Genomic DNA, 115,343 nt, shown 5'->3' with positions numbered 1-115,343 from the left:
TTTCTGGGTCGTTAATTTTTTCACGATGAGCTCCCAACGCTGCAATATAGCTAATAAAGGTATGATTGAGGCACAAGAACTCAAACGCCAAGCTCTTTTGCATTGGGTCAAAATCGGGCTCGGTGGCTAAAGTGGAAATGAGTGAAGCAACTTCGGCATCGGTATTGTGTGCCGCACGACGGACCACGCGATAATTCAGGCCATTGTTGCGTCCAGACTTATACTGTTCAATTACCTCTGCCAAATAATCACATTGAGCGGAAAGCGAACGATAAATTGTGCGGGGTAGGCGACGAAACTTCCAGTCAGGGAAAATGAAACTCACGCCTAACCATGCCAGACCACAGCCAATTAAGGTATCCATCATGCGCGGAAGGGCAGCTTCGTATCCCATACCATCTAAGTTGAAATTAATCAGCGCCAAAATAGTGATGAAAGCGGTGGCTTGTGCATATTGTTTACTGCGCAGCTCAAAGAAAAGTACCCCGCTGATGACCAAGACGAGAAGTTGTCCTTCAATCGAAGGTACAAAGTACAATACGGCATACCCTAAAATGATTCCGACCAACGTTCCTACGATACGTAAACGTAAACGACGTTTGGTTGCGTTGAAATTGGGCTGACTGACAAATAGTGCTGTAAGTAGAATCCAGTACCCATATTCAATGTTAGTGACTTGAACAAAGATATATCCAACCAATAGCACGATAGACAGACGAATCGCGTGTCGAAATAACACCGACTCTGGGGTGAGATGTTGTTTAATCCGAACCTTAATATCATCCCAGCCTTTCAGATCATCATCTTTGAGCTGACTTTCGATATGCTTAGTTTTATCGAGTTTAATATTGCGTTCAGTTTCTAAGTTGCGTAGCTGTGCATCAATAGACTTTAAGTTTTGATACAGTGAAAACAGAGCATTGACCCAAATTTGGTCATATTGTTGTTCGTCTCTGAGCTTTTCTAGTGATAAACGGAGATTTTCAAAAGCATGTTTAAAGCGCTTATTATGGGTATAGGTTTGACGGTTTAAAATGCTGCTGCTTAAGTCCTTACAGGCTTTGGCTTGAATGGATAAAATTCGTTGAAAGCGGAATAAAATATCGCTGTGTTGAAAAATTTTCGCCAGTTTTTGATAGTCAATATGTGCTGAATCTGCACGTTCATGAATATCTTGTGCCACAAAATAATATTGCAGACTGCGACGTGTATCCCGTTGTCCACGGTCACCTTTTAAACGGGTGAGTAAGGCGGTTTTCATGTCGTTGAAAATTGCAATTAATTTTCCATTTTCCAACGACAGTTCAATCATACTCTGTTGATAGCTGTTAGCTGTCATATCGACATCAAACAGGTTGGATTTGGCAAACAGAAAATCGGCGAGTGAGGAATAACACTTCGATAGATTGTCTTGTACCTGACGAACGGGAAAGAGCAGAAAACTGATAGTTGAAATAACGCTATACCAAACCGCCCCAATCACTAGCAGAGACGGTTGTGTATACCAGTTGTCAAAAAGTCCGACACCGAGCATGGAGTAAACGGAAACCACTAAGCAACCATAGGAAATGGTGGCATAACGACGTCCCAGTGAGCCCAGTAAAATCAGACCAATACACGAAACTATTAGACCCAGTGCGAATAAAATTGGGTGCGGAAATAAAAAGTAAATCGACGTTGCGGTAATGAAAAAGCCAATATAGGTAAAAATTAAATTCATGATTCGCACGGAAAAGCGGTCATCAATATCACTTAAACCCGCAGCAACAGCGCCGAGTGTCAGCGGAATAGTTGCCAGCTGGAAACCCATAAAATATGGAACAAAAGCAGTCCCTGCAAAAGTAATGACCATGCGGAGGTTATACATGAAGGTTGTATTATAAGTAGCCTGTTTTAGACTCGTCAGCCATGCTTTCAAAGGGCACCTTTGTTTGTCACTTGGGGTTGGACCATTTTCAAATATGAGAATATGTGAAATTTCACCTGCTCTGCTATAAATCATACTATGGAGCGTGTAAACTTGTCTGCAAACTCTCCTTCCAAAACATAAATTAATCCTATGCCGACTACACAGGAAAAAGCGGTCTATTCCAACGCTTGGATTCTCTTACTTGCCTCACTGACTGCGCTTGGTCCACTGTCTATTGATATGTATTTACCCGCTTTGCCACAAATGGCGAATGACTTTGGGGTAAGCACACAAATGGTGGCCAACAGCTTACCTGCGTACTTCTTGGGCTTGGCGATTGGACAACTGATTTATGGACCTGTAAGTGACCGAATTGGGCGGAAAAAACCGCTGTATTTTGGCCTAAGTCTCTACATTATTGCTAGTTTACTGTGTGTGTTTGCAAACAGTGAGTGGAGCCTCATTGCCGCCCGGGTTTTGCAAGCCTTAGGCGGTTGTGTGGGTGTGGTGATTGCTCGAGCTGCGATTCGTGATCGTTTAGATATGCAAGCCTCAGCCCAAGCATTTGCCAGTATGATGATCGTGACCACCATCGCGCCGATTATTGCACCGAGTTTAGGCGCGCTGGTACTGAGTTTCAGTAGTTGGCATAGTATTTTCGCCTTTTTGATGGTCGTTGGTTTGGGAAGCCTGTGCTGCGTACACTTTTTCTTTGAAGAAACTTTAGATCCGAAGCGTCGTTTAAAGCTTAACTTTAATCAAGTTTTAAACCTTTACGGAGCGATTCTGCAAGATTCGAGCTTTAGACGCCCGATGTTTGTTGGATGTTTTGCCGGGGCTGTACTCTTTTGCTATATCAGTGCTTCTGCTGCCATTCTGATGGATGGTTACGGCTTAAGTCAGCAAGTTTTTGCCTATGCCTTTGGTGCCAATGCAGTTGGGATTATGCTGTTCTCGACCTTAAATAAACGTCTGGCACAAAAGTTAAGTGTTTTTCAGCGCTTAAAATTAGGCAGTTTTTTGCAGTTAGCTGGTGTGGGGCTGCTGTTGGTAGCGGGCAGCATGACGCATGCTCCTTTATATATCGTTTGCGCAGGGATGTTTCTTGCTGTCGCAGCAATTGGTTTTACAGGACCAAATGCTATGGCGATTGCAATGTCTGAGCAGGGTGCACGGGCAGGAACGGCCAGTGCGATTATGGGTAGTATGCAATTTGGTTGTGGTCTACTTTGTGGCGTGATTCTTAATTTTCTACTTTGGTCGGCACTTTTGAATATGGCCATCGTTATGGCTATTTTTGTGGCTTTGGCTTTGTATTATGTGTTTAAGCTTGAGCACGAAAAAGCCTAAAAATTGAAGTCGTGACTATATAAAAAAAGAGACTTATTTTAGTCTCTTTTTGTATTTAAATGAATGCTTTAAATCTTAGTCATTATTTAATAATACTGCAAAATCTTCAACTGGTGCGTGTGGTGTTATAAAGCGATTGACGATCCGCTCAGGATCCGCATAACCTAGTGCTATACTGCAGACCAATTCTTCAAATTGTGCAGCACCAAGTGTATTCAGCACGAGAGCATGAAAATGCATTCTATTCAGCTTGTAAGCAAGTGCCGGAGTCTTGTGCTTTGGCTGCAAAGCATGACATTTTGCATCATCATTACAAATTCATTTCGCGCCGATGCTCATAGCTTGATTAACTATTAAGAATAGTCCAACAGGTGTATCAAAAAATTAGTCATTACATGATTGCTCCTGTGCGATTTTCGCTTTTTCACCTTTTTGAATATTAAGCAAGCCATATAAGCCCCAACCATTTTCGCTGCGGTGCTCAATAAAAGGCGAAATCCATTTTTCTGGATAATATGCAAAAGTTTCTTATTATTAGATGTTTTTTCAGGATGTTCAGACGGTCTAAATTGAGTTTGACGAGTTTGCTCAAACATTTTGTTAGGAGTTTTCCTATGAGCACATCTATTTGCCATAACCGTGTATTCGTGCTTGCGGATATTTTATTTATCATGCTCAATAATCGTCTGAATAGTTAGGCTTTTCTGGTGCAAAGCTGTGATTTTGACCCATCATTGCGCATAGATGGCTATCTATTAGACTAAGACTTTAGTTATAAGAAAAAAGTATAGATATCAAATAAAACTCAGTCTATATTTAAGAAAATATGAAGAATTGTTACTTAATTATTGCAAAAGTCTGTCTAAATTGTAATTTGATGCTTCAAAGCCAATCGCGAACAACATCAATTATCGTTCAAAATTACGTGCATTAGACTTTAGTGGCAAGAGTAATAAAAGGTCATATCTTAAAACATCGAAATGTGCGATTTTTCATCTTTATAAGATTACTTTGCATATGAAAAGACCAAAACGGAATGGTCTTTTGTGCAAAAAATTTTACTGAAATGGAATTTTTGATTCACCATTAACAATGTAATATAGGAAGTCTGTGTATGCGTTTAGCCCTCAATAAAAAGCCATTTATCGCTCAAAGCCTAGCACTTAGTGTGGCTGCTCTGATGATGACAACAACTCATGCTGCAACCAAAGAACAACAAGAACTCGCTCAGTTACGTGCCGAAGTTGCAGAGCTAAAAGCATTGATGCAACAGCAGCAACAAGTTCAACAACAACAAGCCGTTCAGATTCAACAAGTCAAAGCACAGCCAGCTCCTGTAAAAGCTGAATCTCCACTGTCTTCGTTCAAATCTAAGTCTGGCGCAGACATTAATCTGTATGGTTTTGTTCGTGGCGATGCAAACTACATTATTGAAGGTGCGAATAATGACTTCAATGGTGTTGCTAAAGTAGGTGGAACTGGTACAAATGATCCTGCATCTGTCAAGGATAAATTGCTCGCGACAGCAAAAACTACACGTTTAGGTTTAGATTTCAATACCAATGTGGCTGGTGATAACAAACTGGGTGGTAAAGTAGAAGTTGATTTTGCGGGCTCGACTACAGATAGCAATGGTGCTTTACGTATTCGTCATGCGTATTTAACTTATAACAACTGGTTATTTGGTCAAACCACATCCAACTTCCTTTCTAACCATGCGCCAGAAATGATTGACTTCGGCACCAACGTGGGGGGGGGTACAAACCGTCTTCCACAAGTCCGTTATGGCTTTAATTTGGCGCCTGCAACGAAACTATTTATTTCTGCTGAAGAAGGTGATAGTAGCGGCACAAACATTAAATACAGCGTACCGAACCTAACAGCGAAATTGACGCAAGGTTTTGCTGATGGCAAAGGCTCTGTATCTGCTCGTGCTTTAGTTGAAAATTATAAATCGGCTGATGACTCTGATACAGCTTGGGGCTTAGCTGCTGGTGTAAACTATCAAGTAATGGACCCACTAAAAATAAGTGCTGATGTGTCTTATGTGGATGGTAACAGTAACTACTTGTATGGCAGCAACTCTGCATATGTGGTTAATACTTCAAATGGCAAGATCGCACAAAATGAAGCGTTTGGTGTACAAGTCGGTGGTACGTATAAATTCAACGAAAAATTACGTTCGACTTTAGCGTATGGTGCTCTATTTGCAGATGACAGCACAGATTATGCAACTTCAAACCCAACAGCAAACGAAGAAGTTTACCAAGCATGGATTAACTTCATCTATTCACCAGTTAAACCTTTGGATTTAGGTGTTGAATATATCAATGGTAAACGTGATACCTTTGCTGGCGATAGCTACAAAGACAACCGTGTTGGCTTGATGGCGAAATACAGCTTCTAATCATGTGATGAAATAGTTGTAGTTTAAAAAACAGGAGCTTTAGGCTCCTGTTTTGTTTGAGTCGGGAAATTTATACAGACTAAATACATTTTGAATATAGACTTAAGTATTAAGTCAGAAAAGAATAAGTGAAATAGTTGGAAATTATTGTAAAAAAATAAAGATTATCTATAAAAAATCTGCATAATGTCGGTCTTTCGCCCATATTGTACTTTTATTGGTTGTTTTTGAGCCAATATGGGGCGGTTTTGTGATTTTTTTCAAAAAACCGTATCTGTGTCCAAACATTATTGGGCATTACGTTATTTCAGTTTACTCATCGTGTAGAACTGAACATGTTATGCATCAGATCGCTTAGTTTGTTACCAATTTACCCGTTGCCTGAATTTCCATACGCAAGACTGAGTTTGTCTCAGATTTACGAAATATCTCTTGAAGTATCAATGGATTCGGTGGCTTATTAGCCAGATAACAAAATCTAAGCATCCGCTTTATGGACAATTGTCATGGAATTTACTTTTAACGCTTTTTATACCTTGATTGCTGCTGTCATTGTTTTGTTACTTGGCCGCTTCTTGGTAAATAAAATTGGTTTCTTGAAACGCTACAACATTCCTGAGCCTGTCGCAGGTGGTTTAGTTGCAGCGATTATCTCCTTGGTTGTGCATAGTCTTTGGGGCTATAGCATCACGACCAGTAGCGAATTGCAAACAAGTTTTATGCTGATCTTCTTCGCCTCAATTGGCTTAAGTGCAAACTTTGCCAAATTGCGTGAAGGCGGAATCGGTCTGATTATTTTCTTGATGGCTGTCGCTTCATTTATTGTGGTGCAAAACTTTGTCGGCATTAGCCTTGCAACTTTATTGGGTATTGACCCACTTATTGGTTTGATTGCAGGTTCAATTACCTTAACTGGTGGTCATGGTACTGCGGGTGCTTGGGGTGAAATTTTAGAAGTTAAACATGGTATCCAAGGTGCATTAGCTTTGGGTATGGCGAGTGCGACATTTGGTTTGATTATTGGTGGTTTGATTGGTGGTCCTTTAGCGAAGTTACTTATTAACCGTTATCAATTGGCGACACCACGCACCAATGAACAAATTGAAAAGAGTGATAACACACCACTGACTGATATTAATTCAACAGAATATGTACCGTTTGAATATCCACATCGTGTGCGTTTAATCACTGCGGATAATGCGATTACCACATTAGGTTTGTTTGCAGGCTGTTTGGCTTTTGCTGACTTTATGACCGGCCATATGAAAGGTACAATGCTTGAGTTACCGACTTTTGTTTGGGCGCTTGCAGGTGGTGTGATTTTACGTAATGTGTTGGAAGGTATTTTTAAAGTTCAAATCTTTGACCGTGCGATTGATGTATTTGGTAATGCATCATTGTCGTTGTACCTTGCGATGGCTTTGCTTTCATTGAAATTATGGCAATTGGCTGACCTTGCTGGTCCGCTTGTGGTGATTTTAGGTGCGCAAACGATTACGATGGGCTTATATGCTGCATTTGTGACATTCCGTGTGATGGGTAAAAACTACGATGCTGCGGTGCTATCTGCGGGTCACTGTGGATTTGGTATGGGTGCAACCCCGACTGCGGTTGCAAACATGCAGGCGATTACAAACATGTATGGTCCTTCACACAAGGCATTCTTGATTGTGCCTTTATGTGGCGCATTCTTTGTAGACTTGATTAACGTTGCTGTCATTCAGTCTATTTTGCAATATTTTAACTAATTGGAAATGCAATTTGCCCTAGGAAACTAGGGCTTTTTTGCTTTCAGGTCTCTCACAATAATTAGGATATCGAGATGAATGATCAATTAAATGAAACATTACTCGGGTGGGTGAATACACTGAATGGACCTCTGTGGGACTTTTTGGTGATTTTCCTTGTTGCGGTCGGTTTGTTTTACACCCTAATTACGGGTGCAGTACAGGTTCGCTTATTTTTGCACAGCATCAAGGTCATGAAATCAAGCCGTAAGGAATGTGATGATGATCATGGCATTACACCTTTTCAGGCTTTTGTCACTGGGCTTGCAAGCCGTGTAGGTGTAGGTAATGTTGCGGGTGTTGCGATCGCAATTGCGATTGGTGGACCGGGTGCAGTATTTTGGATGTGGGTCACTGCATTTTTGGGTATGAGTTCGGCTTTTGTTGAGTCATCTCTCGCGCAGTTATTTAAGGTGCGTGACCACGAAAATAAACAGTTCCGTGGTGGACCTGCCTACTATATTACCCAAGGCCTGAAACAAAAATGGTTGGGTGTAGTCTTTGCTGTTGCGCTTATTTCAACCTATGGTTTTGTGTTTAACGCAGTACAAGCCAATGCAATTACAGGTGCAACAGCACATGCATGGGGATGGGATAAAGCCAATCTAGCATTTGAACTCGGTGGCATTCATATTGTGGTGTCTTGGGTTGGACTAGGTCTAGTCTTGCTGACCGCGATGATTATCTTTGGTGGGATCAAACGTATTGCCAAAGTGGCAGAAAGTTTTGTGCCATTGATGGCCTTGTTGTATTTGGCTGTTGCTTTATATATCGCCGTAATTAATTACGCTATTTTACCTGATATCTTCCAGCTCATTTTCTCTAAAGCTTTTGAGTTTGAAGCTGCTGCTGGTGGTTTCTTCGGTGCGATGGTTTCTATGGCAATGATGATGGGGATTAAACGTGGTTTATTCTCTAATGAAGCAGGTATGGGTTCAGCACCGAATGCGGCAGCTGCATCAGATGTAAAGCACCCTGTAAACCAAGGTTTGGTACAAATGCTCGGTGTATTTGTGGATACCTTCGTGGTGTGTTCATGTACAGCGATTATTATTTTGGCATCAGGACTTTATCATGATGCGGGCTTTGAAGGCGTAGCGCTCACCCAAATGGCTTTAGAGAGCCAAATTGGTTCTTGGGGTGATGACTTCCTTGCAACGATTTTGTTCATGTTTGCCTTTTCATCAGTCATTGGTAACTATGCCTATGCAGAAGGAAATGTGCAATTTATCAATAACAATGCCAAGGTGATGTTCGTCTTCCGTATCTTTGTTTTGATTATGGTGTATCTCGGTTCAGTGATGAGCGTGCCTCTCATTTGGAACACTGCGGATTTGTTCATGGGTATCATGGCCACCATTAACTTGTTTGCTATTTTGCTGTTAACACCATTCTTATTGATGCTGTTAAAAGACTATTTGGCACAGCTGAAACAAGGTGTGAAAGAGCCAGTGTTTAAATTGGATAACCATCCTAAATTTAAAGACAAAGTGAAATCAGACATTTGGTAATCTTTTAGCACATTAAAAAAGCCTCTACATTGATAGGGGCTTTTTTATGGCTATTTAACCGCTAAAGTAAAACAACAGCTGATAGAGTGCAAAACTTAAAATCAGGCTTAGCCAAATCGGGAGTTTGGTTTGAAGCAGTAAAATAACAGCGATTACAAAAACTAAGTCAGTCCAATGCTTGAAATAACTTTGTCCCATTTGTATCACTAAACACAGCAGTAAACTGACCACTGCGGCATTAATCCCAATCACGGCTTTTCGTATTGCAGCTTGCTGCATAAGCCAAGACCAATAGGGCAAGGCTGCAAAGATTAAAAAGAATGAGGGCAGAAAGATTGCTAAAGTGGCTAGAACCACATTCAGCCAAACAAAGGGCGTTAAAGGTAATAAAGCACCTAAGTAACTGGCGAAACTAAATAAGGGGCCGGGCATGAGTTGAGCCAGCGCATAACCTAAGTCAAATTGTTCGGCAGATAAAATATGGCTGACGACGAAGTCCTGATGTAAAAGTGGCAAAATAATATGCCCACCACCAAAAACCAAAGATGCTGCTTGGTAAAAACTGAACAGGCTCTGTGAGAAGAGTGAAGAAGATGAATGCAACACCATAAAAACTACAAAAGGCAAAACAAAGGCAATTAGCCAAAGATAAGTCTGCTTTGCTTGGACTTTTGATTTTAAGCTGCTGTCTTGGAGCTTTGATGTCGAATCTGATGCGAAATAAATACCGACGAGAGCAGCAACAAAGATGACGATAACTTGGCTGAATGACCATGGCACAAAGTAAAGAAACAAGGTGCTAAGTAGCATCAGCACATATTGCCAGATAGTTTTGCAGAAACTTGTCAACATTTGCCAAAAGGCCCAGACCACCACAGCAAAAACGATCAACTGAATGCTATGTAGTGTCATCGCACTGAGTTGATTGAAATACTGCTGACCCAGTACCGCGAAACATGCCATGAGGAGCATAGACGGCAAAGTAAAACCGAGCCAAGCCGCGCACGCACCGCGGTAGCCTTGGAGTTGATAACCAATGGCAATACCCACTTGGCTGCTGGTCGGTCCTGGGAGCAATTGTGCGAGAGCAACCAACTGGGCATATTCAGCATCACTCAACCACCGAAGTTGTTGTACAAAATGTCGGTGAAAAAACACCAAATGAGCAGCAGGGCCACCAAAAGACAAGCAGCCCAATTTTAAAAAATGCAGAAAGATGCGAATGAGCTGCTGAGTGTGCATGTTGAATTATGCTGAAAAATTGAAACAGATTATAATAGAGAAATATGACGCTTTTACGAAAAACAACAGTACTTGGACTGCTGATTTTCATACACTATGCTGCTGGAAAACTTCGCTCTATCTCAACCTCGGTGAATCATGTTAAACATTAAACTTAGCCTTATGTCGTTTACATTGCTCGCTTTAGCAGGCTGTCAAAGCATGCCCAAAGTGGTTCAAGAAACGCCAAATCAGGCTTTTTCAGCCGAAACTGAGTCAGGGGAACCCCAAGAGCGACTCAACCAGATCAGTTTTAAACAGCTCAAAAAAGAACAGAACCGTCCAATTATTGCCTTGGTGTTGGGGAGTGGTGGTGCACGTGGTTATGCACATATTGGCGCAATTCAAGTTTTAGAGCAGTCGGGGATTCGTCCCGACTTTATCGTGGGAACCAGTGCCGGCAGTATCGTCGGATCGCTGTATGCAAGCGGTAAAAATGCCAATCAAATTCGTGATATTGCGCTGAATATGAAAGCCAGTGATGTGCGCGATATTCGTTTGGACATGAAAGGTTTCTTTGATGGTCAAAAAGTTGAAGACTATGTCAATGAACAAGTGAGCGATGTTCCACTTCAAAGCTTACCTATCCCGATGTATGTGGTGGCGACGCAATTAAAAGAAGGTAAAAAAGTTGTCTTTAACTATGGCAATACTGGGCAAGCGGTTCGGGCATCGGTATCGATCCCGAGTATGTTCATTCCAACCAAGATTGGTACTGATGAATATGTAGATGGTGGTTTAGTCAGCCCAGTACCTGTTGATGTGGCACGTAAGTTAGGGGCAGATATTATTATCGCGGTCGATATTCTGGCGCAGCCGATGTATACCGAAACCTCAAATGTCTGGGGACTGTTCAACCAAAATATCAATATCATGCAAAAGAACCTTGCACAAATTGAGCTGAAAAATGCTGATATTGTGATTCAGCCAGACTTGCGTGAGAAAGTACATATTTTTGATGTCAGCGGACGTGAGTTGACCATGCAAGCTGGGGTCGATGCAACCGTTGCACAGTTAGGACAGATTCAAAAAGTTTTTGCGCAGAAAAATTATAAGCAAAAATTGAATATTCAAAGTATTCAAGTAAGAACGCATTGATCACGCATGATTTCAAAATAAAAGCCTGAATGGACTGGACTAGTATGTGTTTCTATAACTCGAATTATAATTAATCAGGCTCAAAGCCATTTATATGCTGTGAAAATATCACAGCGACAATGTTTTGAATAAATTAAAATTTAAAGAAGGCCTATAGATTCAAAAGCTTAGTCTTCTTTATATATATTTTTTTGAATGATACTTAAATCACTATAAATAATAATGATGGTTTTGTTACCAAATTTAGCGTTCAAAACCGATATAATAAATGTCACATATCCTATTATCTTACCAATTAGAGAACGCGATGTCCCCATTAGATCAAATTGCTGCGGCTGCGGATGACCAGTCTGAACTCACTATGTCGGTCTTAATGACACCTGATATGGCGAATTTTTCAGGAAATGTGCATGGTGGCACCATTTTGAAACTGTTAGACCAAGTGGCATATGCGTGTGCAAGTCGTTTTTCAGGAAGTTATGTGGTGACCTTATCGGTTGATAAAGTTAATTTTAAAGAGCCGATTCATGTGGGCGAGTTAGTGACTTTCTTGGCAAGCGTGAACCATGTCGGTCGTACTTCGATGGAAATTGGTATTCGTGTTGAAGCACAAAATATTCAAAAACGTACAGTACGCCATACCAATAGTTGTTACTTTACCATGGTCGCGGTAGATGAAAATGGTAAGCCAAAACAAATTCCTGCATTGAATTTGGACAATGACTGGAAGCGTTGCCGTTTTGAAGCAGCAGAACAACGTAAGGTCGCGCGCTTACAAGAGAACCATCATCCTTCGTGCAGTATTTATAAAAAAGCATCGCATAGTTAAGTTTTAAAAAAAGATCTCCTACATAGGGGATCTTTTTTTGTCTGACGTTGATGTTTTGAATAGAAGCTCATATGGGAAAACTATGCAAATTTGGCTTTCTGCACCTGTTGATCTCGAACTGCTATAGTCAATGCACATAAATAAAAAGAAACCAAGACAGGATATATCTTGGTTTCAAGTGACGCTAAAAAGTTGTTGCGATCCAGCAGGAGAGTAAAGCCACTGGATCTCTCAACATTTCAATTATTTAGCAGCTTTTTCTTGATTCGGTTGTTCTGCTGATGCTTCCGAAGCAGGTGCATTTGCACTTAAGTCTGTAGTTTCAGCTGTTTCTTGGGTTGATACTACAACTTTGTCTTCTTGAGCTGGCGCTTGTTGAGGTGCAGCAAAAGTTGCAAAGCTCGCAGCTGTTAAAGATGTTGCAATAATTAAGTGAGAAAGTTTCATGGTTTTGGCATCCTTATATTTTATAGATAAAAATAGTTCAGACTGATCATCACATCAATTTGAACTGAGCTTCATGCTATCGCCTGAATATCTGCGGTTCAATCGAAGCAACAATGTGAAAAGTGCACATTACCTAAAACTACAGATGATGAAAAAATAGTAAGCTTTAAGTAACAAGTAGAAGTTTTTTGTGAATAGATTGAGAGGAAGTGAAGAATTAATGATCAATATGGATGTTTGAAAACTCACATAAACTGTACAAAGCATGCGAATTAAGTGCGAAACCCTAATTTCAGTACTGAGTAAAATGTAAGGAAGTTTGTCCAATAGGGGTATAAATGAATGAAATGTCAGCCAACTGAATGCTGAGTGTTCGATGCCATGGATTTGAGATGAGAAAGCTGGTGATTTAAATTAAGATAAAGGCTTATTTTATTGTGCTGTTTTTATCATATTCCATGCTAGGTATAAAATTTTGAAACTGATGTCGATGCCGCAGGCGGTTCCTACGCATATTATTTCGGGCTTTCTTGGTGCAGGTAAAACCACTTTGCTCATGCATTTGTTAGGTCAGAAACCGGAACATGAAGTTTGGGCGGTACTGATGAATGAGTTTGGGCAAATTGGCGTAGATCAACAGCTCATGCCAAAAACGGAAGGCTATGCGGTGAAAGAATTACTCGGTGGTTGTTTATGTTGTAGCAGCCAACTACCGATGCAAATTGCACTGTCTCGTTTGCTCTCAGAACAAAAGCCTGATCGGTTGTTTATTGAACCCACAGGCTTGGGACATCCAGCACAGTTACTAGAGCAACTGACCGAGCCACATTGGCACTCGACCCTGCACATGCGTGCGCCGATCACGGTGCTGGATGGTTCGCGTTTACATGATCATGCATGGACAGCACAAAATCTCTATCAGGATCAATTGAAAGCGGCGCAGATTGTGGTGGTTTCGCATCAAGCTCAAATGCAAAAAATAGATCAAGATGCTCTTGAAAAACTGCAAACTGAATATCAGCCTTATGCTCAGCAGTGGCTGATGGCAGAGCAGGGCAAGATTGAGCTTGCGCAAATTGATTTTGAGTACATCGGAACAAAACGATTCAAGCAGCCTTTACTGAACATTCAGCAACAGTTGAAAGCGACTCAACAAGATTTTCCCGAGATTAAACAGTTGCCGTATCACTATGTAGAAACGGCGCAAGGTTATAGTGTTGCAGGTTGGAAAATGCCGAAGCGTTGGGTTTTTGACTTTTACGATTTATTAGATTTGCTTTGTGAACAGCAAGATTGGCGACGGATTAAAGGAATTTTCCATACCAATCAGGGATGGAAGGCATTTAATTTCAATCCTGAACAATTTAACTATCAAGATGTGGAAGAAGGGATTGATAATCGAGTTGAATTGATTGTTCAAAATAAAAGAGATTGGATGGATTTTGAAAGCGCACTTTTTGAATGTCGCATAGAGCAATGACTTAAATTGTTTTAAGCAAAAAAAGCCGAAATCTTATATGCTAGTCGGCAAATTTGAGGATGGTATGTATGGCGCTTAAAGCTACAATTTATAAGGCAGATTTGAATATTGCCAATATGGATGTCCACCAATATGGGGACTATCAACTGACTTTGGCATTGCATCCTTCAGAAACCATTGAGCGTTTGATGGTGCGTTTGTTGGCATTTGCACGTTTTGCGGATGAAGCTTTAGAGTTTACCAAAGATTTATTTGAAACCAATGAACCTGCGCTGTGGGAAAAAGACCTCACGGGTCAGTTGGTGAAATGGATTGAAGTGGGCAGCCCAGACGAAGATAAAGTGAAAAAAGCCAGTGCACGTTGTAAGCAAGTGGCGATTGTCACTTATGGTACAGCGGTCGATGAATGGTATAAGCGTAACAGTAAGTTGAAGACATTGAACAATGTAGAAATCTGGCAATTGTCGACTGCAAGTACTGAAGCGGTTCAAGCTCTGTGTGAGCGGACCATGCAACTTCAGTTGAATGTAATGGATGGTGAGTGGACCTTAATTGGTGACCATGCTCAAGCCATTATTGAGTGGACGCAATTGCAATAAGCATGCAGTTTAACTAGATTTATTGATTGAACAGGTTGGAGCGAGAACATGAGCGCAGAATTAGAAATTATTGATTTAGTTGTCGGTGAAGGTAAAGAAGCGGTTAAAGGTGCTTTAATCACCACGCATTATACGGGCTGGTTAGAAGATGGAACGAAGTTTGACTCATCTTTAGACCGTGGAAATTACTTTGAAACCGTGATTGGGACAGGCCGTGTCATTAAAGGTTGGGACCAAGGGATTATGGGCATGAAAGTGGGCGGTAAACGTAAACTCATCGTGCCGGCACATTTGGCTTATGGTGAGCGTAAAATGGGCAATATTATTCCTGCCAATTCAAATTTGATTTTTGAAATTGAATTATATGATGTAAAAACACGTGATTAATCAAAAATAGTGATAAATAAAAGAGTCAATTACAAGGATGTATTTGATTCATTTGTAAAAACACTTGGTTTTTAAGAAAAATATTTGTAGATTAATTATTAGGCAGAGCGTATTTAAGGGAAGAGTCGCTTTTGTATAGCTCATTGAGCAAACGGTCTTTGTTTGGGCTTATTTTAGGCTGTTTGCTGGTTTTAAGTTTAATACCTTCGACGTGGGCGCAATATGAAGCCGAACCCGCAGAGTATTATTTGCATCAAAAAAATGTCAATGATCTTCAGTTTGGTGAAAAAACCACTGGTTATTTAAAAGGGACGTGGTTGTATTATGACCATGAACTGATTACTCGGCCCAATCCCAAATTAGTTTCAAAAGCAACGGAGTTGCCAATTTCGTTTAAGGAACTTACTGGCAGTAATATTGGTTACGGCACCTTTATTGCACATTTTAAAATTCCAGAGGAATTCATTGGCCGAAGATTAGCCATTCATATCCCCAATCAAAATTGTGCTTATCGGATTTATCTCAATGGCGATTTTTTAGTTCGTTTAGGGGATGTCGCGGATAATGCGGGAGCACAGCAAACAGAAAATGCACCGCGGATTGCTTATTTTGTTCCTGACGGCCCCTATTTTACTTTAAGTATACAAGCCTCAAACTTTAACAATTTACGCGGCGGCCTTGAAAGCCCCATGCATATTGGCATTGCTAAAACCATCAATCGACATTATCAGCAATTGATGATGAGTATCGCCATGATCTGCGGCGTGGTGTTTGGTGTAGGAATGTTCACCACCATGTTCTCGATGTTCCGTGGTTCAGATGAACGGAATAGTAAAAGTATTTTTGTTTTTGGTATTTTTATTTTATTTCTTGCCTTACATAATCTTTTTACCGCGCCATATGCTTATACGACTTTCCTAGATATCAATTGGTTGTGGGGCATACGCTTAGAATATTTATTTATCTATTTAGCGGTCATGTTTTTTTTGAGCTATATGTATTTGCTCAATCAGTACTATTTAAAGCATTGGATTTATACCGTCTCCATGTTGGTTTTGACCTTGAATATCGTCATTACCTTGTTATCCGAGCAAGTTGTTTTTGAGCAGCTGGCTTTTTATAGCGCATTTTTCAGTATTGTTATTTTGGTTAATTTTGCCTATGGTTTTTACCTTACTTTAAAGACCAAACAAAAATATTCGAAAATCAATTTATACGCCGTGGTATTGCTGTGTATATCGGTCATTCATGACTTTTTACTAACGCTACATGTGATTGATTCTATTCATCTATCTTTTATCTCTACCAGTCTGTATGCACTTTTGGTGATGTTCCAACAATCACGTAACTATGCTTATCAGACTTACCATACCGAACGTTTAAATAATAATTTAATTGAATTGAATGATTCTTTAGAGCAAAAAGTGCAACAGCGCACCTCTCAATTACATGACTTAAATGAAAAACTCGAATATCAAATTCAAATTGATGCCTTAACAGGCGCCTATAATCGGCGTGCATTGAATCAGGAAATTCAGCAGCGCTTTATTGAAACACAACAAAATAGTCATGCAACTTTGGTTTTTGCCATGATGGATGTCGATTATTTCAAAAATTATAATGATTTCTATGGGCACCTAAAGGGCGATGAAGTTCTGCAAAATCTGGTCAAAGTGATTGGTGCAGTACTGCCACATAATGCCTACTTAGCACGCTATGGTGGGGAAGAGTTTGCCATTGTTTTATATAATGTCCCAATTGCGATTATTAGTCAGATTATGCAAACCGTTTTAGATGCAGTGCGTAGTGCGCGCTTTGAGCATCATAACCGCCTAGATGGCAAAGATTATGTAACTTTGAGTATGGGGGTGTCGTGGATGGATCATGAAACGATTTATGCCAATATTCATGACCTTATGAAAGCGGCCGATTTAAAGCTTTATCAAGCCAAAGAAGCGGGCCGTGATCAGATGAAAATGCCCAATGAATCCTATGAAAATGAGTGAATTTAGTTGAGTCATACTTCTGTTAATAAAACTTAGGATAAGAGTTTAACCATGGTCACCATTTTGGGATTTGGAATGTCTTGGACATGGATTTGAAAGCCATGTTTTTGATAAAAAGAGCATGCCGTTTGGGTGCTTTCTAAACTCATTTGACGAATTTTTTTACGTTTAAGATGTTCAATAACTGTTTCTAATAAGGCTTTCCCAATGCCGCGCTGTTGTTCAGCGGATGAAATATAATTGAGTAAAATACGACCTTGATCACTGACCATAATAAAACCCACAACGTGCTGATTGAGTACATAGACCCAGCTGTCGTTATAGTGCATCCACATAATCAGGTTGGATTGGGTTTTATTTTCTAGCCAAATTTGAATCGTACTTTCATGGCGATGGTGGTCTTTGATACATGATCGAATACTGTCGTGTACGACATTTAAAATTTCAGGAATGTCCTGAAGTTGGGCTGCCCGTATCATCTTTTGTTCTTAGAGCTATAGAAACAGCTATTTCATGCTAGTGACTGTATTTATTAAATTGAATTACTGTTAGTACGGATGTAACTTTGTTGTTCAATCGCACTAAGTTAATTATTTTTTATAGTGATTTTGTGAGTGAAAAATCACATTTTGTGATGCCTTTCACGTTTGTGCGAATATGTGTTGAATCACTTGAATGGGTCTGAGAATCAACACCCAATTACAAGTCATCGAATTGAGCATTTGAGTTCATACGTAGTCTGTTTTAATTAATTTGGTGTTTATTTGAGCGATAATGCTGTATTTTAAAAGGGAATATTGGTTACGAGAGCAGGGCATGGCGACATTTTTACTGATGATTTGCATACTCATTGCTTTGGTTGCGGCATCTATTATTGTAATCAAAATTCAAAAAAAGCACCGCTTTCTGAAGCGACAAAAAAAAGTGGTTGAATCGGAAGCAGCATCTGTGCAAATGGCAACGCATACCAATAGAGCACCTCAGGTTGAGCGTGTTATTGAAGTTGATGCTTATGAACAAGAGCTGTTCGATGACGTGGCGACTCTATTTTTAGATCAAGCGATATTGCTCACGGTCGAAGAAGATGCAACGTTAATGCAAAGCACATTATTGGTCAAAATGCCTGCGAAAACCCAGACGCAAATTCGCAAAATGGATTTAAATGAATGGTCTATTTTTTGGAGCTTTTATGATCAGTCGCTTGAATATTATGTAAGTCGTTATGGCATGTTTTATACGCATATTGACCGCAGTGGATGCGAGCATAAAAAAAGCTATCGTACTCGGGATTGATCTATTGCTTAAGCCTCCACAGCGTCCATCACAGCTATGGATAACTGCTTAAGAATTCTTTCTGCAACATGAGTTAGATAGAAGTCATCCTGTTTTAAGCGTGTCATTAAGATTGCCCCCTCATAATCGGCAACACTGATTTTGGCCAGTACCTCAGCTTGAGCAATAGGCATGACTTGCTGAAAGTAGTGTAACAACGCCAATTCCCAATCTTGAAAAATCGACTGAATTTTGAGATGAATTTGTTCGGATAAATGCGGGATTTCCAAAGACAGCATTCCGACTAAGCAACCTTGAACACCCGCACTAAAAAAGCGGACAGCTTGCTGGTGCAAGTGTTCAAAGCGAACGCAATACTCTAAGTGCGTATCACACAAAATGCTGAACAGTTTATGGTTTAAGTATTGCTGGCTGACTTGCAAAATATCTAAAACCAAAGCTTCTTTATTGGGATAATAATAATAAAATGCCGCTTTACTGAGCCCACAAGACTTTGCTAGTAAATCCATACTGGTGCCTGCATAACCATGGGTTTTAAAGGTTTGCATGCAATGCAACTGGATTTGTTCTTTACTCAGTTTTTGTGGGCGCATAGAGCTTTAACGTTCCGTAGTGGTTGGTAATGATAAATAGCCATTGAAAGTGTTCAGCATATCTTCCCAGATGGCTTCGGCCCCTTGGCGGAAATATCCCATGTGTCCAATTTCTTTTAAGCCATAGTCACTGGCTTCAATATTGAGATAATGCATGTTCGCATGCTGATAATGCTGCATAAATGCATGCCTTGAGTTCGGTAAAGCCCAGTCATCATCCAGTGCTGAAACAGCATAGATTGGAGTTTTGACCTGTGCATACTGTTCCAGTAAGTGTTGCTGCTCTGGATCTGCAAAAAAGTAGGTCGGATTTTTACACCATTTTCGCCACTGTGTGTAGACATCCACAGGTAAATCGGTACCCATTTTAAGCAGGCTCCAAGGCAGATAGCCCTTTAGTGCAACCATCGGGGGGAAAATAATATTCCACATGACATGTACTTTCATTTTCTCCCGAAACGGCATATAGCCATGCCAACCCGCACCTGTGCCAAAGCAGTACATCGCAGTGACTTGGTCATGGTTGCGGGTTAAACCGAGTGCTTGGCCTCCATAAGAGTGTCCAACCACAAAAATAGGTTTGTCATCTTTGCGGATAGAGTCAATGGCAGCCGACAAGTCTAGCTGCCCCCAGTCCAAATAGGACATGCTAAAACCTTTGAGTTGCTTCGGTGCAGAAAGCCCTACACCACGATAATCAAAAGTTAGGACTTGATAACCTAGAGCTACTGCATACTCGGCAAAGCGACGATAGAACTGCTGTGGTACACCTGTTGCACTGGCAACAATGATGTTGGCTTTGATCGGCTCAGAAGAGCGATAACGTGTACCAACGAGTACATAACCATCGGTTGCTGAAAATTTTACAGTTTGTTTTTGAATTTGGGGCGAATCTAAATGGGCTGTGGCTTGCATCATCGTTTCTTCTTTTTGTTAAATACTAAAGTCGGTTCCAGACTTTTGGGCTTTACTGTCCTTTAAACTGAGCAGGTCGGCGTTGTAGCATCGCCATCACACCTTCTTGGACATCTTGGGTTTTGAGTAGCGGGCTGAGGTGCTCTTGTAAATGTGCAAAGGCATAGTCTGTGCCGTGTTGTACTGCTTGTTGTGCAGAAGCCAGTGTGGCTTGAACGGCCAGTGGTGCAGCTTGCGCAATTGATTCTGCAAGGCTCAATGCTCGCTCTAATGCAGCATTTGGCGTGGATGTTTCTACGACCTCGGTAATTAAGTTCAGATCGAGAGCTACTTGTGCATTGAAGCTGTCACCTGTGAGTAGATAGCGCATAGCCTTGTTCCAACCCGCCGCTTGTACAAAGCGAACCGTTGCACCGCCAAAGGGTAAAATGCCGCGCTGTACTTCCATTTGGGCAAATTGTGTATTGGCATCGGCAATCACTACATCTGCATTGAGCATGAGTTCAATTCCCGCGGTAAAGCAAAAGCCTTGAACTGCCACAACCACGGGTTTGGTGCGAGGTCTGGAACTGGTGCCCCAAGGGTTAATTTGTGACGCGGGAAAGTCGAAAACGCCTGCAGTGAGTTTAGGTTGCAACTCAACCAAATCAAGCCCAGCAGTAAAGTGTTCTCCGTGCGCAAAAATTACAGCACAGCGCAGTGAAGGATCATCCTCATATTCGGTAAGGGCTAGTGATAAGTCATGAATCATATGACTATCAAAAGCATTGCGCTTGGCTGCGCGGTCTAAACCAATTAAAAATAACGAACCGCGAACTTCGCGACTGACACGACCTTGTTGTTCTGACATTTTGATTATTCCTGCATCGTTTTATAAGTTTTTAAACGATTGTTCGAAAACTGTCAAAACTTATGCGTATCCATTCTGTGACTCGACGGTTTGATCCGATGCCCCGAAAAAAAATCGACGTTTAGATTGAGTGGAATTGTCTTGCCTTTATTGAGTTTTTTTTCATAATAGCAGCACTTCTTTGAATACCAGTTGAACCATGTCTAGCCTTGAAATATTTGCAGTCATCATTAGCTTAATTGGGGTGACGTTGACCATTAAGCGCAATATGTGGTGTTGGTGGTTTAACTTTGCTGCTTTCTTGTTATATGCCTATTTGTTTTACACCTATAAGTTGTATGGCGAAACCATTTTGCAGTTTTTCTTTGTGGTGGTGAACTTTTACGGTTTTTATCACTGGTTTAAAGGTAAACAACAAGATCATGATATTCGGATTGAACCGATTACAGCTCGGCAAGTGATTTTGCAAATGCTGCTTGCCGCTACGGCTGGCGGAATATTTGGTCTGAGCTTAAAGTATTTGACCGATGCAGCTGTACCGCTACTGGATGCGCAGCTCGCAGCGTTTAGTCTGTTGGCGACTTATTGGACCAGTCGTAAACATATTGCGACGTGGGTGCTGTGGGTATTTGTTGATATTGTTTATGTTGGTATGTTTATCTATAAAGATTTGTTCCTAACCGCGGCTTTATATGCAGGCTTTGTTGGCTTGGCAGCTTTTGGCTGGTGGCAATGGACTCAGGTACGCCATAAACAACAGCTAAAAAGTGTTTAGGCTAGGTAATGTTGATTGATTTTAAACACGCACAATTGGCTCAATTTGAGTCGGTCATCGAACGGTTAAAGGGAAGTCCAAAGCAATATTTGGACTTTGCTTCGGTTGCGGATTTTTATCAGGCCACTTGGTTGGGTGATTTACCCAGCAGTGCAAGTTGGGCGGTTACAGGACTGGATGATGGGGCCGAGCATTTTGATATTCGCTTGGCCTGTTTTGAGCGCGTGGTTTTTATTTATATTGCAGATGATATTGTCATACAGAATGGTGCACATTGATATCTAGATCACGGTATAGTCGGTGCTGGATCATCGTCTATATTTGAGCTTTCTACAGGATGACGAGATCCAGTTTTTCAGTCCTGATCAGGGCATGGATGTTTACAAAAACAAAAAATAAAGGATTTAATGTTATGGCACATCAGTTTGTAGTCAATGCCACCATCAACGGTGTTTCGTTGGATGACTTCCGTCGACTCGCAGCCAATATCAGCTTACATGAAAATGTTTGTCGTCGTATTCCTGGGGAGAAGTTGGAAATTTTGGAGTCGAATAAAGTTGGCGATATTTATACCCTTAAGCGCGCGTATAATTTGGATGTCAATATTCCCGATATTGCGAAGAAATTTCTAAAAGATGCATTTCGTTTACAACGTACCGACGTCAGCAATTTAGTTGTGCTCAGCTCGGAAGTCCGTTTAGACCCTAACCTACCTTTAGAAGCTGTGTGCCAACGTAGTGTATCGGGTAATGATAAGCAGATTCACTTTCAACTGGAATGGAAGGTAAAAGTGAAAGTGCCATTAATTGGCGGTATGTTAGAAAAACATGCTGAAGGCGAAATTCGTAAGTTTAGCCAAATCGAGCTTGATATTGTGGAAGATGAACTGCGCCAAAATCTGCATGCAGAAACCTTAAGCTAAAGGCTTTGACCTCATGTTTTCAAAGTAGCTTGCATAAAAAGAAACCCTTCGATTGAAGGGTTTTATCATTTTAGTGCTTCGTCTCGAACCGAGTTCGATAAACCAAAGCTGTGAAGAAGCAAACCAAACAGACCAGCCAAATATAATACATCGCGCCAATGTTGCTATAGAGACTGAGCCATTGAACCAAAGGCAGTGTGATGCCTCCTGCAATAGCATAGGCGACATTGTAGGAAAACGAAATGCCCGAAAAGCGGATCGGAGCAGGGAACATTTTGACCATGCTATAGGACACAAGCCCTACCGTGCCTGAAAAGAATCCCAAAAGCATATACAGTGCAAACACAGTAGTTGGACTGACCGCACCTAAACTGTGATAGAAAATGGTTGCGATAGCGGCGACACCGAGCGAGCCAAAAATCAAGACCTTGGCTGCACCAAAGCGATCTGCCAATGTCCCAGCGAGTATACATCCCAGCATTTGCATGATGATTGCAGCACTTTGCATTTGAAAAGCATCGCTACGTTCAAATCCAAAGGTGCCTGTCAATAAGTTTGGCATGGCTAAAATCAGAACCACCACACAAGCAGTTAAGAACCAGGTCAAGAGCATGCCAATCACTACGGCAGTTTTATGACGGGCTAAGACTTGTTTCACTGGCATTTCTTTAGACAATTCTTTACGTGCTTGCATGGCTTTGAATACAGGCGTTTCTTTCAAATAACTGCGTAAATACAAGGCCACTAAGCCAAAAATACCGCCCACAATAAAGGGAATGCGCCATGCCCAATCATGTATAGCTGCTTCACTAAACTGAAGAGAAATGAACAGTGACATTAAAGCACCGAGCAAGATGCCGAGAGACAAACCTGCCGTAAGTAAGCCATTGGCAAAACCAATTTTTTCAGAGGGGACATGTTCAGAAACAAATGTCCATGCCGCTGGAATTTCTCCACCAATCGCGATGCCTTGTATTACCCGCATAAAGAGTAAGAGCAGCGGCGCAGCATAACCAATCGTTTCAAAGGTCGGCATGACCCCGATCATGAGGGTAGGTAAAGCCATGAGCAAAATAGACAAACTAAAGAGACGCTTGCGTCCGATGAGGTCGCCAAAGTGCGCCATGACTACACCGCCAAGTGGACGGAAGAAGTAACCTGCAGCAAAAATACCGTAAGTGTTCAGCATGGCCCAAAATGGGCTGAGCCCTGCGGGAAAGAACAACTCAGAAATAATTTTGGCGTAAAAAACATAAATAACAAAGTCATAGAACTCAAGTGCACCACCGAGTGATGACAGCCCAAGGGTACGTTTGTCTTCTCTGGTCAAACGTGGTGTTGCATCCATGCGTATATTTCCAAAGCTGAATAAAGGTTTATATTTGATTTCAAAGAAGTCTTTTTTGAATGAATAATCAATCTTTCTTTACGGTGTTTGAACTAAAAATTATACATGAATCAACATCGTTGATTTGACGGTCAACGTAAATATATAACGCAGGCGAGATAAAAAGCTTATGATATAAAAAGAATAAATAGGTATAAAAATTAGGATTTGTGTATGAGTGTCATTTTACCTGTTGCACAACGTGGTGAAGATATTTTAAGACTCAAAGCTGCTCGCGTCGCAGATGCAGAATTTAATAGCGACTGGCTCATGCAGTTGGCTTCTGCCATGATTGCGACCATGTTGGAGCGGAGTGGTGTGGGCATTGCTGCACCACAAGTCTATATTTCAAAGCGGGTGATTATTGTGGCTTCACGGCCAAATTTACGCTATCCCGATGCACCAGAAATGGACGCCGTGGTGATGGTCAATCCTGAAATTTTAGAGTTTTCGCAAGCAACGACCTTAGGTGAAGAAGGCTGTTTAAGTGTGCCGAATGAACGCGGACAGGTACAGCGTGCGCAAAGTATTAAGGTGCTGTATCACACTTTGACTGGTGAGGTAATGGAAAGCACTTTTGAAGGTTTTCCTGCGCGCATTGTGCAACATGAAATTGATCATCTCAATGGTATTTTATTTGTCGATCGCCTGAGTGCGTAGGTGAGAGTGTCGTTTTATTCATCTTTATATTTAAACTGTTGCGGGGTTTGTCCCAAATGACGTTTAAACATGGTGCTAAACGCACTCGGATTGCTATAGCCAAGAGATCTTGCAATCTGCGCAACAGATTGACCACTGGCAATTTTACTTAAGGCATGGGCAATATGCATTTGCTGAACCCATGCGCGATAAGACAGCCCCGTTTCCTTTTGAAACATGCGCATCAAGGTTCTGGAACTGGTGCCAATTTCATCTGCCCATGTGCTTAAATCTTTTAACTGATCGGGCGTACTTAATAGTGCTTGGCAAATATTCATTAAGCGTTTGTCTTGTGGCCACGGAATTTGAATGGGCAACAGATTGGCTTTATGAATTTCATCAAAAATTAAAATCTGTAAAGATCGAGACAGTTCATCAGAGCTGATCAGTTCGGAGGGTGGAATGTGTTCAATCGCATTGAGCCGAATGAGCAGTTCATGCAATAACTTACTGACCCGAATAATAAAACAATGTTGCCCCAGCAGTGCAGCTGCATCGGCCTGAACCAATGCGGTATTGAGCTTAACTCGACTTAATGAAATCACACTGTGTTCAACATGGGTCGGAATCCATAGTGCGCACATCGGCGGCACGATCCAAACGTGGTTTGGGGTGAACACTTGAATCATCCCTGTCGAAGCATACAGAAACTGTGCCCGCGAATGGGTATGCGCAGGGGTAATTTCTCGATAGGTATGCTCAGAAGAAAGCCCAATCACCAATTCGGACATTTCGGTTTGAATCAGAGAGTTTGGCATGTGCAGTTTAAAATTGTCAGTTATACAATGATTATTGGAAGATAGTCTTATGAATGACATTTTACAATCAATGCCTGATGAAAAATACATGGAGTTTGCGAGGTATGTCGTCTTCAATTCAAATAAAAGAGGGTATGGGCGAAGCTACGATCAATGAGCAGCCGCAAGGCATGATCATAAAAGTGGTGGGGGCTGTGGCTATTGCACATCTGCTCAATGACTTGATTCAAGCTGTTTTGCCAGCCATTTACCCGATGCTGAAAACCAATTTCTCGCTCAGCTTTGCACAAGTCGGACTGATTTCATTGGTGTATCAAATTACGGCATCGCTACTGCAACCTTGGATTGGACTCTATACCGATAAACATCCGAAACCTTATCTGCTCCCACTCGGTATGGTGGTGACTTTTAGTGGCATTTTACTGTTGGCCTTTTCACCGAATTTTATTGTACTGCTCATGGCCTCGGCATTAATTGGTGTAGGGTCTTCGACCTTTCACCCTGAAGCCTCACGTGTAGCACGTATGGCTTCGGGTGGACGCTTTGGTACAGCACAATCGACCTTTCAGGTCGGTGGCAATACAGGTACAGCGATTGGGCCTTTATTGGCCGCGCTGATTATTGTGCCTTTCGGACAGCACGCCGTGGCATGGTTGATTGTATTTGCCTTACTGGCGATTTGGGTGCTGTTCGGTGTCAGCCGTTGGAGCATCAACCACAGTAAAAAACAATTGGCTGCCAAGGCACAACAGGTGCAAAGCAAATTGCGTGGACGTCAGTTGGTGATTGCACTCTCGACCATCTGTGTGTTGATGTTTGCCAAATTTACCTATATTGCCAGTATTAGTAATTACTTTACTTTTTATTTAATGCACAAGTTTCAGCTCAGTTTACAAAACGCCCAGTTACATTTGTTTGCCTTTTTGGCAGCGGTGGCTCTGGGTACATTTGCAGGTGGGCCGATTGGAGACAGAATTGGGCGTAAAGCAGTGATTTGGCTGTCTTTTGTTGGTATGGCGCCGTTTGCATTGATGATGCCACATGCCAATTTATTTTGGACGACTGTACTTTCGATTATAACGGGTTTAGTACTGTCCTCTGCCTTTGCAGCCATGGTGGTCTATGCACAAGAAGCCGTTCCTGGACGGGTTGGCATGATTGCAGGTTTGATGTTTGGTTTAATGTTTGGTGTAAGTGGTATTGCCGCAGCAGGTTTAGGATATTTGGCTGACGTCAAAGGCATTGAATGGGTGTTTGGCGTGTGTTCGTTATTGCCGTTACTTGGTTTAGTAACCTTCTTTTTACCGAAGACGCAAGCAAACTAAACCGATTACAGCAGAACTTTACGTTCAGACGCGCTATCTTATGAGATAAGGAAGATAGCGCGTTTTTTGCTTTTGCATAGGTTTCAATAACATGCTTAAGAGGTTTCTTGCATGAGTTCGTTTCATTTCCTTAAAAGAGAAATAAATAGGGTTCAGCCATGATAAAAGAAGTCGGATATTCAGACTGTTTACGCGCTTTAGTTTTGGAGGGCTTTGTTGCACAAAGATTTCATAACTATATGATTTTAAAAGTTTTGATTATTTTTTGATCCAAAATTAAATTTATTTAAATCAGATGCTTACATATTTATGCAACAAAGCCTAATGTAAATAAACATGTTACTATGACAATCCACTCTTCAAAAGGGTTAGAATTTGATAATGTTATAATTGATAAAAATGATTTTTTTTATAGACAAAAAATAGAAGAAAATAATTTTTATGTTGCTTTTACCCGAGCAAAAAAGCGGATATTTGTAATTAATTAAAATAAAACAGCAGCTTTTAATTTAAAAAAAAGCTGCTGAATTTTTCTACTTAAGCAATCGAATCATCTAAATTCGGTGCTAACCAACGCTTCGCTACATCCAAAGTCCAACCTTTACGTTTTGCATAATCCTCAAGCTGATCTTGAGAAATCTTGCCCACGTTAAAGTATTCACTTTCAGGGTGTGAGTAATAGAAACCACTGACAGAAGAAGGCGGCATCATCGCAAAGTGTTCAGTCAACTTGGTACCAATCTTCGCTTCAGAACCTAACCAGTCGAACAATGCTGCTTTTTCAGAATGTTCAGGGCAAGCAGGGTAGCCTGGCGCAGGACGGATACCGACATATTTCTCTTTAATCAGCTCTTCATTGTTCAGCGTTTCATCAGCTTTATAGCCCCAGAACTCTTTACGAATACGCTCGTGTAAGTGCTCGGCAAAAGCTTCAGCAAAACGGTCTGCCAATGACTGCACTAAAATCGCAGAGTAGTCATCACCTTTGGCTTTATATTCGTTTGCCAACTCTTCCGCACCGAAAATCGATACAGTGAAGCCGCCCAAATAATCTTGCTGAGTCGTTGACGGCTTAATGTAGTCCGCCAATGACAAGTTTGGTTTGCCTGTGACTTTATCTGACTGCTGACGTAGGTGCTCAAAAGTATGAGTAACGGTTTGACCTGCTTCATCAAACACACTCACGCTATCTGCACCTGTACGTTGTGCAGGGTATAAACCAAACACTGCACGTGCATCGAAACGATTATTCTCAATGATGTCTTTCAACATGATTTGCGCTTGATTGTACAAATCAGTCGCTGCTTCCCCCACCACTTCATCTTCTAAGATTTTCGGGAATTTACCCGCCAAGCTCCAAGAAATAAAGAATGGGGTCCAGTCAAAATATTCAACCAGCGTTGCCAATGGATAGTTGGTGATGACTTGGGTACCCAAAGCATTTGGCTTTGGTGGCACATAGTTGTCATCAATCTTAAAGCCATTTTCAACCGATTCGGCATAGCTCAACTTCGCAGCTTTCGGTTGCTTGTTGGCTAAACGCTCACGAATTTTGGCATATTCAGCACGCTGTTCTGCAATAAAGTTGCCACGCATTTCTTTCGAAAGCAGAGTGGTTGCTACACCTACCGCACGCGACGCATCGGCAACATAAATCACTGCATCATTGGAATATTGCGGGTCAATTTTGACTGCGGTATGCGCTTTAGAGGTGGTCGCACCACCAATCAACAATGGAATGTTGAAGCCTTTACGTTGCATTTCTTTGGCAACAAACACCATTTCATCTAAAGATGGGGTAATCAAACCCGATAAACCAATGATGTCACATTTCTCATCAATTGCCGTTTGCAAGATTTTTTCACACGGCACCATGACACCCAAGTCAACGATGTCATAACCATTACAACCCAAGACCACGCCCACGATATTCTTACCAATATCATGTACATCGCCTTTTACCGTTGCCATTAACACACGACCTTTGGATTGTGCATTGCCTTTTTCAGCTTCAATGTACGGGTTCAACCAAGCGACGGCTTGTTTCATCACGCGTGCCGATTTCACCACTTGCGGTAAGAACATTTTGCCTGAACCGAACAAGTCACCGACCACGTTCATACCATCCATCAAAGCGCCTTCAATGACATCTAAAGGACGTTTGGCTTTCAGGCGAGCTTCTTCAGTATCTTCATCAATATACGTCGTGATGCCTTTAACTAAGGCATATTCAAGACGTTTTTCTACAGACTCATTGCGCCATTCAAGGTTTTCTGCTTCACGTTGCGCACCGCTATGACCACGGAATTTTTCAGCAACTTCGAGTAATTTTTCTGTAGCATTTTGACCAGATTCACCTTGGTTCTGGTTCAGGACAACATCTTCAACCGCATCTTTGAGCTCTTGTGGGATGTCATCATAAATCGCCATTTGACCTGCGTTCACAATCCCCATGGTCATGCCTTGTTTGATGGCATGGTAAAGGAATACCGAGTGAATCGCTTCACGCACAGGCTCGTTACCACGGAAAGAGAACGAAACGTTCGATACACCACCAGAAATCATGGCATGCGGTAGGTTTTGCTTGATCCAACCTGTGGCTTCAATAAAGTCGACGCCATAGTTATTGTGTTCTTCGATACCCGTTGCTACAGCAAATACGTTCGGGTCAAAAATAATATCTTCAGCAGGGAAGCCCACTTCATTGACTAGAACATCATAAGAACGTTTACAGATTTCACGTTTACGTGCAGCCGTATCTGCCTGACCTGTTTCATCAAATGCCATGACAATAACCGCTGCACCATATTGTCGGCATAAACGGGCTTTTTCGACAAACTCGTCATAACCTTCTTTTAAGGAAATCGAGTTCACCACAGGTTTACCTTGTACGCATTTCAAACCAGCTTCAATGATTTCCCATTTTGATGAGTCAATCATGATCGGCACACGTGAAATATCTGGCTCAGATGCAACTAGGTTGAGGAAATGCACCATCGCATTTTGCGAATCGAGCATGCCTTCATCCATGTTAATGTCAATGATCTGTGCACCAGCTTCAACCTGTTGCTGGGCAACATCTAAAGCTTCAGCAAAGTTTTCTTCACGGATTAAACGTAGGAACTTTTTCGAACCTGTGACGTTGGTACGTTCACCGACGTTCACAAACAGTGAGTCTTTAGTAATATTAAATGGTTCTAAACCACTTAAACGGCACGCAGGAACCGTTTCAGGCACCTGACGTGGTTTAATGTCTTTTACTGCATTGTAAATCGCACGAATATGGTCTGGTGTGGTACCACAACAACCACCCGTAATGTTAATCAAACCACTTTCTGCAAATTCTTTTAAGAAGGCTGCGGTTTGCTCTGGCGTTTCATCATATTCACCAAAGGCATTCGGTAAACCTGCGTTTGGATGGGCAGAAACAAAGGTATCTGCAACATCAGCAATGGTTTTTACATGCGGGCGCATGGCATCTGCACCCAAGGCACAGTTAAAACCAATTGAGAGTAAGTCACCATGACGCACCGAGTTCCAGAACGCTTCCGCAGTTTGACCTGTTAAGGTACGACCTGATGCATCGGTAATGGTGCCCGAGATCATGAGGGGAAGTTCACGACCAAGTTGTTTGAACACTTCTTTCACCGCAAAGATTGCGGCTTTACAGTTTAAGGTATCGAACACGGTTTCAATCAAGAGAATGTCTGCACCGCCCTCGATCAAGGCATGCGTAGCTTCTATATAGTTTTCTTTCAGTTCATCAAAGGTAATGTTACGGAAGGCAGGGTCATTTACATTGGGTGAAATTGAACAAGTACGTGAAGTCGGACCAAGTACACCAGCAACAAAGCGAGGTTTGTCTGGGGTTGAATATTTGTCACATGCCGCACGTGCTAGACGAGCTGCTTCACGGTTAATCTCGGGAACAAGGTCTTCCATGTGATAGTCTGACATTGAAACACGTGTGCCATTGAAGCTGTTGGTTTCAATAATGTCTGCACCTGCATCGAGGTAAGCTTCATGAATGCCTTGAATAATTTGCGGCTGTGTCAGTACCAAAAGGTCATTGTTGCCTTTGAGGTCAGAAGCCCAATCTACAAAGCGTTCACCACGATAATCTTCTTCTTCGAGCTTGTGACGCTGAATCATGGTGCCCATTGCGCCATCGATAATAAGGATGCGCTCGGCAAGAAGTGCTTTTAAGGTGGCAAGTGTAGACATTCAAAACTCACAAACAGGTTTTCAAAACGTGCAATATTTTAGCAGAAAAGCAGATCGATTGATGCCTAATTCAAGTGGTATTGGCTATATGGCAAATAAAAAAGGCTGATTTAGCTTTAGTTTTCACGAAAGTGAAATATAGACCCGCTATGTTAATAGATCAGAAGAAATAGAGATGAAAAATATTGATTGGAGCAGATTGTTACAGACAGCACAGCCAAATGTAAGAAAATAATTCAGCGTAATCCGCACTGAAAAGTTAAATTTTGAGCCAGCACAGTGCGTTCAAGGCTTATAAGCGATTTACTGCTGATCTAAAATAAGCCAATTATGAAAAAATTGGCTTCATGTGACACGCATTTGTCATATAATTGTCACAATTAAATTGAACAATAGGGGATATTGATATCCTCTTTAGCCGTCTGCATGAATTCTAATATTCCTCCCGTCCAAGATCAGGTGCACGTAACACAGGTCAAGTCGACGAATGTGCACGTACCTACACCGAAATTTTTTATGCCGGTGTTTTTAACGGTCATTATTTCAACGCTAATTTATATTGGCTTTCAGCTTTCTGCTGACTTATCGCATGTTCCTGCACTGAATCTTTACTCTTTAATTCTTTTAGCGACGGCGTTGTTCATTGCTTTGGGTTTTGAGTTTGTAAATGGCTTCCACGACACTGCCAATGCGGTTGCAACGGTCATTTATACCAATGCACTGTCTGCACCTGTTGCGGTGATGTGGGCTGGTTTCTGTAACTTCCTTGGGGTTATGGTCGCAAGTGGTGCAGTGGCTTACGGTATTATTGCGCTTTTGCCTGTTGAGTTGATTATGAATGTCAGCTCAGGTGCAGGTTTTGCCATGGTGTTTGCCATGTTGATTGCTGCGATTTTGTGGAACTTGGGCACATGGTTCTTGGGTATTCCAGCATCAAGTTCGCACACTTTGATCGGTTCGATCTTGGGTGTGGGCATCATGAACTACCTGATGCATTCAGGCAGTGGTGCTTCGGGTGTCGATATGGATCAGGTGATTAAAGTCGGTAAAGCTTTACTGTTTTCACCCATGATCGGTTTTGCTTTTGCAGCAGTGTTGTTCTTATTGGTGAAAAAAATCTTTAAGAAACAACTGGAACTGTTCCAACCACCTGAAGGCAACAAACCACCACCGCCACTGATTCGTGCCATTTTGATTTTTACTTGCACAGGTGTGAGTTTTGCGCACGGTTCAAATGACGGTCAAAAAGGTATGGGTCTAATCATGCTGATTTTGATTGGTATCGTGCCTTTGGCTTATTCTTTAAATAAGAATTTAGATTCACAGCATATTCAGTCATTTGCTCAACTTTCAGATCAAACTGCGGCTGTGATTTATCCGAATCATAACGATATTGCAGATGAAAAAGCCCGTACGGTGATCACGCAATATATTCAAACCAAAGAAATGACCCCAGAAGTCGTACCTGCTTTAGCCAGTTTGACAGATCATTTGGGTGAGCGTGTTGGTCATTATGGAGATCTTAAAGATATTCCTGAAGCTGAAGTTTCTGCACTACGTAATGACATGTACTTAAGCACGACAGCATTCAAACGTTTGGATAAAGCGGATCAATTGCCGGCGATGTCTGAAGCGGGCAAAAAGACAGTAAAAGAATATCGTAGTAACTTAGATTCATTCTTACAGTACATCCCAACATGGGTGAAAGTGGCTGTGGCATTGGCTTTAGGTCTAGGTACGATGGTCGGTTGGAAGCGTATTGTCGTGACTGTGGGGGAGCGTATTGGTAAAAACCATATGACTTATGGTCAAGGCATGTCAGCAGAATTGGTAGCGATGACCACGATTGCAGCCGCGGATGGCTTTGGTATGCCCGTATCGACCACACACGTATTAAACTCTGCGGTAGCAGGGACCATGGTGGCGAATAAGTCAGGTCTGAACTTTGCAACAGTGAGAACCATTCTTTCGGCTTGGATCTTTACCTTGCCAGCGACGATCTGTTTATCAGGTGGTTTGTTCTGGTTGTTCCTACAGTTCGTTTAATCCGATGTGTAAAAACCAATGATAAAAAAACGCTACCCAAGGTAGCGTTTTTTTAGCTCAGTATTTTATTGAAGCGGGTATTCAAGGTCTTATTTTTTGAGTAAAGCAAATACTTTGTTGAGTGGTAGCTTGTCTGCGGCAAAACCATAAAGTGCCGCAAAGGGGAGTGCGGTACGTGCTAAATAAGCGACACGCCATAAGCCACCGTGATTGGCACCATGCATCATCAGCTCTAGAGGATGTTCAAGTTTGTTCTCTGGATTGGCTACAGACTCAGGATTGCGCAGGTCATGGATCCATAAAGCCGCCATGATGGCATTGGTAGTTTCAGGTTTAAAGGCTTCAACATCAAACAAGCTCGCTCCATTAAATGCGGCTTTGAGCAGTGGATTTTTAGTGACAGAATGCGTAGTGGTTGATGGTGCAATATTGATGCTGACACGCTGACCTTCTGATCGAGCAAGCGTTGCACGCCACTGTTGAATACGTTTAGCTAACGCATAGTTCGGCCCTTGTTCAATCACTAAACAGTCGGTGATGCCATAAGACTTGTCATTATCCGACTCGACGAGGTCATGTAGGTTTTTCTTAAAAAATAGTTGTCCGCTGAGGGTTGAAATACTTTTACTGATCATTTGCTGCGTTTTAGAGCGACCACTGAACTTTTGCTCAGACGCTGTAATGACTTCCTCTGGAACTGCATAGACATCGGTAGGTGTACACATATACATCAAACTGGTATCTGCTTTTTGTGCACTGACATATTGCATGATCGCATCCATTGCAACAGAAACACGGACATGCTTTTCACCATCCAAATACGCAATCGCTGCCAAATCTAACTGATGTGGGTTTTGTACCAACCATTCTGCAATTTCAGGCACTTGTGTCAGTAAGTTCGCGCCGAGTTTTTCTTTTAAAACAGCGATAGGTGTTTCTGCACTCAATGCTTCAACAGATGGGGCATATAACGTGGCATTGCCGTGTTGAATGGTGTCTAAAATTTTGCCCCATACACGGCTATTGGGTAAATCAACCGCCACAATATTGGCTTTCCATTGGGCTAACCATGTGAGTGGACCAGCTTCAGATGTCGCACCGAACAAAACCATAGTGCGGTCAGATAAATCAAACCATTCAGGATGTTCCACACAGGCAATCAGTGCTTCAGCATGACTGGGTTCAATCACACCTGCATCTAACCACGTTTGGATTTGTGCAAGTAAAGCACCTCCTTTGAGTTGTTGGCCTTTATAAGGCACTGACCACTCAGGTGCAGCATCACTTTCACCTTTGAGTTTGATGGTGTGTAGCGGTGTCGTTTTAAGTGACATTACATCTTTGAGGAGATGCTTTTGGCCATCGCGATAAAACTCAAACACATTCTGTGCTTTGTTGAGCCCATCTTGCGCAATTTGAATCGGTGCAATTTGATTGCGAATCCCAAATTCAACTAAGGATTTAAAATAGCATGGATAGAGTTTACGCCAGTTTTTTTCTGTAAGTGCGGCCACAGAGGTTTGATGATCAACATTGGCTAAGGCCTCTGCAATAATCTCTTTCCCTGTGCGTGAGGTACTAACTTTTTTTGTTTTCGAGTAAATTGGAAATTGAAGACCATCTAAGGGATTGGACATGCAAGAAATCTCACTGGCATTTGCTATTTATATACAGTTGTAAACATTATCTATGCCAAATCAAATTCCTGCTTGGCATTTCATGCCAAATTTATGTAAAAATATATGTAATAAAAAAGCCTTCTGAATAGAAGGCTTTTGAGTTTAGCAGCGACCTTTTTTGGCCTGTCCGGGTGGGCAGAAATCGCCTTGGCCATGAGGATAATAAGAACGATCAGGATCGACGATGATACTCCCTTCAGGGGTGTGTACCGCACAGGCTGTAAAACTGAGGCTGATCATCAAGGCTGCAAATATAGACATTATTTTCATCGCAATTTCCTTGGTTTATTGTGGTCCTGATGTTCATTGTAAAAATTAGGACCACCCGTTGCTGTGAAAAAATGTTACTGAGCTTATATGCGTATGAATGCAATCCATTTGCAATCTAGGGGTTTAGTTTTAAATAGGTAACTGGGTTAATTTGTTCATAAAGTGTGGAATAAGACGCGGCTCTAAAATTAAGGTCATGATGACCCCATAAGCAGCTCCCCAAAGATGGGCGCTATGATTGATGTTGGAGTTGCCTTTTTTACCTGACCAGATGCTATATGCCACGTACAACACTGCAAAAATAATCGCAGGTACGGGAATAAAAAACACAAAAATCAGCTTCCAAGGTTCAAACAACACATAAGCGAACAATACCGCAGAGACCGCACCAGAAGCACCAAGGCTTGCCCAGCGCACATCATTCTTATGTTTTAAATAACTTGGTAAAATGGCAAAAATTAAGCCACCCAAATAAAACAAAACAAAACCTAACTCATAGAAGTATTGACGGTAAAAACTTTCAATGATGCTACCAAAGAAAAACAGGGTGAACATATTGAACAGGAGATGCATACCATCGGCATGAATAAAGCCATGGGTAATAAAACGATCGTATTGTCCACGTTGCATCGCAGGAGGCCAGAAAATCAGTCGGTTCATCACGTTCTGATTTGAAAATGCCACCATAGAAATAATCACCGTAATAATAATGATCGTAACTGTATGATTAAAAGGTAAATCCAACATTTCTGAGATGTTCTGCATATAACTATCTTGTGGTCATAATGCCATTAAATTGAGCGAAAAGATGAACTTTCACAATAAATCCGACAATTTTGGTTGATTTTTTTTAATTACCCCGCATCTTCAGTTAAAATAGCAACTTCAGCTTGAGGAAATGATTGTTATGTCGACTGAGAACAGCAGCACTGCAGTTGCAGAGGAAATTCCAAACTTATTGATTACTCCGACTGCACAAGAGTATTTACGTGATTTATTAGAAAAACAAAATACACCGGGCATTGCTGTACGTGTATTTGTTGAAAATCCGGGTACACCACGTGCTGAATGTTGTATGGCATATAGTGCGCCTGAAGAAGTGATCCCAACTGATTATCGTCAAGATTATCCAGACTTTCCTGCATATATCGACACACCGTCTATTCCATATTTATTAGATGCGGTGATTGACTACAACAAAGATCGTTTTGGTGGGCAGTTAACTTTCCGTGCACCAAACTCGAAAGTACCACGCGTCGGTCCTGATGCATCAATTGAAGAGCGTATTACGTATATTCTTCAGTCTGAAATTAACCCAGGTCTAGCTGGTCATGGCGGTAACTGTGCATTGGTTGAAGTTGTTGAAGATGAAGAGCATGGTTTAACGGCTGTATTGAAATTTGGTGGTGGTTGCCAAGGTTGCTCAGCAATTGATGTCACCTTGAAACAAGGTGTTGAAACGACTCTGCAACAACACATTCCTGAGTTACGTCGTGTTATCGACCAGACGGATCATACGCAGGCAGAAGGCGCGTACTTCAAATAATTTTTAAACCATTTTACCAAATAACCTCCTTAAATTAGGGGGTTATATTTTATCTAAAGCTAAAATATAACTGAGAATAATTATTAATATTAATTGCAATATGTTTATCATTTGTTAAAATGCCCTACGAAATTTACACAATCTCTCCTTTTTTTGTATTTGGGTGTATGCGTTATGGGTAAAAATCTGACGAGATCAACTTTAGCTTTAGCGGTTGTAGGTGCAATGAGTTCATTTGCGATGGCAAATGACGTTGTAGAAACAACAAAAGAGAAAGAAGCAACACAATTACAGACGATTGTTGTATCGGCAACGGGTTATGAGCAGGATGTTTCAAAAGCACCAGCATCAATTACTGTGATTAGCCGTGAAGAATTAGATAAACGTGAATATAACGATATTACAGATGTTTTGAGAAGTGTTCCGGGTGTTGTTATTACGGGTGAAAATGCAAGTCAAACAGTTAGTATTCGAGGAATGTCTTCGAATTACACCTTGTTCTTAGTCGATGGAAAGCGTCAATATTCTAAAGACGTTAACCCAAATGGCGATGACTACGGTATGGAGAAAAATATTCTTCCTCCAGTTGCATCCATTGAGCGAATTGAAATTATCCGTGGTCCAGCATCTACATTGTATGGTTCTGATGCAATGGGTGGTGTAATTAATATTATTACTAAAAAAGTGACGGATGTTTGGACTGGAAATGTTGAGTTAGGCACAACTATTCAGGATAAAAATAATTCTGGAGACATTCGTAATGGTTCTGTTTATTTAGCAGGGCCGATTATTCAAGATAAAGTTGGCTTGCAGTTAGGTCTAAATCGTTTAGAGAGAAAAGAAGACTCTTATTTAGGTGGTTTTACAGGCCATACAACGGAAAGTTTAAATTCACGTTTAACTTATGTGCTTAATGATCAACACGACTTAGCTGTAGAGGCAAATTTCTTCACGCAAGAGTCTGAGGCTACGGCAGGTAAAACGGTTGCGGTAACAGGTACTGACTCTGCAAGTCGAAATATACGTAGTGTTTATGCCTTAACGCATAATGGGCGATATACCGATAATTTGGATAGTAAATCTTATATTCAATATGAAAATTCTAAAAACCCAGATCGTGAAAATACAGTCGTGGGAACGAAGGGAATTGATTTAGAAACATGGACTGCAAATACACAGTGGAATTGGTTGTTAGGTAATCATACACTGGCTTTTGGTGGGTATTATAAAGATGAAAGTTTGTTGGATCGAGCAACAAACCGAAATCCGTTGGTTCCAGAGTTTGATGAATTGACACGCTGGTCAGCAGCTGCATTCTTAGAAGATACATGGAGTTTAACCGATCGTTTTAATTTAACGCTTGGGACCCGTTATGACCATGATGAACTATATCAAGGTAATATTTCTCCGCGAATTTATGGTGTTTATAACTTTACTGACCAATTTACCGTGAAGGGTGGGGTTTCTACAGGTTATAAACAACCAGATATTCGTTCTGTGACGGACGGCTTCTATAGTGTGACAGGAGGAAGTGGTTCTCCAACAACAACGGGTCGAGGAATTATTAAAGCAAATCCAGACCTAGAACCAGAATCAACTGTTACTTCAGAATTAGGTTTTTACTGGAACAATGATTACGTTAATACCTCTATTACAGGTTATTTAACTCAGTTTAAAGATCGAATTGAAGAAATTCGTGAATGTGATTCAACGGGTAATGCTGACTACAACCGTAATGATGTTTCAACGTGGAAATGTTCTGAAAACGGTATTCCATTTGCATTTATCAGCACACGTGAAAACATTGGTAAAGCTGAGTTACGTGGTGTAGAGGTGACATTTGATGCCAAATTAGCTGAATATACAACCTTAACTGCAAATTATACGTTCACAGATACAGAAATTAAATCAGGTCAATTTAAAGGGCAGCCTTTAAATGGCATGCCTGAACATGTATTTAATGTAACAGTAGATCATGACTTAACCGATGCTTTGAATATTTGGAGCCGATTACATGTGCGCGGAGAAACTACACCGTATTTAGGTCGCTCAAGTATGTCTGACCCAATTCCTGGATATAACTTCCTCGATGTTGGTTTCAACTATAAATTTGCACCAAACTTGAAAGGTAAATTTGGTGTTTATAATGTGTTAGATGAAACTGCAGAGAATGCTGATGGTGAACAAGTTCTAGACGGGCGTCGTTATGGCGTAAGTTTCTCTGCAAGCTTTTAATTTATAGAAATTGGCTTAAATAAAAAGACCCGTTCAAGTAACGGGTCTGTCTCTTTAAAGCTTTAAAATCGCTTGTGCTTGGTCAGAATAATAAAACTGTTCTAAATAATAGCGTGCTCGATCACGTAAGTAATGTGATCGGATGAGCTCTTGAATAATAGGATTCAACAAATTTTGAAGTTCATTTTGAATTAAAGCTTCGTCGATATTTAAGTCGCGTAGTAGTAAATCAAAAGGACGTTCTTGGTTGCGAATGTACCAAGCGTAAACACCATCATGCACCTGTTGCTGCAGATAGTCTGTTTGACGCATATGCTCCCAAATTTCGTGCCCCATAGTGACAGTTTGAGGCAAGTCCTGTACTTCAATATAATTTTTCAAAACTGATAAAGGCATATCTTTGATTTTGTGCCAGAGGTTGGCTTGAAAGTGATATAGCTTTTCATCATTAAAGTTTTGATTTAACACTTGTTCACTCATTTGACTGAGTTTTAAGATGTTCTTTTGTAAATAATGCCCAATAGTGTCATTTAGGTTTGAGTCTGTGACGGTTTCCAGTACGGACTTGCCCATTTTCATAAAACTAGAAACACCCGGCACACGTTTAGTCATCACAGAGTTGTTCAAATAGTCTTGAATCGAGTGTTGAATCAGCTGGGTAATCATGGCTGAAAAAGCTGGGTTATTTACCACAGTTTTAATCAGGCGTTGACGGTGCCCACTTTTACTCGCGACATACTGCGCAATTTTGTCGATGGTAAGTACAGGAATCACATCGGCAATTTTTGTTGATTCATTGATGGGATGAATTAAAGCAAACTTGATGTGCTCTGCAATTTGTGAAATTAGATGCTCGGTCGCAGGTGTGGCTAGGATTTGTTTTTGCAAAAGCGCATTGATGTCTTCAAAGCTCCACAGTTGCTGCAAAGTTTGTTTTCTAAACCAGTGATAAAATAGGATGAATTCATTTTGTACGGTACTTGCTTGCGAAAACTCATGATCTAAAAAATTAAGATGAGCTTCAATGAGTTGCTCAATCATCGGGTGTTTCTGCATACGTACTCAACAAAATTAATTTAGTGGAATCAGTTTATCAGCCAATGGATTTTTTAACTTTTGTGTTTTTGCAAGAAAAGGCAGGTAGTGCTGTGCAACTGCTTGTTCTGCCTCCAAAAGTGGCATATGACCAACATTGTTAAGGATGACAGGAGCTTCAGCACGTTTCAATAAGGATTTGAGCTCATTCGCCACTTCGACATTGATAATTTTGTCCTGCTTACCCCACAAAATGAGGGTGGGTGCTTCAATATTTCGGGTCACTCGAGCAAAGGAGTCTGTGGTATAAATTCGGTTCAAGGTCACCAATTGATCAATCACTTTACTGTTTTTTTCAGCCTGAGTAATTAACTGTTTTTCTTGGGCGCGTTTTAAATAATAGGGCATTTTGATTGGGGTTTGCATGACACGTTGCATCACATCATCCAAATCGCCCGGCTTGCTCACAATCAAGTGCTTTAAATATTGAGGGTCTTTGGCATAGTTGGTGTTGGCGTTTTTATAAATGCCCGCACTGTTCAATAAAAACAAACTTTGCGTGTCAAAAGGGTATTGTGCGGCATATAGAGTTGCAATTGAACCACCAATGGAATGTCCTGCAACATTCAGCTTATCTTGTATATGAATAGCTTCAACAAAACGACGGAGTCGCTCTGTGACATTTGGCATAGAGAGATCAAAATCATCTGGGACTTTGGTGTCGCCGTTGGTTGGAAGGTCAGGGATAACCACGTGGTAATAAGGCGTTAGAAACTGTGCTACACGGTTCCAATTGTCTCGATTTCCAGCAAAACCATGAATCAGCAAAATCGTTGGCTTATCAACGGCACCGCCTTCGTTATAGCTCCAAACGATATCATCCACTTTAAGTGTTTTGGTTTTTAAGCCGGCGGTGACGCGTTCTTGTAGAAGGTAGCTTTGTAAACTGAGTTTGTCTTTGATGATGGTATTTTCGACCGCATGGCTGGCGAAAGGAAATGACAAAGCTAAGGCGAATAGACCGGCCTTTAAACTTTGTTTCAAGACGGATTTTGAGCGCATCATCATGGTTCATCCTTAAACGGAGATGAATGAAAAAACTGACCGAATAAGATAAAAATGCTCTGATTTTGAATGGTTTTTATGTTTATTTACAGGTCTGTTTGATTCTAATAGCTTTCATGCAAATGTCATTAATTATTTATTTGAAAGGATATACTGCATTTGGATAAAGTGTGAACTGCATAACGATTTGTTTGAGATAAAATGCAAATTTAAAATTAAGCAAAAAAAGAAGTCGCTATGTTTTTTGCAAGTGACAATCAATTTCGCTGGGATTAAACTAGTCCAACTTAATAACAACCGAGTGGGAAAGGGAATGCTAACAGCTCAAGAAGCTTTAAGCCGTCTAAAACAAGGTAACCAACGTTTTGTAGCGGGTGAGACAACCCACCATAAGCAATTGTCTCACCAAGCACGAGCAGAGATGGCGGAAGACCAAAATCCATTTGCCATTGTACTCGGATGTTCCGATTCTCGTGTGCCTGCAGAAATGGTCTTTGACCAAGGTTTGGGTGATCTGTTTGTTATTCGTGTTGCAGGAAATGTGGTTGCACCTTCGCAAGTTGGCAGTGTTGAATTTGCGGCTGAGCGTTATGACTGTGCAGTAGTTGTGGTACTTGGTCATAGCCATTGCGGTGCGATTCAAGCCACCATTGACACCCTGATGAACCCAGATAGCCCACCATCTGCAAACTTGATGTCGATTGTAAACCGTGTCCGTCCTTCGGTTGAAACCTTGATGCAAACTGAACTGAAACATGATTTATGCAAACTGTCTAAACACGCAGTACGTTCAAATGTATTTGCCTCTGTAAATCAGTTACGTCATGGCTCAGCTGTGCTTGAAAGCTTGATTGCCAAAGGCAAGTTACAAGTGGTTGGCGCTGAGTACTCACTTGAAAGTGGTGAAGTGGTTTTTTTTGACTTCTGATCAGCGGATATGATCAGAATAAAAGGCGCTTTATAAAGCGCCTTTTATATAGGGATAAGCTAAATTTAATAAAATAGACTGTGCTTTGGCGTTTGGGTGGACTAAATCTTTTTGCATCAAGCTTTTATTTCCCGCTACACCTTCCAAAAAGAAGGGCAGCAATTTAACTTTGTATTGTTGACTGACCACTTTGTAATTATTTTCAAATGCCTTGCTATAGGCTGTGCCATAGTTTGGTGGCATTTTCATTCCCAAGACAACCACGGTGGCATTGGCTTTTTGACTCTGCTGAATCAGTTGCACTAAATTTTTTTGAATCATCTGAGGTGGCTGGCCCCGCAGTCCATCATTCCCGCCAAGCTCAATCACTACCACATTTGGCTTATGCGTTTGTAACAGTTTGGGTAAACGAGCCAAAGCGCCACTGGTGGTTTCACCACTCACACTGGCATTGACCACTTTGTGTTGTTTCGGATACTGTTGGTCTAACCGTTTTTGCAGTAAATTTACCCATGCTTGCTGTGGTTCTATGCCATAACCTGCACTAATGCTATCTCCTAAAACCATCACGGTTTTTGCAAAAACCCAAGTGGGGCTTAGGCACAGTGCAAGCAAAACCAAGTATGAACTGATACGTTTTTTAAATTTGCGATTTTGCACGAATATTTGCATATAGGGATGTTATGACCCAAGTTCATAGTGATGTAAGCATCATGCCACAAGTGATTATTTCTGCCCAGCAACTGACACATAAGATTAAACTTCCGCAAAAAGAACTGACCATTTTCTCAGATTTGAGTCTGAGCATATTAGCAGGTGAACAAGTCGCAATTACAGGACGTTCAGGTTCAGGAAAATCTACCTTACTGGGTATTTTGGCGACTTTAGATCAGGCTAGCGGTGGTGAGCTCATCGTTTGTGGTGAAAGTATTGCCAAGCTCAATGAAGAACAGCGTGCACAGGTGCGTTTAAAGCATATTGGCTTTGTGTTTCAGTCCTTTCAACTGCTACCACACCTGACTGCTGTTGAAAATGTGATGCTACCATTACGGCTTCATGCATCATTTAACTTCGCTGAAGCGGAGCAACGTGCTTTGAGTTTGTTGCAAAAAGTTGGATTAGAGCGACAGGCCACTCAAACACCGAAGGTACTTTCAGGTGGGGAGCAGCAGCGCGTTGCAATTGCCCGTGCGCTGATTGCTGAGCCAAAAATTATCTTTGCCGATGAACCAACAGGAAACTTAGACAGTCAAACTGCGCGAGAAATTGAGCAACTATTGTTTCAATTGAACCGTGAGTTGGGTACGACCCTGATTTTAGTAACCCACGATCATACGCTTGCGGAGCAGTGCCAACGACATTTTGAATTACTCGATGGGCAGTTGATCGAACATCCTCGAACGGGAGGATGAAAATGAATTCTCTATTTCAGCCCTTACTGAAGCAAAGTTTTAAAAGTAGCGGTGTGTATTTATTGATTATTGCGTTGATTCTCGCGATCAGTGCAACGACCGCGCTGAAGTTTAGTAATGAGCAAATTCAAAATGCCGTAGCGCTGCAAGCCGCCGAGATGCTAGCAGGGGATTTGGTTTTAACGGACAGTCAAAAGCTCGATCCGAAATGGAAAGCGCAAGCGACAGCTCTCGATTTAAAACAATCAGAAGTCACTGTCTTTAGTTCGATGGCATATACCGATGATCAGTTTGTTATGGTCAATGTCAAAGCCATCGATCAAGCCTTCCCTCTGCGCGGAGAGTTACGTATTCAGCCTGCGGCGAAGCATATTGCTTCAGGTGAAGTGTGGTTGAGTCAACGTGCTATGGATTTGCTACGGGTTAAACTGGGCGATCAGCTGAATATTGCAGATGGTACTTTCAAGGTGACAGGCTTGATTGAGCATGACTCCAATCAAGAGTTAGGTTTTTCTGGGTTCTCACCGACGGTGATTATTTCTGAAGCGGATATTACCAAGACTAATGCCATACAAGTCGGTAGTCGTATTGACTATCGTCTACTGATGGCAGGTACCGCACAAAATACCCAGCAGTTTGAAGCAAATTTTAAGAAGCAAAATGTATCTTCTGAAGATGCCGGTGCGGCAGCTCAAAGTCCTAATGCGGAAGAACCACAAAACAGCTTACGCTTACGCAATGCCAGTGAGGGTAATACCCGCTTAATGAAACCAATTGCAAATTTGGACACTTTTTTGCAGTTAGCGAATATTTTAACGATTTTACTGTGTGGAATTGCGATTGCTTTGACCAGTCAGCGCTTTGTACAACAAAACCAAGATCACATTGCGCTATTGCGTTGTATGGGGGCGGCGAAGTCACAAATTCTCTGGGCTTACCTCAGCTTGTTGGGTGTGGTGTTCTTGCTTGCCATGCTGGCCGGGAGTGCCGTGGGTGTTGGGCTGGGGTATGGCTTGTTACATTTGATGTTACAACTGATTCCACACTTAAGTATTGCGTTTTCAGCGTGGGATATGCTGCTCGGACCGATTCCGATTGCCATGTTGACCAGTGCTGTAGTACTTCTGGGTTTTGTCTTACCGAGTTTTTGGGAACTTTTGAATACCCCACCGATCCGTGTCATTCGCAGTCAAGAAAAATCGGTTTCGTCTATGTTTTGGATGCTGCTCGCAGGAACGGCTAGCCTAGTTCTGTTTAGTATCGTTCTGACTGAAAACATGGTACTGACAGCCATGGTGATTGGGGCAATTATCATTCTATGTGCAGTGTTATACACTGTAGTCTGGCTGAGTTTGAAGTTTATCCGTGGCTTAAAAAATGCGATTTCTGCTTATGTCCGCACGCCTTACCAGACTGCATTTCAGATTACCGCTTTGGCTTTGGGGCTTAGTTTAATTACGGTCTTAGCCGTCTTACGAACCGATTTGTTAGAGCGTTGGCAGCAGCAAATCCCTGCGGGAACGCCCAATCAGTTTGTATATGGTTTACCGCCTTTTGACATGCCTGAGTTAAAAGCACAAATTGAGCAGAACCAATGGAACAGTACACCGCTCTATCCCAATATTCGGGGCAGGCTGATTGCCAAAAATGGACAGCCCTTTGCTGCGGATTTGGTCAAGCAAAATAATTCCTTACGCCGCGAATTAAATTTGACTCAAGCTGACAATTATCCTAAAGATAATGTAATTGTCTCTGGGGCATCAAAACTCACAGCAAAAGGACAAGTTTCGGTAGAAGCCAATACCGCGACAGAGCTTGGGATAAAAGTGGGGGATCAACTGACCTTTAGCTTACCAGAGGGTGTCATTCACGCCAAAGTGGCAAACTTACGAACTGTAGAATGGGAAAGTTTTAGCCCAAATTTCTTCTTTATTTTTGCGCCACAGACCATGGATGAAAATGCGGGCAGTTATTTGGGTAGTTTCTATGTTCCTGAGTCTGACAAAGCGAAATTGGTCAGCATTATTCAGCAATTTTCTAACACTGTCTTTATTGATGTCAGTTTAATTTTAGATGAAATTAAGCGCATTGTGACGGTGCTGGTGCAGATTGTCACGATCCTCGCGGTTTTGGTGAGTATTTCAGGTATTCTGGTTTTAATTGCTTGCCTGAACTTACTCATGGATGAGCGCAAACGTGAAGTGGCGTTGTTACGTTCATTTGGTGGTTCCAAGCAAAAACTCAGAAGCATGCTCAGTCTAGAAATAGGCTTTATTGGTTTTATGGCAGGTGTAGTTTCTTGTTTATTTGCTGAAGTGATAAGTGCGGTCGCATGCTATCGCATGGGCTTGGTCATTCAGCCACACTGGGAAATCTGGTTCATTTTACCACTGTTCATGACCTTACTCTGCGCGCTGATTGGGCGTTATCGCTTAAGTTATCTCAGTGATATTCCACCTTTACAAAGTTTGAGAGAGATCAATCAATCGTGATTGATCTCTTAATACGTTAAGTGTTGAATCTTAGAAATTGAGCTGTTGACGCATCATCATTAACACTTCTGACCATAAGGGTTGAATATAGACCACAAGGTTTTGGCAGTGTAAGTAAAACCAATACGAACCGCAGGCTGCCAAAACAAGGCTCAGCGGCATAATCCAACGCTGCTGCGCCTTCTGGGAGAGATACCAAAGTGCCGCCAAAACAGCACCCATCAACATGCCGCCAATATGTGCGGCATTATTAATACCTGAAATCATAAAGCCCATGGCTAAGTTGATTCCCATCACGATGAGCAAAGTCTTTTTATCTAAAATAAAACGTTGTTGTGGGAGCATTGGCAGTAGCGATAGAACCGTCAGTGCTGCCCCCAGTCCCATGACGGCACCTGAAGCCCCTGCACCGACACGCGGCAAGAGTTCAGGGTTTGATAACCCAATACGAATCAGTTCATAACTGTCTTGAATGGCGATATAACCACTGAGCAAGCTACCCATGAGACCAGCAAGAAAATATAGCGCAAGAAAATAGACACGTCCAAACATTTGCTCCAGCACACTGCCAAAAATATACAGCGCCCACATGTTCAACATGAGGTGAACCAAGCCAAAATGAAAGAACATACTGCTGAATAAACGCATCGGTTCAGCCAAGAAGGTAAGTGGTGCATAGTCTGCTCCCCAGCGTATGGCATCAGCCGTACTTGGATTGCTGACATCCATGCCATGCAGGACTTGCCAAAAAAACAGTCCAACATTCACGGCAATAATGACGGCGGTAATCCACCATAAATGTACGTCAAATTTTGTTTTGATTTGCGGAGGTGTAAGCTCGGTCATGCTATTCTTGCTAAAATTTTGCTATATTTGCCCAAGCTTAGCATGAATAAAAATGATTTTTGGAGTAAGCCACTGGCATGAAAGCTTTTATTGTTCGTAGTTTGTTAGTCGTTGTCAGCTTCGTGCTTTTGGTACAGTTGTGGATTTTTGCAAGCCTAGCGTGGTGGCGTTACAAGCCAGTGGAAACCACCATGTTTATGCGGATTGATTATTGGTCTGAGCCATCTAAACCCATTCAACACGAATGGCGTGATTATGACGAGATCAGTGAGTACATGAAAAAAGCCATTGTTGCGGCTGAAGATGGCAAATTTATGCAACATCATGGTTTTGACTGGGATGGCATTCAAGCGGCGCTTGAACGTAATAATGACACGGGCAAAGTGGTTGCCGGCGGTTCAACAATTTCTCAGCAATTGGCCAAAAACTTATTTTTATATAACAAGCGTTCATTCATTCGTAAGGGGCAGGAAGCTGTTGCAACTTGGATGATGGAACGGATGTGGAGCAAAGAACGCATCTTAGAGGTATATCTGAACTCGGTGGAGTTTGGCGATAATATCTATGGCGTCGAAGCTGCAACCCAACACTACTTTGGTAAAAGCTCACGTAGCTTAAGCCGAGAGCAGGCGGTATTTTTAGCGGCCATTTTACCCAATCCGAAATACTACCAAGACCATCAAAATGACCGTAAGTTGCAAAACCGCGAGCGCATGATTCGAAAGTATATGCGCTATAGCGATATCCCTTAATTTGATTGATGTGAAAAAGCCCAACTTTATGGGCTTTTTTTTATGAAATTGTCACAAAATTGAAGCATACTTATCATGATAAAACGCATTCAAATAATCAAAGGTTAGCTATGAATACGGCAGCAAGCACATCTCTAATACTACAACCTGAATACGCGTATAACGATCGCTATATTAACCGTGAGTTATCGATATTAGATTTCCATTTACGTGTATTGGAACAAGCCGTAGATCCTTTACATCCGCTGTTAGAACGGATGAATTTCTTACTGATTTTTTCACGTAACTTAGATGAGTTCTTTGAAATTCGTGTTGCGGGCGTCATGGAACAGTTGGATCTGGGTAATGAAAGCCGTAGCCCCGATGGCTTAACCCCACGCCAAGTACTCGATCAAATTTCGCAAACTGCACATGCTGCAATTGAACGTCAGTATCGTATTCTCAATGATGAAATTTTGCCAAAACTGCGTGAGGAAGACATTTGCTTCTTACGCCGTGGGGAACTGACGCCTGCACAGTCTTCATGGGTGAAGAAATATTTCCAAGAACAGGTCGCACCTGTCTTAACACCGATTAGCCTTGACCCTGCGCATCCATTTCCGCGTTTAGTGAATAAAAGTCTCAACTTTATTGTGACTTTGGAAGGGAAAGACGCATTTGGTCGTCAGATTGATTTAGCCGTTGTGCCTGCACCACGTTCATTGCCACGTGTGGTTCGTCTACCGGATGAACTCACAGGTGGAAAAGAGCATCATGTGATGCTTTCAGCCATTATCCATGAGCATGTTTCTGACTTGTTCCCAGGGATGACAGCAACTGGCTGTTATCAGTTCCGTGTCACACGGAATGCCGATTTGGCGCTCAATGAAGATGTGGAAGACTTAGCCAAAGCACTGAAAGGTGAGTTGAGTTCACGTCGTTTTGGACGTGCAGTACGTTTGGAAGTCACGCAAAACTGTCCAGAACATATTTATAATTACTTGCTAGATGAATTTGATCTGCATCAAGAGCAGTTGTATAAAGTTGAAGGACCTGTGAACTTGGCGCGTTTATTGTCCAATTTTAAACGCCCACATCTACGGTATGACGCACATATTCCTGTTATTCCTAAGGTGTTGAAAAAGTCGGAAAGCATGTTCTCTGCAATGCAGAAGCAGGATATTTTACTACATCATCCGTTTGAGTCTTTCGCACCTGTGATTAACTTGTTACGTGAAGCGGCACGTGACCCACAAGTGTTGGCGATTAAACAAACCCTATACCGTAGTGGTGCAGACTCTGAAATTGTACAGGTCTTAGCAGAAGCGGCGCGTAATGGGAAAGAAGTCACCGCAGTGATTGAGCTGCGTGCGCGTTTTGATGAAGAGTCAAATATCGAAGTGGCAAATGTGCTACAAGAAGCGGGTGCAGTGGTTGTTTATGGCATTGTGGGTTATAAAACCCATGCCAAAATGATTCTTGTGGTACGCCGTGAAAATAATAAACTCGTTCGTTATGTACACTTGGGAACGGGTAACTATCATGCGGGTAATGCGCGTATTTATACCGACTATGGCTTGCTCACGACCGATAAAGAGTTGTGTGAAGATGTACACCGTATTTTCCAAGAATTGACAGGTATGGGGAAAATGGCGAAGCTGAAAAAGTTACTTCATGCGCCATTTACGCTCCATGCTCAACTGATCAACTTTATTGATGATGAAATTGCCAATGCGAAAGCAGGTAAGAAAGCGCAGATTATTGTGAAAGTGAATGCACTAACCGAAGTGCAACTAATCAATAAGCTGTATGAGGCATCACAAGCAGGTGTACAAATTGATCTCATTATTCGTTCAATTTGTTGTCTACGCCCGGGCTTGCCAGGGCTTTCGGAAAATATTCGTGTACGTTCGATCGTGGGGCGCTTCTTAGAACATACGCGTGTTTTCTATTTTAGTAATAATGGCGATTCGCGTATTTATGGTTCGAGCGCCGACTGGATGGATCGAAATCTATTTAATCGTGTTGAAGCATGTTTCCCAATTGAAGATCCAGCTTTGAAAAAACGTATTTATCAGCAAGGGTTGTTGACTTATTTGCAGGATAATCAACAAGCTTGGTTACTACAAGGTGATGGAACTTGGCTTCGTGCGACGCCAGCTGAAGGCGAAACCGAGCATAATGCGCAGCGTTATTTGCTAGATGTGATTAAATAATTTTAGGGGTGCTTGGGTCTAAAAAAGATTCAGGCACAAAAAAAGGAGTCATGTTTGACTCCTTTTTTATGCACTAAAATAAGCTTAGTGCAGATTTTGAGTAATTTTTTGCAGGATTTGTAATAGCACATCAAATTCGCTTTGTAGCGGGGTGCTTTTACGTGTCACCAAAGCTAAGATACGGCTTGGAGCAGCTTCAATTTGTTTGACCATTAAATCTGGATTCGCTTTAATCATATTGGTATGAATTGCGATTTCAGGTAATAAAGTAAAACCAAGATCAGCCGATACCATTTCCACAAGGGTCGGTAAAGAACTCGCTTTTAAACGATGATCGTTTTTACGCTCACCAATTGGGCAGGCACTTAGAGTGTGGTCACGTAAGCAGTGGCCTTCTTCAAGCAACATTAAGCGTGAAAGGTCTAAGTCATCCAGCGATTTGGCTTGGCTTGCGATATCTGATTTATTGCAGACCAAAAACAAACTTTCTTTTGCGACTTCAGCAACTTTTAAGCCACGTGTATCAAAAGGTAGAGCCAAAACGACCATGTCTAAATTACCATGTTCGAGTTTTTCTACAATTTTTTCACTTTGCGCTTCGTGTAAATGTAGTTGAATTTTAGGGAGTTGCTTATGCACTTCATCTAACAATTGCGCCAGAATAAATGGCGCAATGGTTGGAATAACACCTAGATGTAAATCACCAGTTAAAGGCTCGCTCATTTCTCGGCTTAAACGCATCAGGTCTTGAGCATCTGCCAGTAGAACACGAGCACGAGCAACGACTTGCTCGCCTAGAGGAGTTAAGCGCACATTTTGGCGATCACGCTCTACAAGTACGCCACCGAGTAGGCGTTCAAGCTCCATAATCCCGCCCGACAAAGTCGATTGGGTTACAAATGAACGGCGTGCAGCTTCAGTAAAATGCAGCGTTTCTGACAGTGTAACGAGATATGACAGCTGTCTTAAGGATGGTAATGCAGCCATAGTGTCCTAATGATTATGATTTAAAGTGTTGTGCAAATAATTCGCTAAGATTTGGAATGAAGTGCGGTGGGATATCATGCCCCATTCCATCAATTAATTCAAATTTAGCGCCCATAATTGCCTTTGCAACGGCCTTTCCGTGACTAGGCGGGAGTAAACGGTCTCGCGAACCGTGTACCACAAGGGTCGGTTGTTGAATCTGTTTGTCCAGTTGCAATAAAGAACCTGTACATAATATTGCTAAAAACTGTTGAAGTACACCCGCAGGGTAATAACTTCGGCGATATAATTTGCGAGAAGTCTGAATTGACTCGATTGGATTGTGATAATCAGGCGAGCCAATGATCTTAAACACTTTCAAAGAGTGACTCACAATTCCTTCTTCATCGGTCGATTCAGGTCGACCGATTAGACTAAAGAGTTGCTTTGGAAAAGGCGGCGGAAGTAAAGGTTGGTTGTTACTGGTGAACATTAGGCCGAGCTTTTTGACCTTTTGTGGGTGACGCGCTGCTAGAATTTGCCCAATCATACCACCCATGGATGCACCAATCACATAACTTTCATCTAAACCTAAACGGTCTAAAAGCAGTGCCACATCGTCAGCCATGTCGTATAAGTCATAAGGTGCACCACGGTTATCTAAACCTAAAGCAAAACGCCCCATCAGTTTGAGGGTGTTTAAGCGTGGACCTTGATGTTTAATTTTTGAAGATAAACCAATATCGCGGTTATCAAAGCGAATGATACGAAATCCTTGATCAATCAGAGATTTACAGAAGAAATCAGGCCAAAATAAGAGCTGTGCTCCTAAACCCATGATCAAAACAATGGTCGGATGATGGTCTTCGCCACCGATTTCGACATGGAGTTCAATACCATTGCCTAAGTCGACTTTGGTTTCGCGCATAAAAGAGGTATAGGGTGAAAGATTATATTGGAGTGCGCTATTCATTATTGTAATCCTCACATAAAGGACATCTATTGTTATAAATGTCCTTTTATTTAAACTCTAAACCTGTGCTGGAATCAAGTCTGGAACCAGTTTTGTTAATGCTAAACGTTGTTTCGCTGCGGTTGCACCGAGCAGTACGAAGCCACGAAGTGTACCTTGACTGTCTAGGGCTTTGGCAATCATGCCATCGTCTAATTCCTCAGTTTCCCAGTTCACCTCTGCATCAATTGGTGCAGGTAAAACAGTGAGCGGCGCAGCGGGTGTTTTAACTGCTACAGGCATAGCAGGGTAATGCACCGCAGTGGTCTCGCCATTTAAGGTTTTCGCTAAAGCGCGTGCTTGCTGCATGATCGGCATGACATAAGGCAGCAAGAGTCCATTGACTTCAGCACAATCTCCGACGGCGTAGATATGTGGCTGATTGGTCTCAAGTTGTGTGTTGGTCAAAATGCCACGACTGGTTTGAATATCTGCTTCTTTTGCCAGAGAAATGCTCGGTTGTAAGCCAATCGCAGATAAAACAACATCGGCAACTAAAGACTGACCGTTGGCTAAGGTCAAAACATAGTCACCATTTTCAATTTTAGACACTTTTTCAACTGTGGTGCCAAGGACAAAATGAATACCCGTTGCCTCAAGGTTTTCTTTAAAGGCACTTGAAACATGCGCTGGCAATAAACGGCCCAAAGGCTGGTTTGCCAAGTCGATAACGGTGGCTTGATGACCTGTATGTTGTAAATCATTGGCAAATTCACAGCCGATGAGACCAGCACCTAAAATGACTACGCGTTTGTCTGTACGTTTTTCAAGTTCTGCGCGGAAGGTTTTATAGTCGTCTAGATTGTTTACAACTTGAATGTCATTGCTTCCATCACCTGCAATGGCTAAGCGAATTGGGTTTGCTCCTACCGCTAAAACCAATTGAGAGTAGGGCTGTGTAGATTCAGCTCCATCTTTAATAACGGTTAACTGCTGTTGTTCAGCATGAATCTCTTTCACCCAAGTATGCGTGGCAATTTGCATTTTCAGTTGTGTTGCCATTTTCTCTGCATCACCCAAAGCAATCTGTTCAGGCGCTTTGTTGGCAACAAAGGCATTGGACAATGTTGGTTTGGCATAATTAGTCGCATCATCTGCACATAGCATAAGCAGCTCTTGTTCAGAGTTCAGCTTGCGAAATTCACGTGCTACAGCATAGCCTGCCATACCTGAGCCAATGATGACGATGGGATGCATAAGGTTCTCCAGAGATTATTTTAAAGACGTAAAAAAAGACCATGCTGCATGGTCTTTAACACTATGAATTAGATTTCAACCATTTCAAAATCGATTTTTGACACGCCACAATCTGGGCAAGTCCAATCGTCAGGGATATCGTCCCATTTCGTTCCCGCCACAATGCCATCTTGTGGCCAACCTTCTGCTTCGTCATAAATCCATCCACAAACGATGCATTGATACTTCTTCATTTGACTCTCCAAAACGCTGAACAAGAAAGGGTTCAGCAAAATAATCCATTACGCAAGCTGCTATTCATCTGAGTTGTTAGCATACTTCGCTAATCTAAATTTTTACGCAGTTCTAATACGAATGTAAAGTAAATATCGGAGTTTAATGATTGAATCTATCTGCTAAAAGCGATGATCAGGACAAAACGTATCATTTAAAACCAGATCGTGTTTGGCAAAAGTGTGAAAGATATAGATGATTGCATGTCAAAAAGATGTGTTTCTTCAATCAGCTGGTCTTTTAAAATCATTAAAATATAGACTAAGGTCGTGATGTAAATGCAGAATTAAATTGCTATTTTAACATTGAGTACATCTATACCTAATATTTATTAAATAAATGACTCAATTAAAAACAATAGCTTACACAAATATTTGGGTTATTCAGCCGGCTGTATGGCAAGTGCTTGACTATTTTTTTGACAGATAACGCTGTAAAATTCATCTATTCCTTTTCAAATTTTATTGATCTCCTATGAACAACTTGTCTACAACGTTGTGGTCGCACATTCGTACGGTCCAAGATTTTCCAAAACCTGGGATTTGTTTCTTCGATTTAACACCATTGTTTATGAGCAATATTGAGCCTTTAACCGATGCGTTAATTGCAAGTATTCCTGCTGAGCAGTTGGCGGAAGTAGACAGTTTTGTTGCTGTAGAAGCGCGTGGTTTTGTGCTTGCGAGCTTATTGGCACAACGTTTAGGTAAGGGTTTATTGTTGGTACGTAAAGCAGGCAAGCTGCCACCACCGGTGGTGGGTGTAGGTTATAGTTTGGAATATGGTTTAGACCGCTTAGAAATGGCAGCCAATACCCCGTCGCAAAAAGTGATTATTGTGGATGATGTTTTAGCGACAGGTGGGACATTAAAAGCCGTTAATCAGCTAGTGGCAAAATGTAATCATGAAGTGCTCGGTGCTAGTATTTTTCTTGATTTGCCTGATTTGCATGCTGACTTAGGTTTAAAGATTTGGTCAGTATTAGATGACAAATCGAAACCAGAATCTGTTGCTGCATAAGCACATTAAAAAGCCTTGGGACATCCAAGGCTTTTTTTATTTATATAAATATTGTTGTTCTAGATGTTCAATCAGTTGATTAATATTTTCTGGTTTAAGTAGTCGGTGATGTCCACCTTCAACTGCTTGAATCAACATATAATTTTCTAAAATTTCCTGTGCTGCATACATATCAATTAATTCATCTCCCAGCTCCAAGTAGGCCACTTGCGGTACATTGTGGTCTAAGTCAGTCTCATTAATACTCGGGTAATCATCGCGAAAGTCAGGCGCTAAGCGTGGGTTGGCAATCACACATGGAATTTGATGTAGAAGTGACATTTTCAATGCCCAATATGCACCAATACAATGCCCAACAATAATTTCAGGTTTTATTTTTTCAATAATATCGTCGTAGAAACTGGCTACGGTAGAAAAATTGAGATAGCGATAATCGATATCGATACAAAATTTCTGCTTTGCATCAATGGCATGGAACTTAGTGGACTCGCGTGAGGAGTCTAATCCATGCAAAAACAAAATTTTAGATTCGCATCTGCTCATGATTTATCATTCAATTAAAAACTAAATTATTTTATGAGTGGAGAAAAGTTTACTTTTCCACGATTTATAATGTCCATTGTAGTGGGATTAACCGTGAAATGAAGTTAGCTTTTGGTCTAAGAAATAGACAGACCTTTTATACGGTGGGTTCTTAGCTCTGAAATAAACGGGATATATACTTTTTTATATACCGCATGGTTTTTGATGATGCTCATTCGTCTGTAATTCTGCTATGCTATGCAACTTCCGTTTTTTAATACATATACGAGGCAGAGATGACGCAACAAAACGCTCAATCGACTTCTGAACAAGCCATTTCCGAAAACGATTTAATTGCACAGCGTCATGCCAAGTTAAAGCAGATTGAAGATCAAGCCAAACAAACGGGCACTAGTCCATGGCCAAACACGTTTAAACGTGAACATTATGCGCAAGACTTACAAGATCAATTTGCAGACAAAAGCAAAGAAGAAATTGAAGCAGCAGAGCATGTTTATGTTTCTGTAGCGGGCCGTGTGATGTTGAACCGTGGTTCATTCATCGTGATCCAAGATATGACGGGTCGTATCCAGTTATATGTGGCGCGTAAAGAGTTAGCACCAGAAACTTTAGAAACCATTAAGAGCTTAGATCTTGGCGATATTATCGCGGTGAAAGGTTATATTGGTCGTTCAGGTAAGGGTGACCTTTATGTACATATCGAACACTTTGAGCTTTTAACCAAGTCGCTTCGTCCACTTCCAGATAAATTCCATGGTCTAAACGATACTGAAGTTAAATATCGTAAGCGTTATCTTGACCTGATTGTGAACGAAGAAACACGTAAGACTTTTGAAATTCGTGCCAAAGTGGTTTCAGGCATTCGTGCGTTCTTAACTGAACAGCGCTTTATGGAAGTAGAAACACCGATGATGCATGTGATTCCAGGTGGAGCATCAGCGCGTCCATTTGAAACGCATCATAATGCTTTGGATATGCCACTTTTCTTACGTATTGCGCCTGAGCTCTACTTAAAACGTTTGGTGGTCGGTGGTTTTGAGCGTGTGTTTGAAATTAACCGTAACTTCCGTAACGAAGGTGTTTCGACGCGTCATAACCCAGAATTCACTATGATTGAATTCTATCAAGCTTATGCAGACTATAAAGACTTGATGGAACTTACCGAAAATATGCTTGAGCGTTTAGCGTTGGACATTTTGGGTTCAACTGATGTGCCTTATGGTGAAGAAGTATATAGCTTCAAAGGCCCATTCAAGAAAATTTCAATGTTTGATGCCATTCTTGCACACAACCCACAGTTCACGCCTGAAAATGTCAATGACCGTGAATTCTTGGCAAAATTTGTGCAAGAAGAGCTGAAAGAACAGGTGAAACCAGGTTTTGGTTTGGGCAAACTTCAAACCATCGTATTTGAAGAAACTGTTGAAACTCAGCTACGTCAACCGACTTTCATTACAGAATATCCTGCTGAAACTTCGCCATTGGCACGTCGTAATGATCATAACCCACACATTACGGACCGTTTTGAGTTCTTTATTGGTGGTCGTGAACTTGCGAATGGTTTCTCCGAGTTGAATGACCCGATTGACCAAGCTGAGCGTTTTCAAGCACAGGTTTCAGAAAAAGACGCAGGTGATGATGAAGCAATGCACTACGATGCAGACTTTGTTGAAGCACTTGAGTACGGCTTACCGCCGACAGCGGGTGAGGGTATTGGTATTGACCGTTTAGTCATGTTATTCGCTAATGCAGCAAGTATTCGTGATGTGATTCTGTTCCCACACATGCGTCATAAAAACTAAGTTTGATATGAACATAAAAAGCCCGCATTTATTGCGGGCTTTTTATGTTTTACGGATTAATCTTGAAATAATTGGAATCCAAACTTGGGGTTATCATGTTGATATATAAAATCAACAAGCTGGTCTGTATTGAGTGTTATTTTTAGTCTTCTAGGTTGTGAGTTTGGTAAGTCATATACATAGAACGTAAATGAAACCTACACTAGGTATTTGTAGATGTATTACCTAGCAGAAACATAGATGAAGAATCGAAGCGTGAACAGGCTTAGTGCTTTGAATGAAGTTGATGTAATATTTGAGTTTATTTAGTGATATATTATTGTTGAATAAAACTTATAGGGCTTATCAATTTTGTTTTATATGAGGTTTTTGCATATAAATATAATAAAACAAGCAATAGTGTGTATAACTAAATCTTTATAATGAATATATATTTTTAAAAGTGTAATAAGTACACGATTTTTGTGAGTTGGTGCTGTCAATGTCATTAAATGAGGAAAGACTTACTCATCTTAAACAGCTTGAAGCTGAGAGTATTCATATTATCCGCGAAGTAGCTGCTGAGTTTGAAAACCCAGTGATGCTTTATTCTATTGGTAAGGATTCAGCAGTGATGCTGCATCTGGCGCTTAAAGCGTTCTATCCTGCCAAGCTTCCATTTCCGCTTCTGCATGTAGATACGGGCTGGAAATTTAAAGACATGATTGCTTTCCGCGACAACATGGCAAAAACCCATGGTTTTGATTTGATCGTACATCAAAACAAAGAAGGGAAAGATGCGGGCATTAACCCGTTTGACCATGGTAGCTCAAAGTATACCGACATCATGAAAACTCAAGGCTTAAAACAAGCACTTGATAAATACGGTTTTGATGCGGCATTTGGTGGTGCGCGTCGTGATGAAGAAAAATCACGTGCGAAAGAACGTGTCTATTCATTCCGTGACTCGAAACACCGTTGGGACCCAAAAAACCAACGTCCTGAACTTTGGAATCTTTACAACGGTAAAGTGAACAAAGGTGAAAGTATTCGTGTATTCCCACTATCAAACTGGACTGAGCTTGATATTTGGCAATACATCTACTTGGAAAGCATTCCATTGGTTCCACTTTATTTAGCTGCAGAACGTCCTGTGGTTGAGCGTAGTGGCACCCTGATTATGGTTGATGATGAACGTATGCCTTTAAAAGAAGGTGAAGTTCCACAAATGAAATCGGTACGCTTCCGTACACTTGGTTGTTACCCACTTACGGGTGCAGTGGAGTCAACGGCAAATACCTTACCTGAAATTATCCAAGAAATGTTGCTTGCAACCAGCTCTGAACGTCAAGGTCGTATGATTGACCATGATGAGGCGGGCTCGATGGAGAAGAAAAAGCAAGAAGGTTATTTCTAACTGTTGATAAATCTCTCCCCTTGCGCAGCAGTGCTGCTCATCTTTTTCTAAGAGAGGAGAAAAGCCCTTCTTTTGTAAAGGGGAAAGTCTCCCTTAACAAAGGGAGATTTAGAGGGATTAAAGAGATTAAAACCGATTTCTAAAGAATATGTGGAGTTTTGAGCAATGTCTCATCAATCAGAACTGATTAGCCAAGATATCTTGGGCTATCTAAAACAACATGAAAATAAAGACTTATTGCGTTTTCTGACTTGCGGTAACGTCGATGATGGTAAGTCAACTTTAATTGGTCGTTTGCTTTACGATTCAAAATTGATTTATGAAGATCAATTGCAAGCAGTAACTCGTGACTCTAAAAAAGTCGGTACGACAGGCGATGCACCTGACTTAGCACTCCTTGTCGATGGTCTACAAGCTGAGCGTGAACAGGGCATTACCATTGATGTGGCTTATCGTTATTTTTCAACTGAAAAGCGTAAGTTCATCATTGCTGATACACCAGGGCATGAGCAATACACGCGTAACATGGCCACTGGTGCGTCAACCTGTGATCTTGCGATTATCTTGATTGATGCACGTTATGGTGTACAAACTCAGACGCGTCGCCATACTTATATTGCAAGCTTACTTGGTATTAAGAACATTATTGTTGCGATTAACAAAATGGACTTGGTTGAATTTTCTGAAGCGCGCTTCAATGAAATTCAGACAGAGTATGCAGGTTTTGTGGCGCAATTGGGTGACCGTAAGCCAAACAACATTATCTTTACGCCTATTTCAGCATTGAATGGTGATAACGTTGTCAATAAATCACCAAATACGCCATGGTATACAGGCGAAACGTTGATGGGTACGCTTGAGTCTGTGGAAATTAACCGCAGTTCAGTGACCAACGATTTCCGTTTCCCTGTGCAATATGTGAACCGTCCAAACCTCGACTTCCGTGGTTTCTGCGGTACGGTTGCGTTGGGTGATGTATCGGTAGGTGACAAAATCGTGGCTTTACCATCAGGCAAGTCGTCGACGGTTAAAGAAATCGTTACTTATGATGGGAACTTAGAGTGTGCCGTTGCAGGTCAAGCAGTAACGTTGACGCTGAATGACGAAATTGATATTTCGCGTGGTAACGTGCTTGTACGTGCGGATCAAGCTGCGCCAGAAATTTCACGTTCGGTCAATGCCACTGTGGTTTGGATGGCAGATCAACCGCTGGTGATTGGTAAGTTGTATAACTTAAAAGTGGGTACGCAAACTGTTCCTGCAAAAGTCACTGCAATTAACTACCGTACCAATGTCAATACATTGGAAAAGGTACAAGTCGATAGCCTTGAGCTGAATGCCATTGCTAATGTCACCGTTGAGTTTGATGCGCCTGTCGTATTTGATCGATACCAAGACAGTCGTTATACAGGTTCGTTTATCTTCATCGACCGTTTAAACAACGTGACGATTGGTGCGGGTATGGTGGAAGAGTCTGTGGAATGGTCTGCGCATAGCAACCCTGTCACAGCGGAAGACCGTGCTGCACGTTTAGGTCAAAAACCTGCTGCGGTAACTGTCTCTGCGAAAGCTCTAGAAAATGCACAAGTACTTGAAAACTTGTTAATTCAACAAGGTGTGGTTGCGATTGCGAAAGCAGGTCTAACTGCTGATCAGGTTGCACTAGTACGTGAAACAGGTGTGGTTGTGGTGACTGACCTTGTCGATGGTACAGATGTCGCATTCACTCAAGATGCGGTTGAAGAGCTGGCTGATAAAATTGTTGAATTGGTTCGTCTGTAACTGATTGAGCGAATTTGAAAAGGAACCCACCGTAAGGTGGGTTTTTTATTGAAAAAATTAAAAAATAGTGGTAATAATGCATGAAAAATAAACGAGTTTAGTTAAATGTTTAAAAGTTTGATATTGAAAAATTTCAGAAATTTTGAGCAGATAAATATTGAATTAAAAGATAAAAATATAATTTTAGGAATGAATGATGTTGGAAAAAGTAATTTATTACATGCTTTGAGATTGGTCTTTGATAAGAAGATAAGATTAGAAGAAATACATTCTACTGATTTTCATAATAAAAATGATAGAAATCCAATTGAAATTATTGTTGGGTTAGATATATCCCAGCCTGAAAAAGAAGATGTCCAAAAACTTAAAGCTAGAGCACATGAAGCTGTAACGCAAGAAGAATCTGAAGTTTTTTATATCAAACTAATAATAGAAAATAGAAAGGAATATTAAAACAGTTTTTTTGGGGAGATGAACTAAGTGCTTTAAAAGAAATAAAGGGTAAGGGGGTTAATTATTTAATTTTAGATGATGTATTTAGTGTGATTTATATTCCGTCACATGTTGAAACTTTAAAAGTCTTTAGTGATATAAAAAAAGAGGTATTAAAAGATATAGTTTTAACTGAAGATGATTCAATATTAAAAGTTGAAATTAAAGATAACTTTGAAAATATAAATGAAAATATTCAAAAATTAACATCTGTTAGTAGAATAGAAGAAGAAATTAATCAAAATTTGAAAATTTTTGATGAAACATATAAAGTGAAAATAACTTCACAATCAATAGTTGATGACTTATATAAGCAACTTAGAATTTATACCATAGAAAATGATCATGATCATTTGTATCCAGCTTCTGGGGATGGTAGGCAGAAAAAGATAATGTATGCCATGTTACATTATTTTTTAGAGAAAGAAGCTATTAAAAAAATTCCCATCTTAATTCTAGAAGAACCAGAAAATCATTTATTTTTAAGTGCGCAAATAGACTTATCTAGAACATTATTTGATGATTTAAATATTAAGTATATTTTTTGTTCAAGTCACTCATCTGAGTTACTGTATCATATTGATATTGATTGTAATTTGGTTAGATTGTATCGCCAGAAAAATATGCCCTTAAGAAAAACTATCAGTAGCTCGGCACAGATAAGTAGTGAATATCATAATCTAAAAAAGATGTATGCTGAGGGGCTCAGTAAAGGATACTTTGCGGATTGTGTTTTATTGGTTGAAGGATATTCGGAAAAACTTTTGTGTGATTCTATTTTAAGTTGTGTACTCAGTAAAAACCAGTTTCAAAAACTGTATGTTTTACCAGTACTTGGTACAAATTTTAAACCATATAGAGATTTACTTAAAAAACTGGGAATCAAGATTATTGTTCGAACGGATAATGATATATATAAGAATGATATTTATGGATTAAAACGCTGCTTAAAAATAGTTAATAAGAACCTTACTGAGATCATTCCTGAAGAGCTAAAAGGTAGGAAAGATGAAGGTGAAATAATTTTGAATAAGAAGAAGAAAGATCTACACAAGCACTTTCAACCTTTAATTGAGAATCTCAAACTGGAACATGATATATTTTTGGCTGAAATTGATTTAGAAAATGATATTGTAAATGCTTTATTAGATGAGGGAATAAGTGATTGTTCGCTTAATGGGGAAGTTGTTGATTTAGAGGAGTTGAAGTCAGAACTTCAATATAAAAAATGGCACAATATGTTTTTATTTTTAGAAGAAAATGAAGAACTATTTGAAATAATATTCAAAAATTCAAGATTTGATTTTTTAAAAGAAGTAAAAGCATGCCTAGTTTAGATTTTACATTGGAACAACAGAGAATATTAGATTGTACTTCGGAAAATATAATTGTTTCAGCTTGTGCTGGATCTGGAAAATCTTCTACATTAGTTGAAAAAGCAAAAAGGGAAATATTGCTAAGTCGTCCATGGAAGAAATTGGCAGTACTTACGTTTACAAATAAATCTAAAGATGATTTGATTTCTAAAGTAAATCATCCATCAATTATCATTACAACATTTCATAGTTTTATTTTTGAAAATTTATTCCCATTTGATCCTCAAGTAAGTGATCAATTAAAAGAAATGTTCCGTGTAGAGGCTGATAATTATACTAAGTGGTTAGATATCTTATATAATAAAAAAACTATAGTTGGCTCGAAAGGAAAGAGTGACTTTGTATTAGAACATGCTATAAAACTTTGTAATAAGAAAAATGTACAACACTTTTTTAAATCTAAATTTCATGCAATTTATGTTGATGAAGCACAGGATAATAATATTCAACAATATCAATTGATTGAGTTTTTTATAAGATTAGGTATTAAGATTTTAATGGTAGGTGACGCAAACCAAACATTATATGGATTTAGAGGAGCTTGTTCTAATACTTTTACTCGCTATGTTCATGATAATAGATTCAGTAGTTACGACCTAAAACAAAACTTTAGATGTCATCATATCATTAATAGAATTGCTAACTCCTATAGTTTTCCTGATGAACATGTATATGAAGAGAATATGGGATATTTTGTAATAAATATTAATATGCTAAATCAAGTTGTTGAAAAGTTAGTAGATGAGTCCATTGTTTTTTTGAAAAAGACTAATTATGAATTATCAGATCATGATGGTAAATTTTCTATTCTAAAAGATATTTCTTTTTCTCCTGATTTAGATGTTATGGTTAAAAAAATAGTAATTTGTCTTTTGAAAATTAAATTCAAAGAAAACTATTTTATGTATAACTTTTTAGACGAATTACAAATAGATATTGAGAAATTTAAAAAAATGAAATAGATTTTTTTAGAAACTGTGTAGAAAAATATATTTATGAAAATGGTAATTCATTGGATGGTGCTTTGAGTTTAATAGGTTTTGCAGAATTGAATAATCAGATTTGTGAAACGTACAGCTCTTTAAGCCAATTAGAGGAAACAAAAAACTTTTTTCAAAATACAAATAAGCATGTAACTATGACTATTCATTCTTCGAAGGGACTGGAATTTGATAACGTTATCCTAAAAAAAGATGATCTTTATCATAATGGAGTACTTCAGAAAAATAACTTTTATGTGAGTATGACTCGTGCTAGAAGTCGTGTTTTAGTAATTTTATGATTCTTAAAAAATTAATAAACTCTAATTTTTAGATTCATATTTTAGCTAATCGAATCACAATAAGTTAACTTTCTTTATGAAACAGCTTTTTCAGCTTATTCACATAGCGTTTAAATGGCCAAGTAAACTGCTTCACAAAACTGTTTGGAATTTTATAGCCGACTGTGCCATATACACTGGCCAAATGATTAGGCATATAAATCGATTTAAAAATCACGTCATAAAGCGGAATAAAGGCTGCATAATTTTTATCAATCGCAGGCTTTTCAGAAGAATGATGCCAGTGATGAAATTCAGGTGTTGCGATCAGCCAGCGCAGATAGGGAAAGCGGAAACGCACGTTGGAGTGAATAAAAATGGCATGGAAAGAAATAAAGACCAAATAAGCAAAGACCGCAGAGGTATGAAAACCTAACAGAAAAATTGGTAAGGTTGCGATAAAACGGGTCATTAACACTTCAACAATGTGTAAGCGTGAAGAGGCTAGCCAGTCCATTTGTTCGGTTGAATGGTGAATGGCATGAAAGCGCCATAAAAAATTCACTTCATGCATCGCACGGTGTAACCAATAGGTGGTGAAGTCCACCACGATCAATAGTTCAATAAACTGCAACCAAATTGGCTGTGCCTGCACATAAGGCACAATCGGGTTATTGGGAATATGCGTGATCCAATACTGAATCGGCATGACCGTTAAAAACGAAAAAAGCTGAATGCCAATATGGCTAAACATGAAATATTTCATGTCTGTGACCCAGCCAACGCGCAGAATTTTCTGTTCAGTGTTCTTTGCAAAGAATCCTTCAAGCGGTATAAAGACTAAAGTAAGGATAATTAGCGTAATAACGAAATAATCAAAACCTGCATAAAAGGGTAGGGCTGGCAATGTCGGTGCTTTGATCAGTCCACAGCCTAAAATAGCTGCTAAAATGGTGATACACAAACCATAAAAACCATATTTATTCTGTTTAATGATCGCACTATAGGTACCAAAACCAGCACTAACGACGATACCGAACAGTAGGGTGTAGTAGAAAACATCATAGTGTTTGCTATATAGCGGGCGTAGTTCTGGTGTGGTGAGCACAGTGGGGAATAAAAAACATAAAGCAGCAAAAATACCCAAAAAGCCTAAGGAAACAGAAAGAAATGCACTGATCTTGCCTTGCCCAGCATTGAGTTGTAGGTTTTCAAATTTTTTTCTAAGTTGATCTGTCATTTTAATTTAATTCTGAATTTTAGGAGTTTTGTCAGAGTTCACTTGAGGGGGGGGAACGTGAAAACAGAGGTTAAATTTTAGCGGTATTGCAACTGTTCAGCAATCTTATCTAAAAATATCAAGTAATCCTTCACGGTTATCCATTTGATTTTGAATTTTGATGTTCTATTTCAGGGCTGGAGGTTGCAATCATTAAAAAATTAACTAAGATATATCTTTGTAATTTAAAGTTGTATCTTATTTATGTCTAAAGCACAAAAAGTTGAACCCTTCGCTGATTTGGAAATAGCGCCAGTGTTACGTAAGCAGCGCCTATTTGAAGCGGGTCAGATGAAACTTTTAGCCTTACATCTCATTTCATTTGCACCTAAATATGGCTATGACCTCATTAAAGAGGTGGGTGAAATTGTGGGAGGGGGTTATTGCCCAAGTGCAGGAACGATCTATCCCACCTTGAATTATTTGGAAGAGCAACAGTTTGTTCAGGTCGCGTTAGATGATGCTCAACGCAAGCAATACCGGATAACGGCCTTGGGGGTGGGGCAACTTGGGGCTGAGCAAGCAAGTGTGGAAAAGATTTTATCTCGTTTTGATACGCGTAAACAGATTCAAAATAATGAACAATATCTTGATATTAAACGTGCGATGGAAAACCTCAAAGCTTCTTTAAAGCTCAAGATCCAATACAGTGAGCTGAGCCCTGAACAAATTCGTGCTATTGCAGAACAAATCGATCAAGCAGCAGTGAATATTGCACGTCTCTAGGAAAACAGAATGAAACAACATACTTATGAAGTCACACTCAAACACATTGCAGATGCTCAAGGCAACCCGTCGACCTATACTGATACTTTGAGTTTTAACACCTATAACCACGACGATATTTTTAAAGTGTTACAGGTGATTCAAAACAGTCAAATGCTGGATGATGAAGCAGCGAAATCATTTGCTGTTGGTTTAAAGCTCTTTAGTGAGGTGATGCTGGAGCATAAACACCTTCCACTCTTTAAAGACTTTATGCCACATTTTGGGCAGTTTATGAAAGCTTTAAAACAAACCGTTAAAACGCAAAGCCAAAGCTAATTTTTATTTACTCAGGTCGATTATGTTCAACACGCTCCCCAAAATTCATATCAAACATTTAAATTGGTTAATGCCTTTATTGCTTTCAGGTCTGATGAGTGGGTCTATTTCTGGTTTTAACTTACTGCTAAATAAAGGCTTAGTGCATAATTTCTTCCATCTGTGGCTCAAAAGCTGGAGCTTATCTTGGTTGATTGCATTTCCTCTAATTATGGTGTTTTTGCCTTTGGTTCGTAAATTTCTAATGCAGTTTGTGTCTTTGCCTGATCAGCCACGCAACTGAATACCTGTGTTTTTCATCTGGCCCTAATCGTTCTACGTAATGTTTGAGAGGGATGTCGAGTGCAGTTGCATTGATGTCGCAGCTTGCTTTTTTTATCAATAATCAGCGCTATCACGCAGCAAAATAGGCTGCAGACTATACATAAGTACGGTGTTCTTCATTTCAATTTATTTCTATGATCAAATAGGTCTATGAAACTTGAAAAATATCGCAAGAGTTAGGAATAAATCATGTCACAAACAACGATGCAACAGGTCATTATTACAGAGCCGGGTGGTGTGGATAAGCTGGCATATGAAACAGTGACTATCCCTGAAGCAAAAGCAGATGAGGTTCTGGTTAAGGTCCATGCGTTTGGTATTAACCGTCCAGATATTTTACAGCGTCAAGGTTTATATCCAATGCCGCCTGGGGTAACACAAGTGCCGGGGCTTGAGGTTGCAGGTGAGGTCGTTGCAATTGGAGCTGAAGTTACCCAGTTTAAATTAGGCGATAAAGTTTGTGGTTTGACCAATGGTGGTGGTTATGCAGAGTATTGTGTGGTTCCACAAAGCCAAACTTTACATATTCCAGAAAATGTAAGCTTTGTGGAAGCGGCGGCTATTCCTGAAACTTTTTTCACGGTCTGGGCGAATGTGTTCCAAATGGGTAAAGCCAAAGCAGGGGAAGTGGTGTTGGTACATGGTGGAACCAGTGGTATTGGCACCACGGCACTCATGCTATGTAAAGCATTGGGCATTAAAACCTTTGCAACCGTCGGCAGCGATGAAAAAGTACAAGCTATTGCGAATTTGACAGATGCCATCAATTATAAAACCCAAGACTTTGAACACGAGATCAATGAGAAAACGGATAATGCGGGTGTTGATGTTATTTTAGATATGGTGGGTGCACCGTATTTAGAAAAGAATTTGAACTTGCTCCGCCGCGATGGACGTTTGGTTTATATTGCCTTTTTAGGTGGTGCAAAAGCCAAAGAGGTTAAGTTGGGGCAAATTATGATGAAGCGCTTAACCATCACGGGTTCGACCATGCGTGCACGAAATACGGCTGAGAAGGCTGAGATTGCACAAGGTTTACAAGATCATGTAGCACCACTATGGGCCAAAGGCCAGTGCTTGCCAATGATTTATCAAACTTTTGAGTTCGATCAGATTCAAGCAGCGCATGCGTGCATGGATACGGGTGAGCACGTGGGTAAAGTTGTGGTAAAAATTCTGTAATATTTCTATAGTATAAAAAGTAGAGCTGACCTAGTGTCAGCTTTTCTTTTGTCTAAAATTTTCCAAAAAATAAAAATAATGTACTGAAAACAGAAAATAATTTCACAAAGATTAAAAAATGATAACTGTTCGACACAACCTGTCAAAACCGTGGTGTAAATTTGCAACTAAATTTAAACCTAACAAATTTACGTGGTTTTAAATGAAAAATAAAACAGAAAAGAGGGTTGTCATGAAAATTTTATCGACATCATATACACATGCACATGGTTTCCGTGCGCTCAAGCGCTTGCATAAGGCGGTTATCTATAATAGTGTTTTACCTGATGAGTTACACAAGTTGTATAAAGCCTTAATTCATTTTGAGCGCTATATAGAGCGATTAGCGCATCAGCAAACCGCTGTAAAGAAGAAGAAATCTAACAAACATTGATCACTTTTGTTGACAAAAACATGACATAGCTTGAAAGCTGACCGTTTGTCTTTTACTTAATATTATTCAGTGATTTATATTGAATATAATGCTTAGGCATTTAACTATAAATAAAGACACAACATTGATTGTGCAGCGAGGGCAATATGAAGCGTAAAGCTTCAACACATGAACGCCTTGCGGAGCGTTTAGCAAATATTTTGACTAAATTAAATACTGGGTATCAATTGGGGGTTGCAGAACTAGCACATGAATTTCAGGTGAGTACGCGAACAATAGAGCGAGATTTTGATCGTCTCAATACGTATTTGCCTTTACTTCAAGATGAATATACCAAGAAGTACTTTTTAGATCCTGTTTATCTTGGGCGCTTTAAGCTACAAGACATTCAGAACTTTGCGCAGCTTTCTGGGATCAGTGAGCTCTATCCATCTCTAGATATGTCTTTTCTACGTGGCCTGCTTGATGAGCGAGCGAATCAAGTGTTCTCTGCCAAAGGTTATTATTATGAAAATGCACAGCAATTTGCTGAACATTTTCAGGTTTTTGCGGGCGCGATTCATAAGCGTCAAAAAATCAGTTTTATTTATAATGATCGTTTGCGCCATGTTGACCCGTATCGTTTAATTCATCATCAGGGAAGTTGGTATTTGGCTGCAGCTGTAGCTGATGAATTACGTGCTTATCGTTTAAGTAAAATAGATCAAGTGGTTGTACATGAGTCGGAGCTTTTCGAACACCATTTAGAAGTTTTGACCCAATTAGAGCTCAGTGAGGGGATTTGGTTTGCAAAGCATAAGCAAACGGTGAAAATATCGGTTCGGCCTGAAGTTGCCTTATATTTTAAGCAACGTTTGTTATTGCCAGAGCAACAAATCGTACTAGAAGATGTATCGGGTGGTTTATTAATTGATTGTCAAATTTGCCATGAAATGCAACTTTTACCTTTGGTGCGTTATTGGATTCCATACATTAAAATTATTGAGCCAGCTCATTTTCAAGAAAAATTAGAACAAGATCTGCAACATTATTTATTACCACCCTTATCGTGATAAACGAATGAGATATTATTTTTAAGAGAGTCAATGTGCTCTCTTTTTTGTGCATTGCATTATGCTTTTTCTGTAGGCATAAAAAAACCAGCTTAACGCTGGGTTCTTTATATGCACCATACTTAGAAGTATAAGAATGGTGCCCGAGGCCAGACTCGAACTGGCACGCTTTGTGGGCGGGGGATTTTAAATCCCCTGTGTCTACCGATTTCACCACTCGGGCTTTAACAAGATGGAGGCGGAGGTCGGAATCGAACCGGCGTCCACGGAGTTGCAGTCCGCTGCATGACCACTCTGCCACCCCGCCGCGTCTTGTTGATGCGTATATTAGCAAGCTCTGAAAAAAAAACAATAGTGCTTTCATTCGTATGCGCATAAAAACAGCATATAGCGAAAAATATTTAAAATTATCATGTATTATGTGCAAAATTGATTCATATCAACACTTGGAGATGTGCCGTGACATTAGTTTTAGATGGTCGTGCATTGGCAAAAAAAATTGAAGCTGACTTGTTAACTCGCGTTGAAGCGCTCAAAGCAAAATCAGGTCGTACCCCAATTCTTGCGACTATTTTGGTGGGTGACGATGGTGCATCTGCAACTTATGTACGTATGAAAGGAAATGCCTGCCGTCGTGTTGGTATGGACTCACTTAAAGTTGAACTTCCAAAAGAGACCACCACTGAACAATTGTTGGCAGAAATTGAAAAACTGAATGCAAATCCTGATGTTCACGGTATTTTGCTTCAACATCCAGTGCCTGAACAAATTGATGAGCGTGCATGTTTTGATGCAATTTCTCTTGCAAAAGATGTGGATGGCGTAACGTGTCTTGGTTTTGGTCGTATGGCCATGGGTGAAGCAGCATATGGTTCTGCGACACCTGCAGGTATTATGACTATTTTGCAAGAAAACAATATCGAAATTGCTGGAAAGCATGCTGTTGTTGTAGGACGTTCTGCAATTTTGGGTAAGCCAATGGCTGCGATGTTACTTCAAGCCAATGCGACCGTAACGATCTGCCACTCACGTACTCAGAACTTAGCTGACTTTGTGAAACAAGCCGATATTATCGTGGGTGCGGTTGGTAAGGCAGAATTGATTCAAAAAGATTGGATCAAACAAGGTGCAGTGGTTGTTGATGCTGGTTTCCATCCACGTGATGGTGGTGGTGTAGGCGACATTCAATTGGTCGGTATTGAAGAAGTGGCTTCTGCGTACACACCTGTTCCAGGTGGTGTTGGCCCAATGACGATTACGACACTAATTCGTCAAACAGTTGAAGCGGCTGAGAAAGCTTTAGGTTAATTTTTATAAGACTCTAAAATCAGTTTTATGATGGTTTGGGAGTCGTGACATCGTCATTTGCTGTTGTTCGAGGCCGGACTAAATTTGATAAAAATGTTTCTGCGAAGCATTAAATAAATGATGATTTCAGTCGAGTTCAGCAAATGGCAATGGTTTTGCCTACTTTTGTCGAAACAAAAGTAGGTCGAACCGAAGGTTATGCATATCATGCGTCTTAATGTGTAAGACTCCGTCGTGCGTTTATTAAAAAATTCTACAAATATAAAATGTCCATGAGCTGTACTTTCCAATTCCCTAAAGCCCCAGATCATTTACTTCAAGCCCTGCATGAAGTGATTCCACAGTGTGAATTGCTTGCGCAGCAGCTTCCTGAAACATCTATTTCCTTGTGGCTCATTCCTCCTGTATTTCCAACCGATAAACTGGATGATGAAATCATTCGCCGTATTTGGAATGAAACGCCATATTGGATCTTTTGTTGGGCTTCAGGCCTAGCCATGGCGCAGTGGTTACTGGCAGAGCCTCATCATGTCAAAGATAAGGTGGTGTTGGATTTTGGCGCAGGTTCAGGTGTAGTGGCGATTGCAGCCAAAATGGCGGGTGCAAAACGTGTGATTTGTTGCGATATTGATGCAGTTAGTTTAGATGCTTGCCGTGCCAATGCGGAACTCAATAACGTAGAGCTAGAGTATTTGGATGATTTATATCAATCGGGACTAGTTGATGTTCTATTGGCTGCCGATGTTTTATATGACCAATGCAATCGTTTCTTTTTAGATGAGTTTTTAAAGTTTGCACCTGAGGTTTGGGTGGCAGATAGCCGTGTTAAAAATTTTAGTCATCCGCAATACATAAAGCTTGATGAGCGTAGTGCCACAACTTGGCCAGATCTAGATGAGTCACTAGAGTTTCGCAATGTGAGTTTTTATCGAACGTTGAATGTTCAAAAAGGGCACTAAGCCCTTTTTATATATCAGAAGGTCTTAAGAGCACGTATAGCGTACAACATGTAGTGTGCTTGGTCGTGCTTCAAGTGACTCGCGTGTTGCAAAGTTTTCACCTTGGTGTAAGTCGGGTGTATTGCTTAATCCAAAAGTGGCACGGCTTTGACCAATTTGGCGGCCATATTCGGGAACATCTGCTGCAGTATTAGGAATTTCATTAATACTTAAAATCGCCAATTTATAATTCTTTTGTGAGCCTAAAACCTTTTGGCAAGCACGTTGTAATTTGTTTTCATCGAGTTGCTGATTTTTACGAGCAGCAAGCGTATAAGCAAGGGTAGCGCTCGACGCTGATTGATGTTCAATTTGATAGCCAATATTGCCATTGTATTGGCGAGGCGTGCTTTGACATGCAGATACTGCTAAAACGATACAGCTTAAGCCTAAAAGTTTATACGTATTTTTCATATAAAAAGTTCCTAACATTATTCTTGTTCTTAGTATGCCATACACAGGTGTAATTCACGATATTTCAATCAATCAAGTTTCGGTAAAAAAATTGATCAAACATAAAAAAATGCCTTCATTCGAGAAGGCATTTTTTATGTTTAGCTTCTTAACTTACATGCTTACTTTAAGCATCAATGATCGGTAATCATGCTGTGCTTTTTGGTGTCTTTCATAAAGATGTAAGTCAGTAGGGATAAACCAATCATGAAGGTGATGTAGTAAAAGAAGTAGTTTTCATGTCCTGCATTTTTAAAGCTCAACGCCACAAGTTCTGCTGTACCACCAAAGATAGTATTGGCAATCGCATAAGGCAGGGCAACCCCTAGTGCACGAATATGTGCTGGAAAGAGCTCTGCTTTGACTACGGCATTAATTGCGGTATAACCCGTTACAATTACCATACCGCTCATACATAGCATAAATGCGGTTGTTGGGCTGCTGGTTGAACCTAGACCGTTGAAAATTGGAATTGTGAAGAGTACGCCCAATACACCAAAAGTGATCATAATTGGTTTACGACCAATTTTATCAGACAGTGCACCCACAACAGGCTGTAATAGCATGAAGACAAAGATTGCTGCTGTGGTGATTTCTGTTGCTGTAGTTTTCTCAAAACCTGAGGTGTTAACCAAGTATTTTTGTAAATACGTAGTAAAGGTGTTAAATGCCAGTGTTCCACCCGCAGTCAGCATAATCACAGTGAACGCTTGCTTTGGATATTTAGTAAATAAAGCAAGTGCACTTGATTTTGGGCCGCCATTTTTAGCTTGTTCCTGTGCATCTTTTGAAGATTGGGTTTCAACCAAACCACGACGAATCCAGAACACCACAATGGCAAGTACAGCACCAATGAAGAAGGGAATACGCCAGCCCCATTCAGATAACTGTGCTTCGCTCATGGTGCGTTGTAAAATGATCAACACACACAGCGCCAAGAGCTGACCAGAAATGAGGGTCACATACTGAAAACTAGAGAAGAAACCACGATGGTTTTTACCAGCCATTTCCGTTAAATAGGTTGCGCTTGAACCGTATTCTCCACCGACACTTAAACCTTGCAATAAACGGGCAAAAAGCAATAAGGCAGGTGCGAGCATACCCACACTGGCATAGGTGGGTGCACAAGCAATAATCAAAGATCCCACACACATTAAAGATACAGACAGGGTAAGACCTGATTTACGTCCTTTACGGTCTGCATAAATGCCCATGATCCACGCGCCAATAGGACGCATCAGGAAGCCTAGTGCAAAGACGGCAGCAGCTTGTAAAAGTTTTACCGTGTCATCCCCTTCAGGGAAAAACTGTGGCGCGAAATATAAGGTAAATGCGGCATAGACATACCAGTCATACCATTCAACTAAGTTGCCAGCTGAACCACCGAGAATCGATTTTAAGCGGGTCTTTTTATCGATGCTTACTGGAGCAGCTTGGGGAGATAGATCAGTCACAAAAATTTCCCAAAGAGAAGTTCGGAAAATACATCTTTTAACTTTTTTAAGTAGAAAAAGTTAAAACAATATATTTTAAGATTAAACAAAAAATTCTGTTTCGTTATACGCCCCTTATCCTTGGACTTCATTCGACTTTAGTCTAAATGTTGGTATGATTTATATGCTGTTAAGTTTTTCTAATGAATATCTTTATTTTAATGGGAAATTATCATTTTACTTATCTAAAACAAACTCTTGTGATTTTTTAATGTGTGAATAGTCAATTAAAATACAAGAGGTTATAGTGCTTTTTTATTTTATGGTGAATGTTGATTTTTAGAAAAGAAAGTGTTTTTTAGCTTGGAAATTAGTCGATTTTTCACTGAATAGTCAAAATTAAAAATTAAATTGTAAAAATAGATACGGTTATTAATTTATTTAGATTAACGAATTTTCTCTGATTTGACTGGCTTTGGAATATGACAAGGTTGGATTTTGATGTTAAGTTTAGCGTGAAGAACAAAAATAACACAATAACTCAACGAGAGAGGTGGATATGCAAGACACAGATGCCATTTATGATATTGCCGTTGTGGGCGCGGGCATCAATGGGGTGGGCATTGCAAATGACGCTGTAGGGCGCGGTTTAAGTGTTTTCGTCTGCGAAAAAGATGATTTAGCCAGTCATACGTCTTCAGCCAGTAGCAAGCTCATTCATGGTGGATTGCGTTATCTCGAACAAAAAGAATTTCGTTTGGTGCGTGAAGCGCTATTAGAGCGTGAAGTACTGTTAAAAAAAGCCCCACATTTGATCCATCCTATGCGTTTTATTATGCCGCATTTACCTTATTTGCGTCCTGCGTGGTTGATTCGTTCAGGCTTGTTTATCTATGACTATTTGGCAAAACGAGAAACATTAGAGGGCTCGGAGCTTGTTCATTTTAATCTCGATAGCCCGTTAAAAGACACCATTAAGCGTGGTTTTGAATATTCGGACTGTACTGTAGATGATGCGCGTTTGGTGGTGGTTAATGCAATCCAAGCACATGAGCTGGGGGCTCAAATTCGAACACAAACGCGATGCGTTTCTGCGGTTCAGCAGGAGGGTGTGTGGTGTCTAACCTTAGAGCATCAAAAACAACACTATCAAATTAAAGCTCGAAGCTTAGTCAATGCAACGGGTGCATGGGTCACAGATTTTATTCAACAACAACTGTTCCAGACACCAAAGGCGGGTATTCGATTGGTTCAGGGCAGTCATATCATTGTGAAGCGTATATACCCTGAGCAGCATGCATTTATTTTGCAAAATGACGATCAACGCATTGTGTTTGTGACTCCTTATTTAGATGAATACAGCCTGATTGGTACCACGGACGTAGAGTTTGAGGGGGATGCAAATCATGTCCATATCACCGAGCAGGAAACGGCTTATTTGATTGATGTGATTAATGACCATTTCAAGCTTCAATTACAGCAAGAAGATGTAATCTCAAGCTTTGCAGGTGTAAGGGCATTGTATGATGATGCAAGTACACAAGCCTCTAAAGTGACACGTGATTATGTACTGGCGATATCTAAACCTGTTGCGGATGAAGCACCATTATTATCTGTTTATGGTGGAAAGTTAACGACTTATCGAAAGTTGGCGGAAGCGGCTTTGCTACAGCTAAAACGTTATTTCCCACACATGAAGGCGGAATGGACGGCTGAGGCAAAACTCCCAGGTGCGGAAGGTTTTAGTTCAGTTGAGGTTTTATGTGCAGAGTTGATGCATGAAATCAAAGGGCTAGAGTCTCAAACAGCGCATCGTTGGGCAAACAGTTATGGTAGTCGAGTGTGGCATATGCTCGGTGAGAACAAAGATGTACAAACTTTAGGGCAGTCTTTTGGCCATGGTTTGTATCAGCAAGAAGTGGATTATGTGGTGAAACGTGAGTGGGCCATCAGCAGTGAAGATATTTTAAAACGCCGGACTAAGCTGTATTTAAAATTTGATGTACTAGAAACTCAAGCTTTAGACCTCTACTTGCAGGATTTACACCTGCGTCGTCTGCAAGAGGATGCTGCATAGTATTGATTGTGTCAGGTTACAGTTGATTTCGTTCTATTAAAAAAGCCGCTATTGCGGCTTTTTTAGATTTAAACTTTGATACCGCCGAGCTGTTTACAGTCTACAGGTGTCTTCCATTTTACAGCCGTTCCCCCCAAACGACTGGGCGAACAATACGCCAAGGCCAAAAGCCAAAACGTTGGCTGGCATTGTAATTATTGACGACGTAACATCGACTTGATTGTGCACGTTCAGCAAAACGCGGATAGAGTTCAACCACGCTGCCATAAGTGCCCTTAGCGACTTTGCTGAGCTTTTGATTTCAAAATTGAGTTGAATCCGGTGTGCCTTTGATTGCGCAAATATGAAGTTGTGGTTACTTCTGTGTAAGCCATGTCTAGCGTGATAAATTTTTGTTGAGTTATAAAGTTTTAAAATTATAAAGAGATTAAAAAAAAAGACCGCTTACGCGGTCTTTTTTTGCTTAATTTAAAGATTAAGCAGATTGCTTAACAGCATCTAAAAGTTCGTTTTGACGAGCTTTAAGTGCAGCTGGTAGGCGTTCACCAAGTTTGTCGAATAGTTCAGTGTGGCTTTCAAGCTCTTTGATCCATTGATCTTTGTCTTGAGAAGTCACAAGGTCAAACTGGGCTTTAGTGAAGTCAGAACCTGTCCAGTTCAACTGTTCATACGTTGGAACTAAACCAATTGGTGTTTCAACTGCATCAGCACGGCCTTCACAACGGTCAATGATCCACTCAAGAACACGCATGTTTTGACCGAAACCAGGCCATACGAAGTTGCCTTCAGCATCACGACGGAACCAGTTCACGTTGTAGATGCCCGGAAGTTTGTTGCCCGCAGCTTTAGCTTTTGCTGCTACTTCTTCACCAAGCTCTAACCAGTGAGAGAAGTAATCCGCCATGTTGTAACCCGCAAATGGAAGCATTGCGAATGGGTCACGACGAACAATACCTTGTTGACCAACAGCAGCAGCAGTTGTTTCAGAGCCCATAGTTGCAGCTTTGTAAACACCATCTACCCAGTCAAATGCTTCTGAAATTAGAGGCACTGTGTCCGCACGGCGACCACCAAAGATAAACGCTGAGATTGGAACACCCGCTGGATTTTCCCAGTCAGCATCAATAGAAGGACATTGACCTGCTGAAACAGTGAAGCGCGCATTTGGATGAGCCGCTTTTTCTGCGCCAGTGTGAGGCTGACCTTTCCAGTTAGTCAGGTTAGCAGGTGCTTCTTTAGAAAGACCTTCCCACCATACTTCACCGTTGTCAGTTACCGCAACGTTTGTATAAATCACGTCTTTGTGAAGTGTAGCCATACAGTTCGGGTTGGTCTTGGTATTTGTACCTGGCGCTACACCGAAGAAACCTGCTTCTGGGTTGATTGCGTATAAGCGACCGTCTTCACCTGGTTTGATCCAAGCAATATCGTCACCTACAGTTTCAATTTTCCAACCTTCGTAGCCTGCTGGTGGAATCAACATCGCGAAGTTTGTTTTACCACAAGCAGAAGGGAATGCCGCTGCGATGTAGTGTTTTTCACCTTGTGGATTAGTCACACCAAGGATCAGCATGTGTTCTGCTAACCAACCTTGTTGACGACCCATAGAAGACGCAATACGTAAAGCTAAGCATTTTTTACCTAACAATGCGTTACCGCCGTAACCAGAACCGTAAGACCAGATTTCACGTGTTTCTGGGTAATGCACGATGTATTTTTCAGGGTTGCAAGGCCATGCAACATCTTTTTCGCCATCAGCAAGCGGCGCACCAACAGTATGTACGCAAGGAATAAATTCACCGTCTGTACCAAGAACGTCATAAACAGCTTTACCCATGCGAGCCATTTTAGACATGCTAACTGCTACATATGGAGAGTCAGTTAATTCGATACCAATGTGCGCAATATGAGAACCCAATGGGCCCATAGAGAACGGTACTACATATAAAGTACGACCTGCCATTGAACCGTCAAACAAACCATTTAGGCGGGCACGCATTTCAGCAGGCTCTTCCCAGTTGTTTGTTGCACCAGCATCTTCTTGTTTTTCAGAGCAGATGTAAGTACGACCTTCAACACGAGCAACGTCAGAAGGATCAGAATTAGCAAGATAAGAACCAGGATGCGTTTCTTGGTTAAGCGCTTGCATTGTGCCGTTAGCGATCATCAAGTTGATATAACGTTGATATTCTTCTTCGCTGCCGTCACACCATTCAATTTTCGCTGGTTTTGTTAATTTTGCAATTTCTTCCACCCACGCAATAAGCTTAGGGTGACGAACGAATTCTGGTGCGTTCACTTGGGTCATGGTGAGGCCTATCTCAAATATGTACACGTTTGTACAAAGTACAATCTCAGCAATAAAATTTACTGCAGAGATGAAAAGATGAAAAAAAGTGGCTGTATTAAAGCATAATTTGATAAAAAAAATAAGACCAAAGGCGTATCTAAATTATGAACAGTTCGATGGGGTTGCTTCATTTTAACTATTAAAAAACAATAGTTTGGTTTGATTTTTTGCTTTTATTTTGTGTATTTATTATATTTATGAGGATTATTCATTTAAGATATTAGTATTAAAATCATGTATTTGCATTTATTTTGTGATTGAGATTTATTATTGATTAAATAAATGGTAGTCATTTGAATTTTACATAACAAAACTGTTAAGTGTTGAATATTTGGATAAAAATAGAGCAATTACTTCAAGTTTAGGTGCAAAATGTCAGAGCAACTCAAACCTTTATCACTTATTTATAATAAAAAATCAGGTTTTCATGCCGCAAATAAAGATGAAGTATATGAACAGTTGGTAGCAGATCTGAGTACCGCGGGTTTTGAAATACAGTCATTTGAGTTAAGTGAGTGCATGAACTTTGATCAGATGATGCAAGAGATTTTACTACGCCATCGTCAAGCGGAAAATGTAGGGGTCGTGGTTGCTGCAGGTGGGGATGGTACTTTAAATGCAGTTGCATCTAAATTGATGGGAACGGATATTCCCATGGGGATTTTGCCTCTAGGTACCTTTAACTATGTTGCGCGAGTGTTGAATATTCCGTTGGATTTATTAGAAGCGGCCAAAGCCATTAGTGAAGGGCAGCCACGTTCTGTACATGTGGCACAGTTCAATCAACATATATATCTGAACAATGCCAGTTTAGGGCTTTATCCTTTATTTATTCAAAAAAGAGAACAGTTTAATAAGCATTTTGGACGTTTTCCATTGCATGCGTATACCTCGGCATTGGATGTTCTCATCCGCGACCGTAAAGAGTTAAAACTTGAAATGGAAGTCGATGGACAGCGCTATCCAGTGAAAACGCCATTGATTTTCTTTGGCAATAATCAACTTCAACTGGCTGAAATGAAACTACGTATTGCCGAGGCGGCGGAAGCAGGCAAAGTGGCGGGCGTGGTAGTAGCAAAAAGTGATAAGCGGACTTTGTTCAAGACCTTATGGCAGATGATTAAAGGCAATTTGGATCAGGCTTCCGATGTCTATAGCTTTGCAGCAGATGAAGTGATTGTTCATTCAAAGCGTAATAAGCTCACGGTTGCGGTAGATGGAGAAATTGTCACGATGACACCACCGCTGAAAATTACAGTACGTAAGCATGCGCTGAATATCATGGTTCCCGCATGATTTTACATTTGTCAGATTTACACTTTGGGACCGAACGTGAAGCCTGTTTGCAGGCCATTCGTCAGTTATGTGAGGAGCATTCTTTTGAAGCAGTGGTGGTCAGTGGGGACTTGACCCAACGTGCGCGGTTTATTCAATTTTATGCTTGTCGGCAGTTTTTAGACAGTTTAAAGCTGCCGTATTTGGTGGTGCCGGGGAATCATGATATTCCGCTGTACCATGTGTGGAATCGTTTTTTCAGCCCTTTTGCACGTTATCAACTGTTTTTTGGGGGGATGGAAAACACCTTAGAAACTGAACATTTTTATGTCATTGGAGTGAATAGTATTCGTCGGCGCTACCATACGCGAGGGCATATTTCACTGAGCCAAATTCAAGAGATTGACCAGAAGTTGCAGCAAGCACCTGCATACAAAATTAAACTGATCGCCGCGCATCAGCCTTTTTATACTCCACCAGACCATAGTCATGGTGTGAAAGACTGTCCAATGCTTGGTCGTATTGCGTTGGAGCAATGGATCCAACATGGTTTAAATGGACTGTTACATGGGCATTTACACCACGCTGCCGTTTATGATTTGAATCAGATTTATCAACTTGGGGTATCGCATCCAGTGCTGGATATTCATGCAGGAACGGCAACGTCTTATCGTTTACATGCGGGCTTGCCCAATAGCTTGAATATTATTTTACCGAATGCCGATGTACAACATTTGAGCTTTAACGCTGCAACCAATCGCTTCGAGTTGATGCAGCAAAATACCTCAGATTGAATCGAGTGTTTAAACTTTGATGGGGTTTGCTTAAAAAGAGCGCAAAAATATAAAAATATTTTGTGTTTGCCCTTGAAGCGTTTTATTCCATCCCCACAAAAGTGTCATATCAAAATTTTGTTGATGACCTAGGAATAAGAAGTCATCTTCACATCGTAAACAACGGCATTTTGAAAATGTCTATGGAGCAAGAAATGAGCAAAATTCGTCCTTTACATGACAACGTTGTGATTCGCCGCGTAGAGAAAGAAACTAAAACTGCAGGTGGTTTAATTTTGAGTACTTCTGCTGCTGAACAGCCAGCTCAAGGTGAAATCATTGCAGTAGGTAATGGCAAAATTACAGACAATGGCGTTCGTGCTTTAGACGTAAAAGTGGGCGACAATGTACTGTTTGGTGCATATGCAGGCACTAAAGTTAAAGTCGAAGGCGAAGAACTTCTTGTGATGAAAGAGTCTGATATTTTAGCGGTTCTTGAAGGTTAATTCAGAACGTTCATTTGCTGTTTAAGCAATACAATTGATTAAAATTTAAGAATATTTGGAGTTTAGTATGTCAGCTAAAGACGTAAAATTTGGTGATTCAGCTCGTTCTAAAATGATTGCAGGCGTAAACGTGCTTGCAGATGCTGTAAAAGTAACTTTAGGTCCTAAAGGCCGTAATGTTGTGATCGACCGTTCTTTCGGTGCGCCGCACATCACTAAAGATGGTGTAACGGTTGCGAAAGAAATTTCTCTAAAAGACAAATTTGAGAACATGGGCGCTCAATTGGTTCGTGAAGTATCTTCTAAAACCAATGACATCGCGGGTGACGGTACAACAACTGCAACTGTACTAGCTCAAGCAATTTTAAATGAAGGCATCAAGTCTGTAACAGCGGGCATGAACCCAATGGACTTGAAACGCGGTATTGACCTGGCTGTTAAAGCATTGGTTGCTGAAATTAAAGCAACAGCAAAACCGGCTTCTGATACTAAAGCGATTGAACAAGTGGGTTCAATCTCTGCAAACTCTGACGAAACAGTAGGTAAACTCATTGCACAAGCAATGGAACGCGTAGGTAAAGAAGGCGTGATTACCGTTGAAGAAGGTTCAGGCTTTGAAGATGCTTTGGACGTTGTTGAAGGTATGCAGTTTGACCGTGGTTATATCAGCCCATACTTTGCAAACAAACAAGACACATTAACGGCTGAACTTGAAAATCCGTTCATCTTGCTTGTTGACAAAAAAATCAGCAACATCCGTGAATTAATTACTGTACTTGAAGCTGTAGCTAAAACAGGTAAACCACTTTTAATCATCGCTGAAGATGTTGAAGGTGAGGCCTTAGCTACACTTGTTGTTAACAACATGCGCGGAATTATCAAAGTATGTGCGGTTAAAGCACCTGGTTTTGGTGACCGTCGTAAAGCAATGTTACAAGACATCGCGATCTTGACGGGCGCGACTGTGATTTCTGAAGAAGTTGGCATGACTTTAGAGCAAGCTTCTCTTCAAGATTTAGGTACAGCGCACAAAATTACGGTATCTAAAGAAAACACTGTGATTGTTGACGGTGCTGGTGATGCAGCTCAAATTGCTGAACGTGTGACTCAAATCCGCGCGCAAATTGAAGAATCATCTTCAGAATACGACAAAGAAAAACTTCAAGAACGTGTTGCTAAATTGGCAGGCGGTGTAGCTGTAATCAAAATTGGTGCAGCGACTGAAGTTGAAATGAAAGAGAAGAAAGACCGTGTAGACGATGCGCTTCATGCAACACGTGCTGCGGTTGAAGAAGGTGTGGTTGCTGGTGGTGGTGTTGCACTGGTACGTGCTGCAGCTGCGCTTGATGGCGTAAATGGTGCGAATGACGATCAAAATGTAGGTATTAACATTTTACGTCGTGCGATTGAAGCACCACTTCGTCAAATCGTTGCCAATGCGGGTGATGAGCCTTCAGTTGTCATCAACGCTGTGAAAAATGGCGAAGGTAACTTCGGTTATAACGCTGCGACTTCTGAGTATGGCGATATGCTAGAAATGGGTATTCTTGACCCTGCGAAAGTAACGCGTTCCGCACTTGAACACGCTGCATCTGTAGCAGGTTTAATGTTGACAACTGAATGTATGATTACTGATGTTCCAGAAGACAAGCCAGCGATGCCTGATATGGGCGGCATGGGTGGTATGGGCGGAATGATGTAATTCTACCCCTAATTAAATAAGTGTTTGTAATTTATTCATAGTTACTCACATATATTTGAAAAAGAAAAAGGTCGCTCAATGAGCGGCCTTTTTTATTGTACTTTTTGATGTTTCTGACTGTGTCAAAAAACAAAAGATAAGACGGAGACGAGTCAGTGCATTAGGTATGAATGGAGCATTTAAAAATTCATTACTCAGCTTCGCTATTTATTAAAGTAGTCTATGTTGAAATTCTAAAAGTGAAGCTTCACTTTTTATAAAATACGTCTGGTTTAGGTTTAACTGAATGGTGTTTAGATTCGAACGATGACGTAGTTCAAGTATATAACGACCATAAAAAATGCAATTACCATTCTTTTGAGTGGTTTTTCTATTTTCAAAGTTTGATAACGTGCTCTACCAAGCAATGCAACTGTGTGAGATGGGTCAGTATTTTTCAGTATGCCAAAATTGGAATTGGCTGTTGATTTTTACTCTTACACAGTGGTTTTGCTGATGAAAATTAAGCTTAGGGATAAGAAGAGAATGAATTATAAAACATTGAAATTATCAAAAGATTTGCAAGGTCATCATATAGCAGCCTTCCTGTTGCATGTTTAACGGCAACGGTCACTCTGGTTAATCCATTCAAAAGAAAAAATGGCTTGGGTCTTTAGCTGACTTCATGCAGTGAATGGAATGAAACTACCAGATCTCTTTTCGCAAAATAACTTGTGTACATGGTTTTGTACAGTTGTGAATTTGTGCCTGAACGCTGAAAAAAATGAGGACTCTAAAAATGCGAATGATACCTATACAAGCTGAATCTCCGCCTTTAAGAAGCCTGCAAGTGCAGGGACAAACCTATCGCTATCACGTGATGATCAAACCCACTGGGGCACAGTGCAACTTAGATTGTAGTTATTGCTTCTATTTGCATAAACAAGACATGTTACAGCAACCCAAAGTTCCGCGTATGTCTGAGTCGATGCTTGAGTTACATATTAAGCAATATATCGAAGCGCAAACGGGCAATGAAGTGGTTTTCAGTTGGCAGGGTGGTGAGCCGACGCTTATGGGGTTAGAGTTTTTCCAGCAGGTGGTTGAACTGCAAAAAAAATATGCCAAACCTCATCAGCGTATTGAAAATGATTTACAAACCAATGGCACGTTACTAGATGAGGATTGGTGCGCATTTTTAAAAAAGCATGATTTTTTGGTGGGTTTATCTATAGATGGGCCTGCCGAGTTACATGATATCCATCGCTATAACAAAGGTGGAAAACCGACGCATGCCAAAGTCATGCAGGCTGCTGCGTTATTGCGCCAGTATCAAGTCCCCTTTAATGCCTTATGTGTGGTGAATCGTGATAATGCGAAACGACCGTTAGAGGTTTATCGTTTTATCCGCGATCAGGTGCAACCGTGTATGGTTCAACTGATTCCAGGAATGGAAAGTGCTCAGTTTCAGCAGACAGCACCAGGCCATTGGAATCCTCAAGATTTACCTAAATTGGGCAGTTCAGCAGCGCAGCCGGGCAGCTCAGACTCTGTGGTGACAGACTGGTCGATTGCTGCCGATGATTGGGGCATATTCCTTTCAACTGTGTGGAAAGAATGGTTGCAGAAAGACTTTGGGCAGGTCTTTATCGACCAGTTTGAAAACATGGTTTCCATGATGTTTGGCTATGGGGCGCAGAAATGTGTGACGGGTCAAATTTGTGGGAAATCATTGGCGGTCGAACACAATGGCGACCTCTTCTCTTGTGATCATTTTGTTTATCCCGAATATAAATTGGGCAACATTCACGAGATTCACCAAGGCGATTTAGTTTTTTCTGAGCGACAAAAGAAATTTGCATATGCCAAATCGAAGTCGCTGCCAGAATACTGCCAAAAATGTCCATATCTTCAATATTGCTGGGGCGATTGTCCAAAAGATCGGTTCCTCAAAACCCCAGATGGAGAGGCCGGTTTGCATTATCTTTGCTCAGGTTTAAAACGTTTTTTTCATACTGCACTTTTATCTAAAAATGAAATTGCTAAGCGGATATGACCGCATTAGGAAACTGTTGTCATTGGTATTTAGAAAAGCATTTTTATAAAAATTAAATGTGTAAGGAACTGATATTTTTTTTTTAGTGCTAATAGGGTTTGAAACAAGGATGAAAATTCGTTGTATACGAATGTGTTTAAGGAAAATACCATGCAAAAAAACTTAATTTCTCGCTCTTTAGCCTTGGTAAGTGGAGCATTACTTTCAACAGCACTCATGGCGAAACCACCCAATATTTTGGTTATTATGTCCGATGATGTAGGCTGGCAGAACGTCAGTGCTTATAGTCATGGTGTTATGGGCTATGACACGCCGAATATTGATCGTATTGCCAAAGAAGGCGTGATGTTTACCGATCACTATGCACAGCCAAGTTCAACCGCTGGACGTGCAGCATTTATTACAGGTCAGTATCCGATTCGTTCAGGTATGACCACAGTTGGGCGCCCAGGTTCACCTTTAGGGATTAAAGCTGCAACACCGACTTTGGCAGAAGTACTCAAACCGTTAGGTTATATGAGCGGTCAGTTTGGTAAAAATCATTTGGGTGATCGAAATGATAGCTTACCGACAGTACATGGTTTTGATGAATTTTTTGGTAATTTATATCATTTAAATACTGAAGAATTTCCTGAACAGTATGATTATCCAAAAGATCCTGAATTTGTGAATCAGTATGGAACGCGTGGTGTATTACACTGTTATTCGTCCAACGATAATGATGGAACTATCGATCCTCGTTTTGGTGTGATGGGTAAACAAAAGTGTAAAGACTCAGGCCCTTTAACCCGTAAACGTATGGAAACGGTGGATGATGAGTTCATTGCTGCCAGTGTAGACTTCATGAAGCGCAGTAAAAAATCGGACAAGCCGTTTTTTGTGTGGCTGAATCCAAGTCGTATGCATATGTTTACCCATTTACGCCCTGAGCACCTTTACTTAGCTGCCAAAGCCACCTCTGAAGATGATTTATACGGCAGTGGTATGGTTGAACACGATATGCAAGTCGGTCAACTCTTGGATGATATGAAGAAGATGGGGGTGTTGGATAACACCATCATTGTTTATACCACCGATAACGGCCCTGAGCACAGTGCAAAAAATCATGGTGGAACCACACCGTTCCGTGGTGAAAAAATGACGACCTATGAAGGGGGAGTCCGTGTTCCAATGATGGTGCGATGGCCGGGACATATTCCTGCGGGACAAGTGAAACACGGCATTCAGTCGCATATGGATTTGTTTACAACTTTGGCGAATGTCGCAGGGAATAAAAATGTGGTCGAGGAGATGAAAACCAATCGTAAGCAAATTATTGATGGTGTAAACAATATCGACTATTGGACCGGCAAATCAAAAGAGAGTATGCGAGATAATTTTCTGTACTATCATGCATTGATTTTACGTGCAGTTCGTATTAATCAATGGAAAGTTCATTTTGAAACCAGTAAAAATTATTACGACCCATATCAAAAGCAAAAATTTCCAGTGATGTACAACCTTCGCCAAGACCCATTTGAGACTTTTGATAGTATCAGGGATCGTTCAGACATTATTCAAACCAAGCAATGGATTTCTGAACCCTTACAGGCATTACTGGGTTCACACATTAAATCTTTGATGGATTATCCACCTGTACAAAAAGCTGCAACACTTGATTTTAGTGAGTTAATTAAAAATTTGCAGACCCAAAAGCAGTAAACTCTGATAAAGGTGGCCGAAGTAATTCAGCCACCTTTTTGATGTTTTGGTGAAATTTATGCTGTGATATATAAAGAAGCAATTTAAATCATTCAGAATGTTGCGAGTGTCTATTCTAAGGATTTGGTGAGTTTAAAGTTGGACTCAGGTTGATCCAGTACTTGGCCTTTATCGCCACGCATTTCAATGAATTGCGCACCAATATAATAAATACGGCTATCACCAGATGAGTCGAGCTGTATCAGTTGATCAGAGCCATTCACAAATTGAAATGAGCCTTTCACTTCATTCACATAATTATTATTCGATTTGCCTAAAAATTTTTGTTTCAGCACAAAATGATGATCTAAGGTCAGTTCAAGTTCAGTGTCGATCCCGGAACAATCATGACAGGGTAGAACCCCTTGATATGTGCCTACCCAATCAAAGGCATTTGCTGTGTCTGGTGTATCCATCACGGTTGCGCTAGCACTGTCGTCCAGAGATGCGGTGACATTGTGATCTGGTGGAGGATCGTTCTCATTTGGCTTTGAGCATGCAGTTAACATGGTGAAAGATAGGCATAGTGCTAAAACAGTCTTTTGCATATACAGCACCCGATATTATTCATTGTTTAGTTTTACCTTACAGTAGTGCAAGAAATGAATCTGTGAAGATCTGTGAGTGCTTCTGTATCTTCAATAAAGAATACTATTCACGTATTTTTACCTTTAATCTCAAAGACCCTGTTTTTTCTTGAAATATTTGGAATTAAATAAAATATACGTTTATAGATTAATTGTTGTTTTATTGAGCGTCTCGCCGTGTATTTGATCAGCAGCATTGCTAGAATCGGCGCGGATTTTCAGTAATGTGGTATTTTTTGTGTTCGAAAAGCTTGCAGAACAAAGTTTAGCCTTAATGGGGTGGCAGATTGATAATCATTGGGATTTGAATATCGATCAATGTGTGATGATTGCAGCGCCACATACCAGCAATTGGGATGCGCTGTACGCTCGTTTGGCATTAAAGGCCTTAGGTGTGCATGTCCGTATCACTATTAAAGACAGCTATATGAAACTACCATTTGGGCCATTTGTTCGTGCAATGGGCGGGATAGGTATTGACCGTCGTCCGAAGCATGAAGGTGAACTACGTCCAAGTATGGTGCAACTCATGAGTGATCTTTTTAAAGAACACCCTAAGTTGGTCATGTTGGTCACCCCTGAAGGGACACGTGCCAGGCAGGAACAATGGAAAACAGGTTTTTATCATGTTGCAGTCAGTGCAGGTGTTCCAATTGCGTTAGCCTATATGGACTATGCGAAGAAAAAAACTGGAGTGGGTAAAATTATTTATCCTACGGGTGACTATGAAAAAGATATGGCTGAAATTATGGCATTTTATGCGCAAATTTCTGCTAAATTTCCTCAAGATTTCAGTGTCGATACTCGTTATCACAACGACTCAACTGTGTCTTAACTTCAAATTTAAGTCATATGAAATAAAAAAGACAGTTTTCGAGCTGTCTTTTTTATTGCTAATCGTATTTTAAGGACTTTGCTGGGGATTGGGTAAAACCCCACCTAGTGACTGGCATGCGGCCGTATAACTTTGTAGCTGTGTTTCAATCACTTCGGGCAGTGGCAGGTCAAAAATTTGATCGCCATGTTGATAGCTTTCTACATAGGATTGGGCTTTTTGTTTGCTGCTGGCAAGCACTTGTTCATGATAACTGGTCATACTGCTGTGGTCTGCCTGATCGTGCTCTATATTTTGACAGTTAAAAGATTGGAGAAGTTTTTCAGCTTGTTTTATTTCTTTGGATGAGCTTATGGAGCAAGCACTGATAAAGCAAAAACTCAGTAGTGCAAGAGGCAGTTTCATATATGGTGAGCGATGGGTTGGAAGGTGCGCCAATTGTATAAAGATTTTTGGAGTTGGAGAAAGCCCAGTAGAGCTAAGTTGTTTAAAGATGAGCCTATATTGACACAAAATACACAATTGCTGACCCAAGCCATTGCCAAAGTGCAGAGTCAGGTTTTATAGCACTACAGAAAGCGATAGCTGATACATAGAAAACAGCCTGAACTAAACAATAAACCCAGTACCGTATGTTTGAACTGCCGCTCAGAAATTTTATAAAACAATTGCGCGCCGAGCATGGCCGGTAGACTCACACTCAAAAGTAAGATGCCCATATAGGGCAAATGTTGCAAGTTTAAATTTCCGCGGAGCAGATAGGTGAGTAAGGTGAATAGCTGAATGGCGAAATTAAAATGCCTTAAAATTGAGCGCTGTTGCTCTTTAGGAAGGTTTTTTAACATGACCCAAGCTGAAGGCAGTGAGCCACAAAAGCCTCCCAACCCACCCAATACACCCCCAAGAAAACCAATACTGCTATCGGCGTATTTTCCAGAGTTTTGAATGAAGCGAATCTGGGGATTAAGTAGCATCAATGGACACCAAAGAATCAAAAAAATTCCTAGTATCAGTTTAAAGGTCTGTGCTTGAATGATGTCTAATAGATAGGTTCCCAATGGAACGCCAATCAGACCTGCAAGGATATAAGGTGCAACGAGGCTTTTATCAAGTTGAAAGGCAGATTCTGACTTTAAGGAAATCAGGTGACTCCAGACTGAGGCGAACACCACCAGAGGCGCTGCGAGCTGAGGTGCCAAGATCCAGATCCAAAATGACATGGCGATTAAGGCAAATGCAAAGCCTGTGAGTCCCTGTACAAAACCCGCCACCATTGCACCTAAGATAAAGATCAACCAAGTCATATGCGATATATTTAAAATTTTAGCGAGTGTACGGTTTTTTGATCGGTCTACATAGTTTTAGACATGTAAAATGACTGAAACCTTAGCTTGATTTTGAATATGTATATTGATCTTCATACATAGCGTAGCTCAGAACCACACTAATATTCGCTAAGACCACTTTCTTTCGTGATGGCGTAAATCAAAAGGGCATAAAAGTGTCTAGATTATGGACAAACCGCCACTTTCTTTTGATATAAGCCTGCGCGAACAGTCCCAGCTTTGGTGCTCTTTATTTGCACCCACGACGTTGGGAGTTTTAATAGATTTAAATCTCGATCGGCTTCCACATAAATATAGCCATTATTTTGAATCATCGGATCCGCCAAGAGGGCCAGTTCTTCCCATAGCTCTAGGCTATACGGCGGGTCTAAAAAGACCAAATCAAACTGTTCTTTTAAAGTGGGTAATGTTTGCTGTGCAGTCGATACTTTTAACTGGGCACGAGACTTAGGTACTTTAAGGAGTTCCAAGTTTTGTGTTAAAAACTGTGCTTGACTGCGGTCAGGTTCAATCATCACTACCTTTGATGCACCACGTGATAAGGCTTCAAATGCCAACGCACCCGAACCTGCACAAATATCCAAAACATTGCTATTTTGCACATCCCACATGAGCCAATTAAACAAAGTCTCACGTACGCGATCAGGCGTAGGACGTAAACCTTCAATACTGGCAAAAGGCAGTTGACGACGTTTCCAGTCCCCTCCAATGATGCGGAGTTGGTTTTTCATAATTAGTCTGACTCCACAGGTGCAGAAGGTGGTGTAGCTGAACGGCTGATATTTGCTGGCGTTGATGCGGGTGCTGCATTGGAAGTACTGGTTGGTGTAGCTGTACTTCTTGTCCCAGTTGTGGTTGCTGGTGGAGTGCTACCACTTGGTAATTCACCCGGTTTAATCCCCGCTGTCATTAGACCACCGCTAATTTGATGGTTTTGAGGACGAATTGGATTTTTATGACGAGTGAGCAACCAGTAATCTAAGATCGGACGAGCCAGCTGTGCCGCAGAACCACCATGACGACCATTTTCCCACACCACTGCAATCGCAATTTCAGGGTTTTCCGCAGGTGCAAAGCCAACAAATAAACCGTGGTCGAGCTGACGTTCTGTTAAAAGTGCTTCGTTATAGCGTTTGCCTTGGGCAATACTTTTGACTTGTGCCGTACCAGTTTTACCTGCAATTTTATACATTGGTGTACGAATACCACGTCCTGTACCCGTTTCGATGACATCGACCATAGCATCACGCATTTTTATCCAGTCTTCATCTGTACCATTGAACTGAATTCGACCATCAGGTGCATTGAGGTTTTTATGTGGTTTTGCGCCTTTACTGGTTTGTAAAACATGTGGAATTACATGCGAACCATGATTCGCAGTAATGGCAGTTGCCATGGCTAATTGTAGGGGGGTTGCGGTAAAAGCACCTTGTCCAATACTGACAGAAATGGTTTCACCTTTAAGCCATTTGGCATCGCGAGTACGCATTTTCCATTCAGGGTTTGGATACAGACCTTTGCTTTCACTCGGTAAATCAACACCCGTTTTCTCACCAAAACCAAACTGACGCATCCATGTGTTCATTTTTTCAATGCCCATGCGGAAAGACAGAATGTAATAAAAGGTATCGCAAGAAACAACTTGAGCTTTATGTAAATTGACTACACCATGTCCTGACTTTTTCCAGTCACGGAATTTATGCGAATCGCCCGGAAGGGTAAAATAGCCATGATCGGAAATAGCAGTACCCCAATCAATTAAGCCATAATGAATACCACCTAAACCAAACATCGGTTTAATGGTTGAGCCGGGTGGGTAAGCGCCTTGTACAGCACGGTTATATAGCGGTTGATCGAGGTTATCGCGTAAACCGCTATAGTCGGTATGACTAATCCCCGTGACAAACAGGTTAGGGTTAAAACTTGGACTTGAGACCAAGGCCAGAATTTCACCTGTACGTGGATCCATCGCCACGATTGCACCACGACGACCTGCAAGCTGCTCTGAGGCAACCGTCTGCAAGCCATAATCGAGTGAAAGATATAAGTCATTACCACGAACGGGTTCTTTGCGACCTAAATGGCGCAACACGTTACCGTGCGCATCGGCTTCGATCGACTCATTTCCTGGTACACCATGCAGCAAATCTTCATAGGAGTTTTCTACCCCAATTTTACCAATCAGGTTAGTGCCCGCATACAAATCTTTATTGATACTTTTTAATTCTTTATCGTTAATTCGACCTACATAACCAATCACATGGGCAAATAGCTCACCATGTGGATAGTAGCGCGTCATCTGGGTTTCGATATTAACCCCAGGGAATTGATACTTAACTTCGCTAAAGCGAGCGATATCATTTTCATTGAGATTAAGTTTAATGGAAACGCGTTCAGTTTTACGTGAGGCTTTAATACGACTGTTAAAGCGCTCAATATCATCTGGTGTGAGTTCTAAGATTGGCGTTAAACGTTCAATTGTGGCATCAATATCCGTCACATCCGCTCGACTCATCGTCGCGGTAAAGACTGGATAGTTGTCCGCCAACAGCACGCCATTGCGGTCATAAATATAACCACGCGCAGGGGCTAAAGGTTGTAGGCGGATACGGTTTTGATCGGATGCAGTTGAAAACTCGTCAAATTGAACCAGCTGCAAATAGGCATAGCGAGTGACTAAAATCAGCAAGAAAAAGACCACAATACCCATGGAAATAAAGGTACGATTTCGAAAAATGCGCTTTTCTTGTTGGACATTTTTTAAAGGAAAGTGCTGTTTCATACCAAATCGACTTAAACACATGGATAAAGAGGAAAATACCTGCGCGCTATTCTAACGCATGTCACACTGTTTTGATATTTGTTATCGCTGCTTCTGCTTTTCATTTTTGCCTAAATTTTGACTTTATAGACATCAAAAATATAAATTGCTGTATATAAGTGTTTTATAAATTCTGCTACAGTCAAAATCCTGTAAAAAGGGACCAATTACTAAAATAACATTACGGATAATGGTGACAATAATGACAAGAATTTATCCAGTGTTGGCACTTGTTGCCTGTGCAAACGTAGCCTACGCTCAAGATAATTCCTTTTTGCCAGATGCAAAAATTCCTGCTGGCAGTGCTCAAACGTGGAATGTAGGGGCTGGTGTAACGCAGAAATTACTGCACACCAATTTGGAATGGGTGAATCCTTATGGCATTGCATACGCAAAAGCTGGGGTATTTATCAATGATGATTACCCTGTCGGTGGTCAGTTGGGGTTTAGATTTCCAGTTCATTTTACTGGTAAAGATAAAAATGGCTATTATCTCGGTGTTTACGCAGGGCATATTGACAGCAAGAAAGTAGATGGCGAGTACGAATCTCGCCTTGGTGGTGGTGTAGATCTTGCTTATGTGTTACTTAGTCCTGAACGAATCAGCACTTTCAGTGTAGGGATTGGTGCAGGGGAAAAACTTGAAGCCAAATCGGGCTATGTGGTTGCAGAAACTGAACCGAGACTACAATTTTCCTATACTCTAAGTTTCGGTTTATAGACACAATATCTTTTTTAAAACGCTATATAATTCAGTTAATAAAATTAAATATGGAAGTTATGCATGCTTGAGTACGTCAATCAGTTGTGGCAAACCTTTTTGAATCGACCCGATTTTTGGGCTGTACTCAGCATTATTCCTGTGACTGCTTTTGTGACTTGGGCGCACGTTTGGATGGCCCTGAAAATGGTCTTTTACCCGATTACATTTTGGGGTTTTCATATTGGACCTTTGCCTGTGGGTTGGCAGGGCATTGTGCCCAGAAAAGCGGGGCGTATTTCAGGCATCATTACCGATAACACCTTATCTAAGCTTGGTTCTTTGCGTGAATTTTTAGATGCAATGGATCCTGAGGATATGGCGCGAATCATTGGTGAGCAAGTTGGTTTTGAACTTGAGCACCTGATTGATGAAGTCATGATTGACCGTAATGCTGTACTTTGGGAAAACTTACCATATTCGATTAAGCGTCGAATTTATGCGCAGGCACACAAACAGCTTCCGGCTGTGCTCAGAGAATTAGTGACCGAACTGACCATGAACGTCGAGTCACTTGTGGATATGCGCGATATGGTGGTTAGCCAAATGGAAGGTGACCGCAGACTGATGGTGCGTATGTTCTTGAAAGTGGGTCAGAAAGAAATCAACTTTATTTGGCATATTAGTGCACTCATTGGGATGTTCTTTGGTATCTTCCAAATGATTGTTTGGTTTGTGGTGCCATGGCATTGGACCGTGCCATTTTGGGCGGCAGTATGGGGCTTCTTAACCAACTGGATTGCGATTTGGATGGTGTTTAATCCAATTGAGCCACACTATGTTCGATATCTGCAACTGACTGAATTAACAAAAGATCGTAAGTTTCCATGGATTAAGCCTGTGATTCCGCGCATTGGGACTTATAATGTGCAAGGCGCTTTCATGAAGCGTCAAGAAGAAGTATCTGATGTGTTTGCAAGTGTAGTCACAGAAGACCTGATTACGTTAAAATCCATCATGACTGAAATGATGTATGGCAATAAAAAAGACAAGACCCGTCGTATTGTCAAACGTCATATTAATGAAATCATGGAAACACCATTGGTGAGAACATCTTTACAGCTGTCTTTGGGGCCACGTGAATACGCAAAACTCAAGACGGACTTGATTGATCGTTCAATTGAAATTACGATGGTGCCTGTATGCGACCCAGCGTTCAATGCGAGCCGTGCACAGAAAATCTATCAAATGTTTAGAGACCGTATTCGGGAGCTAACGCCGAAAGAATTTCAAAACTTATTACGTCCTGCATTTCAGGAAGACGAATGGATTTTGATTTTATTGGGTGGGGTAACGGGCTTCATTGCGGGTACAATACATTTGTTTGTAGCTTTCTTATAATTAGATGCTAAAAATATGTCGAATTTTTCGATATGTACAAAGTGTCAAATACATTGTTTAAATGAGGATGTTTTTTTATGCGCATTATCTTACTCGGACCACCTGGAGCAGGTAAAGGTACACAAGCTCAGTTGATCTGTAAGCGCTACAATGTCCCACAAATTTCAACCGGTGATATGCTCCGTGCTGCAATTCGTGAAGGAACTGAACTCGGTCTACAGGCTAAAAGCGTGATGGACAACGGTGGTCTTGTATCTGATGAACTGATCATTGGTTTAGTGAAAGAACGTATTGCGCAACCTGACTGTGTAAATGGCTGTATCTTTGATGGTTTCCCACGTACCATTCCTCAAGCTGAAGCGCTTGAAAATGAAGGCATCAACATTGATCACGTGATTGAAATTGATGTTCCTGACGAAGAAATCGTACAACGTCTTTCTGGTCGCCGTCAGCACCCTGCATCGGGCCGTGTTTATCACATCGTTTACAACCCACCTAAAGTGGAAGGTAAGGACGACGAAACTGGTGAAGAGCTGGTACAACGTCCAGATGACCAAGAAGCAACAATTCGTAAACGTTTAGGTTCATACCACACTGAAACTGAGCAGTTGGTTGGTTTCTACCAAGGTCGCGCAGCGTCTGGTGAAAATGCACCAACTTATGACAAGTTGAATGGCTTACGTCCAATTGACGAAGTACAAGCAGATTTATTTGCGATTCTTGATCAAGACAAATAATTGCATGTTTTAAACATGGCAATGTTTTGACATTGAAAGAGCTCTAAGTCATATTAGGGCTCTTTTTCTTGATCCTCTAAAAATGGAGTCGCGTGTGGCACAAGTTGGAATCATTGTTTTAATTATTGTTGCTGCGGCGGTCTTGGTGGGTTTGTTTTATATCAGCGTAAAAATGCTACGCGATGTCAGTAAACAAGAAAAAATGTCGAAGAAGCAGCCAGAACGTCAGTTACATCCGAAGTTGCAGCAAGATTTCAAAGATAAATCAAATCAACAATAAAAACTGAACTTTAGTGTTCAGCTTCTATCGTCGTTGTGGCAATACGTGCTGCACCAAATTCAAAACGATCTGGCCAGTTACACACATCTGAAACGATGCATTCATGACATTTCGGTTTGCGTGCGATACAGCAGTATCGACCATGTAAAATCAGCCAATGATGCGAGTCGACAATAAATTCTTTCGGAATGACTTTTACCAAACGGTGTTCGACTTCAAGCACATTTTTGCCGACCGCTAACCCTGTACGATTGCCTAAACGAAAAATATGCGTATCGACCGCCATGGTGGGTTGTCCAAAAGCAGTATTTAAGACCACATTGGCGGTTTTTCGTCCTACACCGGGCAAAGCTTCTAAATCGGCACGGTTGTTTGGCACGATGCTGTTATGTTTTTCAATCAGTATCTTACAGGCTTTAATGATATTCTCAGCCTTTGCATTATATAAGCCTATGGTTTTAATGTAGGTTTTTAAACCATCGACCCCTAAGGCATAAATCGTTTCAGGTGTATTGGCGACTGGAAAGAGTTTATCTGTAGCTTTGTTGACACTCACATCCGTCGCCTGAGCAGACAAGGTCACAGCCACCAACAGCTCAAAAGGACTCGAATAATTCAATTCAGTTTTGGGATTTGGACGTTGCGCGCGTAAACGTTCAAAAAAGATTTGGATTTGCTTTTTGGTCATGCTTTTTACGGGTTTTCCGCTTGTAGTGAGCATGCTTAAGCTCCCTGTAACTGATGAAGCTGTTGGGTTAAGTCATCTAATAACAGACGTTTTTTCGTATCTTCACGCACGCTGAGCTGCTTTTCTAGTTTTTTGATTTGTACACGTAATTTCGCCAGCTCAATGGTGGCTTTTGCATCGAGCTTTGCTGCCATTTCTGGCTCTTTGTCGAGGATTTGAATATCAGGTACAGCATCGTTCTGTGCTGAAAACTGGGCAAATAACGCCGTATCAATTTCTGCACGAACTACTGGACCTTTACGGTGTAGACGCTGTTTTTCTTCACGCTGAATGTGCGCGTAATAGCGTTGTCTTAAATCATCTTGCTCAGCTTTGCGCAAGATTTCCGTCGGTATACCGCTTACATCTGGAATAAGGTCAATACAGTCAACAGGACAAGGCGGAATACACAGTTCACAGCCTGTACACAGGTCAGTCAAAATACTGTGCATGAGTTTACCCGAGCCAACAATGGCGTCTACAGGACAGGCACTAATACATTTGGTACAACCAATGCATTCATCTTCACGAATGATTGCTTTCATTCTCTGTGGGCGGCCATCGGCTTGAATAGGCCAAACACTTTCCTCTGCAATTAATGCTGGTCGGTTTAGCAACTGAGCCAATGCGTCGGCTACAGGCTGCCCGCCGGGTACACATTTATTGGCTGCTTCACCTTCGCTGATGGCTTGGGCATAAGGCAGACATCCATCACGATGTCCGCAGAGTCCACATTGGGTTTGGGGAAGGAGAGCATCGATATTTTGGATCAGGGAAATGTGCGAATTCATGCGTAAACCAATCCTGCAGATGAATTTGCAGAGATATTAGAAGAAATAGGTAGATCACTGAATTTTACCATGTTTTTTTTGATTAATCCTGTGTTCTAAAATGGTTCATTGATTGCATCATTTTTGAGCAAAAAAAGATTTTAAACCTGTGTTTTCATTGGTGTTTTTTTTATAAAAAATTCTAGGTATATTTTATATAAATAATTGTTATATAAATGATAAATATGTTTTTTGACAGAAATGTGTTGTGAATTGTTGGTAAAAGATATTTAATTGTTTGCGCCAAAATTTAACATTGTTTATAAAATTTGACCAATTTTGATCCATTTTCTACTGAGGATTAAGCGTTGAAATATAACAGCCTTAATGAGTTTTTAGATTACGTGAAAACACGTGATGAACATCAACCCGAGTTTCTACAAGCGGTAGAGGAAGTCATGACTAGCCTTTGGCCGTTCATTGAAAAAAATCCTCGTTATGCAGATCACGGTTTGCTCGAGCGTTTGGTTGAGCCAGAGCGTGCGATTCAATTCCGTGTATCATGGGTGGATGATCAAGGTCAAACCCATGTAAACCGTGCTTTCCGTGTTCAATACAACTCGGCAATTGGTCCATTTAAAGGCGGTATGCGTTTTCACCCATCGGTGAATTTATCGATCCTAAAATTTTTAGGCTTTGAGCAAACCTTTAAAAATGCGTTAACGACACTACCAATGGGTGGTGGTAAAGGCGGTTCAGACTTCGATCCTAAGGGGAAGTCTGAAGGCGAAATTATGCGTTTCTGCCAAGCGCTAATGATTGAGCTGTACCGTCACCTAGGTTCAAATACGGATATCCCTGCGGGTGATATTGGTGTGGGTGGCCGTGAAGTGGGCTATATGGCTGGCATGATGAAGAAGCTGAGCAATGACACTTCATCTGTGTTTACGGGTAAAGGTTTGACCTTTGGTGGTTCTTTGGCACGTCCTGAAGCAACCGGCTACGGCACAGTGTATTTTGCTGAAGAAATGCTGAAAACCCGTGGCGACTGCTTCCAAGGCAAAACAGTCACGATTTCTGGTTCGGGTAACGTAGCGCAGTACGCTGCTGAAAAAGCAATGTATCTAGGTGCAAAAGTCGTTTCATTGTCTGACTCTGCGGGTACGGTATATGTAAAAGCAGGCTTTACCGATGCTTTACTTGCTGAAGTGATGGAACTGAAAAATGTGAAGCGCGGTCGTATTTCTGAGTTTGCGTCTAAGCATGGTTTTGAATACTTAGAAGGGCAGCGTCCATGGTCTATTCCATGTGATATCGCATTGCCATGTGCAACTCAAAATGAGTTAGATCAGGCGGATGCTGAAGTACTCCTTGCAAATGGAGTGATTTGTGTCGCTGAAGGGGCAAACATGCCTTCTACCTTAGATGCAGTCGAAAAATTCGTTGAAGCGAAAATTTTATACGCACCAGGTAAAGCATCCAACGCGGGTGGTGTTGCGACCTCTGGCCTAGAAATGTCACAAAATGCTTTACGTTTGGGTTGGACTTTTGAAGAAGTCGATGAGCGCTTACATGCGATCATGAAAGAAATTCACCGTAACTGTGTGAAATACGGTACACAAGCAGATGGTACTGTGAACTATGTAAATGGTGCCAACATTGCAGGCTTTGTAAAAGTTGCAGATGCAATGCTTGCTCAAGGCGTATTCTAAGTTTATATACACTTAGAAAAATCCCAATAAAAAACCGAGGCTTGAGGCCTCGGTTTTTTTCTAGGTCATTGAACGATTACAATGAACCTTTTACTGCTTCACGTTCAATAATCATGTCTTGAACATAAGCATATTTTGATTGGTCAGCCGCAGGGTTGGCAATTTCAAAACGTTTAACACGCACGATTTGACGCTCTTTAGGGTTATGAGTGAAGCCATCGATATGGTTATAGAATAACGTCCAGTCTTTATCGACCTGTGTTTTTACGCCATTTTCAGCATATTTAACTTCACGAACTTGTAGGCATTCCATACGGGCAACACCTGCAGAACATGTTTTAGTTTCAGGTGAAATTTCTAAGAAAACAGTTTCACCTTGGCTTTGATATTTCGATTCAGCAGTTTGCTTACCCGTGAATACAATTTTTTCACCCTTTGCCGATACCACGGTCAGTGTTGGTGCATCAGGATCATTTAGGTTTAAAACAAACGGTGCCTTACGGTTGTCAAATAAATCTGCTGCAACGCCTTCTTGAGCCATGGCTTTTGGTTCACATGCCATTTGAGTCGCCATCAGGTTACCCGTGACGATTTGATTATTCTCAACTTTCCAACTGGTACCCATACCGTTACAACTGGTTGCAATGCCTAAACGACCTGCTTGTTTGTCAAAGTTTAAAACCAAAGGTTTAGGCGCATCCAAGGTGTTCGCACTCCAATGGTAGTTTGCGAGTGTTTGATCTGCATTTTGTTGTTGTAGTACAGACACAGCCAAATCTCCTACTTTTTGAATATCAGATGATTGGCAAGCAGCCAGTGCGAGAGGGAAAAGGGCAATCGCTAAATATTTTAATTTCATGGGTTACAAGTTCTTGATTTAAAATAACAAGATACATGATGTCCGATGTTGTTTTTAAAAGAATGGATACATTCGGTTCTTTTGGGTTTTAAAATGTATCCATAAATATTTTTTTGTTAATATATAAGTAAAATTTATACATTAATCAAAACGGTAAATGTCCATGCCCAGTGCACCCATGGTAAAGCTACTATGCACAATATTAAAACGATGACCTGTACCCATTGCAAAAAATATTGGGGCAAAGTGTTCTAACGTTGGGTGGTTACGACGGACAAAAGGAATCGATTCCCAGTCTAAAATGGCGTCAAAGTCCTGATGGCTAAGTTTCGCGACGACATGATTACGAAACGTCGATGTCCACTCAGGTACCGCTTGTGACTGACCATGCCAAGACAACTCGGCTAAGTTATGGGTAATACTCCCTGAGCCAATGAGCAAGACCTGCTGCTCGCGTAGTGGCGCAAGGGTTTGTCCAATTTTATAAATCTCCTCTGCCGACAGATTCATCGGGAGTGAAATTTCCACCACAGGGATGTCTGCATCTGGATACATATGGAGTAAAGGCATCCAAACGCCATGATCACGCGGACGGGTACTGTTTGCATGAGCTGAAAAACCCGCTTCTGCCAGTAAATGTAGAATTTCTTCGGCTAAAACAGGCTGACCGGGTGCTGGGTAGCGAATGTCATAAAGCTCAGCAGGAAAGCCTCGAAAGTCATGCCATGTCTCTGGACGGACTGCAGTACTTACTTCAAGTGAGTTACTTTCCCAGTGAGCAGACATAATCACAATTGCTTGTGGTGTCGGTAAGTTTAGACCCAAACGATGCAACGCAGGCCCAACTTGCTCTGGATTCAACGCAAGCATGGGTGAGCCATGAGAAATGAATAAGCCGGGTAGCGTTTGTAAGTTCATTGTGAAAGCCTAATAGGAGAAGATGAAAAGAATTTTGTCAGATTCTTATCATCTGTGTAATGGGGGAAATATCAACGTATTGTTCCAAAAAAAGAACAATACTTGAGCTTAACCTGCACGATGATAAGGATGATTATGATTAATACTCATCGCACGGTAGAGTTGTTCAATCAGCATCACGCGAACCATCGGGTGTGGTAAGGTCAGTTTGGATAAAGACCAATGCCAAGCAGCTGCTTTGCGTACTGCTTCAGAGTGACCGTCAGGCCCACCAATAGCAAGCACAATATCATTGCCCTCAAGCATCCACCCTTTCATGGTTTCTGCCAGTTTTTCGGTGCTAAACTCACGACCACCGACTTCCAAAGCAATCAGCACTTCGTTGCCTTTCATTGCATTTAAAATGCTATCACCTTCAATTTGACGGTATTTTAAAATATCTGCTTCTGAATCATTTTTACCGCGTTTTGCCATTGGCAGTTCAATAATCTGCGTTTGCACAAAAGGTTGAATACGTTTGAAATAATCTTCAAAACCAGTCAGTACCCATGCAGGCATTTTTTGACCAATGGTCAGAATACGGATTTTCATAATGGGTCATGTATAAGGAGACGATTCATTATAACGGTGAAAGCAAGGCTTTGCAGTGAGACGAAACAAAATGCAATTGAATTCACTGAACTAATGTTGCTTAATTCAACAGATGAGAGGAATAAGAAATACTTGGAATAATAACAATGTGGCTCAAAACTTTAAAAAAACAGGCTTTTTTGTTGATTGTTGTACTAGGTACTTTCACAGGGCAAGTATTTGCAAGCAACGTCAAAATGGCTGATGAACAAAACCTACAAGTTTATTTGGAGCAAGTGATTGGTCAGGGCAAAGCACGTAACTATAAAAACCTTGAGGAACTGAACCGTGTCTCTGCATGGATCAAAGAACAAATGCGCTTATTGGGCGTTCCGTGTCACTATCAAAACTTTACGGCCAATCAGCAAATTTACCGAAATGTAGTGTGTAGCTTAAACGTCGGACGGGCAGACCGCGTGATTGTTGGGGCACATTATGACGTCTTTGGCGATCAAGATGGTGCAGATGACAATGCCTCTGGCGTTGCGGGGGTAATTGAAACGGCGCGTATTTTGGCGGAGCAAAAGTCTAAACTACCTAATAATGTAGAGTTCGTTTTTTATAGTCTGGAAGAGCCTCCATTTTCTAAAACTCAGCAAATGGGGAGTTATGTCCACGCGAAGTCAGTCCAAGCTCACAAAGAGAAGATTAAAGGGGTGTATATTTTAGAAATGATCGGGTTCTTTAGCGAACAACCCATCCAAAGCTATCCTGTGGGCTTAAAGTGGATTTATCCAACCCATGGTAATTTTATTGCGACAGTGAGTAACGTGAGCTCACGTGACTTAGGCGCAGGCTATTGTGCAGCGATGCAGCAAATTGATCAGTTAGAATGTCAGCGTTTGGTTGCTCCGAGCTTTGCCAATACTTTTGATTTTTCAGATCATTTGAATTATTGGGAGTTTGATATTCCCGCAGTCATGATTACCGATACCGCATTTTATCGAAATGGTCACTACCATACCAAAGCAGATCGCTTAGCGACATTGAATTTGACTAAAATGGCGAATGTGATCGACGGGTTGGTACAGCATTTATTGAAACCTTAAGATATTTTGAGTAATAAAAAACGCAGTTCCCAAGAAGTGAGAACTGCGATAAAAGGTCATCCGTCTGGAGAATCAGATGACCATGCAATTTCAAATCATCAATAAAAAGAAACATACAGCGCGTATCTGTTCTTATTATTTATATCGGGCTTTTTATCGATTTTTCAAGTCTGATTGATGATAGAGGAAAAGGTTTAATACAAAAATTCAAACAACCTAAGTGAAAATTTGGGACTTCATCTATTTCACGTCATGGAATGTAGGCCAATCATATTTCCTTCGCTATCAAAGGCCAGCACAATAAAACCATATTCACCAATAGCCGTTTTTGCTTCATGAATTTTTCCGCCAGACTCAACAAGCCGGCTCGCTTCATTCGCACAATCATCACATGAAAAATAGATTAAGGTACTGTTTCCTCCTGCAGATAGGCCAGGCATTTTCACCAGGGCACCTGAAGCACCATAGGCTTGCATGTCTGAGGGGAAAGCCCACATTTGCAGTGAATTATCATCCGCTGGTGGAGTTAATTCAGTTAATTGAATGTTAAAAACAGATTCATAAAATTGTTTGGCACGAGATAAGTCATCCACATAAATCTCAAACCAGCCAATCGGGTTTTTCATTTTAGTTGTCCTACATGTATCCCTTGATCAAATTATTGTAGGAAATAAAAGCATAAAGATGTGTGGTGTTATCTACAGTAAATTGTAATAAAAAAGAGAGCCGAAGCTCTCTCTTTTTACGATGCGGAATTAGTGGCGTGCAGCTTTTTTGCCTTCATCGACCGCTTTCACAATTGGTGCTTTGACCAAAGGCTCAGGCATAGATGTCAACGCCAGTGGTAAAATCTCATCAATTGATTTCACCGCTTTAATCTCTAAACCTTCTTTAACATTGTCTGGGATTTCAGATAAATCACGGACGTTGTCTTGAGGAATGAAGACCAGCTTAATTCCACCACGGTGTGCAGCCAGAAGTTTCTCTTTTAAGCCACCAATGCGCATTGCACGACCACCGAGACTGGTTTCACCTGTCATGGCAATATCCGGACGAATTGGGATGCCTGTGAAAGCAGAAACCAATGCAGTTGTTAACGCTAAACCTGCAGAAGGGCCATCTTTTGGTGTTGCACCTTCTGGTAAGTGGACGTGAACATCGGTTTCTTCGAAACGTGTCGATTCGATACCCAATTCATCTGCACGGGTACGCACGACAGTCATAGCAGCAGTAATCGATTCTTTCATCACATCACCGAGAGAACCTGTGGTGATGAATTTACCTTTACCTTTAACCGCTGCAACTTCAATGGTCAACAACTCACCACCGACTGAAGTCCACGCCAAACCGTTCACGCGACCGACTTGAGCTTCGTCTTCCGCCATACCAAAGTCAAACTTATGTGGACCTAAGTAGTCTGGAAGATTGGCCGAAGTCACATCAATCTGAAGATTTTTAGACTTCTTGCTGACCGCTTCTTTTACAACTTTACGGGCAATTTTAGAGACTTCACGCTCTAAGCTACGCACACCGGCTTCACGTGTATAACGTTGTACGATGTCACGAATCGCTTCTTCATGAACAGTCAGTTCTTTCGCACGTAGGCCGTTGTTCTTCATTGCTTTCGGAACAAGGTAACGCTCAGCAATATTGACTTTTTCATCTTCGGTATAACCCGGTAGACGAATCACTTCCATACGGTCAAGCAATGCTTCTGGAATATTCATGCTGTTGGCAGTACAGATGAACATCACTTCAGACAGGTCCAGATCAAGATCTAAATAGTGATCGTTAAACTTGCTGTTCTGTGATGGATCAAGTACTTCAAGCAATGCAGAAGCAGGGTCGCCGCGGTAGTCTTGTGCCATCTTGTCGATTTCATCGAGCAAGAACAATGGATTCTTCACACCAACTTTCGTTAAAGACTGCACAATTTTACCCGGCATCGCACCGATATAAGTACGGCGGTGACCACGGATTTCCGCTTCGTCACGTACGCCACCAAGTGCCATACGCACAAACTCACGACCTGTCGCTTTCGCAACCGATTCACCCAGTGAAGTTTTACCTACACCTGGAGGGCCAACCAAACAAAGGATTGGGCCTTTGAGTTTTTTCACGCGCGATTGAACTGCGAGATATTCCACAATACGATCTTTTACGTCATCTAAGCCGTAATGATCTGCATCGAGAATTTCTTGCGCTTTGCTTAAGTTAATGCTGACTTTGCTGGCTTTATTCCAAGGCGTATCTAAAATGGCCTCGATATAATTGCGCACCACAGCCGCTTCACTAGACGCAGGTTGCATTGCTTTGAGTTTACGGAATTCGCTTTCCGCTTTTTTGCGCACGTGTTCAGGCAAATCAGCTTCGGCAAGACGTTTTTCAATTTCAGCAACGTCATCTTCCGCGCCGCCATTCATGTCAGAAAGCTCACGCTGAATCACCTTCATCTTTTCATTGAGGAAGTATTCGCGTTGATTTTTCTCCATTTGACGCTTCACTGAGTCATGTAAAGTTTGCTCAATCTGTTGTTCTTCAGATTGCTGCAATAAATACGTCATCAGTTCTTGTAGATGTGCTTCAAACTCATCGTGTTCGAGGAATTTTTGCTTTACATCAATATTCAGTGGAACACGGGTCGCTACGAAGAATAACAATTGGAGTAAATCGTCAATCTTGTTCGCAGCAGCAATCAGTTCACGTGCATTACGCAGTTTTGCTTCAGCATATTGAGTAAACAGAGCACGTAATTCTTGAACACGTGTTTCTTGCGTTGTTTCGTCAATGTGGACTGACATTGGGCTAAGTACATGTTCTGCGGTTAGATAATCATTTTCATCAATGATTTTTTCTAGCTTTGAACGATGCAAGCCTTCAATTAATACTTTTATACAGTTTTCATCATTTTCATGATTCACAACTTGCACAATCTTCGCGACAGTACCGTATTGATATAAGTTGTCGTGATCAATTTCTTCTGAAAGAGAATCTTTTTGAGCAACTACAAATACTAGATTGTCACTGTTACGAGCCACATCAACTGCATTGATCGATTTTTCACGACCTACAAATAGCGCGATTTGCATGTGTGGATACACCACCACATCACGTAACGCTAAAAGTGGTAATACACTTGGAACCTGAGGCTCTAAGGTTTCTTGATTCATAATAATTTCAGACATGGGCACTCCTAATGAGTGACAACGGTGTTGCCATGTTTTTTATAGTGATGGGTATTTTAAAAAATACAAGGGCAGGTCAAAATAAATTGTATAAAAAATGACTAAACATGTGATTTTTAAGTATTCTCAACAGTCAAAAATGTCAATTTTAGCGCTTGAAGCGTAAATGTTGTTGAGGGGTCAGCAGTCCATCCAAAGGTTGATCCCATTTTTCTCGAATCAAGCGCTGTGGCACCAACTGGAAGTGATGGGCTAAACCCAAACGAAACGGACGGTGATAGCGCGAAGAAGCCAAGGTTTTGTCGTAAAAACCACCGCCCATGCCAATGCGTGTGCCATAAGGATCACATACCAATAAGGGCATGAGTAGCAGATCTAAATGTGAAACGTACTGGCCACGTGTTGCCATGGGCTCTTGCATACCCAACGGATGGTGAGAAAAGCGTTTATTTTGAAATTGATGACGTGAAACTTTGACCCACACTAAGCGCTGATTCATATTGCAAATCATTGGTAAATACACTGCTTTTTTTTGATGAAAACAATATTCAATGATTTTACGGGTCTGAATTTCCCCAAAAGCATGTAGGTAGATCCCGACGCGAGTGGCATGTTTGAATTCGGGCACACGTCTTAGGCGTTGTAAAATTTGCAGTTCGGACTGCTGCTGTTGATAGGCGGAAACTTGTCTGCGTTGTTTGCGAAGCTGTTTTCTGAGTTGGGCAAGTTCAATCGACATGGTGAACGCAGTCCTGAGTATCGAAATAGTGAGTGTGAAAATGAGCGCCAAATTTAAAAGATGGTATCTGTTTATGGCGCAGTCGTTGAACCTTTTTTCAGTTCTTGCAAAATTGGGCAGCAACTGTCAGTGGTGGTTTTACATTCATCCACCCAGTTTGAAAGGCGTTGTTTCAAAGCATTCAGCTCTTGAATCCGTTGATCAATTTTTTCCAGCCGTTGCTGAATCACATCACGGACTTTTTCTCGATCATCCAGTTGCAAATGCAATAGATCTTGAATTTCACTGAGCTGTAAGCCCGCATCTTTGCCTTTTTGTATAAAGCTCAACGTTTCAATATCTTGCTGACTATAGTAGCGATAGTTTTGCGTGGTTTCAGGAATGCGCATCAGACCAATCCGTTGATAATAACGAATGGTTTCCACATTCACCTGACAGTGTTTTGCCAGTTTGCCGATAGTGAGCATAAAATAATCTCCAAAAGGCTTGACTCAGTACCTAGGTACAGACTTTATGCTAACACAATCAAAAAATAAAAGGTGAGTCAGAATGAGTGAGCAACACAAAACGTCTTGCTGTTCCAAACAGAAATTAGCGCCGATGGTGGTGAATATCGATCCTGTCTGTGGGATGACGGTCGCAGAGGACTCTCCTCATGTGTATGAGCATCAATCAGTTCGTTATTTGTTTTGTTGCTCAGGCTGTTTAAAGAAATTTTCGGCCAATCCAGAGGCTTACTTAACATCAGAAAGAGCGCCCAGTGTTTGTTGTAGTCAATCCAAAACAGATATAAGCGATGCTTCATCTCAGGCGAAAGAGGAAAGTGCTGTAGTTACTTCCAAAGGTTGTGGTTGCGGATCAAAACCTGTGTCAGATGCAGAGAAGACCACATTTACTGACCCTGTGTGTGGCATGACCGTAACTGATTTAACTAAACCGCATACCGAGTGGCAGGGGCAGAACTACTATTTTTGTAGTGAAAAATGTTTGCAAAAGTTTATTGCAACCCCAGAGGCTTATGTAAAAACTGAAGATGCAGTATCGGTGTCTACTTCTACTGCGGGCTGTTGTGGTTCAACTCCGAAAGAGGCAGAGAAAAAAGCATCCTGTTGTGAGCCTAAGCCTCAAACAGAACCAGACACCAAAGCCAGTTGCTGTGTACCCAAGCCGAAAGTAGAAGCTGCAAAAAGTAGCTGCTGTGGTGGAGGAAAGCATGAACATAGTGCTCCGTCTGGATCAGCTGAGTTTATTGACCCCGTATGTGGCATGTCAGTCGATCCGAATACAGAGTTAAAAACGGATTATCAGCAACAGACCTATTATTTCTGCAATCCTTCTTGCTTAGATAAGTTTAAGGCTGATCCTGAGTTTTATCTGATTCCACCCGATCAGCGTCCTGTACCTGAAGGGGCTGCGGATATGGACTATACCTGTCCGATGGACCCTGAAATTGTGCAGAAAGGTCCGGGTACCTGTCCAATTTGTGGTATGGCACTCGAGCCGATGCAACCGACTTTAGATGATGCACCCAACCCAGAGTTGGTGGACTTTAGCCATCGCTTTTGGATGACCTTGCCACTGACGTTGATCGTGTTTGTACTGGCGATGGGTTCACATATTCACAGTTTCATTTCACCGCATATTCAGCCGTGGATTGAGCTGGTCCTCGCGACCCCAGTGGTGTTGTGGGCAGGTAAACCCTTTATTGAACGTTGCTGGACTTCGTATAAAACCCGCAACTTAAATATGTGGAGCCTGATTGGTGTTGGGGTGTTAGCGGCCTATATTTATAGTGTGGTGGCAACGATTTTCCCAAGTGTGATTCCAATGGAAGCCAAAACTGGGCATGGCGTTGCAGTGTACTTTGAAGCAGCCTGTATGATCGTGTCTTTAAGTTTGCTCGGTCAAATCATGGAGTTAAAGGCGCGTGCTAAGACCGCAGACTCACTCAAAGCCTTACTCAAACTGCAAGCCAACACAGCCAAGTTGGTTCAAAATGATCAAGTGGTTGAAGTTGATATTGGTATGGTCAAACAAGGCGATATTTTACAAATTTCCTCGGGCGAGCAGATCCCACTGGATGGTGTGGTGGTTGAAGGCAAAACCTATGTCGATGAAGCCATGATGACCGGTGAACCTGTGCCTGTGAAAAAGCAAGTGCATGACACGGTGATCGGCGGGACGGTCAATCAACAAGGCAGTATTCGTATTCAAACTACGGCGGTCGGGGCGAATACCACTTTGGCGAAAATGATTCAAACGGTAGCAGAAGCACAGCGTTCTAAAGCACCGTTACAACGTTTGGCCGATGTGTTTGCCAAGTACTTTGTCATCATTGTGCTATTGATTAGTGTGTTGACCTTTGTCGCTTGGATGGTGTTTGGTGGTGCCCAGTTTGATTTGGCATTGATGTGTGCGGTGGCGGTACTAATTATCGCCTGTCCATGTGCGCTGGGTTTAGCCACGCCGATGTCGGTCATGGCCACGACAGGGCGCGCGGCACAAAAAGGGGTACTGTTTAAAGATGCAGAGGCGATTGAAGCTTTAAGTAAGGTCAATACGCTGATTGTCGATAAAACAGGGACTCTGACGGAAGGTAAACCAAGCCTTAAAGAAATTCAGTTGCTCAGCCCAAATGTGGAACAAGCGCAAGTGGAACAGTGGATTGCCTCGATTGAGCAGTATTCTAGTCATCCGATTGCCCAGACTTTGACACAGTTGGTCCCAGCGCAGCAATTGCTTAAAGTGGCAGACTTTGAGGATGTGACTGGTTTTGGCGTCAAAGGGCAAATTGGCGAGCAAACCCTCTATATTGGTAGCCAAAAGCTGCTTGAGCAACTCGGCATTACTTTGGATGATACTTTGCAAAGCCAGTTGAACCAGCAGCGTACGACAGGCAATGTGATCAGTTTCTTAAGCAATAGCCAAGAAGTGCTGGCTTATATTTCTATTCACGATGCGATTAAGGCCAATGCGCAGCAAGTCATTCAACAGCTGATTGATGATGGTGTTGAAGTGGTGATGGCAACAGGTGACCACGAACAAAATGCCCAGTTGGTGGCTCAGGAATTGGGTATTCAACAAGTCTATGGCAACTGTACACCAACAGAAAAACTGGACATCGTGAAGAAATATCAGGCCCAAGGTAAAATTGTCGCGATGGCGGGAGATGGCATTAACGATGCACCAGCCTTGGCACAAGCCAATGTTGGAATTGCCATGGGTAATGGAACTGATATTGCTAAACAAACCGCACAAGTCACCTTGGTTAAAGGTGATATTCGTGGCGCAGCCGATGCGCTACATATGGCGAAACTGGGTGTGCGTAATATGAAACAAAACCTTGCTTTTTCTTTTGTGTATAACGGCTTGGGTGTCCCTGTCGCAGCAGGGATTTTCTATCCCTTAACAGGGTTATTACTCACCCCAATGTTCGCTGCGGTGGCGATGTCATTGAGCTCATTGTCCGTAGTCTTAAATGCTTTACGTTTACAGAAGAGTAAATAAGCGCTTTTAGATTTTTACACTCCCTTTTCAGTTGAGTTTAAAAAAGCATCTTTTTAACAAAGGTGCTTTTTTTATGATGATTCGTGCTGGAATGAAGCGCAGCACGAATAAATATTGCTTTTTACAAGTGTCTTTTTTGATTCAACTTGATTTAAAGAGCCTTGATCCGGTTAGACCGAGTAAGGTTGTAAAAGACACAAAATTGATGTATTTGGGCAAGGCATAGCGCTTGAATGAGCGTCATCTTGTGAGTCATTTTGAAATTATATAAAACAGGAACTTAAAAAATAGGGGGAACTGCCGTACTATAAGCGGGATGGAGTAAAGGCAGGGTTCAGGGTGAATTTAAAAAATCTAGAAGCATTTTATTGGGTTGTGACTTTAAATAGTTTCAATAAGGCTGCCACAAAATTACAAACGACTCAGCCTGCCGTTTCACAAAAAATCACCTCTCTTGAAAATGATTTAGGTTTTAAAGTTCTCGATCGCAGCTTTCGACAGCTTAAACCCACTCATAAAGGCATGACCCTGTTTAAATATGCTGAAAAGTTTATGCGTTTGGAAACCGATTTGGTGGCTGAGCTGACTGAAAACCAGCATCTAACAGGAACAATTCGTTTAGGTGTTTCCGAGACGATCGTTTATACGTGGTTGGTTGAATATATCGAAAAAGTACAAAAAGAGTTTCCCAAAGTTTCTGTGGAAATTGTGGTGGATTTAACCCCAAATTTGCAAGAAGGTGTGCGTACCGGGGATTTGGACATGGCTTTTTTGCTGGGCCCGACTTTGGCTTTCGAGTGTGTAGAGCAGGCGTTGTGCGACTTTGAACTGAGTTTCTTGGCAGCGCCATCTTTTAAAGGTGGTGTGGGTCAAATGTCATTTAAGGCATTGATGTCTCATACCATTTTAACCTATCCGAAAATTACCTATCCCTATAAAGAGCTCAAGGCCAAAATGAAAGAACAGGCACTAGATGAGCCGCTTTCAATTACCAGTTATTCGCTTGCGACCTTATTGCGTCTTGCGGAGCAAGGTTTGGGGATCGCCGTTGTGCCGACCTTAACGGCTTTAAAGGAAATTACCGATGGTCGATTGGAAATTTTAAATACCCCGATCCAGCTCAAAACCTTTCATTTCACCTCGATTTATATGCAAGGAAATGATGCTGCCTTGAAAGAGAAATTAACCGATGTCGCAGTCACTGTATCTGAAAGTGCAATGAAAAGACTGCTTGAGAAAATTAAAAAATAATTGAGGCGCACGCAGTTTTTTGACAAGTGATGTTTCTTTATCTCAAAACGTAATTTGTTTGAAAAACTATAAAAGCAGCTTATCGTGCGTGATAAGTAAAATTTATCATTAGACTTTTAATAAATAAAAAATAATAAAATACAGTTATTTAGTTTTAATAATGGATGTAAAAAGTCGTATTGTTCATCGCGCTTGCCTATGTTCTTATTTCAAATAGAAGATTTGATCCGCCATGGCTTTGGTTGGGCAACAGGGAATCTTTGTCAGTTAAAGGGATTTAAGAACAGAATTTGCAAACAAAATGATGTTCTTGGTTCAACTTGAAAATAGCGTTATTAAGCTCAAATGGACGAGGAACGCATTAAATATGTCTTTATTAAAATCTTCTTTTTTATCAGATCGCCAATGGGCCATTGTTGCTTCAATCTTCATGATGGCAACCTCCGCCATGGGACCTGGTTTTCTAACTCAAACCGCAGTTTTTACTGTGAAATTGGGTGCGGCGTTTGGCTTTGCCATTCTCGTGTCTATTTTGATTGATTATGTGGTGCAGCAAAACATTTGGCGTGTCGTAACGCTGACGCAAATGCGTGCCTCGGATATTGCCAATAAAGCCTTGCCGGGCAGTGGTTACTTACTGGCTTTTCTGGTCATTTTGGGTGGCTTCTTCTTCAGTATTGGTAATATTGCAGGCGCGGCTTTAGGTCTCAATGCCATATTTGGGTTAGACACCAAATGGGGCGGCATTTTAAGTGGTGCTTTAGCCATTTTAATTTTTGCTTCAAGAAAGGCCACGCTGGCCATGGATAAAAGCATGATCGTTTTGGGGTTGCTCAAAATCATCTTGATTATCATTGTTGCCGTCATTGTGATGCCACCTGTGGGCCAAGCTGTTCATCAAACGTTTGCACCCGACCAGATTGATTTTGCCATCATCACCACGATTGTCGGTGGAACGGTCGGTGGCTATATTTGCTATGCAGGCGCCCATCGTTTACTGGATAAAGGCGCGGTTGGCCCTGAAAATATTGATGAAGTCGCAAGAGCTGCAACCAAAGGTATTGTGGTTGTAGGCATCATGCGTTATGTGCTGTTTTTAGCTTTCTTGGGTGTAGTGGTGAGTGGTGCAAGCATTGACTTAGCCAGCCATGATGCCAATCCAGCAGCACAAGCTTTTCAATATGCCGCAGGGACTTTTGGTTATAAATTATTTGGTCTGATTTTCTGGGCAGCAGGGATCAGTAGTACCATTGGCGCTGCTTATACTTCGGTTTCATTCTTTACTGCATTTAAGAAAAACCTCAGTCCAAAACAAACCAACTACACCACCATTACATTTATCTCTTTAGCTTTATTGCTGTATGTCGTACTGGGCGCAACTCCTGCTGGACTGTTGATTTTTGTTGGTGGTTTTAATGGTTTGGTATTGCCAATCGGTTTAACGATTTTTGTTTATGTAGCTGCTTGCCGTAAAGATATGATGGGGAATTATAACTATCCAAAATGGTTACTTATTTTGGGTGTACTCACATGTATGTTGACATGGTGGATGGGCTATATGTCCTTTACCACAGTCTTTAATTATTTAACCAAACTTTAAGCCAGTAGACGGTGAAGTGATAAAGGAATTAAGCCATGTATGTAGATTTAAATAGTGACTTAGGTGAAAGTTTTGGTTCGTGGAAAATGGGCAATGATGACCAAATTCTACCCGTGGTGACAAGTGCCAACATTGCATGTGGTTTTCATGCAGGAGATCCGCTGGGGATTTTAAAGACACTGCGTAAAGCTGTTGAATTAAACGTCGCGATTGGCGCGCATGTATCTTATCCAGACCTCGTTGGTTTTGGTCGCCGCAATATGGATGTGTCACGTGATGAGCTGATTGCCGATGTGCTGTATCAAATTTCTGCATTGGATGGTTTAGCCAAAGTGGCTGGTTCTCAAGTGCAATATGTGAAACCACATGGTGCACTGTATAACACCATTGCACATGATCACGCTCAGGCCGCTGCGGTGATTGATGCCATTAAAATGTATAACCCAGAACTGGTTTTGGTGGCACTGGCTGGTTCCCATTTGGTTGAGCAAGCACGTGCAGCAGGCTTAAAGGTTGTATCTGAGGCATTTGCAGACCGTGCTTATAACAGTGATGGTTCATTGGTTTCACGACGTTTGGACGGGGCTGTTTTACATGACTCAGCCTTTGTGGCACGCCGTGTGGTGTCTATGTTGAAAAATGGCGGTGTTGATTCGATTGATGGTGTATTTACCCCGATTCAAGCGGACACGATTTGCTTACATGGTGACACCGCAGGTGCTTTAGAGATGTCGGCTGCGATTAAAGCTGAACTGCTAAATCACCATATTGAAATTCGTCCCTTTGTCTTAAAGCATGAGGAAGTATGCAATGTATAAGGATATCCGAGTCGATTCAGCGCAGCTTGAAGCCGCTTTAGCGGCACGTTTAAAAATTCGTGCAGGCTTTGATAAACCAACGGCGGGTATGGCTGCGGGCATGACGCAGGTCAATATGATTTCGGTACCTAAAGATTGGGCTTATGATTTTCTACTGTATGCACATCGCAATCCGCAAAGCTGTCCTGTTTTAGACGTGCTAGAGGAAGGTGTTTATGCCACAAGGCTGGCAGAGAACTCAGATATACGTACCGACTTTCCACGTTATCGCATCTGGAAAGAGGGTGAAATGGTCGAGGAAGTCACGGATGCGAGTGACATTTATCATGCACATCCTGACTTGGTGACGTTTCTAATTGGCTGTAGTTTCTCTTTTGAAACAGCACTGCAGGAGGCTGGCATTGAAGTTCGTCATATCCATGATCAGACCAATGTACCGATGTATTTGAGTAATATTCAATGTCAGCCTGCGGGGCGTATTTCGGGCAACATGGTGGTGTCTATGCGCCCAATTCCATCCCATCAAATCGCGGATGCCGTCAAAATTACAGCACGGATGCCAAGTGTGCATGGTGCGCCTGTACATATTGGACATCCTGAAGGTTTAGGCATTCGTGATGTGAATCAGCCAGACTTTGGTGATGCTTCACGTATTGAGGCTGGGGAAATTCCAGTATTTTGGGCTTGTGGTGTAACCCCACAAGCAGCGGTGATGAACTCAAAAATTCCTTTTGCCATAAGCCATGCACCCGGTCATATGTTGATTACCGACATTCCTGATCGTGCATGGATAGGTTAAGCGGCACTAAAGAACAATTAAAAAGGATAGGCACATGCGTTTTTTATCGGTAAACGCGGATTGTTTTCTCATAGAGCTTGCCAGCTTAGAGGAAACATTGGCGTTGTACAATAAATTGCACACGATGCAATTGAATGGAATTAAAGACTTAGTCCCTGCTGCAAAAACGATTTTGGTATTTTTTAATGAAATCGAGACCACCTTTAAAACATTGGTTGCTTCGATTCAGACTGTAAAAATTGGTTCAGGCGTTGAGCGTAATGTCCAAGAGTTGATTATTCCTATCTGCTATACGGGCGAAGATCTTGCTCAAGTTGCAGAGTTACAAGGGCTTTCAATTGCTGATGTGATTTTGAAGCATCGTCAAAGTGTTTGGAATGTGGCTTTTATTGGCTTTGCACCGGGTTTTGCTTACATGAGCAGTCCCGATCGACCTTTTACAGATATTCCTCGCTTAACTGTACCACGTAAAAAAATACCGTCGGGTTCTTTGGGACTGGCAGGACAATATTCAGGGATTTATCCGAAAGACAGTCCGGGAGGCTGGCAGCTGATCGGTACGACTGTTGAAAAAATGTGGGATCTAGAGCGTAAAAATCCAGCGCTATTGTTACCAGGAATGACGGTCCATTTTGAAGATGTCACACATCAACCAACCACGGTTAGCGTAGCACAGCAAGTCACTCGTACAGTTGAGCCCAAACAATCCATGCCTTTGTTTACGGTAACTGCACCGAGCCTACAGATGCTGATCCAAGATGAAGGGCGTTTTAACCAAACCAAGATTGGGGTTGGTGTTGCAGGGGCGATGGATGTATCGGCGATGCACAGTGCAAATCGAATTGTTGGTAACCCAACTCCGACGCCTGTGATTGAAGTTTTAAATGGTGGTTTGAAAGCTAAAATGCATCAGTCCGCAGTCATTGCAGTTACGGGAGCTATTTCAAATATCCACGTAAAATTTAGTGATGGCCAAAAGGCTGACTTTGAGAGTTATCAAGCGATTGCCCTTGATGAGGGTGATGAATTTCAGATTCAAGCACCGACGGCAGGACTGAGGAATTATCTGGCGATTCGTGGTGGTATCGACGTGCAGCCTGTGCTGAATAGCGCCTCATTTGATAGTTTGGCCATATTGGGGCCAGAACCTATAAAAATGGGGGATACGGTTTATCAAGGACAGGTTGAAGTTTCAAATATCAGTATTACCGAAATTGCGAAGTTACACTTGCCCAAAGTCGGCGATGTGGTTGAGCTCGACATTGTGATGGGACCGCGAACGGATTGGTTCGAAGCGGAGAGCATTGAGCGCTTATGTCAGCAAGCTTGGCTTGTGACGAATGAAAGCAATCGGGTTGGACTGAGACTTTCAGGTGAGCATCCGTTGCAGCGCAAAATTACCCATGAGTTGGAAAGTGAGGGAACTTGTATTGGCGCCTTGCAGATTCCGCCAAGCGGACAGCCTGTATTGTTTATGAATGACCATCCTTTAACTGGTGGCTACCCCGTGATTGCGGCTGTGGCGAAGCACCATTGGGACTTGGTGGCGCAGATTCCAGCAGGGTGCCAAATCAAATTTAAAAAAATGACCGAATTTACAGATTTTGAGAATGAATGATGACTACTGAAAAATTATTAATTGCAAACCGTGGTGAAATTGCCGTTCGTATTATTCATGCTTGCCGCGATATGGGTATTCGCTCAGTTGCGTTATATGCCGATGACGATATGGACAGTATGCATGTCGAATTGGCGGATGAAGCATGGGGTTTAGCGGGTGCAACTGCACGTGAAACTTATTTGAATATTCCAGCCATTCTTGAGGTTGCTAAAAAATCCAAGGCGACCATGGTGCATCCAGGTTATGGCTTTTTATCTGAACGTGCTGAATTTGCACAGGCCGTAATTGATGCAGGCTTAAAGTGGGTCGGGCCGTCACCAAGCGCCATTGAAAAATTGGGTGATAAAATTGAAGCACGTAAGATAGCTGCTTCAGTGGGTGCACCTTTAGTTCAAGGTACACAAGACCCCTTAAATAATGCTGATGAAGCACTCGAGTTTGCAAAGCAGTTTGGTTTACCTATTGCGATTAAAGCCGCATTTGGCGGTGGTGGTCGCGGTTTAAAAGTTGTTTGGAAACTGGAAGATGTAAAAGAGCTGTATGATTCGGCTGTACGTGAAGCGCAAGCCGCTTTTGGTCGCGGTGAGTGTTTTGTTGAGCAGTACTTAGATCAACCACGCCATGTCGAAGCGCAAGTGATTGCCGATCAACATGGCAATGTAGTGGTTTTAGGTACACGAGACTGTTCGCTACAACGTCGTAATCAGAAGCTGGTTGAAGAAGCCCCAGCGCCTTTTATCAGCGATGCAATTTATGAAGAAATTTTAACTTCAGCCAAAAATATCTGTCAGGCAGCCAACTATGTCGGTGCGGGTACTGTTGAATATTTGCTGAGCCGTGATGGAAAGCTTTCATTTTTAGAGGTTAATACCCGCTTGCAGGTGGAACATCCTGTTACTGAAGAAACGGCCAAAGTCGATTTGGTGGTTGAGCAAATTCGCGTGGCTCAAGGCCATGAACTTTCAATCAAAGAAACCCCGAAAGCGCAGGGGCATGCCATTGAGTTTCGTATCAATGCTGAAGACCCCGCTCGTGGCTTCATTCCTGCTTTTGGTGTATTGAGTTTATTTGAAGCACCATTTGGTCAGGGGGTACGTGTAGACACAGGTGTTCGTACTGGTTCTTTGGTGTCGAGTCATTTTGATTCGCTTATGGCAAAACTGATTATCACAGGCCCAACCCGTGAAATTGCGATCGCTCGCGCTAAACGTGCGCTGAAGCAATTTAAAATTGAAGGGGTTGCGTCGGTTTTAGACTTTCACCGTGCAGTATTAAATGAAACTGATTTTACCGCCACATTTAATGTTCATACTCGTTGGATTGAAAATGATTTTAAACAGGACTTAAAGCCAACGAAACGCACTATTCCGAATCATCAACAGCCGATGTTACTCAGTTATATTGAAATTGATGGGAAATTACATCGTTTAGGCTTACCTGCGGGTATGTTTGCACAAAACCCTACAATGACGTCTCAAGACCAACCAGCTACAGAAACAGCAGTGAGTGCTGAACACTTACTTGCACCAATCAATGGCGTAATTAGCGCTTGGAAGGTAGAAAACGGGGAGCAGGTCGCAGAGGGGCAGGTGGTGGCGATTATGGAAGCCATGAAAATGGAAGTCCCTGTACTTGCACATCAAAGTGGAGTGATTCAATTGATGGTTCAGCAAGGGGTGACCTGTCACGCAGAGCATATTATTGGATCGATTTGCTAAAAAAATAAATCATGTGAATGCACCTGATGCAGCATTTAGCTAAGTCAGGTTTTTGTTTGAAAACTCTTAAAAGTTGAGGGCTGGTTAGCTTTGTTTTATGGACAAATGAAGTGGAAAAATGGTTCGATTAAGATTTAATAGTCCAATAAAAGCGTTATTTAAAGAGATATTCAATAATCATTTTGTTCTGTAGCTCGGAGACAAGATGAAAGCGATAAACTTGAAAAATAAAAATTAAAGAATATTAGCGATGTATGTAATTATTATTTTAAGGCTTTGTTGCACAAAGATTTGAAATGCAAAGCGCCCCTAATTGAGC

General features: G+C 41.3%; 104 protein-coding genes, 2 tRNA genes and 1 pseudogene (1 of these 107 running past the window's edge). 63 read left to right on the top strand and 44 right to left on the bottom strand.

All coding sequences use genetic code 11. From position 1 onward, the window contains the following. Positions 1 to 1,918, bottom strand: the 5' portion of a protein-coding gene (gene yccS / locus ACF8FD_RS08265; protein WP_205666950.1) for a YccS family putative transporter. It extends 257 nt beyond the left edge of the window; the window shows 1,918 of its 2,175 coding nt (coding positions 1-1,918); the start codon lies at positions 1,916 to 1,918; its stop codon lies off the left edge, out of view. Between the two features lie 141 nt (positions 1,919 to 2,059). Between yccS and ACF8FD_RS08260 the strand changes: the two genes are divergently transcribed. After that, positions 2,060 to 3,259: a multidrug effflux MFS transporter gene (locus ACF8FD_RS08260; protein WP_205666949.1), complete on the top strand. Its 1,200-nt coding sequence runs from the start codon at positions 2,060 to 2,062 to the stop codon at positions 3,257 to 3,259. Positions 3,260 to 3,334: 75 nt separating this feature from the next. Here the strand turns inward: ACF8FD_RS08260 and ACF8FD_RS08255 are convergent, their stop codons facing one another. Then, positions 3,335 to 3,499: a hypothetical protein gene (locus ACF8FD_RS08255; protein WP_205668165.1), complete on the bottom strand. Its 165-nt coding sequence runs from the start codon at positions 3,497 to 3,499 to the stop codon at positions 3,335 to 3,337. Positions 3,500 to 4,373: 874 nt separating this feature from the next. Between ACF8FD_RS08255 and ACF8FD_RS08250 the strand changes: the two genes are divergently transcribed. The 3 genes from ACF8FD_RS08250 (at position 4,374) to ACF8FD_RS08240 (ending at position 8,964) form a co-directional block, all read left to right on the top strand. Further along, positions 4,374 to 5,666 carry a DcaP family trimeric outer membrane transporter gene (locus ACF8FD_RS08250; protein WP_205666948.1) on the top strand — a complete coding sequence of 431 codons (1,293 nt, stop codon included), beginning with the start codon at positions 4,374 to 4,376 and terminating at the stop codon, positions 5,664 to 5,666. A gap of 506 nt (positions 5,667 to 6,172) precedes the next feature. Continuing rightward, on the top strand, positions 6,173 to 7,414 hold the full coding sequence (gene gltS / locus ACF8FD_RS08245) for a sodium/glutamate symporter (protein ID WP_004981109.1): 1,242 nt from the start codon (positions 6,173 to 6,175) through the stop codon (positions 7,412 to 7,414). A gap of 74 nt (positions 7,415 to 7,488) precedes the next feature. Beyond that, the gene (locus tag ACF8FD_RS08240) at positions 7,489 to 8,964 is read left to right on the top strand and encodes a sodium:alanine symporter family protein (protein ID WP_160362162.1); all 1,476 of its coding nucleotides are present in this window, start codon (positions 7,489 to 7,491) and stop codon (positions 8,962 to 8,964) included. Between the two features lie 54 nt (positions 8,965 to 9,018). On the opposite strand, the gene chrA is transcribed toward ACF8FD_RS08240, so the two are convergent. Next, positions 9,019 to 10,206 carry a chromate efflux transporter gene (gene chrA, locus ACF8FD_RS08235; protein ID WP_205666947.1) on the bottom strand — a complete coding sequence of 396 codons (1,188 nt, stop codon included), beginning with the start codon at positions 10,204 to 10,206 and terminating at the stop codon, positions 9,019 to 9,021. Between the two features lie 138 nt (positions 10,207 to 10,344). Between chrA and ACF8FD_RS08230 the strand changes: the two genes are divergently transcribed. Beyond that, positions 10,345 to 11,343 (top strand): patatin-like phospholipase family protein, encoded by a 999-nt coding sequence (locus tag ACF8FD_RS08230; RefSeq protein ID WP_392453320.1) that lies wholly within the window; start codon positions 10,345 to 10,347, stop codon positions 11,341 to 11,343. 307 nt (positions 11,344 to 11,650) lie between these two features. Then, positions 11,651 to 12,172 carry an acyl-CoA thioesterase gene (locus ACF8FD_RS08225; RefSeq protein WP_004694449.1) on the top strand — a complete coding sequence of 174 codons (522 nt, stop codon included), beginning with the start codon at positions 11,651 to 11,653 and terminating at the stop codon, positions 12,170 to 12,172. A gap of 243 nt (positions 12,173 to 12,415) precedes the next feature. Here the strand turns inward: ACF8FD_RS08225 and ACF8FD_RS08220 are convergent, their stop codons facing one another. Continuing rightward, positions 12,416 to 12,619, bottom strand: a complete 204-nt coding sequence (locus ACF8FD_RS08220) for a hypothetical protein (RefSeq protein WP_004694446.1) — start codon at positions 12,617 to 12,619, stop codon at positions 12,416 to 12,418. Positions 12,620 to 13,094: 475 nt separating this feature from the next. On the opposite strand from ACF8FD_RS08220, the gene ACF8FD_RS08215 reads away from it, so the two are divergent. The 4 genes from ACF8FD_RS08215 to ACF8FD_RS08200 all read left to right on the top strand — a co-directional run bounded on the left by ACF8FD_RS08215 (position 13,095) and on the right by ACF8FD_RS08200 (position 17,091). Continuing rightward, positions 13,095 to 14,099, top strand: a complete 1,005-nt coding sequence (locus tag ACF8FD_RS08215; RefSeq protein ID WP_234303891.1) for a GTP-binding protein — start codon at positions 13,095 to 13,097, stop codon at positions 14,097 to 14,099. A gap of 68 nt (positions 14,100 to 14,167) precedes the next feature. Next, on the top strand, positions 14,168 to 14,698 hold the full coding sequence (locus ACF8FD_RS08210) for a YaeQ family protein (RefSeq protein ID WP_004981095.1): 531 nt from the start codon (positions 14,168 to 14,170) through the stop codon (positions 14,696 to 14,698). A gap of 48 nt (positions 14,699 to 14,746) precedes the next feature. Next, positions 14,747 to 15,085 carry an FKBP-type peptidyl-prolyl cis-trans isomerase gene (locus ACF8FD_RS08205; protein WP_183174069.1) on the top strand — a complete coding sequence of 113 codons (339 nt, stop codon included), beginning with the start codon at positions 14,747 to 14,749 and terminating at the stop codon, positions 15,083 to 15,085. A 158-nt stretch (positions 15,086 to 15,243) separates the two neighbouring features. Further along, positions 15,244 to 17,091 carry a diguanylate cyclase domain-containing protein gene (locus ACF8FD_RS08200; protein ID WP_392453325.1) on the top strand — a complete coding sequence of 616 codons (1,848 nt, stop codon included), beginning with the start codon at positions 15,244 to 15,246 and terminating at the stop codon, positions 17,089 to 17,091. A 32-nt stretch (positions 17,092 to 17,123) separates the two neighbouring features. On the opposite strand, the gene ACF8FD_RS08195 is transcribed toward ACF8FD_RS08200, so the two are convergent. Beyond that, positions 17,124 to 17,570: a GNAT family N-acetyltransferase gene (locus tag ACF8FD_RS08195; RefSeq protein WP_234303889.1), complete on the bottom strand. Its 447-nt coding sequence runs from the start codon at positions 17,568 to 17,570 to the stop codon at positions 17,124 to 17,126. A 295-nt stretch (positions 17,571 to 17,865) separates the two neighbouring features. Between ACF8FD_RS08195 and ACF8FD_RS08190 the strand changes: the two genes are divergently transcribed. After that, the gene (locus ACF8FD_RS08190) at positions 17,866 to 18,384 is read left to right on the top strand and encodes a hypothetical protein (RefSeq protein ID WP_078388432.1); all 519 of its coding nucleotides are present in this window, start codon (positions 17,866 to 17,868) and stop codon (positions 18,382 to 18,384) included. An 8-nt stretch (positions 18,385 to 18,392) separates the two neighbouring features. On the opposite strand, the gene ACF8FD_RS08185 is transcribed toward ACF8FD_RS08190, so the two are convergent. Genes ACF8FD_RS08185 through ACF8FD_RS08175 form a run of 3 tightly spaced genes read right to left on the bottom strand, consistent with a single transcriptional unit; the run spans position 18,393 to position 20,742 of the window. Continuing rightward, positions 18,393 to 18,977: a TetR/AcrR family transcriptional regulator gene (locus tag ACF8FD_RS08185; RefSeq protein ID WP_078425416.1), complete on the bottom strand. Its 585-nt coding sequence runs from the start codon at positions 18,975 to 18,977 to the stop codon at positions 18,393 to 18,395. A gap of 6 nt (positions 18,978 to 18,983) precedes the next feature. Beyond that, positions 18,984 to 19,892: an alpha/beta fold hydrolase gene (locus ACF8FD_RS08180; RefSeq protein ID WP_279679288.1), complete on the bottom strand. Its 909-nt coding sequence runs from the start codon at positions 19,890 to 19,892 to the stop codon at positions 18,984 to 18,986. A 52-nt stretch (positions 19,893 to 19,944) separates the two neighbouring features. Then, positions 19,945 to 20,742, bottom strand: a complete 798-nt coding sequence (locus tag ACF8FD_RS08175; protein ID WP_058869186.1) for a crotonase/enoyl-CoA hydratase family protein — start codon at positions 20,740 to 20,742, stop codon at positions 19,945 to 19,947. A gap of 199 nt (positions 20,743 to 20,941) precedes the next feature. On the opposite strand from ACF8FD_RS08175, the gene pnuC reads away from it, so the two are divergent. The 3 genes from pnuC (at position 20,942) to ACF8FD_RS08160 (ending at position 22,439) form a co-directional block, all read left to right on the top strand. After that, on the top strand, positions 20,942 to 21,517 hold the full coding sequence (pnuC, locus tag ACF8FD_RS08170) for a nicotinamide riboside transporter PnuC (RefSeq protein WP_224466956.1): 576 nt from the start codon (positions 20,942 to 20,944) through the stop codon (positions 21,515 to 21,517). 8 nt (positions 21,518 to 21,525) lie between these two features. Beyond that, entirely contained in the window at positions 21,526 to 21,795 is a 270-nt protein-coding gene (locus ACF8FD_RS08165; protein WP_114837785.1) for a hypothetical protein, read from the top strand. Positions 21,796 to 21,929: 134 nt separating this feature from the next. Then, positions 21,930 to 22,439 (top strand): DUF2505 family protein, encoded by a 510-nt coding sequence (locus tag ACF8FD_RS08160; protein ID WP_062034314.1) that lies wholly within the window; start codon positions 21,930 to 21,932, stop codon positions 22,437 to 22,439. A 70-nt stretch (positions 22,440 to 22,509) separates the two neighbouring features. On the opposite strand, the gene ACF8FD_RS08155 is transcribed toward ACF8FD_RS08160, so the two are convergent. Continuing rightward, the gene (locus tag ACF8FD_RS08155; RefSeq protein ID WP_234303888.1) at positions 22,510 to 23,787 is read right to left on the bottom strand and encodes an MFS transporter; all 1,278 of its coding nucleotides are present in this window, start codon (positions 23,785 to 23,787) and stop codon (positions 22,510 to 22,512) included. 213 nt (positions 23,788 to 24,000) lie between these two features. Here ACF8FD_RS08155 and def point away from each other — a divergent pair, with 213 nt between their 5' ends. Next, positions 24,001 to 24,486 carry a peptide deformylase gene (def, locus tag ACF8FD_RS08150; RefSeq protein ID WP_004694417.1) on the top strand — a complete coding sequence of 162 codons (486 nt, stop codon included), beginning with the start codon at positions 24,001 to 24,003 and terminating at the stop codon, positions 24,484 to 24,486. Positions 24,487 to 24,500: 14 nt separating this feature from the next. Here def and ACF8FD_RS08145 read toward each other — a convergent pair whose 3' ends face one another. Beyond that, positions 24,501 to 25,283 carry a helix-turn-helix domain-containing protein gene (locus ACF8FD_RS08145; protein ID WP_234303887.1) on the bottom strand — a complete coding sequence of 261 codons (783 nt, stop codon included), beginning with the start codon at positions 25,281 to 25,283 and terminating at the stop codon, positions 24,501 to 24,503. A 104-nt stretch (positions 25,284 to 25,387) separates the two neighbouring features. Here ACF8FD_RS08145 and ACF8FD_RS08140 point away from each other — a divergent pair, with 104 nt between their 5' ends. Next, a complete protein-coding gene (locus tag ACF8FD_RS08140) occupies positions 25,388 to 26,608 on the top strand; it encodes an MFS transporter (RefSeq protein WP_234303886.1) in 1,221 nt (406 codons plus the stop codon). Positions 26,609 to 26,952: 344 nt separating this feature from the next. Continuing rightward, complete coding sequence (locus ACF8FD_RS08135) at positions 26,953 to 27,096, top strand: 3'-5' exonuclease (protein WP_234303885.1); 144 nt, start codon at positions 26,953 to 26,955, stop codon at positions 27,094 to 27,096. Between the two features lie 49 nt (positions 27,097 to 27,145). Here the strand turns inward: ACF8FD_RS08135 and metH are convergent, their stop codons facing one another. Further along, positions 27,146 to 30,832 carry a methionine synthase gene (gene metH, locus ACF8FD_RS08130; protein ID WP_234303884.1) on the bottom strand — a complete coding sequence of 1,229 codons (3,687 nt, stop codon included), beginning with the start codon at positions 30,830 to 30,832 and terminating at the stop codon, positions 27,146 to 27,148. 426 nt (positions 30,833 to 31,258) lie between these two features. Here metH and ACF8FD_RS08125 point away from each other — a divergent pair, with 426 nt between their 5' ends. Continuing rightward, positions 31,259 to 32,878 (top strand): inorganic phosphate transporter, encoded by a 1,620-nt coding sequence (locus ACF8FD_RS08125; RefSeq protein WP_005399885.1) that lies wholly within the window; start codon positions 31,259 to 31,261, stop codon positions 32,876 to 32,878. Between the two features lie 89 nt (positions 32,879 to 32,967). Here ACF8FD_RS08125 and ACF8FD_RS08120 read toward each other — a convergent pair whose 3' ends face one another. The 3 genes from ACF8FD_RS08120 to ACF8FD_RS08110 form a co-directional block, all read right to left on the bottom strand. Next, positions 32,968 to 34,515 (bottom strand): hypothetical protein, encoded by a 1,548-nt coding sequence (locus ACF8FD_RS08120; RefSeq protein WP_234303883.1) that lies wholly within the window; start codon positions 34,513 to 34,515, stop codon positions 32,968 to 32,970. A 144-nt stretch (positions 34,516 to 34,659) separates the two neighbouring features. Next, positions 34,660 to 34,827, bottom strand: coding sequence for a hypothetical protein (locus tag ACF8FD_RS08115; protein WP_004694400.1), 168 nt, complete (start codon positions 34,825 to 34,827; stop codon positions 34,660 to 34,662). Positions 34,828 to 34,956: 129 nt separating this feature from the next. Beyond that, complete coding sequence (locus ACF8FD_RS08110; protein WP_234305107.1) at positions 34,957 to 35,574, bottom strand: rhomboid family intramembrane serine protease; 618 nt, start codon at positions 35,572 to 35,574, stop codon at positions 34,957 to 34,959. Between the two features lie 160 nt (positions 35,575 to 35,734). On the opposite strand from ACF8FD_RS08110, the gene nfuA reads away from it, so the two are divergent. Both nfuA and ACF8FD_RS08100 read left to right on the top strand, forming a co-directional pair. Continuing rightward, positions 35,735 to 36,373 carry a Fe-S biogenesis protein NfuA gene (gene nfuA, locus ACF8FD_RS08105; protein ID WP_004981041.1) on the top strand — a complete coding sequence of 213 codons (639 nt, stop codon included), beginning with the start codon at positions 35,735 to 35,737 and terminating at the stop codon, positions 36,371 to 36,373. A 174-nt stretch (positions 36,374 to 36,547) separates the two neighbouring features. Further along, complete coding sequence (locus tag ACF8FD_RS08100) at positions 36,548 to 38,608, top strand: TonB-dependent receptor domain-containing protein (protein WP_234303882.1); 2,061 nt, start codon at positions 36,548 to 36,550, stop codon at positions 38,606 to 38,608. Positions 38,609 to 38,662: 54 nt separating this feature from the next. Here the strand turns inward: ACF8FD_RS08100 and ACF8FD_RS08095 are convergent, their stop codons facing one another. Then, entirely contained in the window at positions 38,663 to 39,664 is a 1,002-nt protein-coding gene (locus ACF8FD_RS08095; RefSeq protein ID WP_234303881.1) for a hypothetical protein, read from the bottom strand. A 15-nt stretch (positions 39,665 to 39,679) separates the two neighbouring features. Then, on the bottom strand, positions 39,680 to 40,711 hold the full coding sequence (locus ACF8FD_RS08090; protein ID WP_062034416.1) for an alpha/beta fold hydrolase: 1,032 nt from the start codon (positions 40,709 to 40,711) through the stop codon (positions 39,680 to 39,682). A 310-nt stretch (positions 40,712 to 41,021) separates the two neighbouring features. Between ACF8FD_RS08090 and ACF8FD_RS08085 the strand changes: the two genes are divergently transcribed. Further along, entirely contained in the window at positions 41,022 to 41,636 is a 615-nt protein-coding gene (locus ACF8FD_RS08085; RefSeq protein WP_004981036.1) for a carbonic anhydrase, read from the top strand. 30 nt (positions 41,637 to 41,666) lie between these two features. Here the strand turns inward: ACF8FD_RS08085 and ACF8FD_RS08080 are convergent, their stop codons facing one another. Beyond that, a complete protein-coding gene (locus ACF8FD_RS08080; RefSeq protein ID WP_234303880.1) occupies positions 41,667 to 42,308 on the bottom strand; it encodes an arylesterase in 642 nt (213 codons plus the stop codon). A gap of 11 nt (positions 42,309 to 42,319) precedes the next feature. Here ACF8FD_RS08080 and ACF8FD_RS08075 point away from each other — a divergent pair, with 11 nt between their 5' ends. Beyond that, the gene (locus tag ACF8FD_RS08075; protein ID WP_234303879.1) at positions 42,320 to 43,048 is read left to right on the top strand and encodes an ABC transporter ATP-binding protein; all 729 of its coding nucleotides are present in this window, start codon (positions 42,320 to 42,322) and stop codon (positions 43,046 to 43,048) included. 2 nt (positions 43,049 to 43,050) lie between these two features. Next, complete coding sequence (locus ACF8FD_RS08070) at positions 43,051 to 45,540, top strand: ABC transporter permease (protein ID WP_234303878.1); 2,490 nt, start codon at positions 43,051 to 43,053, stop codon at positions 45,538 to 45,540. Positions 45,541 to 45,570: 30 nt separating this feature from the next. On the opposite strand, the gene ACF8FD_RS08065 is transcribed toward ACF8FD_RS08070, so the two are convergent. After that, positions 45,571 to 46,386, bottom strand: a complete 816-nt coding sequence (locus ACF8FD_RS08065) for a rhomboid family intramembrane serine protease (protein ID WP_234303877.1) — start codon at positions 46,384 to 46,386, stop codon at positions 45,571 to 45,573. Between the two features lie 77 nt (positions 46,387 to 46,463). On the opposite strand from ACF8FD_RS08065, the gene mtgA reads away from it, so the two are divergent. Both mtgA and ppk1 read left to right on the top strand, forming a co-directional pair. Next, positions 46,464 to 47,138: a monofunctional biosynthetic peptidoglycan transglycosylase gene (mtgA, locus tag ACF8FD_RS08060; RefSeq protein ID WP_004694386.1), complete on the top strand. Its 675-nt coding sequence runs from the start codon at positions 46,464 to 46,466 to the stop codon at positions 47,136 to 47,138. A 110-nt stretch (positions 47,139 to 47,248) separates the two neighbouring features. Beyond that, entirely contained in the window at positions 47,249 to 49,333 is a 2,085-nt protein-coding gene (gene ppk1, locus ACF8FD_RS08055) for a polyphosphate kinase 1 (protein ID WP_234303876.1), read from the top strand. Positions 49,334 to 49,417: 84 nt separating this feature from the next. Here ppk1 and oxyR read toward each other — a convergent pair whose 3' ends face one another. The 4 genes from oxyR to rubA all read right to left on the bottom strand — a co-directional run bounded on the left by oxyR (position 49,418) and on the right by rubA (position 52,741). Next, on the bottom strand, positions 49,418 to 50,320 hold the full coding sequence (gene oxyR / locus ACF8FD_RS08050) for a LysR family transcriptional regulator OxyR (protein ID WP_058869206.1): 903 nt from the start codon (positions 50,318 to 50,320) through the stop codon (positions 49,418 to 49,420). Positions 50,321 to 50,333: 13 nt separating this feature from the next. Further along, positions 50,334 to 51,272: an alpha/beta fold hydrolase gene (locus tag ACF8FD_RS08045; RefSeq protein WP_004694383.1), complete on the bottom strand. Its 939-nt coding sequence runs from the start codon at positions 51,270 to 51,272 to the stop codon at positions 50,334 to 50,336. A gap of 57 nt (positions 51,273 to 51,329) precedes the next feature. Then, entirely contained in the window at positions 51,330 to 52,508 is a 1,179-nt protein-coding gene (locus tag ACF8FD_RS08040) for an FAD-dependent oxidoreductase (protein ID WP_234303875.1), read from the bottom strand. A 68-nt stretch (positions 52,509 to 52,576) separates the two neighbouring features. Further along, positions 52,577 to 52,741 carry a rubredoxin RubA gene (gene rubA / locus ACF8FD_RS08035; protein WP_004694381.1) on the bottom strand — a complete coding sequence of 55 codons (165 nt, stop codon included), beginning with the start codon at positions 52,739 to 52,741 and terminating at the stop codon, positions 52,577 to 52,579. A 514-nt stretch (positions 52,742 to 53,255) separates the two neighbouring features. Here rubA and ACF8FD_RS08030 point away from each other — a divergent pair. Beyond that, on the top strand, positions 53,256 to 53,798 hold the full coding sequence (locus ACF8FD_RS08030; RefSeq protein ID WP_005399870.1) for an adenine phosphoribosyltransferase: 543 nt from the start codon (positions 53,256 to 53,258) through the stop codon (positions 53,796 to 53,798). 36 nt (positions 53,799 to 53,834) lie between these two features. Here the strand turns inward: ACF8FD_RS08030 and ACF8FD_RS08025 are convergent, their stop codons facing one another. Then, positions 53,835 to 54,341 carry a YqiA/YcfP family alpha/beta fold hydrolase gene (locus ACF8FD_RS08025; RefSeq protein ID WP_004981014.1) on the bottom strand — a complete coding sequence of 169 codons (507 nt, stop codon included), beginning with the start codon at positions 54,339 to 54,341 and terminating at the stop codon, positions 53,835 to 53,837. 275 nt (positions 54,342 to 54,616) lie between these two features. Between ACF8FD_RS08025 and lysS the strand changes: the two genes are divergently transcribed. The 7 genes from lysS to ACF8FD_RS07990 all read left to right on the top strand — a co-directional run bounded on the left by lysS (position 54,617) and on the right by ACF8FD_RS07990 (position 62,471). Further along, the gene (lysS, locus tag ACF8FD_RS08020) at positions 54,617 to 56,143 is read left to right on the top strand and encodes a lysine--tRNA ligase (RefSeq protein WP_062034107.1); all 1,527 of its coding nucleotides are present in this window, start codon (positions 54,617 to 54,619) and stop codon (positions 56,141 to 56,143) included. A gap of 481 nt (positions 56,144 to 56,624) precedes the next feature. Continuing rightward, positions 56,625 to 57,539: a sulfate adenylyltransferase subunit CysD gene (gene cysD / locus ACF8FD_RS08015; protein WP_004694369.1), complete on the top strand. Its 915-nt coding sequence runs from the start codon at positions 56,625 to 56,627 to the stop codon at positions 57,537 to 57,539. A 165-nt stretch (positions 57,540 to 57,704) separates the two neighbouring features. Beyond that, positions 57,705 to 59,321: a sulfate adenylyltransferase subunit CysN gene (gene cysN, locus ACF8FD_RS08010; protein WP_234303874.1), complete on the top strand. Its 1,617-nt coding sequence runs from the start codon at positions 57,705 to 57,707 to the stop codon at positions 59,319 to 59,321. A gap of 105 nt (positions 59,322 to 59,426) precedes the next feature. Further along, positions 59,427 to 59,774 (top strand): AAA family ATPase, encoded by a 348-nt coding sequence (locus tag ACF8FD_RS08005; protein ID WP_234303873.1) that lies wholly within the window; start codon positions 59,427 to 59,429, stop codon positions 59,772 to 59,774. Between the two features lie 89 nt (positions 59,775 to 59,863). Beyond that, positions 59,864 to 61,150, top strand: a complete 1,287-nt coding sequence (locus tag ACF8FD_RS08000; protein ID WP_234303872.1) for an ATP-dependent endonuclease — start codon at positions 59,864 to 59,866, stop codon at positions 61,148 to 61,150. Then, on the top strand, positions 61,138 to 62,151 hold the full coding sequence (locus ACF8FD_RS07995) for a UvrD-helicase domain-containing protein (protein ID WP_234303871.1): 1,014 nt from the start codon (positions 61,138 to 61,140) through the stop codon (positions 62,149 to 62,151). Before ACF8FD_RS08000 ends, ACF8FD_RS07995 begins: the two co-directional genes overlap by 13 nt. A 50-nt stretch (positions 62,152 to 62,201) precedes the next feature. Continuing rightward, positions 62,202 to 62,471, top strand: coding sequence for a 3'-5' exonuclease (locus tag ACF8FD_RS07990; protein ID WP_342592273.1), 270 nt, complete (start codon positions 62,202 to 62,204; stop codon positions 62,469 to 62,471). Between the two features lie 64 nt (positions 62,472 to 62,535). Here the strand turns inward: ACF8FD_RS07990 and ACF8FD_RS07985 are convergent, their stop codons facing one another. Then, the gene (locus ACF8FD_RS07985) at positions 62,536 to 63,690 is read right to left on the bottom strand and encodes a sterol desaturase family protein (protein WP_392453319.1); all 1,155 of its coding nucleotides are present in this window, start codon (positions 63,688 to 63,690) and stop codon (positions 62,536 to 62,538) included. 243 nt (positions 63,691 to 63,933) lie between these two features. Between ACF8FD_RS07985 and ACF8FD_RS07980 the strand changes: the two genes are divergently transcribed. The 6 genes from ACF8FD_RS07980 (at position 63,934) to ACF8FD_RS07955 (ending at position 67,764) form a co-directional block, all read left to right on the top strand. Beyond that, complete coding sequence (locus tag ACF8FD_RS07980; RefSeq protein WP_279678780.1) at positions 63,934 to 64,455, top strand: PadR family transcriptional regulator; 522 nt, start codon at positions 63,934 to 63,936, stop codon at positions 64,453 to 64,455. A 9-nt stretch (positions 64,456 to 64,464) separates the two neighbouring features. Continuing rightward, the gene (locus ACF8FD_RS07975; RefSeq protein WP_279678781.1) at positions 64,465 to 64,773 is read left to right on the top strand and encodes a DUF3861 domain-containing protein; all 309 of its coding nucleotides are present in this window, start codon (positions 64,465 to 64,467) and stop codon (positions 64,771 to 64,773) included. Between the two features lie 22 nt (positions 64,774 to 64,795). Continuing rightward, positions 64,796 to 65,056, top strand: coding sequence for a DUF2798 domain-containing protein (locus ACF8FD_RS07970; protein ID WP_004694355.1), 261 nt, complete (start codon positions 64,796 to 64,798; stop codon positions 65,054 to 65,056). A gap of 230 nt (positions 65,057 to 65,286) precedes the next feature. Continuing rightward, positions 65,287 to 66,279: an NAD(P)H-quinone oxidoreductase gene (locus ACF8FD_RS07965; RefSeq protein WP_148826441.1), complete on the top strand. Its 993-nt coding sequence runs from the start codon at positions 65,287 to 65,289 to the stop codon at positions 66,277 to 66,279. 202 nt (positions 66,280 to 66,481) lie between these two features. Next, positions 66,482 to 66,712 carry a hypothetical protein gene (locus tag ACF8FD_RS07960; protein WP_238953681.1) on the top strand — a complete coding sequence of 77 codons (231 nt, stop codon included), beginning with the start codon at positions 66,482 to 66,484 and terminating at the stop codon, positions 66,710 to 66,712. 146 nt (positions 66,713 to 66,858) lie between these two features. After that, positions 66,859 to 67,764, top strand: coding sequence for a YafY family protein (locus ACF8FD_RS07955; protein WP_218288021.1), 906 nt, complete (start codon positions 66,859 to 66,861; stop codon positions 67,762 to 67,764). 137 nt (positions 67,765 to 67,901) lie between these two features. On the opposite strand, the gene ACF8FD_RS07950 is transcribed toward ACF8FD_RS07955, so the two are convergent. Continuing rightward, positions 67,902 to 67,987: transfer RNA gene (locus ACF8FD_RS07950), tRNA-Leu, on the bottom strand. A gap of 10 nt (positions 67,988 to 67,997) precedes the next feature. Continuing rightward, positions 67,998 to 68,071 (bottom strand) — tRNA-Cys (locus ACF8FD_RS07945). A gap of 152 nt (positions 68,072 to 68,223) precedes the next feature. Between ACF8FD_RS07945 and folD the strand changes: the two genes are divergently transcribed. Both folD and ACF8FD_RS07935 read left to right on the top strand, forming a co-directional pair. Then, positions 68,224 to 69,072 (top strand): bifunctional methylenetetrahydrofolate dehydrogenase/methenyltetrahydrofolate cyclohydrolase FolD, encoded by an 849-nt coding sequence (gene folD / locus ACF8FD_RS07940; RefSeq protein WP_348925053.1) that lies wholly within the window; start codon positions 68,224 to 68,226, stop codon positions 69,070 to 69,072. Between the two features lie 272 nt (positions 69,073 to 69,344). After that, positions 69,345 to 70,031 (top strand): methyltransferase, encoded by a 687-nt coding sequence (locus tag ACF8FD_RS07935; RefSeq protein ID WP_279678783.1) that lies wholly within the window; start codon positions 69,345 to 69,347, stop codon positions 70,029 to 70,031. Positions 70,032 to 70,055: 24 nt separating this feature from the next. On the opposite strand, the gene ACF8FD_RS07930 is transcribed toward ACF8FD_RS07935, so the two are convergent. Beyond that, the gene (locus ACF8FD_RS07930) at positions 70,056 to 70,484 is read right to left on the bottom strand and encodes a hypothetical protein (RefSeq protein WP_010326280.1); all 429 of its coding nucleotides are present in this window, start codon (positions 70,482 to 70,484) and stop codon (positions 70,056 to 70,058) included. 173 nt (positions 70,485 to 70,657) lie between these two features. Beyond that, positions 70,658 to 71,977, bottom strand: a complete 1,320-nt coding sequence (locus ACF8FD_RS07925) for an MFS transporter (RefSeq protein WP_062034098.1) — start codon at positions 71,975 to 71,977, stop codon at positions 70,658 to 70,660. Positions 71,978 to 72,515: 538 nt separating this feature from the next. On the opposite strand from ACF8FD_RS07925, the gene glpD reads away from it, so the two are divergent. Further along, the gene (gene glpD, locus ACF8FD_RS07920; RefSeq protein ID WP_392453318.1) at positions 72,516 to 74,033 is read left to right on the top strand and encodes a glycerol-3-phosphate dehydrogenase; all 1,518 of its coding nucleotides are present in this window, start codon (positions 72,516 to 72,518) and stop codon (positions 74,031 to 74,033) included. 118 nt (positions 74,034 to 74,151) lie between these two features. Here the strand turns inward: glpD and ACF8FD_RS07915 are convergent, their stop codons facing one another. Both ACF8FD_RS07915 and ACF8FD_RS07910 read right to left on the bottom strand, forming a co-directional pair. Further along, on the bottom strand, positions 74,152 to 74,292 hold the full coding sequence (locus ACF8FD_RS07915) for a hypothetical protein (protein WP_392453317.1): 141 nt from the start codon (positions 74,290 to 74,292) through the stop codon (positions 74,152 to 74,154). 216 nt (positions 74,293 to 74,508) lie between these two features. Next, positions 74,509 to 76,341, bottom strand: coding sequence for a phosphoenolpyruvate carboxykinase (GTP) (locus ACF8FD_RS07910; RefSeq protein ID WP_062034095.1), 1,833 nt, complete (start codon positions 76,339 to 76,341; stop codon positions 74,509 to 74,511). A gap of 414 nt (positions 76,342 to 76,755) precedes the next feature. Here ACF8FD_RS07910 and ACF8FD_RS07905 point away from each other — a divergent pair, with 414 nt between their 5' ends. The 6 genes from ACF8FD_RS07905 to ACF8FD_RS07880 all read left to right on the top strand — a co-directional run bounded on the left by ACF8FD_RS07905 (position 76,756) and on the right by ACF8FD_RS07880 (position 84,375). After that, the gene (locus ACF8FD_RS07905) at positions 76,756 to 77,679 is read left to right on the top strand and encodes a diacylglycerol kinase family protein (protein ID WP_234303862.1); all 924 of its coding nucleotides are present in this window, start codon (positions 76,756 to 76,758) and stop codon (positions 77,677 to 77,679) included. Continuing rightward, on the top strand, positions 77,676 to 78,452 hold the full coding sequence (locus ACF8FD_RS07900) for a metallophosphoesterase (protein ID WP_234303861.1): 777 nt from the start codon (positions 77,676 to 77,678) through the stop codon (positions 78,450 to 78,452). The genes ACF8FD_RS07905 and ACF8FD_RS07900 overlap by 4 nt, the downstream gene beginning before the upstream one ends. 194 nt (positions 78,453 to 78,646) lie before the next feature. Further along, the gene (gene groES / locus ACF8FD_RS07895) at positions 78,647 to 78,937 is read left to right on the top strand and encodes a co-chaperone GroES (RefSeq protein WP_010326285.1); all 291 of its coding nucleotides are present in this window, start codon (positions 78,647 to 78,649) and stop codon (positions 78,935 to 78,937) included. Between the two features lie 67 nt (positions 78,938 to 79,004). Continuing rightward, the gene (gene groL / locus ACF8FD_RS07890) at positions 79,005 to 80,639 is read left to right on the top strand and encodes a chaperonin GroEL (RefSeq protein WP_004694331.1); all 1,635 of its coding nucleotides are present in this window, start codon (positions 79,005 to 79,007) and stop codon (positions 80,637 to 80,639) included. A 778-nt stretch (positions 80,640 to 81,417) separates the two neighbouring features. Further along, the gene (locus tag ACF8FD_RS07885) at positions 81,418 to 82,674 is read left to right on the top strand and encodes an anaerobic sulfatase maturase (protein ID WP_279678785.1); all 1,257 of its coding nucleotides are present in this window, start codon (positions 81,418 to 81,420) and stop codon (positions 82,672 to 82,674) included. A 150-nt stretch (positions 82,675 to 82,824) separates the two neighbouring features. Beyond that, entirely contained in the window at positions 82,825 to 84,375 is a 1,551-nt protein-coding gene (locus ACF8FD_RS07880; protein WP_279678786.1) for an arylsulfatase, read from the top strand. Between the two features lie 110 nt (positions 84,376 to 84,485). Here ACF8FD_RS07880 and ACF8FD_RS07875 read toward each other — a convergent pair whose 3' ends face one another. After that, entirely contained in the window at positions 84,486 to 84,962 is a 477-nt protein-coding gene (locus tag ACF8FD_RS07875; RefSeq protein WP_234303858.1) for a copper resistance protein NlpE, read from the bottom strand. Positions 84,963 to 85,239: 277 nt separating this feature from the next. Between ACF8FD_RS07875 and ACF8FD_RS07870 the strand changes: the two genes are divergently transcribed. After that, positions 85,240 to 85,836 carry a 1-acyl-sn-glycerol-3-phosphate acyltransferase gene (locus ACF8FD_RS07870; RefSeq protein ID WP_234303857.1) on the top strand — a complete coding sequence of 199 codons (597 nt, stop codon included), beginning with the start codon at positions 85,240 to 85,242 and terminating at the stop codon, positions 85,834 to 85,836. 69 nt (positions 85,837 to 85,905) lie between these two features. Here the strand turns inward: ACF8FD_RS07870 and ACF8FD_RS07865 are convergent, their stop codons facing one another. The 4 genes from ACF8FD_RS07865 to mrdA form a co-directional block, all read right to left on the bottom strand. Next, on the bottom strand, positions 85,906 to 86,241 hold the full coding sequence (locus ACF8FD_RS07865) for a hypothetical protein (RefSeq protein WP_234303856.1): 336 nt from the start codon (positions 86,239 to 86,241) through the stop codon (positions 85,906 to 85,908). A gap of 164 nt (positions 86,242 to 86,405) precedes the next feature. Further along, entirely contained in the window at positions 86,406 to 87,140 is a 735-nt protein-coding gene (locus tag ACF8FD_RS07860) for a sulfite exporter TauE/SafE family protein (protein WP_234303855.1), read from the bottom strand. A gap of 206 nt (positions 87,141 to 87,346) precedes the next feature. After that, positions 87,347 to 87,913 (bottom strand): 16S rRNA (guanine(966)-N(2))-methyltransferase RsmD, encoded by a 567-nt coding sequence (rsmD, locus tag ACF8FD_RS07855; RefSeq protein ID WP_234303854.1) that lies wholly within the window; start codon positions 87,911 to 87,913, stop codon positions 87,347 to 87,349. Between the two features lie 2 nt (positions 87,914 to 87,915). After that, a complete protein-coding gene (gene mrdA / locus ACF8FD_RS07850; protein ID WP_234303853.1) occupies positions 87,916 to 89,964 on the bottom strand; it encodes a penicillin-binding protein 2 in 2,049 nt (682 codons plus the stop codon). A 241-nt stretch (positions 89,965 to 90,205) separates the two neighbouring features. On the opposite strand from mrdA, the gene ACF8FD_RS07845 reads away from it, so the two are divergent. From ACF8FD_RS07845 to ACF8FD_RS07830, 4 genes are all read left to right on the top strand, one after another. Beyond that, the gene (locus ACF8FD_RS07845; protein WP_004980918.1) at positions 90,206 to 90,724 is read left to right on the top strand and encodes a hypothetical protein; all 519 of its coding nucleotides are present in this window, start codon (positions 90,206 to 90,208) and stop codon (positions 90,722 to 90,724) included. A 63-nt stretch (positions 90,725 to 90,787) separates the two neighbouring features. Further along, positions 90,788 to 92,104 carry a hypothetical protein gene (locus ACF8FD_RS07840; RefSeq protein ID WP_004694304.1) on the top strand — a complete coding sequence of 439 codons (1,317 nt, stop codon included), beginning with the start codon at positions 90,788 to 90,790 and terminating at the stop codon, positions 92,102 to 92,104. A gap of 77 nt (positions 92,105 to 92,181) precedes the next feature. Further along, positions 92,182 to 92,841, top strand: coding sequence for an adenylate kinase (gene adk, locus ACF8FD_RS07835; protein ID WP_004980915.1), 660 nt, complete (start codon positions 92,182 to 92,184; stop codon positions 92,839 to 92,841). Positions 92,842 to 92,935: 94 nt separating this feature from the next. After that, positions 92,936 to 93,121 (top strand): hypothetical protein, encoded by a 186-nt coding sequence (locus ACF8FD_RS07830; protein ID WP_279688797.1) that lies wholly within the window; start codon positions 92,936 to 92,938, stop codon positions 93,119 to 93,121. Positions 93,122 to 93,131: 10 nt separating this feature from the next. Here ACF8FD_RS07830 and nth read toward each other — a convergent pair whose 3' ends face one another. Both nth and ACF8FD_RS07820 read right to left on the bottom strand, forming a co-directional pair. Beyond that, positions 93,132 to 93,842: an endonuclease III gene (nth, locus tag ACF8FD_RS07825; protein ID WP_234303852.1), complete on the bottom strand. Its 711-nt coding sequence runs from the start codon at positions 93,840 to 93,842 to the stop codon at positions 93,132 to 93,134. A 2-nt stretch (positions 93,843 to 93,844) separates the two neighbouring features. Further along, positions 93,845 to 94,639, bottom strand: coding sequence for an RnfABCDGE type electron transport complex subunit B (locus ACF8FD_RS07820; protein WP_078389899.1), 795 nt, complete (start codon positions 94,637 to 94,639; stop codon positions 93,845 to 93,847). Between the two features lie 347 nt (positions 94,640 to 94,986). On the opposite strand from ACF8FD_RS07820, the gene gdhA reads away from it, so the two are divergent. Next, complete coding sequence (gene gdhA, locus ACF8FD_RS07815; RefSeq protein ID WP_004980905.1) at positions 94,987 to 96,330, top strand: NADP-specific glutamate dehydrogenase; 1,344 nt, start codon at positions 94,987 to 94,989, stop codon at positions 96,328 to 96,330. Positions 96,331 to 96,406: 76 nt separating this feature from the next. On the opposite strand, the gene ACF8FD_RS07810 is transcribed toward gdhA, so the two are convergent. The 3 genes from ACF8FD_RS07810 to rlmH all read right to left on the bottom strand — a co-directional run bounded on the left by ACF8FD_RS07810 (position 96,407) and on the right by rlmH (position 98,698). Then, complete coding sequence (locus tag ACF8FD_RS07810) at positions 96,407 to 97,189, bottom strand: META and DUF4377 domain-containing protein (RefSeq protein ID WP_234303851.1); 783 nt, start codon at positions 97,187 to 97,189, stop codon at positions 96,407 to 96,409. A gap of 141 nt (positions 97,190 to 97,330) precedes the next feature. Next, positions 97,331 to 98,107 (bottom strand): dioxygenase, encoded by a 777-nt coding sequence (locus tag ACF8FD_RS07805; protein ID WP_234303850.1) that lies wholly within the window; start codon positions 98,105 to 98,107, stop codon positions 97,331 to 97,333. A 108-nt stretch (positions 98,108 to 98,215) separates the two neighbouring features. Continuing rightward, entirely contained in the window at positions 98,216 to 98,698 is a 483-nt protein-coding gene (gene rlmH / locus ACF8FD_RS07800) for a 23S rRNA (pseudouridine(1915)-N(3))-methyltransferase RlmH (RefSeq protein ID WP_004980899.1), read from the bottom strand. A 146-nt stretch (positions 98,699 to 98,844) separates the two neighbouring features. On the opposite strand from rlmH, the gene ACF8FD_RS07795 reads away from it, so the two are divergent. Further along, positions 98,845 to 99,786, top strand: coding sequence for a M20/M25/M40 family metallo-hydrolase (locus ACF8FD_RS07795; RefSeq protein ID WP_392453316.1), 942 nt, complete (start codon positions 98,845 to 98,847; stop codon positions 99,784 to 99,786). A 245-nt stretch (positions 99,787 to 100,031) separates the two neighbouring features. On the opposite strand, the gene ACF8FD_RS07790 is transcribed toward ACF8FD_RS07795, so the two are convergent. The 4 genes from ACF8FD_RS07790 to ACF8FD_RS07775 all read right to left on the bottom strand — a co-directional run bounded on the left by ACF8FD_RS07790 (position 100,032) and on the right by ACF8FD_RS07775 (position 104,177). Then, the gene (locus tag ACF8FD_RS07790; protein WP_004980894.1) at positions 100,032 to 100,412 is read right to left on the bottom strand and encodes a VOC family protein; all 381 of its coding nucleotides are present in this window, start codon (positions 100,410 to 100,412) and stop codon (positions 100,032 to 100,034) included. 129 nt (positions 100,413 to 100,541) lie between these two features. After that, positions 100,542 to 102,971, bottom strand: a complete 2,430-nt coding sequence (gene lon / locus ACF8FD_RS07785; protein ID WP_234303848.1) for an endopeptidase La — start codon at positions 102,969 to 102,971, stop codon at positions 100,542 to 100,544. A gap of 148 nt (positions 102,972 to 103,119) precedes the next feature. Next, on the bottom strand, positions 103,120 to 103,710 hold the full coding sequence (locus ACF8FD_RS07780) for a 5-formyltetrahydrofolate cyclo-ligase (RefSeq protein ID WP_234303847.1): 591 nt from the start codon (positions 103,708 to 103,710) through the stop codon (positions 103,120 to 103,122). 71 nt (positions 103,711 to 103,781) lie between these two features. Further along, the gene (locus tag ACF8FD_RS07775) at positions 103,782 to 104,177 is read right to left on the bottom strand and encodes a MerR family transcriptional regulator (protein ID WP_205666915.1); all 396 of its coding nucleotides are present in this window, start codon (positions 104,175 to 104,177) and stop codon (positions 103,782 to 103,784) included. Positions 104,178 to 104,259: 82 nt separating this feature from the next. On the opposite strand from ACF8FD_RS07775, the gene ACF8FD_RS07770 reads away from it, so the two are divergent. From ACF8FD_RS07770 to ACF8FD_RS07735, 8 genes and pseudogenes are all read left to right on the top strand, one after another. Beyond that, the gene (locus tag ACF8FD_RS07770) at positions 104,260 to 107,217 is read left to right on the top strand and encodes a heavy metal translocating P-type ATPase (protein WP_234303846.1); all 2,958 of its coding nucleotides are present in this window, start codon (positions 104,260 to 104,262) and stop codon (positions 107,215 to 107,217) included. Between the two features lie 73 nt (positions 107,218 to 107,290). After that, on the top strand, positions 107,291 to 107,443 hold the full coding sequence (locus ACF8FD_RS07765; RefSeq protein WP_171522837.1) for a hypothetical protein: 153 nt from the start codon (positions 107,291 to 107,293) through the stop codon (positions 107,441 to 107,443). 113 nt (positions 107,444 to 107,556) lie between these two features. Further along, positions 107,557 to 108,468, top strand: coding sequence for a LysR family transcriptional regulator MumR (mumR, locus tag ACF8FD_RS07760; RefSeq protein ID WP_004694273.1), 912 nt, complete (start codon positions 107,557 to 107,559; stop codon positions 108,466 to 108,468). Positions 108,469 to 108,813: 345 nt separating this feature from the next. Further along, positions 108,814 to 110,068: pseudogene (locus ACF8FD_RS07755) on the top strand (NRAMP family divalent metal transporter). Between the two features lie 35 nt (positions 110,069 to 110,103). Further along, positions 110,104 to 110,886, top strand: coding sequence for a LamB/YcsF family protein (locus ACF8FD_RS07750; protein WP_234303845.1), 783 nt, complete (start codon positions 110,104 to 110,106; stop codon positions 110,884 to 110,886). After that, complete coding sequence (locus tag ACF8FD_RS07745) at positions 110,879 to 111,685, top strand: putative hydro-lyase (protein WP_279678787.1); 807 nt, start codon at positions 110,879 to 110,881, stop codon at positions 111,683 to 111,685. The genes ACF8FD_RS07750 and ACF8FD_RS07745 overlap by 8 nt, the downstream gene beginning before the upstream one ends. A 34-nt stretch (positions 111,686 to 111,719) precedes the next feature. Then, positions 111,720 to 113,303 (top strand): urea amidolyase family protein, encoded by a 1,584-nt coding sequence (locus ACF8FD_RS07740; RefSeq protein WP_279678788.1) that lies wholly within the window; start codon positions 111,720 to 111,722, stop codon positions 113,301 to 113,303. Next, on the top strand, positions 113,303 to 115,024 hold the full coding sequence (locus tag ACF8FD_RS07735; RefSeq protein ID WP_234305105.1) for a biotin carboxylase N-terminal domain-containing protein: 1,722 nt from the start codon (positions 113,303 to 113,305) through the stop codon (positions 115,022 to 115,024). Before ACF8FD_RS07740 ends, ACF8FD_RS07735 begins: the two co-directional genes overlap by 1 nt. Positions 115,025 to 115,343: the final 319 nt, after the last annotated feature.

The sequence above is a fragment of the Acinetobacter sp. TYF_19 genome (assembly GCF_043105125.1).
GTDB lineage: Bacteria > Pseudomonadota > Gammaproteobacteria > Pseudomonadales > Moraxellaceae > Acinetobacter > Acinetobacter johnsonii.
This window is presented reverse-complemented; position numbering and strand designations above follow the sequence as displayed.

Bases quoted from the DNA above. Each gene is read 5' to 3' on its own strand.
- ACF8FD_RS07960 (WP_238953681.1), top strand. From the start codon at position 66,482: ATGAAAAATAAAACAGAAAAGAGGGTTGTCATGAAAATTTTATCGACA.
- ACF8FD_RS07975 (WP_279678781.1), top strand. From the start codon at position 64,465: ATGAAACAACATACTTATGAAGTCACACTCAAACACATTGCAGATGCT.
- ACF8FD_RS07880 (WP_279678786.1), top strand. From the start codon at position 82,825: ATGCAAAAAAACTTAATTTCTCGCTCTTTAGCCTTGGTAAGTGGAGCA.
- ACF8FD_RS08230 (WP_392453320.1), top strand. From the start codon at position 10,345: ATGTTAAACATTAAACTTAGCCTTATGTCGTTTACATTGCTCGCTTTA.
- ACF8FD_RS07955 (WP_218288021.1), top strand. From the start codon at position 66,859: ATGAAGCGTAAAGCTTCAACACATGAACGCCTTGCGGAGCGTTTAGCA.
- ACF8FD_RS08090 (WP_062034416.1), bottom strand. From the start codon at position 40,711: ATGATGATGCGCTCAAAATCCGTCTTGAAACAAAGTTTAAAGGCCGGT.
- ACF8FD_RS08185 (WP_078425416.1), bottom strand. From the start codon at position 18,977: ATGCGCCCACAAAAACTGAGTAAAGAACAAATCCAGTTGCATTGCATG.
- ACF8FD_RS07910 (WP_062034095.1), bottom strand. From the start codon at position 76,341: ATGACCCAAGTGAACGCACCAGAATTCGTTCGTCACCCTAAGCTTATT.
- ACF8FD_RS07875 (WP_234303858.1), bottom strand. From the start codon at position 84,962: ATGCAAAAGACTGTTTTAGCACTATGCCTATCTTTCACCATGTTAACT.
- ACF8FD_RS07840 (WP_004694304.1), top strand. From the start codon at position 90,788: ATGCTTGAGTACGTCAATCAGTTGTGGCAAACCTTTTTGAATCGACCC.
- ACF8FD_RS08120 (WP_234303883.1), bottom strand. From the start codon at position 34,515: ATGTCCAATCCCTTAGATGGTCTTCAATTTCCAATTTACTCGAAAACA.
- ACF8FD_RS08180 (WP_279679288.1), bottom strand. From the start codon at position 19,892: ATGCAAGCCACAGCCCATTTAGATTCGCCCCAAATTCAAAAACAAACT.
- ACF8FD_RS07845 (WP_004980918.1), top strand. From the start codon at position 90,206: ATGACAAGAATTTATCCAGTGTTGGCACTTGTTGCCTGTGCAAACGTA.
- ACF8FD_RS07900 (WP_234303861.1), top strand. From the start codon at position 77,676: ATGATTTTACATTTGTCAGATTTACACTTTGGGACCGAACGTGAAGCC.
- nfuA (WP_004981041.1), top strand. From the start codon at position 35,735: ATGTCGACTGAGAACAGCAGCACTGCAGTTGCAGAGGAAATTCCAAAC.
- ACF8FD_RS07805 (WP_234303850.1), bottom strand. From the start codon at position 98,107: ATGAACTTACAAACGCTACCCGGCTTATTCATTTCTCATGGCTCACCC.
- ACF8FD_RS08045 (WP_004694383.1), bottom strand. From the start codon at position 51,272: ATGAATAGCGCACTCCAATATAATCTTTCACCCTATACCTCTTTTATG.
- ACF8FD_RS08165 (WP_114837785.1), top strand. From the start codon at position 21,526: ATGTTGATTGATTTTAAACACGCACAATTGGCTCAATTTGAGTCGGTC.
- ACF8FD_RS07860 (WP_234303855.1), bottom strand. From the start codon at position 87,140: ATGACTTGGTTGATCTTTATCTTAGGTGCAATGGTGGCGGGTTTTGTA.
- def (WP_004694417.1), top strand. From the start codon at position 24,001: ATGAGTGTCATTTTACCTGTTGCACAACGTGGTGAAGATATTTTAAGA.
- ACF8FD_RS07740 (WP_279678788.1), top strand. From the start codon at position 111,720: ATGCGTTTTTTATCGGTAAACGCGGATTGTTTTCTCATAGAGCTTGCC.
- ACF8FD_RS07735 (WP_234305105.1), top strand. From the start codon at position 113,303: ATGACTACTGAAAAATTATTAATTGCAAACCGTGGTGAAATTGCCGTT.
- oxyR (WP_058869206.1), bottom strand. From the start codon at position 50,320: ATGGCTGCATTACCATCCTTAAGACAGCTGTCATATCTCGTTACACTG.
- ACF8FD_RS07810 (WP_234303851.1), bottom strand. From the start codon at position 97,189: ATGAAATTAAAATATTTAGCGATTGCCCTTTTCCCTCTCGCACTGGCT.
- ACF8FD_RS08260 (WP_205666949.1), top strand. From the start codon at position 2,060: ATGCCGACTACACAGGAAAAAGCGGTCTATTCCAACGCTTGGATTCTC.
- adk (WP_004980915.1), top strand. From the start codon at position 92,182: ATGCGCATTATCTTACTCGGACCACCTGGAGCAGGTAAAGGTACACAA.
- chrA (WP_205666947.1), bottom strand. From the start codon at position 10,206: ATGCACACTCAGCAGCTCATTCGCATCTTTCTGCATTTTTTAAAATTG.
- ACF8FD_RS08250 (WP_205666948.1), top strand. From the start codon at position 4,374: ATGCGTTTAGCCCTCAATAAAAAGCCATTTATCGCTCAAAGCCTAGCA.
- ACF8FD_RS08210 (WP_004981095.1), top strand. From the start codon at position 14,168: ATGGCGCTTAAAGCTACAATTTATAAGGCAGATTTGAATATTGCCAAT.
- ACF8FD_RS08065 (WP_234303877.1), bottom strand. From the start codon at position 46,386: ATGACCGAGCTTACACCTCCGCAAATCAAAACAAAATTTGACGTACAT.
- ACF8FD_RS07820 (WP_078389899.1), bottom strand. From the start codon at position 94,639: ATGAATTCGCACATTTCCCTGATCCAAAATATCGATGCTCTCCTTCCC.
- rsmD (WP_234303854.1), bottom strand. From the start codon at position 87,913: ATGAAAAACCAACTCCGCATCATTGGAGGGGACTGGAAACGTCGTCAA.
- metH (WP_234303884.1), bottom strand. From the start codon at position 30,832: ATGTCTACACTTGCCACCTTAAAAGCACTTCTTGCCGAGCGCATCCTT.
- ACF8FD_RS08205 (WP_183174069.1), top strand. From the start codon at position 14,747: ATGAGCGCAGAATTAGAAATTATTGATTTAGTTGTCGGTGAAGGTAAA.
- ACF8FD_RS07905 (WP_234303862.1), top strand. From the start codon at position 76,756: ATGTCAGAGCAACTCAAACCTTTATCACTTATTTATAATAAAAAATCA.
- ACF8FD_RS08190 (WP_078388432.1), top strand. From the start codon at position 17,866: ATGCTGTATTTTAAAAGGGAATATTGGTTACGAGAGCAGGGCATGGCG.
- lysS (WP_062034107.1), top strand. From the start codon at position 54,617: ATGACGCAACAAAACGCTCAATCGACTTCTGAACAAGCCATTTCCGAA.
- rlmH (WP_004980899.1), bottom strand. From the start codon at position 98,698: ATGAAAATCCGTATTCTGACCATTGGTCAAAAAATGCCTGCATGGGTA.
- ACF8FD_RS08110 (WP_234305107.1), bottom strand. From the start codon at position 35,574: ATGTTGGATTTACCTTTTAATCATACAGTTACGATCATTATTATTACG.
- ACF8FD_RS08085 (WP_004981036.1), top strand. From the start codon at position 41,022: ATGCTAACAGCTCAAGAAGCTTTAAGCCGTCTAAAACAAGGTAACCAA.
- ACF8FD_RS08025 (WP_004981014.1), bottom strand. From the start codon at position 54,341: ATGAGCAGATGCGAATCTAAAATTTTGTTTTTGCATGGATTAGACTCC.
- ACF8FD_RS08100 (WP_234303882.1), top strand. From the start codon at position 36,548: ATGGGTAAAAATCTGACGAGATCAACTTTAGCTTTAGCGGTTGTAGGT.
- lon (WP_234303848.1), bottom strand. From the start codon at position 102,971: ATGTCTGAAATTATTATGAATCAAGAAACCTTAGAGCCTCAGGTTCCA.
- ACF8FD_RS08080 (WP_234303880.1), bottom strand. From the start codon at position 42,308: ATGCAAATATTCGTGCAAAATCGCAAATTTAAAAAACGTATCAGTTCA.
- ACF8FD_RS07970 (WP_004694355.1), top strand. From the start codon at position 64,796: ATGTTCAACACGCTCCCCAAAATTCATATCAAACATTTAAATTGGTTA.
- ACF8FD_RS07865 (WP_234303856.1), bottom strand. From the start codon at position 86,241: ATGAAACTGCCTCTTGCACTACTGAGTTTTTGCTTTATCAGTGCTTGC.
- ACF8FD_RS07770 (WP_234303846.1), top strand. From the start codon at position 104,260: ATGAGTGAGCAACACAAAACGTCTTGCTGTTCCAAACAGAAATTAGCG.
- ACF8FD_RS07780 (WP_234303847.1), bottom strand. From the start codon at position 103,710: ATGTCGATTGAACTTGCCCAACTCAGAAAACAGCTTCGCAAACAACGC.
- ACF8FD_RS08070 (WP_234303878.1), top strand. From the start codon at position 43,051: ATGAATTCTCTATTTCAGCCCTTACTGAAGCAAAGTTTTAAAAGTAGC.
- mrdA (WP_234303853.1), bottom strand. From the start codon at position 89,964: ATGAAACAGCACTTTCCTTTAAAAAATGTCCAACAAGAAAAGCGCATT.
- ACF8FD_RS08030 (WP_005399870.1), top strand. From the start codon at position 53,256: ATGAACAACTTGTCTACAACGTTGTGGTCGCACATTCGTACGGTCCAA.
- groL (WP_004694331.1), top strand. From the start codon at position 79,005: ATGTCAGCTAAAGACGTAAAATTTGGTGATTCAGCTCGTTCTAAAATG.
- ACF8FD_RS08145 (WP_234303887.1), bottom strand. From the start codon at position 25,283: ATGCCAAACTCTCTGATTCAAACCGAAATGTCCGAATTGGTGATTGGG.
- ACF8FD_RS07795 (WP_392453316.1), top strand. From the start codon at position 98,845: ATGTGGCTCAAAACTTTAAAAAAACAGGCTTTTTTGTTGATTGTTGTA.
- ACF8FD_RS08175 (WP_058869186.1), bottom strand. From the start codon at position 20,742: ATGTCAGAACAACAAGGTCGTGTCAGTCGCGAAGTTCGCGGTTCGTTA.
- cysD (WP_004694369.1), top strand. From the start codon at position 56,625: ATGTCATTAAATGAGGAAAGACTTACTCATCTTAAACAGCTTGAAGCT.
- gltS (WP_004981109.1), top strand. From the start codon at position 6,173: ATGGAATTTACTTTTAACGCTTTTTATACCTTGATTGCTGCTGTCATT.
- ACF8FD_RS08095 (WP_234303881.1), bottom strand. From the start codon at position 39,664: ATGCAGAAACACCCGATGATTGAGCAACTCATTGAAGCTCATCTTAAT.
- ACF8FD_RS07980 (WP_279678780.1), top strand. From the start codon at position 63,934: ATGTCTAAAGCACAAAAAGTTGAACCCTTCGCTGATTTGGAAATAGCG.
- ACF8FD_RS08040 (WP_234303875.1), bottom strand. From the start codon at position 52,508: ATGCATCCCATCGTCATCATTGGCTCAGGTATGGCAGGCTATGCTGTA.
- ACF8FD_RS08225 (WP_004694449.1), top strand. From the start codon at position 11,651: ATGTCCCCATTAGATCAAATTGCTGCGGCTGCGGATGACCAGTCTGAA.
- ACF8FD_RS07745 (WP_279678787.1), top strand. From the start codon at position 110,879: ATGTATAAGGATATCCGAGTCGATTCAGCGCAGCTTGAAGCCGCTTTA.
- pnuC (WP_224466956.1), top strand. From the start codon at position 20,942: ATGTCTAGCCTTGAAATATTTGCAGTCATCATTAGCTTAATTGGGGTG.
- rubA (WP_004694381.1), bottom strand. From the start codon at position 52,741: ATGAAGAAGTATCAATGCATCGTTTGTGGATGGATTTATGACGAAGCA.
- ACF8FD_RS08155 (WP_234303888.1), bottom strand. From the start codon at position 23,787: ATGGATGCAACACCACGTTTGACCAGAGAAGACAAACGTACCCTTGGG.
- ACF8FD_RS07965 (WP_148826441.1), top strand. From the start codon at position 65,287: ATGTCACAAACAACGATGCAACAGGTCATTATTACAGAGCCGGGTGGT.
- ACF8FD_RS08255 (WP_205668165.1), bottom strand. From the start codon at position 3,499: ATGCATTTTCATGCTCTCGTGCTGAATACACTTGGTGCTGCACAATTT.
- mtgA (WP_004694386.1), top strand. From the start codon at position 46,464: ATGAAAGCTTTTATTGTTCGTAGTTTGTTAGTCGTTGTCAGCTTCGTG.
- ACF8FD_RS07790 (WP_004980894.1), bottom strand. From the start codon at position 100,412: ATGAAAAACCCGATTGGCTGGTTTGAGATTTATGTGGATGACTTATCT.
- ppk1 (WP_234303876.1), top strand. From the start codon at position 47,249: ATGAATACGGCAGCAAGCACATCTCTAATACTACAACCTGAATACGCG.
- ACF8FD_RS08160 (WP_062034314.1), top strand. From the start codon at position 21,930: ATGGCACATCAGTTTGTAGTCAATGCCACCATCAACGGTGTTTCGTTG.
- ACF8FD_RS07985 (WP_392453319.1), bottom strand. From the start codon at position 63,690: ATGACAGATCAACTTAGAAAAAAATTTGAAAACCTACAACTCAATGCT.
- ACF8FD_RS08125 (WP_005399885.1), top strand. From the start codon at position 31,259: ATGAATTCTAATATTCCTCCCGTCCAAGATCAGGTGCACGTAACACAG.
- groES (WP_010326285.1), top strand. From the start codon at position 78,647: ATGAGCAAAATTCGTCCTTTACATGACAACGTTGTGATTCGCCGCGTA.
- ACF8FD_RS07775 (WP_205666915.1), bottom strand. From the start codon at position 104,177: ATGCTCACTATCGGCAAACTGGCAAAACACTGTCAGGTGAATGTGGAA.
- ACF8FD_RS07750 (WP_234303845.1), top strand. From the start codon at position 110,104: ATGTATGTAGATTTAAATAGTGACTTAGGTGAAAGTTTTGGTTCGTGG.
- ACF8FD_RS08195 (WP_234303889.1), bottom strand. From the start codon at position 17,570: ATGATACGGGCAGCCCAACTTCAGGACATTCCTGAAATTTTAAATGTC.
- ACF8FD_RS07930 (WP_010326280.1), bottom strand. From the start codon at position 70,484: ATGAAAAATACGTATAAACTTTTAGGCTTAAGCTGTATCGTTTTAGCA.
- ACF8FD_RS07885 (WP_279678785.1), top strand. From the start codon at position 81,418: ATGCGAATGATACCTATACAAGCTGAATCTCCGCCTTTAAGAAGCCTG.
- ACF8FD_RS07935 (WP_279678783.1), top strand. From the start codon at position 69,345: ATGAGCTGTACTTTCCAATTCCCTAAAGCCCCAGATCATTTACTTCAA.
- ACF8FD_RS08140 (WP_234303886.1), top strand. From the start codon at position 25,388: ATGTCGTCTTCAATTCAAATAAAAGAGGGTATGGGCGAAGCTACGATC.
- nth (WP_234303852.1), bottom strand. From the start codon at position 93,842: ATGCTCACTACAAGCGGAAAACCCGTAAAAAGCATGACCAAAAAGCAA.
- ACF8FD_RS08135 (WP_234303885.1), top strand. From the start codon at position 26,953: ATGACAATCCACTCTTCAAAAGGGTTAGAATTTGATAATGTTATAATT.
- ACF8FD_RS08075 (WP_234303879.1), top strand. From the start codon at position 42,320: ATGACCCAAGTTCATAGTGATGTAAGCATCATGCCACAAGTGATTATT.
- ACF8FD_RS08220 (WP_004694446.1), bottom strand. From the start codon at position 12,619: ATGAAACTTTCTCACTTAATTATTGCAACATCTTTAACAGCTGCGAGC.
- ACF8FD_RS08115 (WP_004694400.1), bottom strand. From the start codon at position 34,827: ATGAAAATAATGTCTATATTTGCAGCCTTGATGATCAGCCTCAGTTTT.
- glpD (WP_392453318.1), top strand. From the start codon at position 72,516: ATGCAAGACACAGATGCCATTTATGATATTGCCGTTGTGGGCGCGGGC.
- ACF8FD_RS08005 (WP_234303873.1), top strand. From the start codon at position 59,427: ATGTTTAAAAGTTTGATATTGAAAAATTTCAGAAATTTTGAGCAGATA.
- ACF8FD_RS07995 (WP_234303871.1), top strand. From the start codon at position 61,138: ATGCCTAGTTTAGATTTTACATTGGAACAACAGAGAATATTAGATTGT.
- ACF8FD_RS07765 (WP_171522837.1), top strand. From the start codon at position 107,291: ATGATGATTCGTGCTGGAATGAAGCGCAGCACGAATAAATATTGCTTT.
- ACF8FD_RS08240 (WP_160362162.1), top strand. From the start codon at position 7,489: ATGAATGATCAATTAAATGAAACATTACTCGGGTGGGTGAATACACTG.
- cysN (WP_234303874.1), top strand. From the start codon at position 57,705: ATGTCTCATCAATCAGAACTGATTAGCCAAGATATCTTGGGCTATCTA.